At 63.2% G+C, this 113,152-nt stretch carries 105 protein-coding genes and 2 tRNA genes (2 of these 107 only partly in view); 68 read left to right on the forward strand and 39 right to left on the reverse strand.

The features are described 5' to 3' along the window. The 3 genes from hemN to S101446_RS11530 all read right to left on the reverse strand — a co-directional run. Nucleotides 1-1,102, reverse strand: partial view of an oxygen-independent coproporphyrinogen III oxidase gene (gene hemN, locus S101446_RS11520; RefSeq protein ID WP_087608405.1) — the 5' portion only. 266 nt of this gene lie to the left of the window's left edge; only the first 1,102 of its 1,368 coding nucleotides appear in the window; its start codon is at nucleotides 1,100-1,102; its stop codon lies off the left edge, out of view. Nucleotides 1,103-1,106: 4 nt separating this feature from the next. Further along, nucleotides 1,107-1,892: an OmpW/AlkL family protein gene (locus tag S101446_RS11525; RefSeq protein WP_010508623.1), complete on the reverse strand. Its 786-nt coding sequence runs from the start codon at nucleotides 1,890-1,892 to the stop codon at nucleotides 1,107-1,109. Between the two features lie 119 nt (nucleotides 1,893-2,011). Next, nucleotides 2,012-2,476 carry a hypothetical protein gene (locus S101446_RS11530; RefSeq protein ID WP_029335373.1) on the reverse strand — a complete coding sequence of 155 codons (465 nt, stop codon included), beginning with the start codon at nucleotides 2,474-2,476 and terminating at the stop codon, nucleotides 2,012-2,014. A 229-nt stretch (nucleotides 2,477-2,705) separates the two neighbouring features. Between S101446_RS11530 and S101446_RS11535 the strand changes: the two genes are divergently transcribed. Next, nucleotides 2,706-3,470, forward strand: a complete 765-nt coding sequence (locus S101446_RS11535) for a Crp/Fnr family transcriptional regulator (RefSeq protein WP_010508619.1) — start codon at nucleotides 2,706-2,708, stop codon at nucleotides 3,468-3,470. On the opposite strand, the gene S101446_RS11540 is transcribed toward S101446_RS11535, so the two are convergent. After that, nucleotides 3,467-4,729: an AI-2E family transporter gene (locus tag S101446_RS11540; RefSeq protein WP_244184209.1), complete on the reverse strand. Its 1,263-nt coding sequence runs from the start codon at nucleotides 4,727-4,729 to the stop codon at nucleotides 3,467-3,469. The genes S101446_RS11535 and S101446_RS11540 overlap by 4 nt on opposite strands. A 298-nt stretch (nucleotides 4,730-5,027) precedes the next feature. Here S101446_RS11540 and pqqA point away from each other — a divergent pair, with 298 nt between their 5' ends. Genes pqqA through pqqE form a run of 5 tightly spaced genes read left to right on the forward strand, consistent with a single transcriptional unit; the run spans nucleotide 5,028 to nucleotide 8,205 of the window. Continuing rightward, nucleotides 5,028-5,108: a pyrroloquinoline quinone precursor peptide PqqA gene (gene pqqA / locus S101446_RS11545; RefSeq protein WP_010508617.1), complete on the forward strand. Its 81-nt coding sequence runs from the start codon at nucleotides 5,028-5,030 to the stop codon at nucleotides 5,106-5,108. 55 nt (nucleotides 5,109-5,163) lie between these two features. Then, complete coding sequence (gene pqqB, locus S101446_RS11550; protein ID WP_087608407.1) at nucleotides 5,164-6,087, forward strand: pyrroloquinoline quinone biosynthesis protein PqqB; 924 nt, start codon at nucleotides 5,164-5,166, stop codon at nucleotides 6,085-6,087. After that, the gene (gene pqqC / locus S101446_RS11555; protein ID WP_010508615.1) at nucleotides 6,084-6,821 is read left to right on the forward strand and encodes a pyrroloquinoline-quinone synthase PqqC; all 738 of its coding nucleotides are present in this window, start codon (nucleotides 6,084-6,086) and stop codon (nucleotides 6,819-6,821) included. Before pqqB ends, pqqC begins: the two co-directional genes overlap by 4 nt. After that, on the forward strand, nucleotides 6,818-7,102 hold the full coding sequence (gene pqqD, locus S101446_RS11560) for a pyrroloquinoline quinone biosynthesis peptide chaperone PqqD (protein ID WP_010508613.1): 285 nt from the start codon (nucleotides 6,818-6,820) through the stop codon (nucleotides 7,100-7,102). Before pqqC ends, pqqD begins: the two co-directional genes overlap by 4 nt. Then, the gene (pqqE, locus tag S101446_RS11565) at nucleotides 7,099-8,205 is read left to right on the forward strand and encodes a pyrroloquinoline quinone biosynthesis protein PqqE (protein WP_087608408.1); all 1,107 of its coding nucleotides are present in this window, start codon (nucleotides 7,099-7,101) and stop codon (nucleotides 8,203-8,205) included. Before pqqD ends, pqqE begins: the two co-directional genes overlap by 4 nt. On the opposite strand, the gene S101446_RS11570 is transcribed toward pqqE, so the two are convergent. Then, the gene (locus S101446_RS11570; RefSeq protein WP_010508611.1) at nucleotides 8,186-9,964 is read right to left on the reverse strand and encodes a stimulus-sensing domain-containing protein; all 1,779 of its coding nucleotides are present in this window, start codon (nucleotides 9,962-9,964) and stop codon (nucleotides 8,186-8,188) included. The two genes, pqqE and S101446_RS11570, sit on opposite strands and share 20 nt — an antisense overlap. Before the next feature lie 9 nt (nucleotides 9,965-9,973). After that, nucleotides 9,974-10,684 carry a response regulator transcription factor gene (locus S101446_RS11575; RefSeq protein WP_010508610.1) on the reverse strand — a complete coding sequence of 237 codons (711 nt, stop codon included), beginning with the start codon at nucleotides 10,682-10,684 and terminating at the stop codon, nucleotides 9,974-9,976. Nucleotides 10,685-10,930: 246 nt separating this feature from the next. On the opposite strand from S101446_RS11575, the gene S101446_RS11580 reads away from it, so the two are divergent. The 6 genes from S101446_RS11580 to trmB all read left to right on the forward strand — a co-directional run bounded on the left by S101446_RS11580 (nucleotide 10,931) and on the right by trmB (nucleotide 18,223). Beyond that, nucleotides 10,931-11,536, forward strand: a complete 606-nt coding sequence (locus tag S101446_RS11580; protein WP_087608409.1) for a nucleotide exchange factor GrpE — start codon at nucleotides 10,931-10,933, stop codon at nucleotides 11,534-11,536. A gap of 186 nt (nucleotides 11,537-11,722) precedes the next feature. Further along, nucleotides 11,723-13,636 (forward strand): molecular chaperone DnaK, encoded by a 1,914-nt coding sequence (dnaK, locus tag S101446_RS11585; RefSeq protein WP_010508608.1) that lies wholly within the window; start codon nucleotides 11,723-11,725, stop codon nucleotides 13,634-13,636. Between the two features lie 190 nt (nucleotides 13,637-13,826). After that, entirely contained in the window at nucleotides 13,827-14,954 is a 1,128-nt protein-coding gene (dnaJ, locus tag S101446_RS11590; RefSeq protein WP_010508607.1) for a molecular chaperone DnaJ, read from the forward strand. A gap of 181 nt (nucleotides 14,955-15,135) precedes the next feature. Further along, on the forward strand, nucleotides 15,136-15,927 hold the full coding sequence (gene dapB, locus S101446_RS11595; RefSeq protein WP_019090737.1) for a 4-hydroxy-tetrahydrodipicolinate reductase: 792 nt from the start codon (nucleotides 15,136-15,138) through the stop codon (nucleotides 15,925-15,927). Between the two features lie 146 nt (nucleotides 15,928-16,073). Continuing rightward, entirely contained in the window at nucleotides 16,074-17,261 is a 1,188-nt protein-coding gene (metK, locus tag S101446_RS11600; protein ID WP_010508604.1) for a methionine adenosyltransferase, read from the forward strand. A 257-nt stretch (nucleotides 17,262-17,518) separates the two neighbouring features. Then, nucleotides 17,519-18,223 carry a tRNA (guanine(46)-N(7))-methyltransferase TrmB gene (gene trmB / locus S101446_RS11605; protein WP_019084900.1) on the forward strand — a complete coding sequence of 235 codons (705 nt, stop codon included), beginning with the start codon at nucleotides 17,519-17,521 and terminating at the stop codon, nucleotides 18,221-18,223. Between the two features lie 77 nt (nucleotides 18,224-18,300). On the opposite strand, the gene S101446_RS11610 is transcribed toward trmB, so the two are convergent. Together S101446_RS11610 and S101446_RS11615 are read right to left on the reverse strand one after the other, a co-directional pair. Then, nucleotides 18,301-19,242 (reverse strand): SDR family oxidoreductase, encoded by a 942-nt coding sequence (locus S101446_RS11610; RefSeq protein WP_019085605.1) that lies wholly within the window; start codon nucleotides 19,240-19,242, stop codon nucleotides 18,301-18,303. Then, nucleotides 19,239-20,006, reverse strand: coding sequence for a DedA family protein (locus tag S101446_RS11615; protein WP_087608410.1), 768 nt, complete (start codon nucleotides 20,004-20,006; stop codon nucleotides 19,239-19,241). Before S101446_RS11615 ends, S101446_RS11610 begins: the two co-directional genes overlap by 4 nt. Here S101446_RS11615 and S101446_RS11620 point away from each other — a divergent pair. Continuing rightward, nucleotides 20,005-22,002, forward strand: coding sequence for a S9 family peptidase (locus tag S101446_RS11620; protein ID WP_087608411.1), 1,998 nt, complete (start codon nucleotides 20,005-20,007; stop codon nucleotides 22,000-22,002). The two genes, S101446_RS11615 and S101446_RS11620, sit on opposite strands and share 2 nt — an antisense overlap. A gap of 177 nt (nucleotides 22,003-22,179) precedes the next feature. Here the strand turns inward: S101446_RS11620 and S101446_RS11625 are convergent, their stop codons facing one another. The 3 genes from S101446_RS11625 to S101446_RS11635 all read right to left on the reverse strand — a co-directional run bounded on the left by S101446_RS11625 (nucleotide 22,180) and on the right by S101446_RS11635 (nucleotide 26,244). After that, complete coding sequence (locus S101446_RS11625) at nucleotides 22,180-23,661, reverse strand: sugar porter family MFS transporter (RefSeq protein ID WP_048850269.1); 1,482 nt, start codon at nucleotides 23,659-23,661, stop codon at nucleotides 22,180-22,182. 65 nt (nucleotides 23,662-23,726) lie between these two features. After that, nucleotides 23,727-25,157, reverse strand: coding sequence for a protein adenylyltransferase SelO family protein (locus S101446_RS11630; protein ID WP_087608881.1), 1,431 nt, complete (start codon nucleotides 25,155-25,157; stop codon nucleotides 23,727-23,729). Between the two features lie 28 nt (nucleotides 25,158-25,185). Beyond that, nucleotides 25,186-26,244: an enoyl-CoA hydratase/isomerase family protein gene (locus S101446_RS11635; protein ID WP_087608412.1), complete on the reverse strand. Its 1,059-nt coding sequence runs from the start codon at nucleotides 26,242-26,244 to the stop codon at nucleotides 25,186-25,188. A gap of 121 nt (nucleotides 26,245-26,365) precedes the next feature. On the opposite strand from S101446_RS11635, the gene S101446_RS11640 reads away from it, so the two are divergent. The 5 genes from S101446_RS11640 (at nucleotide 26,366) to S101446_RS11660 (ending at nucleotide 29,706) form a co-directional block, all read left to right on the forward strand. Next, complete coding sequence (locus tag S101446_RS11640; RefSeq protein ID WP_010508596.1) at nucleotides 26,366-26,860, forward strand: flavin reductase; 495 nt, start codon at nucleotides 26,366-26,368, stop codon at nucleotides 26,858-26,860. A gap of 84 nt (nucleotides 26,861-26,944) precedes the next feature. Beyond that, nucleotides 26,945-27,085, forward strand: a complete 141-nt coding sequence (locus S101446_RS11645; RefSeq protein ID WP_231289899.1) for a hypothetical protein — start codon at nucleotides 26,945-26,947, stop codon at nucleotides 27,083-27,085. 63 nt (nucleotides 27,086-27,148) lie between these two features. After that, on the forward strand, nucleotides 27,149-27,646 hold the full coding sequence (locus S101446_RS11650) for a transcriptional repressor (RefSeq protein WP_010508594.1): 498 nt from the start codon (nucleotides 27,149-27,151) through the stop codon (nucleotides 27,644-27,646). A 79-nt stretch (nucleotides 27,647-27,725) separates the two neighbouring features. After that, nucleotides 27,726-28,247, forward strand: coding sequence for a hypothetical protein (locus S101446_RS11655; protein WP_087608414.1), 522 nt, complete (start codon nucleotides 27,726-27,728; stop codon nucleotides 28,245-28,247). Nucleotides 28,248-28,290: 43 nt separating this feature from the next. After that, the gene (locus S101446_RS11660) at nucleotides 28,291-29,706 is read left to right on the forward strand and encodes a sugar porter family MFS transporter (protein ID WP_010508590.1); all 1,416 of its coding nucleotides are present in this window, start codon (nucleotides 28,291-28,293) and stop codon (nucleotides 29,704-29,706) included. Nucleotides 29,707-30,046: 340 nt separating this feature from the next. Here S101446_RS11660 and S101446_RS11665 read toward each other — a convergent pair whose 3' ends face one another. The 4 genes from S101446_RS11665 to trpB form a co-directional block, all read right to left on the reverse strand. Continuing rightward, the gene (locus S101446_RS11665; protein ID WP_087608415.1) at nucleotides 30,047-31,369 is read right to left on the reverse strand and encodes a bifunctional folylpolyglutamate synthase/dihydrofolate synthase; all 1,323 of its coding nucleotides are present in this window, start codon (nucleotides 31,367-31,369) and stop codon (nucleotides 30,047-30,049) included. Nucleotides 31,370-31,390: 21 nt separating this feature from the next. After that, nucleotides 31,391-32,260, reverse strand: a complete 870-nt coding sequence (gene accD / locus S101446_RS11670) for an acetyl-CoA carboxylase, carboxyltransferase subunit beta (protein WP_010508588.1) — start codon at nucleotides 32,258-32,260, stop codon at nucleotides 31,391-31,393. A gap of 217 nt (nucleotides 32,261-32,477) precedes the next feature. After that, nucleotides 32,478-33,314 (reverse strand): tryptophan synthase subunit alpha, encoded by an 837-nt coding sequence (gene trpA, locus S101446_RS11675; RefSeq protein WP_087608416.1) that lies wholly within the window; start codon nucleotides 33,312-33,314, stop codon nucleotides 32,478-32,480. Then, a complete protein-coding gene (gene trpB / locus S101446_RS11680; RefSeq protein WP_019092101.1) occupies nucleotides 33,311-34,540 on the reverse strand; it encodes a tryptophan synthase subunit beta in 1,230 nt (409 codons plus the stop codon). The genes trpA and trpB overlap by 4 nt, the downstream gene beginning before the upstream one ends. 197 nt (nucleotides 34,541-34,737) lie before the next feature. Between trpB and S101446_RS11685 the strand changes: the two genes are divergently transcribed. From S101446_RS11685 to rho, 3 genes are all read left to right on the forward strand, one after another. Then, a complete protein-coding gene (locus tag S101446_RS11685) occupies nucleotides 34,738-35,703 on the forward strand; it encodes a magnesium transporter CorA family protein (RefSeq protein ID WP_010508585.1) in 966 nt (321 codons plus the stop codon). Between the two features lie 174 nt (nucleotides 35,704-35,877). Beyond that, a complete protein-coding gene (locus S101446_RS11690; RefSeq protein WP_053322970.1) occupies nucleotides 35,878-37,191 on the forward strand; it encodes an outer membrane beta-barrel protein in 1,314 nt (437 codons plus the stop codon). A 377-nt stretch (nucleotides 37,192-37,568) separates the two neighbouring features. After that, complete coding sequence (rho, locus tag S101446_RS11700; RefSeq protein ID WP_026018583.1) at nucleotides 37,569-38,879, forward strand: transcription termination factor Rho; 1,311 nt, start codon at nucleotides 37,569-37,571, stop codon at nucleotides 38,877-38,879. Nucleotides 38,880-39,064: 185 nt separating this feature from the next. On the opposite strand, the gene S101446_RS11705 is transcribed toward rho, so the two are convergent. Both S101446_RS11705 and S101446_RS11710 read right to left on the reverse strand, forming a co-directional pair. Then, entirely contained in the window at nucleotides 39,065-40,036 is a 972-nt protein-coding gene (locus S101446_RS11705; protein WP_087608418.1) for a quinone oxidoreductase family protein, read from the reverse strand. A gap of 30 nt (nucleotides 40,037-40,066) precedes the next feature. Beyond that, nucleotides 40,067-40,522, reverse strand: coding sequence for a methylated-DNA--[protein]-cysteine S-methyltransferase (locus S101446_RS11710; RefSeq protein WP_010508580.1), 456 nt, complete (start codon nucleotides 40,520-40,522; stop codon nucleotides 40,067-40,069). A gap of 73 nt (nucleotides 40,523-40,595) precedes the next feature. Between S101446_RS11710 and mnmE the strand changes: the two genes are divergently transcribed. From mnmE to S101446_RS11740, 6 genes are all read left to right on the forward strand, one after another. Further along, a complete protein-coding gene (gene mnmE / locus S101446_RS11715; RefSeq protein ID WP_208620518.1) occupies nucleotides 40,596-41,930 on the forward strand; it encodes a tRNA uridine-5-carboxymethylaminomethyl(34) synthesis GTPase MnmE in 1,335 nt (444 codons plus the stop codon). Nucleotides 41,931-41,943: 13 nt separating this feature from the next. Further along, nucleotides 41,944-43,815, forward strand: a complete 1,872-nt coding sequence (gene mnmG, locus S101446_RS11720) for a tRNA uridine-5-carboxymethylaminomethyl(34) synthesis enzyme MnmG (RefSeq protein WP_087608420.1) — start codon at nucleotides 41,944-41,946, stop codon at nucleotides 43,813-43,815. Next, complete coding sequence (rsmG, locus tag S101446_RS11725) at nucleotides 43,812-44,420, forward strand: 16S rRNA (guanine(527)-N(7))-methyltransferase RsmG (protein WP_087608421.1); 609 nt, start codon at nucleotides 43,812-43,814, stop codon at nucleotides 44,418-44,420. The genes mnmG and rsmG overlap by 4 nt, the downstream gene beginning before the upstream one ends. Beyond that, entirely contained in the window at nucleotides 44,413-45,237 is an 825-nt protein-coding gene (locus S101446_RS11730) for a ParA family protein (RefSeq protein WP_087608422.1), read from the forward strand. The genes rsmG and S101446_RS11730 overlap by 8 nt, the downstream gene beginning before the upstream one ends. After that, nucleotides 45,237-46,136: a ParB/RepB/Spo0J family partition protein gene (locus S101446_RS11735; RefSeq protein WP_010508575.1), complete on the forward strand. Its 900-nt coding sequence runs from the start codon at nucleotides 45,237-45,239 to the stop codon at nucleotides 46,134-46,136. The genes S101446_RS11730 and S101446_RS11735 overlap by 1 nt, the downstream gene beginning before the upstream one ends. 83 nt (nucleotides 46,137-46,219) lie before the next feature. Then, nucleotides 46,220-46,295 (forward strand) — tRNA-Lys (locus tag S101446_RS11740). Nucleotides 46,296-46,437: 142 nt separating this feature from the next. Here S101446_RS11740 and S101446_RS17745 read toward each other — a convergent pair. After that, on the reverse strand, nucleotides 46,438-46,608 hold the full coding sequence (locus S101446_RS17745; RefSeq protein ID WP_157684849.1) for a hypothetical protein: 171 nt from the start codon (nucleotides 46,606-46,608) through the stop codon (nucleotides 46,438-46,440). Here S101446_RS17745 and S101446_RS11745 point away from each other — a divergent pair. The 7 genes from S101446_RS11745 (at nucleotide 46,607) to S101446_RS11775 (ending at nucleotide 55,319) form a co-directional block, all read left to right on the forward strand. Continuing rightward, complete coding sequence (locus tag S101446_RS11745) at nucleotides 46,607-47,347, forward strand: gamma-glutamyl-gamma-aminobutyrate hydrolase family protein (RefSeq protein WP_087608423.1); 741 nt, start codon at nucleotides 46,607-46,609, stop codon at nucleotides 47,345-47,347. The two genes, S101446_RS17745 and S101446_RS11745, sit on opposite strands and share 2 nt — an antisense overlap. Then, entirely contained in the window at nucleotides 47,344-48,120 is a 777-nt protein-coding gene (locus S101446_RS11750; protein WP_010508573.1) for a pseudouridine synthase, read from the forward strand. Before S101446_RS11745 ends, S101446_RS11750 begins: the two co-directional genes overlap by 4 nt. Next, nucleotides 48,120-48,695, forward strand: coding sequence for a 16S rRNA (guanine(966)-N(2))-methyltransferase RsmD (gene rsmD, locus S101446_RS11755; protein ID WP_087608424.1), 576 nt, complete (start codon nucleotides 48,120-48,122; stop codon nucleotides 48,693-48,695). Before S101446_RS11750 ends, rsmD begins: the two co-directional genes overlap by 1 nt. Before the next feature lie 166 nt (nucleotides 48,696-48,861). Beyond that, nucleotides 48,862-51,672, forward strand: a complete 2,811-nt coding sequence (locus S101446_RS11760; RefSeq protein ID WP_087608425.1) for a DNA translocase FtsK — start codon at nucleotides 48,862-48,864, stop codon at nucleotides 51,670-51,672. Further along, nucleotides 51,669-52,427 carry an RluA family pseudouridine synthase gene (locus S101446_RS11765; RefSeq protein WP_087608426.1) on the forward strand — a complete coding sequence of 253 codons (759 nt, stop codon included), beginning with the start codon at nucleotides 51,669-51,671 and terminating at the stop codon, nucleotides 52,425-52,427. The genes S101446_RS11760 and S101446_RS11765 overlap by 4 nt, the downstream gene beginning before the upstream one ends. Then, nucleotides 52,409-54,517 (forward strand): hypothetical protein, encoded by a 2,109-nt coding sequence (locus S101446_RS11770; protein WP_087608427.1) that lies wholly within the window; start codon nucleotides 52,409-52,411, stop codon nucleotides 54,515-54,517. Before S101446_RS11765 ends, S101446_RS11770 begins: the two co-directional genes overlap by 19 nt. A 34-nt stretch (nucleotides 54,518-54,551) precedes the next feature. Continuing rightward, on the forward strand, nucleotides 54,552-55,319 hold the full coding sequence (locus tag S101446_RS11775; protein WP_087608428.1) for a histidine phosphatase family protein: 768 nt from the start codon (nucleotides 54,552-54,554) through the stop codon (nucleotides 55,317-55,319). Between the two features lie 178 nt (nucleotides 55,320-55,497). On the opposite strand, the gene S101446_RS18630 is transcribed toward S101446_RS11775, so the two are convergent. After that, on the reverse strand, nucleotides 55,498-55,632 hold the full coding sequence (locus S101446_RS18630; RefSeq protein WP_259369020.1) for a hypothetical protein: 135 nt from the start codon (nucleotides 55,630-55,632) through the stop codon (nucleotides 55,498-55,500). A 226-nt stretch (nucleotides 55,633-55,858) separates the two neighbouring features. Between S101446_RS18630 and S101446_RS11785 the strand changes: the two genes are divergently transcribed. The 4 genes from S101446_RS11785 (at nucleotide 55,859) to S101446_RS11800 (ending at nucleotide 59,890) form a co-directional block, all read left to right on the forward strand. Further along, a complete protein-coding gene (locus tag S101446_RS11785) occupies nucleotides 55,859-56,332 on the forward strand; it encodes a nucleoside deaminase (RefSeq protein ID WP_087608429.1) in 474 nt (157 codons plus the stop codon). A 120-nt stretch (nucleotides 56,333-56,452) separates the two neighbouring features. Further along, a complete protein-coding gene (locus S101446_RS11790) occupies nucleotides 56,453-58,024 on the forward strand; it encodes a Do family serine endopeptidase (RefSeq protein WP_053322961.1) in 1,572 nt (523 codons plus the stop codon). Between the two features lie 185 nt (nucleotides 58,025-58,209). Then, nucleotides 58,210-59,124, forward strand: a complete 915-nt coding sequence (gene folD / locus S101446_RS11795; RefSeq protein WP_026018587.1) for a bifunctional methylenetetrahydrofolate dehydrogenase/methenyltetrahydrofolate cyclohydrolase FolD — start codon at nucleotides 58,210-58,212, stop codon at nucleotides 59,122-59,124. A 28-nt stretch (nucleotides 59,125-59,152) separates the two neighbouring features. Next, complete coding sequence (locus tag S101446_RS11800) at nucleotides 59,153-59,890, forward strand: methylenetetrahydrofolate reductase (protein WP_087608430.1); 738 nt, start codon at nucleotides 59,153-59,155, stop codon at nucleotides 59,888-59,890. Between the two features lie 27 nt (nucleotides 59,891-59,917). Here S101446_RS11800 and S101446_RS11805 read toward each other — a convergent pair whose 3' ends face one another. Then, entirely contained in the window at nucleotides 59,918-60,493 is a 576-nt protein-coding gene (locus S101446_RS11805) for an NUDIX domain-containing protein (RefSeq protein ID WP_010508560.1), read from the reverse strand. A gap of 198 nt (nucleotides 60,494-60,691) precedes the next feature. Here S101446_RS11805 and S101446_RS11810 point away from each other — a divergent pair, with 198 nt between their 5' ends. The 4 genes from S101446_RS11810 (at nucleotide 60,692) to S101446_RS11825 (ending at nucleotide 63,603) form a co-directional block, all read left to right on the forward strand. Then, entirely contained in the window at nucleotides 60,692-61,894 is a 1,203-nt protein-coding gene (locus S101446_RS11810) for an MFS transporter (RefSeq protein WP_010508559.1), read from the forward strand. A gap of 45 nt (nucleotides 61,895-61,939) precedes the next feature. Next, nucleotides 61,940-62,524, forward strand: coding sequence for an LOG family protein (locus tag S101446_RS11815; protein WP_053322960.1), 585 nt, complete (start codon nucleotides 61,940-61,942; stop codon nucleotides 62,522-62,524). Between the two features lie 55 nt (nucleotides 62,525-62,579). Continuing rightward, nucleotides 62,580-62,656: transfer RNA gene (locus tag S101446_RS11820), tRNA-Pro, on the forward strand. Nucleotides 62,657-62,838: 182 nt separating this feature from the next. Beyond that, the gene (locus tag S101446_RS11825) at nucleotides 62,839-63,603 is read left to right on the forward strand and encodes a polyprenol monophosphomannose synthase (protein ID WP_087608431.1); all 765 of its coding nucleotides are present in this window, start codon (nucleotides 62,839-62,841) and stop codon (nucleotides 63,601-63,603) included. A gap of 233 nt (nucleotides 63,604-63,836) precedes the next feature. On the opposite strand, the gene treF is transcribed toward S101446_RS11825, so the two are convergent. Beyond that, entirely contained in the window at nucleotides 63,837-66,122 is a 2,286-nt protein-coding gene (treF, locus tag S101446_RS11830) for an alpha,alpha-trehalase TreF (RefSeq protein ID WP_408884644.1), read from the reverse strand. Between the two features lie 801 nt (nucleotides 66,123-66,923). On the opposite strand from treF, the gene tldD reads away from it, so the two are divergent. Beyond that, nucleotides 66,924-68,384 (forward strand): metalloprotease TldD, encoded by a 1,461-nt coding sequence (gene tldD, locus S101446_RS11840; RefSeq protein WP_087608882.1) that lies wholly within the window; start codon nucleotides 66,924-66,926, stop codon nucleotides 68,382-68,384. Nucleotides 68,385-68,485: 101 nt separating this feature from the next. Here tldD and S101446_RS11845 read toward each other — a convergent pair whose 3' ends face one another. From S101446_RS11845 to S101446_RS11860, 4 genes are all read right to left on the reverse strand, one after another. Then, the gene (locus tag S101446_RS11845; RefSeq protein WP_087608433.1) at nucleotides 68,486-69,232 is read right to left on the reverse strand and encodes a pyridoxine 5'-phosphate synthase; all 747 of its coding nucleotides are present in this window, start codon (nucleotides 69,230-69,232) and stop codon (nucleotides 68,486-68,488) included. After that, nucleotides 69,229-70,218 carry a 4-hydroxythreonine-4-phosphate dehydrogenase PdxA gene (gene pdxA, locus S101446_RS11850; protein WP_087608434.1) on the reverse strand — a complete coding sequence of 330 codons (990 nt, stop codon included), beginning with the start codon at nucleotides 70,216-70,218 and terminating at the stop codon, nucleotides 69,229-69,231. Before pdxA ends, S101446_RS11845 begins: the two co-directional genes overlap by 4 nt. Continuing rightward, entirely contained in the window at nucleotides 70,211-71,617 is a 1,407-nt protein-coding gene (locus S101446_RS11855) for a M20/M25/M40 family metallo-hydrolase (protein WP_087608435.1), read from the reverse strand. The genes pdxA and S101446_RS11855 overlap by 8 nt, the downstream gene beginning before the upstream one ends. A gap of 168 nt (nucleotides 71,618-71,785) precedes the next feature. Beyond that, nucleotides 71,786-72,070 (reverse strand): hypothetical protein, encoded by a 285-nt coding sequence (locus S101446_RS11860; RefSeq protein WP_010510690.1) that lies wholly within the window; start codon nucleotides 72,068-72,070, stop codon nucleotides 71,786-71,788. A gap of 144 nt (nucleotides 72,071-72,214) precedes the next feature. Here S101446_RS11860 and S101446_RS11865 point away from each other — a divergent pair, with 144 nt between their 5' ends. The 3 genes from S101446_RS11865 to S101446_RS11875 are packed head-to-tail and all read left to right on the forward strand — an operon-like array spanning nucleotide 72,215 to nucleotide 74,045. Continuing rightward, nucleotides 72,215-72,637: a LapA family protein gene (locus tag S101446_RS11865; RefSeq protein ID WP_019085173.1), complete on the forward strand. Its 423-nt coding sequence runs from the start codon at nucleotides 72,215-72,217 to the stop codon at nucleotides 72,635-72,637. 56 nt (nucleotides 72,638-72,693) lie between these two features. Continuing rightward, entirely contained in the window at nucleotides 72,694-73,401 is a 708-nt protein-coding gene (pyrF, locus tag S101446_RS11870; RefSeq protein WP_087608436.1) for an orotidine-5'-phosphate decarboxylase, read from the forward strand. 20 nt (nucleotides 73,402-73,421) lie between these two features. Beyond that, nucleotides 73,422-74,045 carry a phosphoribosylanthranilate isomerase gene (locus tag S101446_RS11875; protein ID WP_087608437.1) on the forward strand — a complete coding sequence of 208 codons (624 nt, stop codon included), beginning with the start codon at nucleotides 73,422-73,424 and terminating at the stop codon, nucleotides 74,043-74,045. On the opposite strand, the gene S101446_RS11880 is transcribed toward S101446_RS11875, so the two are convergent. Beyond that, a complete protein-coding gene (locus S101446_RS11880) occupies nucleotides 74,042-74,350 on the reverse strand; it encodes a hypothetical protein (protein ID WP_048850332.1) in 309 nt (102 codons plus the stop codon). The genes S101446_RS11875 and S101446_RS11880 overlap by 4 nt on opposite strands. Nucleotides 74,351-74,628: 278 nt before the next feature. Next, complete coding sequence (locus tag S101446_RS11885; protein WP_019085177.1) at nucleotides 74,629-75,054, reverse strand: DUF721 domain-containing protein; 426 nt, start codon at nucleotides 75,052-75,054, stop codon at nucleotides 74,629-74,631. Here S101446_RS11885 and mutY point away from each other — a divergent pair. The 3 genes from mutY to hemH all read left to right on the forward strand — a co-directional run bounded on the left by mutY (nucleotide 75,053) and on the right by hemH (nucleotide 77,539). Beyond that, nucleotides 75,053-76,213 carry an A/G-specific adenine glycosylase gene (mutY, locus tag S101446_RS11890; protein WP_087608883.1) on the forward strand — a complete coding sequence of 387 codons (1,161 nt, stop codon included), beginning with the start codon at nucleotides 75,053-75,055 and terminating at the stop codon, nucleotides 76,211-76,213. The genes S101446_RS11885 and mutY overlap by 2 nt on opposite strands. Before the next feature lie 53 nt (nucleotides 76,214-76,266). Further along, nucleotides 76,267-76,392 carry a hypothetical protein gene (locus S101446_RS18635; protein WP_268762504.1) on the forward strand — a complete coding sequence of 42 codons (126 nt, stop codon included), beginning with the start codon at nucleotides 76,267-76,269 and terminating at the stop codon, nucleotides 76,390-76,392. 79 nt (nucleotides 76,393-76,471) lie between these two features. Next, nucleotides 76,472-77,539: a ferrochelatase gene (hemH, locus tag S101446_RS11895; RefSeq protein ID WP_087608438.1), complete on the forward strand. Its 1,068-nt coding sequence runs from the start codon at nucleotides 76,472-76,474 to the stop codon at nucleotides 77,537-77,539. Nucleotides 77,540-77,562: 23 nt separating this feature from the next. On the opposite strand, the gene S101446_RS11900 is transcribed toward hemH, so the two are convergent. Next, nucleotides 77,563-78,156: a hypothetical protein gene (locus S101446_RS11900; RefSeq protein WP_208620519.1), complete on the reverse strand. Its 594-nt coding sequence runs from the start codon at nucleotides 78,154-78,156 to the stop codon at nucleotides 77,563-77,565. Between the two features lie 412 nt (nucleotides 78,157-78,568). Here S101446_RS11900 and S101446_RS11905 point away from each other — a divergent pair, with 412 nt between their 5' ends. Then, nucleotides 78,569-80,026 (forward strand): ArnT family glycosyltransferase, encoded by a 1,458-nt coding sequence (locus S101446_RS11905; protein ID WP_087608440.1) that lies wholly within the window; start codon nucleotides 78,569-78,571, stop codon nucleotides 80,024-80,026. A 43-nt stretch (nucleotides 80,027-80,069) separates the two neighbouring features. Here S101446_RS11905 and S101446_RS11910 read toward each other — a convergent pair whose 3' ends face one another. Then, entirely contained in the window at nucleotides 80,070-81,140 is a 1,071-nt protein-coding gene (locus S101446_RS11910) for a COX15/CtaA family protein (protein ID WP_087608441.1), read from the reverse strand. A 117-nt stretch (nucleotides 81,141-81,257) separates the two neighbouring features. Between S101446_RS11910 and S101446_RS11915 the strand changes: the two genes are divergently transcribed. From S101446_RS11915 to S101446_RS11930, 4 genes are all read left to right on the forward strand, one after another. Further along, complete coding sequence (locus S101446_RS11915) at nucleotides 81,258-81,962, forward strand: TVP38/TMEM64 family protein (protein WP_010510668.1); 705 nt, start codon at nucleotides 81,258-81,260, stop codon at nucleotides 81,960-81,962. 87 nt (nucleotides 81,963-82,049) lie between these two features. Continuing rightward, nucleotides 82,050-83,342: a multidrug effflux MFS transporter gene (locus S101446_RS11920; protein ID WP_010510667.1), complete on the forward strand. Its 1,293-nt coding sequence runs from the start codon at nucleotides 82,050-82,052 to the stop codon at nucleotides 83,340-83,342. A 184-nt stretch (nucleotides 83,343-83,526) separates the two neighbouring features. Next, nucleotides 83,527-84,057, forward strand: coding sequence for an adenine phosphoribosyltransferase (locus S101446_RS11925; protein WP_010510664.1), 531 nt, complete (start codon nucleotides 83,527-83,529; stop codon nucleotides 84,055-84,057). A 134-nt stretch (nucleotides 84,058-84,191) separates the two neighbouring features. Beyond that, complete coding sequence (locus tag S101446_RS11930; protein ID WP_010510662.1) at nucleotides 84,192-86,426, forward strand: FUSC family protein; 2,235 nt, start codon at nucleotides 84,192-84,194, stop codon at nucleotides 86,424-86,426. A gap of 235 nt (nucleotides 86,427-86,661) precedes the next feature. Here the strand turns inward: S101446_RS11930 and accC are convergent, their stop codons facing one another. Genes accC through aroQ form a run of 3 tightly spaced genes read right to left on the reverse strand, consistent with a single transcriptional unit; the run spans nucleotide 86,662 to nucleotide 88,927 of the window. Further along, nucleotides 86,662-88,014, reverse strand: coding sequence for an acetyl-CoA carboxylase biotin carboxylase subunit (gene accC / locus S101446_RS11935; RefSeq protein WP_010510659.1), 1,353 nt, complete (start codon nucleotides 88,012-88,014; stop codon nucleotides 86,662-86,664). Beyond that, entirely contained in the window at nucleotides 88,014-88,475 is a 462-nt protein-coding gene (locus S101446_RS11940; RefSeq protein ID WP_010510657.1) for an acetyl-CoA carboxylase biotin carboxyl carrier protein, read from the reverse strand. The genes accC and S101446_RS11940 overlap by 1 nt, the downstream gene beginning before the upstream one ends. Next, nucleotides 88,472-88,927 (reverse strand): type II 3-dehydroquinate dehydratase, encoded by a 456-nt coding sequence (gene aroQ, locus S101446_RS11945; protein WP_010514708.1) that lies wholly within the window; start codon nucleotides 88,925-88,927, stop codon nucleotides 88,472-88,474. The genes S101446_RS11940 and aroQ overlap by 4 nt, the downstream gene beginning before the upstream one ends. Nucleotides 88,928-89,079: 152 nt before the next feature. On the opposite strand from aroQ, the gene S101446_RS11950 reads away from it, so the two are divergent. After that, nucleotides 89,080-89,622, forward strand: a complete 543-nt coding sequence (locus S101446_RS11950; RefSeq protein WP_019085187.1) for a septal ring lytic transglycosylase RlpA family protein — start codon at nucleotides 89,080-89,082, stop codon at nucleotides 89,620-89,622. Nucleotides 89,623-89,632: 10 nt separating this feature from the next. Here S101446_RS11950 and S101446_RS11955 read toward each other — a convergent pair whose 3' ends face one another. Continuing rightward, entirely contained in the window at nucleotides 89,633-90,574 is a 942-nt protein-coding gene (locus S101446_RS11955; RefSeq protein ID WP_039794422.1) for a YihY/virulence factor BrkB family protein, read from the reverse strand. Between the two features lie 379 nt (nucleotides 90,575-90,953). Here S101446_RS11955 and S101446_RS11960 point away from each other — a divergent pair, with 379 nt between their 5' ends. Both S101446_RS11960 and S101446_RS11965 read left to right on the forward strand, forming a co-directional pair. Beyond that, nucleotides 90,954-92,084 (forward strand): type III PLP-dependent enzyme, encoded by a 1,131-nt coding sequence (locus S101446_RS11960; protein WP_087608442.1) that lies wholly within the window; start codon nucleotides 90,954-90,956, stop codon nucleotides 92,082-92,084. Between the two features lie 118 nt (nucleotides 92,085-92,202). After that, the gene (locus S101446_RS11965) at nucleotides 92,203-92,595 is read left to right on the forward strand and encodes a copper resistance CopC family protein (protein ID WP_244184215.1); all 393 of its coding nucleotides are present in this window, start codon (nucleotides 92,203-92,205) and stop codon (nucleotides 92,593-92,595) included. A gap of 79 nt (nucleotides 92,596-92,674) precedes the next feature. On the opposite strand, the gene ccmB is transcribed toward S101446_RS11965, so the two are convergent. Next, the gene (gene ccmB, locus S101446_RS11970) at nucleotides 92,675-93,328 is read right to left on the reverse strand and encodes a heme exporter protein CcmB (protein WP_039734178.1); all 654 of its coding nucleotides are present in this window, start codon (nucleotides 93,326-93,328) and stop codon (nucleotides 92,675-92,677) included. A gap of 23 nt (nucleotides 93,329-93,351) precedes the next feature. Beyond that, on the reverse strand, nucleotides 93,352-93,996 hold the full coding sequence (gene ccmA / locus S101446_RS11975) for a heme ABC exporter ATP-binding protein CcmA (RefSeq protein WP_019085190.1): 645 nt from the start codon (nucleotides 93,994-93,996) through the stop codon (nucleotides 93,352-93,354). Nucleotides 93,997-94,275: 279 nt separating this feature from the next. On the opposite strand from ccmA, the gene acnA reads away from it, so the two are divergent. Further along, nucleotides 94,276-96,969, forward strand: a complete 2,694-nt coding sequence (gene acnA / locus S101446_RS11980; RefSeq protein WP_010509141.1) for an aconitate hydratase AcnA — start codon at nucleotides 94,276-94,278, stop codon at nucleotides 96,967-96,969. 232 nt (nucleotides 96,970-97,201) lie between these two features. Next, the gene (locus tag S101446_RS11985) at nucleotides 97,202-98,098 is read left to right on the forward strand and encodes a LysR family transcriptional regulator (RefSeq protein WP_019085193.1); all 897 of its coding nucleotides are present in this window, start codon (nucleotides 97,202-97,204) and stop codon (nucleotides 98,096-98,098) included. A gap of 81 nt (nucleotides 98,099-98,179) precedes the next feature. Here the strand turns inward: S101446_RS11985 and S101446_RS11990 are convergent, their stop codons facing one another. The 3 genes from S101446_RS11990 to S101446_RS12000 all read right to left on the reverse strand — a co-directional run bounded on the left by S101446_RS11990 (nucleotide 98,180) and on the right by S101446_RS12000 (nucleotide 101,088). Next, nucleotides 98,180-99,121 (reverse strand): hypothetical protein, encoded by a 942-nt coding sequence (locus S101446_RS11990; protein ID WP_235450191.1) that lies wholly within the window; start codon nucleotides 99,119-99,121, stop codon nucleotides 98,180-98,182. 66 nt (nucleotides 99,122-99,187) lie between these two features. After that, nucleotides 99,188-100,462, reverse strand: a complete 1,275-nt coding sequence (locus tag S101446_RS11995) for an AAA family ATPase (protein ID WP_010509147.1) — start codon at nucleotides 100,460-100,462, stop codon at nucleotides 99,188-99,190. After that, nucleotides 100,459-101,088 carry a hypothetical protein gene (locus S101446_RS12000; protein WP_087608444.1) on the reverse strand — a complete coding sequence of 210 codons (630 nt, stop codon included), beginning with the start codon at nucleotides 101,086-101,088 and terminating at the stop codon, nucleotides 100,459-100,461. Before S101446_RS12000 ends, S101446_RS11995 begins: the two co-directional genes overlap by 4 nt. A 184-nt stretch (nucleotides 101,089-101,272) precedes the next feature. Here S101446_RS12000 and rimP point away from each other — a divergent pair, with 184 nt between their 5' ends. The 5 genes from rimP to rbfA are packed head-to-tail and all read left to right on the forward strand — an operon-like array spanning nucleotide 101,273 to nucleotide 107,255. Then, nucleotides 101,273-101,893, forward strand: a complete 621-nt coding sequence (rimP, locus tag S101446_RS12005; RefSeq protein WP_019090664.1) for a ribosome maturation factor RimP — start codon at nucleotides 101,273-101,275, stop codon at nucleotides 101,891-101,893. A gap of 20 nt (nucleotides 101,894-101,913) precedes the next feature. After that, entirely contained in the window at nucleotides 101,914-103,449 is a 1,536-nt protein-coding gene (nusA, locus tag S101446_RS12010) for a transcription termination factor NusA (protein ID WP_010509154.1), read from the forward strand. Continuing rightward, nucleotides 103,406-104,116: an RNA-binding protein gene (locus S101446_RS12015; protein WP_087608445.1), complete on the forward strand. Its 711-nt coding sequence runs from the start codon at nucleotides 103,406-103,408 to the stop codon at nucleotides 104,114-104,116. Before nusA ends, S101446_RS12015 begins: the two co-directional genes overlap by 44 nt. Then, complete coding sequence (gene infB, locus S101446_RS12020) at nucleotides 104,113-106,818, forward strand: translation initiation factor IF-2 (protein WP_010509157.1); 2,706 nt, start codon at nucleotides 104,113-104,115, stop codon at nucleotides 106,816-106,818. The genes S101446_RS12015 and infB overlap by 4 nt, the downstream gene beginning before the upstream one ends. A gap of 23 nt (nucleotides 106,819-106,841) precedes the next feature. Then, a complete protein-coding gene (gene rbfA, locus S101446_RS12025) occupies nucleotides 106,842-107,255 on the forward strand; it encodes a 30S ribosome-binding factor RbfA (RefSeq protein ID WP_010509158.1) in 414 nt (137 codons plus the stop codon). Between the two features lie 169 nt (nucleotides 107,256-107,424). Here the strand turns inward: rbfA and S101446_RS12030 are convergent, their stop codons facing one another. Then, nucleotides 107,425-108,396, reverse strand: a complete 972-nt coding sequence (locus S101446_RS12030) for an MlaD family protein (RefSeq protein ID WP_010509159.1) — start codon at nucleotides 108,394-108,396, stop codon at nucleotides 107,425-107,427. Nucleotides 108,397-108,649: 253 nt separating this feature from the next. Here S101446_RS12030 and truB point away from each other — a divergent pair, with 253 nt between their 5' ends. From truB to S101446_RS12050, 4 genes are all read left to right on the forward strand, one after another. Continuing rightward, a complete protein-coding gene (truB, locus tag S101446_RS12035; RefSeq protein ID WP_087608446.1) occupies nucleotides 108,650-109,570 on the forward strand; it encodes a tRNA pseudouridine(55) synthase TruB in 921 nt (306 codons plus the stop codon). A 24-nt stretch (nucleotides 109,571-109,594) separates the two neighbouring features. Next, on the forward strand, nucleotides 109,595-109,864 hold the full coding sequence (gene rpsO / locus S101446_RS12040) for a 30S ribosomal protein S15 (RefSeq protein ID WP_025439775.1): 270 nt from the start codon (nucleotides 109,595-109,597) through the stop codon (nucleotides 109,862-109,864). 308 nt (nucleotides 109,865-110,172) lie between these two features. Then, the gene (gene pnp / locus S101446_RS12045) at nucleotides 110,173-112,308 is read left to right on the forward strand and encodes a polyribonucleotide nucleotidyltransferase (protein ID WP_087608447.1); all 2,136 of its coding nucleotides are present in this window, start codon (nucleotides 110,173-110,175) and stop codon (nucleotides 112,306-112,308) included. 92 nt (nucleotides 112,309-112,400) lie between these two features. Then, nucleotides 112,401-113,152 carry the 5' portion of an NAD(P)H-dependent flavin oxidoreductase gene (locus S101446_RS12050; RefSeq protein WP_026018516.1) on the forward strand. It continues 667 nt past the right edge of the window, so the window shows 752 of its 1,419 coding nt (coding positions 1-752); it begins with the start codon at nucleotides 112,401-112,403; the stop codon falls past the right edge of the window.

Below are 113,152 nucleotides of genomic sequence, written 5' to 3' on the forward strand. Positions count from 1 at the left end.
GATCGTCCGGTCCCAGGCGCACGCCACGCACGACGGGTAGCGTGTCCGCGTCTGTGGCCATGAGCCGGGCATAGGCGGCGGATGATACCGCATTCTGCGTCATGCCGCCGGGCAGCGAGGAAATGGCCGATGCCCCAACCCCGATCAGGTTTGGCGCGCTGTCGGTGGTATAGCCCTGGAAATTACGGTGCAGGGTGCCCGTGGCCAGGGCGCGGGCCATGCTGTCACGCGGGCTGACGTAATGATCCAGCCCGACCGGCAGGAACCCTTCGTCACGCAGGGTCGCGTCAATCGCTGCGCGCTGGGCAATGCGTGCCTGCGGGCCGGGCAGGTCGCCCACCGGCATCAGGCTCTGGCGTTTCTGCTTCCATGGCACATGCGCGTAACCGAATACCGCCAGCCGGTCCGGGCGCAGGCTGGCCACCGCGCGCGCCGTACGCGCGACACCTGCCGTATCCTGCCGTGGCAGGCCATAGATCAGGTCGATGTTGATGGAGTCCACCCCGGCATTTCGCAGGGCGTTCAGGCAGTCGCTGGTCTGTTCCCAGCTCTGGATCCGGCCACAGGCGTCCTGCACGTCCGCATCAAGATCCTGCACGCCCATGCTGGCACGGTTGAACCCGAGTTCATGCAGCAGGGCGGGATAGTCGGGGGGAAGATGACGGGGATCGACTTCGATGCTGATTTCAGCATCCGCGGCAATGTCGAAATCCCGGCGGATGGCCTGCATCACGCGGCGCATGGCGCTGCCCGGCAGGGTCGTGGGCGTGCCGCCACCCCATTGCAGGTGAGTGACGCGGCGACCGGGGCCGATCAGGGCGATGATGCGGCGCAGTTCCTCATGCAGCAGGGCGGCATAGGCGGCCCGGGCATCCACATTGCGCAGCACGGCGGTATTGCACCCGCAGAACCGGCATAGCGTGTCACAGAAGGGAACATGCAGGTAAAGGGAAACCGGCTGGTCCGCCGGGAGGGAGGATAGCCATGCGCGGCTGTCCTGCGGCCCCACCGCATCACTGAACTGTGCTGCGGTGGGATAGCTGGTGTAACGCGGCAGGTTGCCCCCATAGCGGGAAAGCAGGGAACTGTCCGCCGCGTTCATGCCATTAGAACCGGTAGGCGATACCGGCGGAAACGACGGTCGGGTCCAGCGAGTCGTGGGCCGTGACATGCACGCTTTCGCTGGAGTTTTCAGCCCATGCGTGCATGCGCACGAACATCTGCTTCACGTCGAAGTTGAAGAACCAGTTGCCAACCAGCTGGTAATCCACACCGGCGTTGATGGACGGGCCACCGGTGAAGCCGGAGTTCAGCTTGCTGGTCAGGCCGTTGTTCGCAGCACTCATGTTGTGGAACCACATGAACGTGCCACCCACACCCACATACGGGTTCAGGCGCTTGTGCGGACGGAAGTGCCACGCGACGGTTACCGTCGGCGGCAGCACCCAGGCGCTGCCCACGTCAAGCTTGCCGCCCACGGCGCCGCCTTCGGCCGCCACTTCATGACGGGTGCTGGTTGCGATCAGGTCCAGCGAGATGTTGTCGGTCACGAAGTATTCGAACGTCAGTTCCGGCATGACCTGGTTGGTGGTCTTGATGCGGGTGCCAACCAGCGGCGCGCCGTTGGCCCAGACGCGGCTGTCGCGATCTTCGGGCAGCACGCCCACAGCGGACAGGCGGATCATGAAGTCACCCTTGCCCAGGCCGATCTTGGTGGTCGAGCAGGTCTGGAAGATCCCGCAGTGACCCTTGGGCTGTGCCACGGGCACGGGCTTTGCCAGCGGTGCGTTGACGTAGGTGGAGGGCGCTGTCGTCTGCGCATGGACCGCGACAGGGGCCAGTGCCGTGGCGCCCAGTGCTGCCGACATGGCGAGTTTACGGATGTTCTTCATCGTGAGCAGACCCTAGTTTATTCCGGCTGGCATGCAGGCGGGATCGTTAAGAATGTTCAATTTGATTTGTCAGGTGCAGAAATCACGCCCACCTAACATTCGGCTTTGATATGAATCAATCAGGATGGGTGAAGTATTTCCTTATTATGGTCCAGCCTGACTGTTCTTTCGGTAATGTGGCTTGTTGAACACAGTTTCCGGACCGTGGCGTCCTGATTTAGCACCCGGTTACTATGGGACAGCGTGCGTATTGCATCACACCCCATTTCGCGGGCCAGTGTTTCCATGGCGGGCAGCAGTGCATCAATGATCTTCTGCTGGTGGGTATAGGACAGGGTCAGGATGTAATCCGCCGTCAGCGTGTCGCCCGAATACAGGTCGAACCCGCGGCGGAAGGTGGCCATGGCGCAGGGTGGCCGGCCGGGGCCGTAATGGGCGACCAGGATGCCTTCATGCACGCGCGTTCCCGGCCGGGCCATCCTGCGTCCGATGCGTATCCAGTCCCGCAGCGAGATATGCGGCAGCGATATCCGGATCAGGGGATAAAGGAGCGGCACATCTGTACGGTCCAGTCGTCGGACCATGGGCGGGGGGACGGCCTGCACGCGTCGGATTTTCCTCAAAGGCTTGGGGATTTTTCTGTGATACGTGTCTGTTTACCCGATATTTCCCGGCGGAATGCATTGATTTACATCAAACCATCCGCCATACTCGGCGCTCTTGGCAAATGCATTAGTGTATTTCTAGGGAGCCAGGCATGTCCGGTTACTTCGGCGCCGGAACGCAGGCGCCTGAAAGTGATTAGGAATAATTATGTCGGATATGCCTTCGTGTCAGTTTGAATCGAGGCCTCGGCGTATCGTCATCGGCGCGGGTGGTGCACAGACCGATTTCTGCACGACATGCAGCGTCCGGCCCACCAGCGTATGCAGCGTGATCGGGCCGGATGACATTTCCCGCCTGTCCGAAGCGGCGGTGGAAACCATCATTCCCCCCGGTCGCGGCTTTATCGAGGAAGGCGCGCCGGCGACCGACTTTTTCAATGTCACCTCCGGCACGGTCAAGCTGTTCAAGGCATTGCCTGATGGACGGCGCCAGATCACGGGTTTCGCCTCACCGGGGCATTTCCTCGGCCTTGCGGTGTCGGACAATTACGCCTTTGGCGCGGAAGCGGTGGATACGGTAAGGGTATGCCGTTTTTCACGCGACAAGATGGCCGACCTGCTGGATGATTTTCCCAAGCTGGAACGCCGCCTGCTGGAAGAGGCGTCCAATGAACTGGTCGCGGCCCAGAACCAGATGCTGCTGCTGGGACGCAAGACCGCGCGTGAGCGCGTGGCCAGCTTCCTGCTGGACCAGATGCACGCAAGCCAGCTGCCCGGTCAGGAAAATGGCGGCCGCCTGCACCTGCCCATGACGCGGGGCGATATTGCCGACTACCTTGGCCTGACCATCGAAACCGTCAGCCGCACGCTGAGCTGGATGCGCAGCCAGGGCATGATCGAAGTCGGCAAGGGCTATGCCATCACCATCCTGTCGGTGGCGAAGCTTGATGTGCTGGCGGCGGGCAATAGCTAATCATCTTCAGCCGGCCTGTCGTCGGACAGGTCGGCTGCATCCGTAAAGAGCGGTTTGGGTGGGGTGGTGCGTGCCGGCCCCCCCACGATGTGGCCGATCGGGGTCAGGATCTCCACATGGTCACAGATGATCTTGAAGACCGCCAGCAGGGGCACGGACAGGAACGCCCCGAAAATACCCCACAGCCAGTCCCAGAACATCAGTGACGCCATGACCAGCACCGGGTTGAGCGTGAAACGACGCGCCAGCACCATGGGGGTGATCGTCTCGCCTTCCGTCAGGTGGATGCACAGGTAAATGGCGGGTGGCAGCAGCGCCTGCCACGCGGACGGGTAAATGAACAGCCCCACGAGGAAATAGATGATGATCCCCATCATCGGCCCGATAATGGGAATGTAGTTCAGCAGGAACGCCATGACCCCCCACAGCAGCGGGTTGGGCATGCCCAGCAGCCAGCACTGCACCATGTTCACCAGCCCGACCAGGCTGTTGATGATGGTGATGGTGGCCAGGTACTGCGAGACATTGCGTTCGATCTGGTAGGCGATCTGTACCGTGCGGCGCTTGTCGGCAAAGGTGGGCATGATCTCCACAAAGCGGCGCAGCAGGCTGTCCCCCTGCGCCAGCAGGAAGAACAGCATCAGGATCATGGTGAAGAACTGGCCCATGAATGCCTGCGTGCCCAGCAGGATGGAGGAACTGAACCGGTCCAGCCCGCCCCCGCCGGGGTTCGAGACCACAATGACATGCCCGTCAGGCGTATCGGTCACGGATGCCGGGTGGTCCACGTGGCCGCCCGCAATGGTCATGAAATTGTGGATGCGGTCGGATGCGCTGTTCAGTAGCTGGAACGGACCGCGCAGGAAGGCCAGCCGTTCCTGCAGCGTATTGATCGCCTCTGGCGCGCGTTCCAGCCAGCCGGTGGCGGGCACGGAAATGGCGGTGCCCACCGCGCCGACGACACCGAATACACACAGGATCAGGCACAGTGCGGCCAGCGGCTTGGGCAGATGCAGGCGCGTATGCAGGAAGCGCAGCGGCGTGGACAGCAGCAGGTTCACCACCAGCGCCAGGATCATGGGCAGGATGATGGCGGATGCGAAATACAGGGTGTAGAAAACCGCCAGTACACTCAGCAGCAGCAGGCAGGCGGTGCGTGTGTCGATGCGGCTGTGGCGCATGACCTCTATGGCGCGCTGCTGCTGTATCTGTTCGTAAGAGGGCTGTTGTGGTGGGGTTGGCTCTGTCTCGGGCGGCATCAATCAGGTCCTGAGGTAGTGCTGGCGTGGCCCCAATGGGTTTGGCGTTTCCTGTGCCCGCTTGTCATTCGTATCGTACCAATCCGTTCCTTATGGCGATATATGAAAGGCAGGACCAAGGTTTTTGGCACATTCCCGCTACGCAGCCATTGCAGGGGCGGGGGTCGGGTACACGCTAACGTGAATTTTTGGACCCCATATGGCGGGAGACGGTACTTGAAAGCACGATTGGACAGGGGTCAAATACCGTAAGACGAAGGCTTGCTGCCTTCTGGAACTGCAATCAATGGAGAGTCTCATGGCCTGGAATACCCCCAAGATCGTTGAAGTCCCCCTGGGCGCCGAGATCAACAGCTACGTCTGCGGCGAAAAGAAGTAAGGAACATCGCCGCCTGTCTCGCACAGGCGGCGATTTTCTTTTACAGTCTGCGTCCATGATCGACATTATCGTTCTCGGCGCGGCGGCGGGTGGCGGATTTCCGCAATGGAATTCCAATGCTCCCGGTTGCAGGCGGGCCAGGGCCGGCGATCCGGCAGCCCTGCCCCGCACACAGGCTTCCATCGCCATAAGTGGGGATGGAAAGAACTGGTTCGTGGTCAACGCTTCCCCTGACCTGCGGACCCAGATAAACCAGACCCCTGCCCTGCATCCCAGCGAAGGCTTGCGGTCCACGCCTATCGCCGGTGTCATCCTGACGGGTGGCGAGGTGGATACCATTACCGGGCTGCTCACCCTGCGTGAACGCCAGCCCTTTACCCTGCTGGCCACGCCCGAAGTGCTGTCCATGCTGGATGCCAATCCCATTTTTGAAGCCCTGAACCGCGCGGTCGTGACCCGCACGCCCATGGGACTCGACGAACCACTGGCGCTGAAGCTGACCGATGGCATGCCCGCGGGCCTGACCATCGTGCCGTTCGCGGTACCCGGCAAGGTGCCGCTTTATGCCGAGTCCGGGCCTGATCCGGCGGCAATCTGTGAAAATGGCGAAACGGTCGGGCTGGAAATATCCGATGGCAGCCATCGTGTCTGTTTCGTGCCGGGCTGCGCGCGCATGACCGATAACCTGCGGGTGCGCCTGCGTGGTGCGGACGCCGTGTTCTTTGACGGCACGCTGTGGGTCGATGACGAGATGGTCCGTGCGGGCCTGGGTGAAAAGACCGGCCGCCGCATGGGCCACATGTCCATGGATGGCATGGACGGTACCATCGCGGCCCTGCGTGACCTGGGCATCAAGCGCAGGATTTTCATACACATCAACAATTCCAACCCTGTCCTGCTGGCGGACTCGCCCGAACGTGCCCAGGTTGAGGCGGCGGGGTGGGAAATCTCCCATGACGGGATGAGGATTACGGCATGAGCGGAAAACTGCTTTCCCCCGATGAACTCGAAGCCGCGCTGCGCGCCATCGGGGCGGAACGCTACCATAACCTGCACCCTTTCCATCGTGCGCTGCATGACGGACGGCTGAACCGTGCGCAGGTGCAGGCATGGGCGCTGAACCGCTATTATTACCAGGCCAGCATCCCGGCCAAGGACGCGACCCTGCTGGCCCGCCTGCCCACGGCGGAACTGCGGCGTGAATGGCGCAGGCGGCTGGTGGACCATGATGGTGACGCACCGGGCACGGGCGGCGTCGCGCGCTGGCTGAAGCTGACCGACGGGCTGGGGCTGGACCGGGCCTATGTGGAGTCGCTGGAGGGGCTGCTGCCCGCCACCCGTTTTGCGGTGGATGCCTATGTGGCTTTCGTGCGCGACCGTTCCATCCTTGAAGCCATCGCCTCGTCCCTGACCGAACTGTTCTCGCCCACCATCATAAGCGAGCGCGTGGCGGGCATGCTGCGGCATTATGATTTCATCACGCCCGAGACGCTGGCCTATTTCCAGCCGCGCCTGACACAGGCCCCGCGTGATTCCGATTTCGCGCTGGGTTATGTAAAGGAACATGCCCGCACGCCCGAACAGCAGAAAGCGGTGCTGGATGCGCTGAAGTTCAAGTGCGGTGTCCTGTGGGCCATGCTGGATGAACTGGAATACGCCTATGTCAATCCAGGCCGCATTCCCCCCGGTGCCTTCCGTCCGGACGCGGCATGACCACCACGGACCTGACAGACGACAGCATCATCCGCTTCGCGCGCGGGGTCAGGCTGCAGCATGACCGCGTGCGTGAACGGTGGATCATACAGGCCCCGGAACGGGCCTTCATACCCGACCCCATTGCAGCCGAGGTGCTGAAGCTGGTTGATGGCACGCGCACACTGGGCCAGATCGTGGCTGAACTGGCCACCCGGTTTGCAGCCCCGGTTGATGTGATCGGCCGGGATGTCCATGTCATGGTCAGTGACCTTATTACCCGGCAGGTGCTGGTGGCATGACAGAAACCATTCTTTCCCCCATGAGCCTTCTGGCGGAACTGACGCATCGCTGCCCGTTGCAGTGTCCGTACTGTTCCAACCCGATCGCACTTGAACCCCGCCGCAACGAACTGTCCACGCAGGACTGGATCAGCGTGCTGGACCAGGCTGCCGAAATGGGCGTGTTGCAGGTCCATTTCTCCGGCGGGGAACCGATGAGCCGCCCGGACCTGCCGGATCTGGTCCGGCACGCGGTGGGGCTGGGGCTGTACACCAACCTCATCACGTCTGGCGTGCTGCTGAACGAAAAGACCTTTCCCGCGCTGGTCGATGCCGGGCTGGATCATGTCCAGCTGTCTTTTCAGGATATTGATACCGCCAATGCCGAACATGTGGGCGGCATGAAGGGTGCCCAGGCCCGCAAGATGGCAGCGGCAGGGCTGGTGGTGGCGGATGGCATGCCGCTGACGCTGAATTTCGTCATCTACCGCGAAAACGCCGCCCGCGTGCCGCAGATGCTGGCGGCAGCGGTGGAAATGGGCGCCCGCCGGGTCGAGATCGCGCATACGCAGTATTATGGCTGGGGGCTGGCCAATCGCGCGGCCCTCATGCCCACGGCACAGCAGCTTGAACAGACCACGCAGGCCGTGGAGGCCGCGCGGGAGAAATATGCAGGTTGCCTGACCATAGATTACGTGACGCCGGATTATTACGCGGACCGTCCCAAGCCATGCATGGGGGGCTGGGGACGCCGGTTCATCAATATCTCCCCGTCCGGCCGGGTGCTGCCCTGTCATGCGGCCGAGACGATCCCCAATGTCGCCTTCCCTGATGTGCGCCACGACACGCTGGCGCATATCTGGCGCGATTCCCCGCTATTTTCCATGTTCCGGGGTACGGACTGGATGCCGCAGCCCTGCCGTAGCTGTGACCAGCGCGAAAAGGACTGGGGGGGCTGCCGTTGCCAGGCGCTGGCGCTGGCGGGCGATGCTGCGGCGACCGATCCGGTGTGCAGCCGCGCGCCCGATCATGAACGGGTTGTCAGGGTGCTGGAAACCCTGCCTGCCGAACCACCGCCCTTCCGGTATCGTCGGTACGCGCGTGCTACGGATGAGGTCGGCTGACCTCCGCCTTCACGTCCACCCGGGGCAGGCAGATCACGAAGCGCGCGCCCTGCACGTGACCATCGGCGTCAATGCGGTTTTCCGCACTGATGGTGCCGCGCAGGGCTTCGATGATCTGCTTGCTGATGGACAGGCCAAGACCTGAATGCTGCCCGAAATTCTCGCTGCTGGGGCGTTCGGAATAAAAACGGTCGAAAATGTTGTCCAGCTTGGCCTGTGGAATGCCGGGGCCATCGTCACTGACCGCGATTTCGACCATGCTGCCCGCCGGCACCGCGCTGAGCAGGATCTTGCCATCAGGCGGGGAAAAGGAAATCGCGTTGCCGATCAGGTTGCGCAGCACCTGCACCAGCCTGTCTTCCACCGCAAGGACGGTCAGACGCCGTTCCGGGCTGTCGCCACTGCTGGCCACGGCCATGTAGGGCTGTCCCGGCTGGCGGGTCGCCTGGTGTATTTCCGTCAGCACCGACAGCAACGGCACGATGGCAATCGGTTCGGCCCGGGCACGCGACAGTTCCGCATCCACGCGGCTGGCATCGGAAATATCGGTAATCAGGCGGTCAAGTCGTCGCACGTCATCATTGATGATCGACAGCAGCCGTCGCTGGCGTTCGGGATCGTCGATGCGCAGCAGGCTTTCAATGGCCGAGCGGATGGAGGATAGCGGGTTCTTGATTTCATGGCTGACATCGGCCGCAAACCGTTCAATGGCGTCCATGCGGGCCCATAGCGCGCTGGCGCTGTCCTGCAGCGCACGGGCGACTTCCCCGATTTCATCACGTCGCGCCAGCAGGCGTTCGGGCACCATGTCCGTCCGGTTGGAGGATTCACGCATGGTATGGGCCGATGCCGCCAGCCGCAGCAGCGGACGCGCGATGGTCAGCGACAGGTACCATGACAGCAGGATGGTCAGCGCCAGCGCCATGAGGAACAGCGACAGGATGGACGACCGCACGGCAAACAGCGAACGGTCCACGTCACGCGCTTCGCGCGTAAGCTGGATGATGCCCACTGTCGTCCGCCCGTCATGCATTACGGGTTCGGCCACCGTGACCATAAGCTGGTGGTTGGCGTTGCGGCGGATATAGGGCGGGATTTCCATGACCCGCGTGCCATCAGGCTGGGTCACGGGCTGGATGGAGGGGTCGGAATCCGGCGTGTCCAGCGTCATGATCCGCTCACCCGACAGGGTGGGCAGTTGCGCCAGAAGCCAGTTGTACAGCCGTTCGCCCATGTTGACCGATGGGGGGTACAGGGGCGAATGCTCGTCATCTTCCGCCGGTGGCGGGGGCAGCCTGCCCGCATCGCCATGGTGGCCGGCCTGTTCCACGCGGCTGTCCGCCACGACTTGCCCGTCGGGGGCGAACAGGCGGGCATGCGCGCTGGGGCTCGGTTCCGTCAGGCGCAGCAGCAGCGGGCGGGCCAGGGTGGGTTCCAGCGTGACATCACGGCGGGAAATGATGACGGCGCTCTGTCCCAGCGCGCCGGCATAGATACGCGCCTGTTCACGCAGTGCCGAGACCTCGGCTTCCAGCAGGCTGTTCTGGAACTGCGTCAGGTACAGCAGCGTCAGCGCCAGCAGCCCCAGCGGGAGCGTATTGACCAGCAGGATGCGCCGCATGAGCGGCGAGACCAGCCGGGTGCGGTATTCCATGAATTCCGCGACCGCGTTCCTGCCCTCCCCGCTCCACCGGCGCGGGATCAGACGGCGCAGTCGGGGGGGCACTGCAAATGGGAGGGAAAGAACGGGACGCGGCATCCGGCTGGATCATTCTTCCTTGTAGCGGTAGCCGATCCCGTACAGGGTCTCGATCTGGTTGAATTCCTCATCAACCTGGCGGAATTTCTTGCGCACGCGCTTGATGTGGCTGTCGATCGTGCGGTCATCGACATAGATGTTCTCGCCATACGCCGCATCGATCAGCTGGTCGCGCGACTTGACCAGTCCCGGGCGCGCCGCCAGCGCCTTGACCAGCAGGAATTCCGTCACCGTAAGCTGGATGTCGCGCCCGTGCCACAGGCACTGGTGGCGTGTTTCATCCAGCGACAGCCCGCCGCGCACCATGGTGCCGGTGGGGCTTACGCCCGCGGCCTCGCTGCGGCTGACTTCATTGCGGCGCAGCAGCGCGCGGATGCGCTCAAGCAGCAGGCGCTGGGAAAAGGGCTTGGTGATATAGTCATCCGCCCCCAGCCGCAGGCCCATGAGCTGGTCCACTTCCTCATCCTTGGAGGACAGGAAGATCACCGGCAGCTGCGAGCGCGCGCGCAGGCGCTGGAGCAGTTCCATCCCGTCCATGCGCGGCATCTTGATATCCAGCACCGCCAGATCCGCCGGCCGTGACGACAGACCGTGCAGCGCGCTTTCGCCATCGGTATAGGTGCGGACGATGAATCCCTCCGCCTCCAGTGTCATCTGCACGGAGGTCAGGATGTTCCTGTCATCGTCAACCAGCACGATCGTCTGTTTCGTTGGCTCCATGGGGGCTCTCTTTTCGCTCCTCTGCCGGATGGGGGGCATGTCTGCCGGTCCCTTGTCCGGCGCACGTATGTACCATAGCGTCATATCCGCCCGCATGTCATGAGGGGATGCGGGCATCCTGCTTCACTGGAACGCCGCTGGCGTTCCGGCTGTTCCATCGGATCGGGACAAGTTGCGCAAAAACGGCATGCCTGCCGGGAGCGCAATGCCTTGTCCATTGGCCAGCCGTTACCTACTTGTAAGAGCATGAGCGAGAACACAGACCCCAACCCCTTTGCCAATGCCGCAACCGGCGACGGCACACCCAATCCCGCGACTGATGAGCATTCCGACCATGCGCCGGAGGCCGAAGCCGGGCACGCCGCGGTCGATCCGCGCGTGGCCGAACTGGAGGCCGAGGTCGCGACCCTGCGTGACAAATGGGTCCGTGCGGAAGCCGAGACCCAGAACGTCCGCAACCGCGCCAAGCGCGAGGTGGAAGACGCCCGGCAGTACGCCGTGCAGAAATTCGCCAAGGATGTGGTCGAGGCGGCTGACAACCTCAAGCGCGCGGTGGCCAGCCTGCCCCAGCCCACCGAGGGCGAGGACAGCATCCTGACCCGCATGCGCGAAGGGATCGAAAGCACCGAGCGGTCGTTCATCGGCATTCTGGAACGCAATGGCATCAAGGCGGAAGACGCGAAGGGCAAGCCCTTTGACGCCAACCTCCATCAGGCCATGGCGGAACAGCACAGCGACGAACACGCCCATGGCACCGTGATGGAGGCATGGACCCCCGCATGGACGCTGCACGGGCGGCTGCTCAAGCCGGCCATGGTTGTCGTGTCAAAGGGACCGGCGCAGGCAGGGTGAAATCGTTTCCGCGCACGCCTTCAGGCCCTTGAAAGCTGCGCGGGGGCTGCCTACATCGGATGGTAACAGCGGTGCTGCCGGGTGGATGTGAAACAGACAGTCCGCCCCGTCACCGGACGATATGAAAGAAAGGGTCTGTCCCGATGCTTCGGGTCAGGACAGGCCGCTGAAAAGGAGAGTATCTGAATGAGCAAGGTTATCGGTATCGACCTTGGTACGACCAATTCCTGCGTTGCCGTGCGCGAAGGCGACGAGACGCGGGTTATCGAGAACAGCGAAGGCGCACGTACCACCCCGTCCATGGTGGCGTTCACCGACAACGGCGAAATGCTGGTCGGTCAGGCAGCGAAGCGCCAGGCGGTCACCAACCCGGCCAACACCCTGTATGCGGTCAAGCGTCTGATCGGCCGCCGCTATGACGATCCCACCGTGGCGAAGGACAAGGAACTGGTCCCCTACGCCATCGTAAAGGGCGACAACGGCGACGCATGGGTCGAGGCACAGGGCAAGAAATACGCCCCCGCGCAGATTTCCGCCTTCATTCTGGGCAAGATGAAGGAAACCGCCGAATCCTACCTGGGCGAGAAGGTCACGCAGGCCGTCATTACGGTGCCCGCGTACTTCAACGACGCACAGCGCCAGGCCACCAAGGATGCCGGCCGTATCGCCGGTCTGGAAGTCCTGCGTATCATCAACGAACCGACCGCTGCGGCGCTGGCCTATGGCCTGCAGAAGAAGAACGGCGGCACGGTTGCGGTCTATGACCTTGGTGGCGGCACGTTCGACGTGTCCATCCTCGAGATCTCCGACGGCGTGATCGAGGTGAAGTCCACCAACGGTGACACCTTCCTCGGCGGTGAAGACTTTGACGCCCGCATCATCGGCTTCCTGGCTGACGAGTTCAAGCGTGAGCAGGGCATCGACCTGCGTCAGGACAAGCTGGCCCTGCAGCGCCTGAAGGAAGCGGCCGAAAAGGCGAAGATCGAGCTGTCTTCCTCCAAGGAGACCGAGATCAACCTGCCGTTCATCACGGCTGATGCATCCGGCCCGAAGCACCTTGTGGTGAAGCTGACCCGCGCGAAGCTGGAAAGCTTGGTGGATGACCTGATCCAGCGCACGCTGGAACCCTGCCGCGCCGCAATGAAGGACGCGTCGGTTTCCGCTGGTGAGATTGACGAAGTCATCCTGGTCGGCGGCATGACCCGTATGCCCAAGGTGATCGAGGCCGTTAAGGAGTTCTTCGGCAAGGAACCCGCCCGCAACGTGAACCCCGACGAAGTGGTCGCCATCGGCGCGGCGGTTCAGGGCGCGGTGCTGCAGGGTGACGTCAAGGATGTGCTGCTGCTCGACGTGACGCCGCTGTCGCTGGGTATCGAGACGCTGGGTGGCGTGTTCACCCGCCTGATCGACCGCAACACGACGATCCCGACGAAGAAGAGCCAGACCTTCTCGACCGCGGAAGACAACCAGAGCGCCGTGACCATCAAGGTCTATCAGGGCGAGCGTGAAATGGCCGCTGACAACAAGCTGCTGGGCACGTTCGACCTGACCGGCATCGCCCCCGCACCGCGTGGCGTGCCGCAGATCGAGGTGACGTTCGACATCGACGCCAACGGCATCGTGTCCGTCTCGGCCAAGGACAAGGCGACCGGCAAGGAACAGCAGATCAAGATCCAGGCTTCTGGTGGTCTGTCCGAGTCCGACATCGAAAAGATGGTGAAGGACGCCGAAGCCAATGCCGCCGCCGACAAGGCGAAGAAGGAACAGGTCGAGGCCCGTAACCAGGCCGAAGGTCTGACCCATCAGGTCGAAAAGTCCCTGAGCGAAGCAGGCGACAAGGTTCCGGCGGCTGACAAGACGGAAGCGGAAGCAGCGATTGCCGAAGTGCGCAAGGCACTGGAAGGCACCGATGCCGAAGCCCTGAAGACGGCGACCGATCGCCTGACGCAGGTTGCCATGAAGGTTGGCGAAGCTGTCTACAAGGCAGGCCAGGCCGAAGGCGCACCGGGTGCTGCCGGCGCTGCCCCGGGCGGCGCGCCGAAGGACGAAAAGGTTGTCGACGCCGACTTCGAAGACGTGGACGACTCCAAGAAGTCCTGATCGCCGCAAGGCGTCATACAGGCTCCGGAATGGGGGGGTGGACCTTCGGGTCCGCCCCACCCTTCCACCAAGGTGGCGCCCGTGCTTCTGTGAAGGCGGGCGCTTTTCATATTCTGCCCAGCAACAATATCTGGAACGCGAGGATCGTGCCGCGAGGATGTCGGGCGATCGCGTTTGCTAGAGGACCCACATGGCCACCAAGATAGATTATTACGCAGTCCTTGAAGTTTCTCGCGATGCCAATGGTGACGAGATCAAGCGGGCGTATCGCAAGCTGGCCATGAAGTACCATCCCGACCGGAATCCCGGGGATACGGATGCGGAAAACAGGTTCAAGGAAATCAACGAAGCCTACGACGTGCTGAAGGATGACCAGAAGCGCGCGGCCTATGACCGGTTCGGCCATGCGGCGTTCGAGGGCGGTGGCCCCGGTGCTGGCGGCTTCGATTTCGGCGGCGGTGGCCTGGGTGACATCTTTGAACAGATGTTTGGCGACATGATGGGTGGCCGGCGTGGTGGCCGCCGCTCGGGTGCCGACCTGCAGGTGCAGGTCACCATCACCTTTGCCGAGGCCTTTTCCGGCGTTAAGAAAAAGATCACCGTCCCCACCCGCGTCACCTGTGAAAGCTGTGACGGCACCGGTTCGGCGGACAAGGATGCGAAGCCCGAAACCTGCCCATCGTGCCATGGCGCGGGCAAGGTGCGCGCGCAGCAGGGCTTCTTCTTTGTGGAACGTCCCTGCCCCACCTGTCATGGCTCGGGCCACCTGATCCGCAATCCGTGCAAGGAATGCCACGGCACCGGCACGGTGGAAAAGAACCGTACCATCGAGGTCGCGATCCCCGCCGGCGTGGAAGACGGCACCCGCATCCGTATTTCTGGCGAGGGGGAATCCGGCGGCAAGGGTGTGCCCGCAGGCGACCTGTATGTCCATGTATCGGTCGAACAGCATGCGATCTTCCAGCGCGATGGCGCCAATATCTACTGTCGCGTGCCCGTGCGCATGGCGCAGGCGGCCCTGGGGACCGAGATCGAGGTACCGGTCGTTGACGGGTCACGCACCAAGGTGAAGATCCCGGCGGGAACCCAGACGGGCGAACATTTCCGCCTGCGGGGCAAGGGTTTTTCGGTCCTGCGGTCTTCCGCGCGCGGGGACATGTATATCCAGGTCGTGGTGGAAACGCCGCGCCACCTGACCAAGCGCCAGCGTGAACTGCTGGAGGAATTCGAGGGCGACGGCGCAGGCCATGCCAAGGGCAGCCCCGAAAGCACCGGTTTCTTCAGCAAGGTGAAGGATTTTTTTGAAGGCAAGCTGTAAACCTGCCCTTTCCCCCGCCCTGTCATGACGGGGCGGCAGTTGAAATGACTGATTATTCAGGTGTAGGGTCATCATACTATTCATGGTGAATCCCCCCCAACTTGCACCATGGATAGGCTCAGGCGGCGCGATCCCCCGGTCGCGCCGCTATTTCTATATCTGGACTGGTGGAGAAGACTGCATGGACGCGCAGCCATTGCGTATCGGGATCGCGGGCCTGAATGGGCGTGTCGGTCGCCTTCTGGCGGAAGAAGTGCCATCGGGTGGTGCCGTGCTGGCCGGGGGCACGACGCGTAATGGTCAGACGGTCGCTGGTATCGACTGTCCCGTTTATGCCGATATTGCCGGACTTGCGCACCATTGCGATGTCGTGATCGATTTCACCCATGCCGATACGGTCATCCCGCATGCCACGGCACTGGCTGAAAGCGGGACCGCATGGGTGCTGGGCACGACCGGCCTGTCGCCGGTCCAGCAGCAGGCTGTCGATGCGGCGGCGAAAAGGATCGCGGTCGTGCAGGCGGCCAATTTTTCCCCCGGTGTCACGCTGGTCACCCGGTTGGCCCGACAGATGGCCGCCGTCCTGCCCGGCAGCGAATATGATGCCGAGATACTGGAAATGCATCATCGGCAGAAGGTCGATGCCCCGTCCGGCACGGCCCTGGCCATGGGCCGCGCGGTGGCTGAAGGCCGTGGAATCCGGCTGGAAGACCATATCGAAAGCGGTCGCGATGGCCATACCGGCCCGCGTGCCGATGGGGCGATCGGGTTTGCCGCCCTGCGTGGCGGGCAGATCGTGGGCGAGCATTCCGTCATTTTCACATCGGGGCATGAACAGATCAGCCTGACCCACCGGTCCTTTGACCGCCGGGTCTATGCGACCGGGGCCGTGCGGGCGGCGCGCTGGTTGCGGGCGCGCGTGGCGGGTCTTTATAATATGGAAGATGTACTGGGGCTGGAACGCCCGGCGTAACCGGGGTACGGGGCCCGCGCCCTGCGAGGGTGGTATTCAGGGAAATGGCTTGACGCCTGACCCGGTTTCCGCCAAACGCATGCGATCGTACGCCGGGTTCCGCAGGCGTTATTTCTCCTACTCCATACGAGGCAGACAGGACCATCATGCGTAATAAAGGCGATTTTCTGTTTACATCGGAATCGGTATCCGAAGGGCATCCCGACAAGGTCGCCGACCGGATCAGTGATACCGTTCTTGATGCATTCCTGACCGCAGACGGTGAATCGCGCGTTGCGTGTGAAACAATGGTCACCACCAACCGCATCATCCTGGCTGGTGAAGTCCGTGGCCCGGCCTCTGTCACCCCTGACCTGCTGATTCAGGGCGCGCGCGACGCGGTGAAGGATATCGGCTACGACCAGGCCGGTTTCTCATGGCGCAATGCCGAGGTGGAATACTACCTGCACGCACAGTCCGCCGATATCGCCGTGGGCGTGGACAGCGCGGGCGAGAAGGACGAGGGCGCTGGTGACCAGGGCATCATGTTCGGCTTCGCCACGCGTGAAACCGAAAGCCTCATGCCGGCGCCGCTGTTCTACGCGCATGACATCCTTCACCGCGTGCGTGACCTGCGCAAGGCGGGTGATCCGCGCGCCGCGGCCCTGCAGCCCGATGCCAAGAGCCAGGTCAGCCTGCGCTATGTCAATGGCAAGCCGGTTGGCGCGACCTCCGTCGTGATTTCCACCCAGCACGTTGAAGGGGCCAGCCAGGCCACCATCCGTGAGGAACTGGGCAGCATCGTGCGTGATGTCCTGCCGGAAGGCTGGATGCCGCCGGAAGACGAATTCTACGTCAACCCCACCGGCGTCTTTGTCATCGGTGGTCCGGATGGTGACTGCGGCCTGACCGGGCGCAAGATCATTGTGGATACCTATGGCGGTGCGGCACCGCATGGTGGCGGCGCGTTCTCGGGCAAGGATCCGACGAAGGTTGACCGCTCGGCGGCCTATGCCTGTCGCTACCTGGCGAAGAACGTCGTGGCCGCAGGCCTGGCCGATCGCTGCACGCTGCAGATTTCCTATGCCATTGGCGTGTCCCACCCGCTGTCGGTCTATGTTGACCTTGATGACACAGGCAAGGATGTGGACGAGGCGAAGCTGGGTCGTGTGCTGCGTGAGGTCATGGACCTGTCCCCGCGCGGTATCCGCAAGCACCTGCGCCTGAACCGCCCGATCTATACCCAGACCTCCGCCTACGGCCATTTCGGCCGCACGCCGGATGCGGCGAAGGACGATTTCACGTGGGAACAGACCGATCTGGTCGACGCCCTGCGTGGCGCGTTCAACCGCTAAAAAACAGGAAAGGTTTTTGGGTGCCGCCTTTTTTCAAAAAGGCGGCGTTCCTTGAAGCTTTTTGAAAAAAGCTTCACCAAAAACTTTTTGACGATCTGGCGGGTTCATGAATCCGTCCGCTTTGGCCTATAACGTGCCGGAGCCATTGGGGGCCTGCCGTGACTGCTTGCAAAAGCCGGTCATGGCGGCCCCCGCTGTGTTTTTCAATCATGCCGTGCGGCGTGCGCCACGGCAGCAGGAGCAGGATTTTCGGACATATGACGGCCTCCGTGGATGTAAAGGCATCGCCTGACCGGCTTTACGGACGCCAGCGCGGCCATCCGCTGCGCCCGCGCCAGCAGCGGCTTCTGGACCAGACACTGCCGCGCATGCGTTTTCCCGAGGCGGCGATACCGGACCCGGCGTCAGCTTTCGGGCATGCGCCCGGACAGATCTGGCTGGAGGTCGGCTTTGGTGGCGGCGAACATTCGCTGGCCCAGAATGCCGCCCATCCGGATGTTGGCTATATCGCGTGCGAAGTCTTTGAAAACGGGTTGTGTTCCCTGCTGTCCCGCGTCGTGCCGGATGATGAGGAAGCAACCGCGCCCGTCCCGGACATGCTGCGGATCTGGGATGAGGACGCGCGTATCCTGCTGCGCGGCCTGCCCGATGCGTCGATTGACCGCCTGTTCCTGATGTTTCCTGATCCGTGGCCCAAGTCCCGCCATGCGAAGCGGCGTTTCGTCCACCCCGAGACGGTGAAACTGGCCGCCCGGATCCTGCGTCCCGGCGCGATCTGGCGCGTGGCCAGTGACGATCCGACCTATCAGGCATGGGTCGAGGAAGTGATGGGCGCGCAGGACCTGTTTGACACCGCGCCACCCGCCAGGGTGCGCCCCGACGGCTGGCCGCCAACCCGTTACGAAGCAAAGGCGCTGAAGGCGGGACGCCAGCCCTTGTACTGGACCTTCATCCGGCGCTGAAGGACTGTCTGAAAAAGCTTCTAGGAATGCCGCCTTTTTGGAAAAAGGCGGCGCCCGAAAACTTTTATTATTTCCATCTATGACAGCGATGTGCCGGTCAGCCGTTCCGCCACCTGCCACAGCCGCCGTGCGATGGTCAGGTCACGCGCGGCGGGGGGAATGAAGGCTTCGGCCACATGACCCCGCCGTTCGCCCCGGCCGCCGGGTCCGTAATAGCCGCCGTCACGGGCTTCCGGCGCCATGGCGGCGAATTCGATGGGCAGCGCGCCATGGGCGGCGGACTGTCCCATCAGGCGGAAGGCCCAGATCGCGCCAAAACGGGTCAGGCGTTCCTGCAGGCCCTGCTTTGTATTCAGGCGGCTGGCCGCGATGTCGGTCATGGCCCAGCCGGGATGGGCTGCGATGGAATGCAGCGGCCAGCCATGCGTGCGGGCCTGCCGGTCCAGTTCCAGCGCCAGGATCAGGTCCGCCAGCTTGCTCTGCCTGTAGGCGCGGAACGGGGCATAGCGGCGACGGCCCTGCAGGTCGTCAAATATGATCTGGCCCGTTAGCGCGGCAAGGCTGGCTACCGTGACCACGCGCCCGCCCTGCGGGGCGGCGCACAGCAGGGGACGCAGGCGCGCCGTCAGGGCGAAGGGGCCAAGGAAATTGGTGCCGAACTGCAGTTCGAACCCGTCGCGGGTTTCCAGGCGACGCGGCGTGCCCATGACACCGGCATTGTTGACCAGAATGTCCAGCCTGTCGGTTTCCGCCGCCAGTTCACGGGCAAATGTCGCGATTGAATCAAGGCTTGCCACATCCAGCAGCCGGAAGGTGGCATCCGCCCCCGGCGCATCGTGCTGTAGCCGGGTCAGGGCGGCCAGTCCCTTGTCGGGGTTGCGCCCCGCAAGCATGACCCGCGCCCCGCGTGAAGCCAGGCCCAGCGCCGTCTGGTAGCCAAGGCCACCGGTCGCCCCGGTGACAAGGGCAAGGTGGCCATCCATGCGGGGGGCCTGTTTGATGGTCCAGTGTCTGGTCATGTGTCCGCCTGTTCTCTGGATTGGTGCATTTCCTTCCGGGCTTCGGCTTCCACCTGTGCCGTCAGGCGTGCTTCGTGCCGCCGCAGGAAAATAATGGTGCATACCATCATGATTCCGCCCCCGGTTGCGACTGCAATTCCCACGGGCCCGGAAATGCGCATGATCCTGTGGCCCAGGTAATAGGCGGCATAGGCGTATCCACCAGCCCATAATATGCCGCCGATCGCATTATATATCAGAAACCGGGACCACGGCATGCGGCTTGCCCCCGCCAGCAGGGCCACGAATACGCGCAGGATGGCAATGAACCGTCCCGCGCAGACAATGATCCCCCCATACCGCCGGAACAGGAAACGCCCGGTCTGGAGGCGTCGTGGCGTAAGCCCCACCTTTGCCCCATGGCGTTCCAGCAGCGGATAACCAAGCCCGCGCCCGATAAGGTAGCCAAGATTGTCACCCGTGATGGCACCGATGATGGCGGCTGTCGCCACCCATGCAATGTCCAGCCGGTGGGTGGTGGCGCAGTAGATCGCGGCCGAAATGACAAGGGTTTCAGCCGGAAGGGGAATGCCCATGCTTTCCAGCATGACAATAACGCCAATCACGCCATAGCCGTAATGCTGGAAAAGATGTTCAAGATGCTGAAGCAGCGGACTACCTGTCACAAATGAAAAGAGTATGTAGGTTACGGACGACAGAACGTAAAACGCGGTGTGTGCAATTCCGATACCATTGGCACGCACAAATGGCAGGAGCAAGAACATGACCCAGTCCGGCACCAGCGGCACGACGGATACCGGAACACGCCCCTATGGCACATGGCCCTCACCCGTCAGTGCGGCGCTTGTGGCGGGAAAGACGGTTGCCCTGTCGGATGTGCGGGTGGATGGGCGTGACATCTACTGGATCGAGGGACGTCCGGCCGAAGGCGGGCGCCGTGTGCTGGTCCGTGCCCGCGCGGGACAGGTGGCCGACGTGACCCCTGCCCCGTTTGATGTCGGCACGCGGGTGCATGAATATGGCGGCGGGGCCTATGCCGTATGCCAGGGGATCATTGCGTTCAGCAACCGCCGCGACGGCAGCCTGTGGCTGGTGGAAGGGGGGCAGTCGCGCTGCCTTTCGACCGGGGCGGGGCTGTGGTACGCCGACCTGACATTCAGCCCCGACGGCCGTTTCCTGTTCTGCGTGCGTGAAGACCACCGCGCGCAAGACGAGGAACCTGCCGCCGCCATCGTGGTGCTGGACTGCACCGCAACGGTGGACCCGGCCTTCAACGGTGGCACGCCGCTGGTCATGGGACCGGATTTTCTGTCATCTCCCCGTCCCTCGCCCGATGGACGGTATCTGGCCTGGATCGAATGGGACCATCCGGCCATGCCATGGGATGCCACCCGCCTGCGCGTCGCCACCCTGCTGCAGGAAGGTGATGACCCACCGCGCCTTGCCGCCCCGTGGAGTGCCGCGGGTGACGATGGGCAGGCGGAATCGGTCATCGAACCGTGCTGGGACGCGGCGGGACGGCTTCTGGCGCTGTCCGATCGCAGCGGGTGGTGGAATCTCTACCGGTTCGATACGACGTCCTCCTCTCCCGTGGCGCTGGCCCCCATGGAAGCTGAAATCGGTCAGCCGCACTGGGTGTTCGGGCTGCGCAGTTACGTGCCGCTGCACGATGGCAGCATCCTTGCCATGGTCATCAACGACGGTGATACCCGCATGGTTTCCATCCGTGACGGGGTGGTGACGCCGCTCGACCTTGGTCATCCCTCCGGCTGTCCGGTCCCGGTGGAAGGGGACGGGTTCGCATGGCTGGATGCACCGCCCGATAACGCGGCCGCCGTGGTCCGCGGCCAGCCGGGACAGGTGCCGCAGGTCCTGCGCCGGGCGACGGAACTGCCGCTGTCGACGGATGATATCGCCCGCCCTGCCCCGATCCATTTCCCCCTGCCCGATGGTGAGGGCACGGGACATGCCTTTTTCTATGCGCCCGCCAATGCCCGTTATCACGGGCCGGAGGGGGAAAAGCCACCGCTGGTCGTTGTCGCCCATGGCGGGCCTACGGGCCGGGCCAATCCGGCCTTTTCATTCAAGGTGCAATGGTGGACCAGCCGGGGCTTTGCCGTGGTTGATGTCAATTATGGCGGTTCAACCGGGTTTGGCCGCGCCTACCGGCAGCGGCTGGAACGGCAGTGGGGCGTGGTGGATGTGGATGACTGCATCGCCGCATGTCATTACCTTGCCACGACCGGGCAGGTTGACCCGGCCCGCATTGTCATAAGGGGCAGTAGCGCAGGCGGCCTGACGGTGCTGCTGGCGCTGGCGCGTTCGGATCTGTTCGCGGCGGGCACCAGCCTGTATGGCGTGACCGACCTGCGCGCGCTGGCGCAGGATACGCACAAATTTGAGTCACGTTATCTGGACACGCTGGTTGGTCCCTACCCTGCGGATGAGGCGATCTATCTTGCCCGCTCCCCCATAACCCAGGTGGCTGACATCAGGGTGCCGGTCCTGTTCCTGCAGGGGCTGGATGACCGGGTGGTGCCGCCAGCGCAGGCGGAATCGATGGTCGCGGCGCTGCGTGGGCGCGGGGTGCCGTGTGCATTGTATGAATTTGCAGGTGAGGGCCATGGCTTCCGGCAGGAAGCCACCATACGCAGGGCATGGGAACTCGAACTGGCGTTCTACCAGCAGGTGCTCAGGCTGCCTGTCTCCCCTGCCCTGCATGTGGATCTGACGGCCCGGCAATCCGCAAAAACTGTTTGAACGGAAAAGAAGTTCTTGGTGAAGCTTTTTTCAACAAGCTTCAAGGAATGCCGCCTTTTTGAAAAAAAGACGGCACCCCAAAAACCTCTATCACTTCAGACCTGACGCAAAACGGGCGTCCCGATCAGGGGACGCCCGTTTTTTAGTGATGCCGACCGTATGCAGCGGCGTCGGATATTATTCTTCTTCCTCGACAATGGCGGTATTGCCGCGTGTCGGGCGGAAGCGGCCCTCGCGCAGGGCTTCCTCGATATCCTCCAGCGAGGCCCCGCGTGTTTCGGGCACCATGAAATAGACGAACAGGACCGACAGCAGGTTCACCCCGGCATAGAACCACATCGTGCCACCCAGCGTGATCTTGGTGACCAGCGTCAGCGCCGTGCTGGTCACCAGCAGGTCACTGCCCCACAGCATGGCGGAATGCAGGCTGGTGGCGTTGCCGCGCATGGAAAGCGGGAACATCTCCGCCCCCAGCAGCCAGCCCACGACCTGGATGCCACCGGCGTTGAACACCATGAACAGCAGCATGAAGACAATGATCAGCCAGCTACCCATGCTGCCCGGCTGCGGGTGCAGCAGGAACATGATGCCAAGCCCGATCAGGCTGACCACGCTGCCCGGTCCCATGACCAGCACCAGCCTGCGGCGGCCGATGCGGTCGACGATGTTCGACCCCAGCACGGTCATGACCAGGTAGATGATCGAAATGCCAATGCTGGCCATCAACGCGGATGAACTGCCAAACCCCGCATCCGACAGGAAGGTCGGGGCATAGTAGATCATCATTTCCAGACCACCCGCCTGCGTGAAGAAAGCGACGCCAAGGGCGGCCACCAGGGCCGGACGCACCCATGGCTGGCGCAGGCCGCGCCAGCCGATGTCGCGCGGATCGGTTTCCTCGTTCGCATTGGCGTGGATACGGCGCATTTCGCGGCGGATATCGCGTTCGGAAGTGCGGATGCGCTGCAGCTGTTCCAGCGCGGAATCCAGGCTTTCATGTTCCGCCGCCCAGCGCGGGCTTTTGGGCAGGAAGAACATGGAAACGAACACGACCGCGGCGGGAATGGCGGCAATGGCCACCATCGGCCGCCAGCCCCACGCATCACGTGCGGCAAAACCGATGATGTTGGCGGCAAAGATGCCGATGCCGATGGCGATGTTGAACATCGTGACCATGTGCCCGCGCTTGTGCGCGGGCGCCAGTTCCGAGATGTACATGGGCACCACCTGCGTGGACCCGCCAACCGCCAGCCCCAGGAACACGCGCGATAGGATCAGCGTGTACACATCCGGCGAAAAGGCGCAGGCCAGCGCGCCCAGCACGAAAATGGCCGTGACGATCATGATGGATTTGCGGCGTCCGTAATGTTCGGACATCCACCCGGTCAGCAGCGAACCCATCACGGCGCCCGCCAGAATGGCGGAGGCCACCATTTCCTGGTAGAAGCTGCTGAGGTGGAAATCACGCGTGATCAGCAGCAGCGCGCCCGAGACGATCCCGGTATCGTAACCATAGAGGCCGCCACAGATTGCGGCCACGATGGCTGCGAGCCATAAGGTCTTGCGCGCGTTGGGGGAAATATCGATCTGGGACATGTCAGGCAACGGTTCCGTTGCCTGTGGCGTGGGATGCTGTGCGGGTGGGGTCTGGTTATTCATGCGGGTGCCTGTTCCTTCCTTCTTCTTATAATTCGTCCGTAACGGCCGGGTTCCCCGGGGCGGCATCAACCGTCCCGGGTGCGGTGGACCTGCAGGGCGGCTTTCATGCTGGCAACCTGACGCATGGCATCATGCAGGCGGCACCAGTCATCTGTTGCCGCGATGGGTTGCCAGATGGCTTCCACCGTCTCGACAGACATCACGCACGCGGCCCCATTGTGGAAATACGGCTGTGACAGGTCGACGCCCCGTGCCGGTTCATGTTGCATGATCCGGTCGTGCAGGGGACGGAAACTGTCCTGCGTATAAAAGTCTCCACGCGGTCCTGTTATGGCACGTTTCTGGCTCTGTTCGCCACCATACCAGTCAAAAAATGGAAATTCAAATCCAATCTGGCTTTCATCCATGAAAGAAAAAAGACATTCGCGCAGATCGGTGGAGGATTTTCTTGAAATCTCCTTCAGTCCAAGCCGATTAAGCACTGAAATATCAAGAAAACGTTCATATCGTTCCCAGAAGTCATCAAAAATACTTTGGATTTTCTCAAGCGTGGAAAGGGAAAGCAGGCATTCCCCCAGACGGGCCACGTTCCACGTCATCGCCTCGGGCTGGCGGCCATAGGCATACAGGCCGGAATGATCGAAATAGGCGGCAGTGAAGGTCGGGTTGAACGTGGGCACGAACCGCCAGGGGCCGTAATCGAAACTCTCGCCGGTAATATTGATGTTATCGGTGTTGAGCACGCCATGCACGAAGCCCGCGGTCATCCACTGCGCGGTCATTTCGGCAATGCGGGTCGTGGCGGCGTCATACAGGGCGGCGGCAGGATCCGCGGCGCCAGCCAGGTCGGGGTAATAGGTTTCGATCACGTATTCCACCAGCCGGGTCAGGCTTGCACGGTCTTCATTGGTGACAAGGCGCTGGAACGTGCCGATGCGGATGTGGGAATGGCTCAGGCGGGCCAGCACGCATGACCGCGTGGGGGACGGTTCGTCCCCGCGATGCAGGCTTTCACCCGTTTCCACCACGCTCAGCGTGCGGGAGGTACGCACGCCTGCCGCATCCAGCCGTTCACTGGCCAGGATTTCGCGTATGCCCCCCTTCAGCGTCAGGCGGCCATCGCCGCCGCGCGACCACGGGGTGGTGCCGCTGCCCTTGGTGCCAATGTCCAGCACGCGGCCGTCCACGCTGTCCTCAAGCTGCGCGAACAGGAAGCCCCGCCCATCGCCAAGGTCGGGGTTGTACGACCGGAACTGATGCCCGTGATAGCGCAGGGCCAGTGGCTGCGGCAGTGATCCGGGCAGGGGGTCGAAATATCCGAAATGGCGTACCCATTCGGCATCGGTCAGCGTGTCCAGACCGATGCGGGGCGACACGTCATCGTTACGGTAGCGCAGGATATGGGCGGGGAAGGTGGCGGCCTGCACCATGTCATAGAATTCATCTCCCAGCCGGCTGTGGTGGGTCAGGGGTGTGTAATGGTCGGAAAATGGCATTTTCATATACTTTACGTGTGATAATGAATTATTGCCGATCCGGACTGGCGGTTACCAGACCCAGGGGCTGACAGGCATGGCCATGCAGGCAGGCCGCAATATCATGCGGGCGAACGGCATCGACGCGGTCGGGTATCCAGTGCGGGGCATTATCCTTGTCAATCAGGCGGGCGCGTACGCCCTCGGTAAAATCCGGGCGTTGCAGCAGGTGGCAGACCAGCTGGAATTCCTGCTCCAGCACATGGTCCAGATCCGGCAGGTCGCGGGCGGCATGCCAGGCGGCCAAAGTGAGGCATAGTGAAAACGGGCACGCCCGTCCCGTGGCCGCCAGATCATCGCGCGCCCATGCGGCCGGATGGGCCTGCAGCCTGCGCAGCAGTTCGGGCATGTCCGGTGCATTATATACAGGGGCAATGGCCGCCGTATCCGGCCCTTTGTCCATGGGGGGACATGGGGGCAGGCCGTCCATCACCTGTCCTGCGGGCAGGTGGGTCAGGGCATGCCTTATGGCGTCCAGCGTGCCGGAAGGGGCCATACGGTCGGCAAAGCCCGCGTCGATGGCCTGTGTCGCGTTCATCCGTCCCCCCGTCAGCGCAAGGCGCAGGCCGCTCAGCCCCGGCGCGCGCGACAGCAGGTAGGACCCGCCCGCATCCGGCGTCAGGGCAATGGCGGTTTCCGGCATGGCCAGGATGGCGCGTTCGGTCACGATCCTGTAGCGGACATGCCCGCCCAGCCCGATACCGCCCCCCATGGCGATGCCATCCATGAACGAGACCACCGGCTTGGGATATCCCGCCAGCACGGAGGCAAGGCGGTAGCTGCGCCGGAATGGCATGGCCCCCTCTTCCAGCCCACCTGTTTCCAGCCGGTCGCGGATGGCGCGGATATCGCCCCCTGCGCAGAAGGCGCGCGGGCTTGCGCTGTCGATCAGCACGGTCTCGATCGCGGGGTCATCGCGCCATGCGCGCAGGCAGGTATCAAGGCATGCCAGCATGTCCATGTTCAGCGCATTGAGTGCTGTCGGCCGGTTGAGCGTGATGCGTCCCAGCCGGCCGGTATGGTTAATATGGATCAGTCCAGTGTCCATGGTGCTTCCCTGTGCTGTTTGCTGTGTTCAACCGGTACAGAATGCGCTACCCCCGCTATCGTCCGGCGTCACGGCTGCGTGCGGACCACAGGCATGCAACAGCTACTGAGGCATAAGCACCATGGGGATTGACGCCCTCACCTTTCGCAACGCCATGGCGCGGCTTGGCGCGGCGGTAAACGTTGTCACGACCGGAACACTTGATGATCCGGCTGGTTTTACGGCATCCGCCGTCTGTTCGGTCACCGATACGCCACCAACCGTGCTGGTCTGCCTGAACCGCAATTCACGGGTGCGCGAGCGTTTTCGTGTCGATGCGGCCATGTGCATCAATGTGCTTGCCGCCGACCAGCAGGACATATCCGGCGTGTTCGCAAGCCCGCTGGAACAGGCGGAACGCTTCCGTTCCGGCCACTGGGACACACTGACCACCGGCGCGCCGGTGCTGGATGAGGCCGTGCTGTCACTGGACTGCCGGATCGAACGCATTGTGGAAGTCGGCACCCACAGCGTCATGTTCGGCGCGGTGGAAAGCCTGCGCAACAGCAGTCCGCGTGGCGGGCTGGTCTATTTCAACCGTACCTACCACATGCTGCCCCATGATGACGATAAATAGGCCGTGGGTTCCGGGTTAAGGAAAAATCCAGCCTTTTGCACCATGACGGACCGGATGGACCGACAGGCGCAAGGAGGCAACGCCATGGACGACACACCCGGCAGGGCAGGCATGCGCACGGACGGGGTTCCTGTCTTGACGCTGCGTGGACTGATCTGGATACATGCTGGCCTTGCCCTTTTCGTGGCGCTTATGGCCATGTGGGCGGATCACCTGCCGGACTGACCCTGCCCGGGCTGCGATCGGGCGCGGAGACCATGCCGGTAACCGGACACAGGAGCACCAGAAGTGGCCCGCACGATACAGACGGCCGGAACCGGTCTGCCCGCCGGGGTGGAAACCCTGCTTGATCAGGCGGCGGCCGTATGTCTGGCGCGCGCCGTCAGGCTGACGGAAATCCGCAGGCTGGTGCTGGGGCTGGTTCTGGCGGCGGACCGGCCACTGGGGGCCTATGACCTGCTGGAACAGATCCGTGCGACCCGTGGCAGGCCCGTGGCGCCGCCTACGGTATACCGGGCGCTGGACTTCCTTATGGAACAGGGGCTGATCCACAAGATCGAACGCCTGTCCGCCTTTGCCGGCTGCCGGCACATGCTGGAATCCGGGCATGCCTGTCACGGGCATGTCCATGCCGCGCAGTTCCTGATCTGTGGTAAATGCGGGCGTGTGACGGAACTGGATGATCCCCATATCCTCAAGGCGCTGCTGGAGGTCACGCGGGCGCGTGGTTTTTCAGTCCGCCAGACCACCATAGAGGCGGAGGGCCTGTGCGCCGCATGCGCATGAAGGACCGGATTGACCACAACAGGCCGTAACGGCCCGTCATGGATGGGGCACGGACATGGTGCAACGCCGAAAGGGCCGTATGGCCGAACTGCCCTTTGCCGCCCCCACGCGCAGCCGGAAGCCCGGCAGGGCGCCGCGACGCACGACCGATGCCCCGGCCGCCCCGTCGGCTACGGACCAGCCCGACCTGTTTGCCGCACCCATGCCCGGCATCCGGCATGTGCTGACCTACCTTGATATCGCGGCGATTGGGCTGGCCAGGGTGGATGTCCGCCAGTTACGGGCAGGGGAGGGGGCGGATGCATATCTGTATCATGTAACGACGCAGGCGGATCTGGAAACGATCCAGGCCCGGGGCACCATCGTGTTTTCACCGCGCGCGCCACTGGTGCTGACGGAACGCCCTGGCGTGCCACCATGGCTTGCAAATATGATGGAAGTCATGGAACCGGACGATATGGCAGGGCATATAGCAGAAATTCCGGTCGTTTTTAGGGTAAAACGATTTGTAATGGATGAATTGCTGGAACATGATCCTGACCGGACGCGAAGATATGGTGTATCGTTCTTTCTACTGACCGGCCTTAACCGGCAGGAATAATCTGATCACCGGCAACAAGAAAAAGATCAAAGGACCGGCCTTAATGGAAAAACAGCCTGCAGCTAACGGATTTGACACGGCGCGTCTGCGTAATCTCATCATTGGCTGCCTTGCGGCGCTTGCCGGCCTTATGGCCGGGCTGGATATCGGGGTCATATCCGGTGCGCTGGACCTGTTGGCCCAGACGTTCCATGCCAGCACGATGCAGCAGGAATGGATTGTCAGCGCCATGATGGGCGGCGCGGCCGTAGGTTCCCTGTGCGGTGGCTGGATGTCACACCAGATCGGGCGCAAGCATGCGCTGCTGGTGGGGGCGGCGGTGTTTGTGGTCGGGTCGCTGGCCTGTGCGCTGGCCTGGTCGATCCCGTCCATGATCGTGGGGCGGCTGATCATGGGGCTGGCGATCGGGGTGGCGGCGTTCACCGCCCCCCTCTACCTGTCCGAAATCGCCAGCGAACAGGCGCGTGGGGCCATGATCTCGACGTATCAGCTCATGATTACGGCGGGGATTTTCATTGCGTTCCTCAGCAATACCATGTTCAGCTATTCCGGTAACTGGCGCGGCATGTTCGCCGTTGCCGCCGTGCCGGGCGTGCTGTTCCTGATCGGTGTGCTGTTCCTGCCCTACAGCCCGCGCTGGCTCATGATGCGTGGCCGGCGCAAGGAAGCGCTGGAAGTGCTGGTTGATTTGCGTGACGACCGTAGCGCCGCCATGCAGGAAATCCAGAATATCAGCCGCCAGCTTCAGCAGAAGCAGCGCGGCTGGAGCCTGCTGCGCAACAACCGTAATTTCCGTCGCTCCATCTTCCTGGGCATGACGCTGCAGGTCATGCAGCAGCTCGCGGGCGTGAACGTGGTGATGTACTACGCCCCCAAGATCTTCGCGCTGGCCGGTTACGTCGGCCCTGCGCAGCTGTGGTGCACCGCCATGGTGGGGCTGGTGAACATGCTGGCCACCTTCATCGCCATCGGTCTGGTGGACCGGTGGGGGCGCAAGCCCATCCTGTATACCGGTTTCATCATCATGGCCGTGGGCATGGGCTGCCTTGGTTTCATGCTGAACCGGCCCAACCTGGGGCAGACGGAACAGATCATCTCGGTCTTCATGCTGCTGATCTATATTTCCGGCTTTGCCATGTCCGCCGGTCCCCTGATCTGGGTCCTGTGTTCGGAGGTTCAGCCGCTGCAGGGACGTGACCTTGGTATTTCCATCTCCACGCTGACCAACTGGATCGCCAACATGATCGTGGGGGCGAGCTTCCTGTCGATGCTGCAATGGATGGGTAACGGGCCGACCTTCTGGCTGTTTGCCGTGTTCAACCTGTTTTTCGTGCTGGTGACATGGCGGTTCATCCCGGAAACGCGCGACATGTCGCTGGAAAAGATCGAGCAGCGTCTCATGGCGGGCCTGCCGCTGCGCGAAATCGGGCAGGGCAGGCCGCTGCCTGACAGCAGGTAGGCAGCAGGCCGCATGGCATCCGCACCGTGGTCGGCATGGTGAACGGGTGCAGCCTTTACGGCTGCACCCGTTTTTTATTGTCTGTCTGTCCCGGCGCAGTGGCCTGTCGTGCCGCAAAGGTACAGACCATTGGAAATGATTTCAGAATAAAGGTTTTCGGGTGCTGCCTTTTTTCAAAAAGGTGGCTTTCTTCGAAGTTTTTTGAAAAAAGCGTCACCAGAAACTTCTTTATGTTTTGGTGAATCTTTTGTGGTCGGTCCGTCCGACATCAACCCGCAGGCAGATACCTTTTTCAACACGGTTTCTATTGCGGGACATCTGCGCCTGTGGGGCTTGCCTGTCAGTCAGGCTGCCAGCCATCAAGCTGCAGGGCGACACCGGCCAGATACAGGCTGCCACATATGATGACGCGGGCGGGTGGGGCATCCGGTTCCGCTGTGGCCGCCAGATGCGTCAGGGCGGCGTGCAGGGTGGGACCAGCCGTGGCCCGGCCACCAGCCGCCGCAATGATGTCCGCCACGGGCTGCGCCAGATGCTGGTCCTTTTCCGCTACGGCCTGGATGGAGGCCGCACGCGGCAGCAGGGGCGACAGGAAGCCGGTGGCGTCCTTGGTCTGCTTCATGCCGATGACCAGATGGGCGGGACGATCCGCCCATTCCGCCATCACCTGTGCCAGCACCTCGCCCGCACCGGGATTGTGACCGCCATCGAGCCATAATTCCCAGTCCAGGGGCAGCAGGGCCGCCAGGTGGCCGGACAGGCGCTGCATCCGCGCGGGCCAGCGTGCCTGGGCAATCCCCGCCCATGCCTGTTGCGGCAGGGGCAGGCCACTGGCGCGCAGGGTGGCGATGGCAAGACCCGCATTGTCGATCTGGTGCGCGCCACGCAGGCCGGGCAGGGGCAGGTCCAGCGCACCATGACGGTCATGGTAGCGCAGGCTTGTGCCATCTGGCGCGGGGGTGATGGACCATTCATGGTCCCGCCGCCACAGGGGGCTGCCGTGCGCGTGTGCCGTGCGGACAAGGACGTCCATGACCGCGGCTTGCTGGCGGCCGGTGGTTACGGGAACGCCGGGTTTGATGATGCCTGCCTTCTCGGTCGCGATTGCCCCCGGCGTATTGCCAAGGAAGGCCTCATGATCCATCGAGATGGCCGTGATCGCGCATGCTGCCGGGCGTTCAAGCACATTGGTGGCGTCATGGCGACCGCCCAGCCCGACCTCGACAATCGCAAGATCGGCAGGGTGGCGCGCGCACAGCATGAAACCCGCCGCCGTCAGGACTTCGAACACCGTAATGGGTGTGCCGGCATTGACCTGTTCGATTTCTTCCAGAACGGCCGCCAGTTCGCGTTCCGTCACGATCTGGCCCGCGATGCGGAAACGTTCGGTCACGTGGACCAGATGCGGCGATGTCAGCACATGCACCCGCCACCCCGCCGCTTCAGCCACGGCGCGCATCAGGGCGCAGGTGCTGCCTTTCCCGTTCGTACCTGCCACGTGCACGACGGGCGGCAGGTGGCGTTCGGGGTGGCCAAGGCGCGCCAGCAGCGTTTCCAGCCGGGCCAGTGACAGGTCGATCAGGGCCGGATACAGCCGGTTCAGCCGTTCAAGTATCTGCCCTGTCCGGCCAACGAATTCCGGCCCGAGCGTGGGAGCATTCATGGGGTGCGCCCTTGTTCGGGGTCAGGCCGCAGGCCGCGGCGCGATGTGGCGGTAGTTGAGCTGACCGATCAGCTGCCCGAGGGTTACGGGCAGGTCGCCGCGTTTGACCACCATGTCCAGCATGCCGTGTTCCAGCAGGTATTCCGCGCGCTGGAAGCCTTCGGGCAGCTTTTCGCGCACCGTATCCTCGATCACGCGCTGTCCGGCAAAGCCGATCAGGGCATTGGGCTCGGCAATCTGCACGTCACCCAGCATGGCGAAGGATGCGGAAACCCCCCCGGTGGTCGGATTGGTCAGCACGACGAAATAGGGCAGCCCCGCTTCCTTGAGCATCTGCACCCCCACCGTGGTGCGGGGCATCTGCATGAGGCTGATCATGCCTTCCTGCATGCGCGCGCCACCGGATGCGGTAAAGACGATCAGCGGCGACTGCTGCAGGATGGCAAGGCGGGCGGCGGCAAGGAAGGCCTCACCCAATGCCGCACCCATCGTGCCCGCGATGAATTCGAACGCCATGACGGCGACAACCGCGTTATGCCCGCCGATCTGCCCATGGGCCACGGCCATGGATTCATCAAGCTGGGATTTGGCGCGTTCATCCTTCAGCCGGTCCGTGTAGCGCTTGCGGTCACGGAAGGAGAGGGGGTCAACCGGCACCCTGGGCAGTTCGATGCGGGTATATTCCCCGTTGTCAAACGTCCATTCCAGCCGTTCGGGCACGGTGGCGCGCATGTGGTAGCCGCAATGCGGGCATACATTCATCGCCTTGCGCAGGTCCTTGGTCAGGATCATCTGCTCGCACGATTCGCAGTTGGTCCACAGGTTGTCCGGCACTTCCCGCTTGAGCAGGCCGCGGATCTTGGGACGGACATATTCGGTCAGCCAGCTCATGTTGCCTCTCCCTTAAGCTTTCTGGAGGCCTGTTCCATACAGGCAGATGAACGATTGGGCCAGATTGTCATTGCGGGGGCCATTGCGGAAAATCGCCTGTGAAATGTCCCGCAAACCGTAAGAAAGTTTTTGGTGAAGCTTTTTTCAAAAAGCTTCAGAAGACGCCGCCTTTTTGAAAAAAGGCGGCGCCCAAAAACTTTTGTTTTTTATCAATGTATTATTTTGAGACAGTTTTGCTTACAGCATGCACGGCATCCGCCAGCCCGCGAAGTTGTTCCAGCACCGCGGGCACGGTGCGGGCCGTTGCCCGGCCATCCGCATCCAGCGTGCCCTCAAGCGTGTTGAGCAGGGCGGACGCCACGACGGCGGCATCGGCCGCGCGTACGGCGTTTGCCGCCAGTTCCGGCGTGCGGATGCCAAAGCCGATGGCGATGGGCAGGTCGGTGGCACGGCGCAGGCGGGGCAGGGCATGGGCCAGTTCATCGGTGCTGGCGGTGCGTGTGCCCGTCACCCCGGTGATGCTGACATAATAGACAAAGCCCGATGCGCCGTTGAACACGACCGGCAGCCGGTCGTCCGGCGTTGTGGGGGCGACAAGGCGGATGATGTCCAGCCCGGCGGCGGCAGCCGGGCCTGCCAGCAGGTCGGCTTCTTCCGGTGGCATGTCGACGATGATCAGGCCGTCCACGCCCGCTGCTTTCGCATCCACGCAGAAGCGTTCGGGGCCATAGGCCTCGATGGGGTTGGTGTAGCCCATCAGGATGATTGGTGTCTCGTCATCGCCGTCGCGGAAGGCCGAGACCATTTCCAGCACGCGCTTCATGGTCGAACCACCTTTCAGCCCGCGTAGCGCGGCCTTCTGGATGGTCGGGCCATCGGCCGACGGGTCGGAAAAGGGCACCCCCACCTCGATCAGGTCGGCGCCCGCACCGGGCATGCCGCGCAGGATGGCAAGCGACGTGTCGTAATCCGGGTCGCAGGCTTCGACATAGGGGATCAGGGCACCACGGCCCTGCTGGCGCAGGGTGGCGAAGCGGCGGGCGATGCGGCTCACAGTTTCACTCCCAGATGTTCGGCGACGGTGAAGATATCCTTGTCTCCCCGGCCGGAAATGTTGATGACAATGATCTGGTCCTTGCCCATGCCGGGCGCGATCTTCGCGGCGTAGGCGATGGCGTGGGCGCTTTCCAGCGCGGGAATGATGCCCTCGGTGCGGGTGCATAGCTGGAAGGCGTCCAGCGCCTCCTGGTCGGTCGCCCCAACATATTCGGCGCGCCCGATGTCACTGAGCCATGAATGTTCGGGACCGACACCGGGATAGTCGAGGCCGGCGCTGATGGAATGGGCTTCGGTGATCTGTCCGTCCGCATCCTGCAGCAGGTAGGTGCGGTTGCCGTGCAGCACGCCGGGCCTGCCACGCTCGATGGAGGCGGCGGTACGTCCGCTGTCCAGCCCGCAGCCCGCGGCCTCGACGCCGATCAGCCTGACTTCGGGGTCATCAAGGAAGGGATGGAAGATGCCCATGGCATTCGACCCGCCACCGATCGCCGCCACGATCGCATCAGGCAGGCGGCCTTCGGCGGCCACGATCTGTTCCTTGGTTTCCACGCCGATTATGGACTGGAAATCACGCACCATCTGCGGATAGGGGTGCGGCCCCGCCACCGTGCCGACAAGGAAGTAGGTGTCATGCACGTTGGTCACCCAGTCGCGCATGGCTTCGTTCATCGCGTCCTTCAGCGTGCCCGCGCCTGCGGTAACGGGCACGACTTCGGCCCCCAGCAGGCGCATGCGGAACACGTTGGGCTTCTGGCGCTCGACATCGGTGGCACCCATGTAGATCGCGCATTTCATGCCGAACAGCGCGCACACGGTCGCGGTGGCCACGCCGTGCTGGCCTGCGCCGGTTTCGGCCACGATGCGGGTGCGGCCCATGCGGCGGGCCAGCAGGATCTGCCCCATGACGTTGTTGAGCTTATGGGAACCGGTATGGTTCAGTTCCTCGCGCTTCATGTAGATTTTCGCGCCGCCAAGCTGTTCGGTCATGCGGCGCGCAAACCACAGCGGACTGGGACGACCGACATAATCCTTGAGATAATAATCCAGTTCACGCCGGAATTCGGGGTCCGCCTGCGCCGCCCTGTAGGCGCCGTCCAGCTCCAGCAGGAGCGGCATCAGGGTTTCGGCGACAAAACGGCCACCAAAAATTCCAAAACGGCCGCGACCGTCCGGCCCGCTGCGCAGGCTGTTGGCGCCTGCCTGTGTATCTGTTGCGCTCAACTTCGCTACTCCGCAAGAAATAGGTGCGTGGCTCAATGGTATCATCATGCAGCCGTCCCGGGCCGCGTATCAGGCGGTTCTGGACCGGATGGCGGTAAAATACCAGCCCCCTGCCATATCGTGGAGCGTGTCATGATTTGACATGTTTGCTGTCGCATGATGGATGAACAACGACCCGAACCACAGAAAGACCGCCCATGTTTCTAGCCCATCGTCCCGGTGCCCCGGCCCGGACCGTTACGACTGCGGAGGATGCGGCCGGTGCGGCATGGCTGGACCTGCTCAGTCCCACCGAGGAGGAAGAAGCCCTTGCCGCCGAGGTGACGGGCCTGCGTGTGCCCACCCGCGCCCAGCTGGATGAAATCGAAAGTTCATCACGTCTCTTCACGGAAGGGATCGGCGTCTATCTTTCCACGCCACTGGTGCGCAAGACGCCGGATGACTTTTTCGTCTCCCCCGTGGGCTTCGTACTCATGCCCGGCCGGCTCCTGACCATCCGTTATACCGGGTTCAGCGCGTTTGACGTGGTTGCGCGGGAAGTGGCGGGACAGGCGGAGCCCCTGGCCGCCAACGAGGCGGGGATCATGCTGCTGGAAGCCATCGTGGACCGGCTGGCCGATATTCTGGAACATCTGGGGCAGGCGCTTGATGGCATGTCCAAGGACGTATTCCAGTCCGAGGAACCAAGCCAGGCGCAGGCGGGCGCGCTGCTGCGCAACATGCTGCGCCGGGTTGGCCGGTCGGGCGACCTGAGTTCATCCGTGCGCGACAGCCTGCTGGGGCTGGAACGGATTTCCATCTTCCTGGGGGAAAACAAGCGCCACGACCTGTCTGAACGGCTGCAGTCACGGCTGGCCACGGTGGGGCGCGATATCCGTTCGCTGAACGACTTCGTATCCCAGACGGCCAACAAGGTGCAGTTCCTGCTGGATGCGACGCTGGGATTCATCAGCATCGAACAGAATAATGGCATGAAGATACTGACCGTGGTCAGCTTTATTGGCGTGGCTCCCACGCTGGTAGCGGGCATCTATGGCATGAACTTCCATGATATACCCGAACTGAACTGGAAATACGGCTACTGGTATTCCCTTGTCCTCATGGCGGCGACGGTGGTGCTGCCGCTGATCTGGTTCTGGCGGCGTGGATGGCTGGGAAAATAGTTGTCATTGCCTGACATATCGCCTTCATGATTATTATATTATCGAATCATTTCAATGATTTAGGTTTCAATAACAAGGGAAACGAAATAAAAGAAAATTCATGAATGCCGGAGCGCGCGCGGATAATCGGCGCCTGCCCGGGTCTGCCGATGCCGGGGAGGAACAAAGGCCATCATGAAACCGAACCGTACGCTGGGATGTTGTCTGGTCCTTGCCGGCCTGCTGGGTGGACTGCCTACCGTGGCGCGTGCACAGGTTCATGTCTTTTCCGGCCTGCGGCATGACAGCAGCACGGGCCTTGCCCGGTGGCTGGGTGACATTACCCTGAGCGCGCAGATCGAAGGCGGGATCATGGCCAATCCCGCACGCCCCCAGCCCGGTTACAATTATGGCGACTTCCTGGCCGACCATGCCAACCAGGTTCAGCTGAACCAGGCTGAATTCACGCTGAACAAGGCGATCGACCCGCACCGCAACACCTACCAGGTCGGTTTTACGCTGGAGGGCATGTACGGGTCGGATGCACGCTATTATCAGGTCCTGGGCATCAGTGACCGGGAATGGAACGCACGCTACCAGCTGATCCCCGCGCAGGCGCATATGGATGTCCACCTGCCGTGGCTGACGCGTGGCGGGCTGGACATGCAGGCGGGTATCCTGCAGGCCCCGATGGGGGTGGAGGGGCTGGATCCGACATCCCGGCCCTTTTACACGCTGGCCTATACATCCGAATATTCCGTGCCGTTCGAACATGTGGGCGCGATGTTCAACTGGCATGTGACACCCATGGTGGACGTGACATTCGGCATTGATACCGGCAACCAGACATCATTCGGGCATGCGGACAACAACAGCGCGCCAGCCGGGTATTTCGGTTTCAACCTGAATAACCTCGCTCATGGCAAGCTGCGCATTGTGGAACTGAGCCGCGTCGGGCCGGAAAATTCGTGGCGCGCCATCGGCCATTACGAAGCCGATCATACCCAGCGGTTCTGGAATGATATCAGCGCCTACTACCAGGTGAATGACCGGTTGAGCCTGACGGCGGAATTCAATTACCTGCATGACGAGGGCACGCGCGGCATTGGCGCGCGCGGGCAGTTTGCAGGCGTGGATGCGGAAAGTTTCGTAAGTTTCCTCAGCTACCGCATCAACCGCGACCTGACCTTCAATTACCGTGGCGAAATATACCGCGACAACAACAACGCTATGGTCGCGACCTTCCGCGGGAACAATTCCTACATGGAAGCGCTGGCCGGAACGGGTGGGGCGGTCGTGCCCGGGCCGTCGGCCTCCAGCCATGGCACGACATATGGCGAAATGACGCTGGGTGTCAGTTACCGTCCCCAGCTTGGCCATCATATCGGGGTTTTCATGCTGCGCCCCGAAATACGGTTTGACCGTGCGCTGAATGGCACCATGCCGTTCAATGGCGGACGCAATAACGGCATGTTCACCTTTGGCGGGGATGCGGTCATCGGGTTCTGAACATGCGCGCTTCAGGCTGCGTCGTGAACGCATGCATCCATCAGTGCAGACGCGGCCAGCCCCGGTAGGGGGCACGCGAATATTTTGTCATCATGACGCGTTACACGGGCGACGACAGTATAATCATCACGATGAGGCCAGGGGGGCATGGCATAGGGATGTGTGTATGCTTGACGCCACGCGATTAAAGGCATATGGTCTGCATATTCCAGCGCATGCCATTTCATGGCGGACCTGGGATTCCCACCTCTCAGTTAAGCTGCATCAAACCGTTTCATCAGAATATGGTCAGAGGCCCCTTATCGGCGCGCCTTCTCAAACTGATTGCTGGCTTCTCTTTTCCTTTCGTGAACTGCCCACTTATAGGCATATCCTGCATGCAACTCGCCGAACTCAAGGCCAAATCCCCAGCAGACCTTCTGGCTTATGCTGAAAGTCTGAACATTGAAAACGCATCTTCTCTTCGCAAGCAGGAGTTGATGTTCACGATCCTCAAGACGCTGGCTGACAACGATCAGGCCATCTATGGGGACGGTACGCTTGAAATCCTGTCTGACGGGTTTGGCTTCCTCCGCTCACCGGAAGCCAATTATCTGCCGGGACCCGATGATATCTATATCTCCCCCAGTCAGGTTCGCCGCTTTGGCCTGCGCACCGGTGACACGGTCGAAGGCCAGATCCGCGCCCCGCGCGACGGGGAACGGTATTTTGCCCTGCTGAAGGTCAACGCGATCAATTTCGAACCGCCCGAGGCGGTGCGCCAGCGGATCAATTTCGATAACCTGACGCCGCTCTACCCTGAACGCCGCCTGAAGATGGAAGTCGAGAATTCGGCCGTGGGGGGCGCTGCGGATGCACCAGCCAATGGCAAGGGGAAGGGCAAGACCCCGAACCGTGATTTCACGTCCCGCGTGATCGACCTGGTCTCCCCCATCGGCATGGGGCAGCGCGCGCTGATCGTCGCCCCCCCGCGTACCGGCAAGACCGTGATGCTGCAGAGCATCGCCTCCTCCATTTCCGCGAACCATCCCGAAGTGTTCCTGATCGTGCTGCTGATCGACGAGCGGCCGGAAGAAGTGACGGACATGGCGCGTTCGGTGCGGGGTGAGGTTGTGTCCTCCACCTTTGATGAACCGGCGACCCGGCATGTGCAGGTCACCGAAATGGTACTGGAAAAGGCCAAGCGCCTGGTCGAGCACAAGCGCGATGTGGTGATCCTGCTGGATTCCATCACGCGTCTGGCCCGTGCCTACAACACCGTTGTCCCGTCATCGGGCAAGGTGCTGACCGGTGGTGTGGATGCCAACGCGCTGCAGCGTCCCAAGCGCTTTTTCGGTGCGGCCCGTAATATCGAGGAAGGCGGTTCGCTGACCATCATCGCGACCGCGCTGATCGATACCGGCAGCCGGATGGATGAAGTCATCTTTGAAGAGTTCAAGGGCACGGGTAACTCCGAACTGATCCTTGACCGCAAGCTGGCGGACAAGCGTACGTTCCCTGCCATCGACATCACCAAGAGCGGCACGCGTAAGGAAGAACTGCTGGTCGATCGGGCCGATCTGGCCAAGATGTGGGTTCTGCGTCGTATCCTTGCCCCGATGGGTACCATGGATGCGATGGACTTCCTGCTGGACAAGCTGAAATACAGCAAGACCAACCACGATTTCTTCGATGCGATGAATACCTGATCGGGTTGCTATGTCGTGAATGGCTGAAAAACCCCGGCTGGAAGGCCGGGGTTTTTTGTTTTGAAAGGAAGAAATTTTTTGGTGAAGCTTTTTTCAAGAGGCTTCAGGAGACAGTGCCTTTTTGAAAAAAGGCGACACCCAAAAACTTTTATTATTTCTGAAACGCTTTGCTTATCTGGTGTGGATCAGGGGAGCAGGATCGTGCTGCCCGTGGTTCTGCGCGATTCAAGGGCAATATGGGCCTGCGAGGCCTCGGTCAGGGGGAAGGACTGACCGATACGTGGCTTGATGATGCCCTGCCGCACCAGTTCGAACAGTTCGTCGGCGGCATGCAGTAGTGCGGGGCGTTGTGCGATATAGGTCGTAAGGGCTGGGCGCGTCAGGTACAGGCTGCCATGGGCCGCCAGCGTGCCGACATTCACGCCCGTCACCGCCCCCGATGCGTTGCCATAGCTGACCATAAGACCGCGTGGGGCAAGGCAGGACAGGCTGGTTTCAAAGGTATCGCGGCCAATGCTGTCATAGACGACCGGCAGCATGCGCCCGTTGGTCAGGTCGCTGACCTGTTCCTTTATCCGGTCCGTGCCGATGATGACATCCGCCGCCCCGTTGGCGCGGGCCAGTTCCGCTTTTTCTGTCGTTGAGACGACGCCAATGACGCGTGCGCCCAGATGACGCGCCCACTGGCACATCAGCAGCCCCACGCCACCGGCGGCGGCATAGACCAGAATGTCCTCGCCGGGCTGGACGCGATGGACCTCGCGCAGCAGCATATGTGTGCTCAGGCCACGCAACATGATGGCGGCAGCGGTCGTGGCGGAGATGTCATCGGGCAATACCACCAGCCTGTCGGCGGCAATGGTGCGGAACGTGGCATAGCCGCCCGGGGTCGTGACATAGGCCACCCGCATGCCGGGCTGAATGCCTTCCACATCGGGACCGATGGTGGTTACGGTTCCTGCCCCCTCCATGCCCGGCACGGCGGGCAGGGCAGGGAATTTGTACAGTCCGGTGCGGAAATAGGTATCAATGAAATTGACCCCGATTGCTTCCTGGCGCAGCACCACTTCGCCTGCCGCCGGGGTGGGAACCGGAAGCGTTTCGGTGCGGAGGACATCAGGCCCCCCATATTCATGTATGCGGATGACGGTATTCATGTCCTGTAATCCCTGTTGGTGGGTAAGGGGTTATGGCAGCGGTGTTGCGGAGAGGGTTTCCAGGTCACGCAGGAACTGCCGGTCGCGCGCGCCTTCATCCCCAGGGTAGGTTTCGGGATCGTACCGGGGGCAGTCAGTGAAATCGATGCGGTGGCAGGGGATCAGGATGGGAATGGGATTTTCCGAACAGGCGCTGATGATGGTGTCAGTTGAAACATTGGCCAGACGTGCCGCATCCTGCCATGAAACCTGCTGCCCTACGGGAATGGTCTGCATGAACTGCCATGCGCGTAGCTGCTCGGGTGTGCCATAAGGGGCAAGGGGCAGGCGGCACAGGGTGACTTCCCCATCAAAATAGGCGTCCAGCCAGGCGCGGGATTCCAGCAGCAGCGGCGTTTCCTCCTGATCGCGGCCCCAGCCCCAGTCCAGCGCCACGATCTTTCCATCTTCGACGGAGACGGTCAGGGGCGCGAGTGGCGAATGCATCGAAAGTTGTGGCATGAGTCACCTTGATCAGGACAAAGAGGTGAACGATAACGCCGTTCCCGGGACTGACAAAATGATGATGACCACCATGGAGATGTTTGTGCAGGAAAGTGATCGTCATCCCCCCGTCATTTTCGCACTGGCCAGCGGCCTGTCCCGCGCCGCCATTGCCGTCATGCGGTTGAGTGGCCCGGGTACCGGCAGGATTGTTGAAAGCCTGTGCGGTCGCCTGCCCGCACCGCGTCGTGCCTCGCTGCGGGGATTGTGGCGACGGGATGGGGATGCGCCCGTCCTGCTGGATCGTGCGCTGGTGCTGTGGTTTCCTGGGCCCGAAAGTTACACGGGCGAAGATAGCGCGGAACTGCACCTGCATGCGGGACCGGCGGTCATCAGTGCCGTGGCCGATACGCTGGTGGCGCTGGGCGCGCGACCTGCCGAACCGGGGGAGTTCAGTCGCCGCGCCTTTACGCACGGGCGTCTTGATCTCATGCAGGCGGAAGGCATTGCCGATCTGATCGATGCCGAGACCGAGGCCCAGCGGCGACAGGCGCTGGCGCAGGTCGATGGGGCACAGAGCCGCCTGTACCAGCAATGGGCCGACAGGCTGCGCGTGCTGCTGGCGCATCAGGAAGCATTGATCGACTTCCCTGACGAAGAACTGCCCCCGGAAGTGGAGCAGGAACTGGTGAACGGCCTGCGTGTATTGCATGCGATCATGCAGGATTACCTGGCTATGGGCGAGGGGGCGGAACGCCTGCGCCGGGGGCTGGTCTTCGCCATTGTGGGGGAACCGAATGTTGGCAAGTCCAGCCTGCTGAATGCACTGGCGGGACGGGATGCCGCCATTGTGTCCACCCGGGCGGGCACAACGCGTGATGCGATTGAAATCCGGGTTGTGATGGGCGATGTGCCGGTCACGCTGGTTGATACCGCAGGCCTGCGTGAAACCGATGATGAAATTGAAGCCGAAGGCGTGCGGCGTTCACTGTTTCACGTGAAACAGGCGGATTGCGTGGTGCATGTGTTTGCAGGTAATCCTCCATCATCCCGGCTGGAAGGGGATGGTGTACTGGTATGTAACAAGACCGACCTGTCACCCGCGCCTGATGGCGTAATAGGGATCAGCGTGCTCACGGGGGCGGGCATGGATGTGCTAAGGGATGTTCTGGCCGACAGGGCGCGCGCCCTGACCGCCGATCGGGCCAGCGCGCCGTTTACCCGCGCCCGGCATCGTGCCGCGATAGAGGAAACGGTACACCATATCGGTCGGGCACAGGCGATGGCATGGCCGGAAATGCGCGGGGAGGAAATGCGCCTGGCCATGCGCGCCCTTGGGCGCCTGACGGGGACGGTGGATGTGGAAGCCCTGCTGGATACGGTGTTTGGCCAGTTCTGCATTGGCAAATAGGGGAAGTGCCGGAATGAGTCGCGTATATGATGTGATTGTCGTGGGTGGCGGTCATGCGGGGTGCGAAGCCGCATCTGCCGCCGCGCGCATGGGCGCGCGGACGATGCTGCTGACACATCGCCTGGATACCGTCGGCATCATGTCCTGCAATCCGGCCATTGGCGGAATTGGCAAGGGACACCTTGTGCGTGAAATCGATGCGCTTGACGGCCTGATGGGGATTGCGGCCGATCGGGCTGGGATTCATTTCAAGCTGTTGAACCGTTCCAAGGGGCCAGCGGTGCATGGCCCGCGTGCGCAGGCGGACCGTTCGCTCTATCGTCAGGCCATACAGGACCTTCTGGCGCAGACCGAAGGGCTGGATATCGTCGAAGGTGCGGCAGGCGACCTGCTGGTCAGTCCGCAGGGCCGGGTGGACGGTATTGCCTGCGAAGATGGCCGCACCTTTGCCTGCGGTGCCGTGGTGCTTGCCACGGGCACGTTCCTGCGCGGGACGATCCATGTCGGGCATGACAGCCAGCCAGCAGGAAGGGTAGGGGACCGACCCGCGAATGCGCTGGGTGAACGTCTGGCCGGACTGGGGCTGCGCATGGGGCGGCTGAAGACCGGTACACCGGCCCGCATCGCGCGCGACAGCATCAACTGGGACGTCCTGGCGGAAGACCGGGGCGACGCCGTGCCGGAACCGTTCAGCCGCATGACGGATGTCATTACAAACCCCATGGTGTCGTGCCGTATCACGGCCACCACGCCGCGCACGCATGAGATCATACGCGAAAACCTTCAGCTCTCCGCCCTGTATGGCGGGGCGATATCGGGGCGTGGGCCGCGCTACTGCCCGTCGATCGAGGATAAGGTCGTGCGGTTCGCGCAGCGTGAGTCCCATCAGATATTTCTTGAACCCGAAGGTCTGCCCGGCACGCCCGATGGGGAACTGGTCTATCCCAATGGCATTTCCACCAGCCTGCCTGAAAACGTGCAGGTGGAAATGCTGCGCAGCATCCCCGGGCTGGAACAGTGTCGGATCGTCAGGCCGGGTTACGCGGTGGAATATGATTACGTGGATCCGCGCGAACTCGCGCCCACGCTGGAACTGAAAAACATGCCGGGCCTGTTTCTTGCCGGTCAGATCAACGGTACGACCGGGTACGAGGAAGCCGGGGCGCAGGGCCTGCTGGCTGGTGTCAACGCCGCCCGCTGTGCTGCGGGGCAGGAAGGTGTGACCCTTGACCGTGGGGATGCCTATATCGGTGTCATGATCGATGACCTGACCACGCAGGGCGTGTCCGAACCCTATCGCATGTTTACGTCCCGCGCCGAGTACCGCCTGACCCTGCGGGCGGATAATGCCGACCTGCGGCTGACCCCGCGTGGACTGGAATGGGGCTGCGTAAGGAGAGCGCGTGCAGAAAGATACCGCATGGACCGCGCCGCGATCGAGGCCGCCACCGAACGTGCCCGCAACGAAACCTATAACCCGGATACCCTGCGCAGGGCCGGGGTGAATGTTTCGGCTGATGGGCGCGCGCGCTCGCTTTTGGATGTGCTGGCGACGGATGCATCGTCCGAAACACTCGCCCGGATCGCACCATGGTTTACTGACCTGCCACCCCGCGTGGCCCAGCATCTGGCGACCGAGGCCCGTTACAGTGGCTATATTTCCCGGCAGGATCGTGAAATCCGCCAGCTTGCCAGCGAGGGGCGCATGGCCCTGCCGGTGGATCTGGATTATGCCCAGGTTGGTGGCCTGAGCACGGAAATGCAGGAACGGCTGTCACGCGTCCGGCCCGTGACGTTTGGCGCGGCACAGCGTATTCCCGGCATGACGCCATCGGCGCTGGTCGCCCTGCTGGCGCATGTGCGGCAAAGGCAGGTCGCGGTATGACGGACATGCCCGATGTTTCACGTGAAACACATGACAGGCTGGAACGCTATGCCGATATCCTGCTGCGGTGGAACCAGCGGATCAATCTTGTCTCGCCCCATGATCTGCCACATTTATGGTCGCGTCATATTGCCGATAGCCTGCAACTGGCGCGGCTGATTCCATCTGGCCCCACAAGTCTGGTGGATATGGGATCCGGTGGCGGGTTTCCCGGCCTGGTTATTGCATGCGCCACGGATGCACGGGTGACATTGATCGAATCGGATCAGCGCAAGGCTGCCTTCCTGCGTGAGGCCGCACGGGTGGCGGGTGTGCAGGTCCGTGTCTGTGCGCAGCGGCTGGAGGTCGCTGACGTGCCGCCCGCACAGGTCGTGACGGCGCGTGCGCTGGCGCCCCTGTCGCGCCTGCTGGAATGGGGTACGCGCTTTCTGCAGCCCGATGGCTTCTGCCTGTTTCTGAAAGGACGGAATGCGGAAGATGAACTGACAACAGCCAGCGCCGACTGGCACATGGCGACAACCCGGATTCCAAGCCGTACAAATGCGGATGGTGTGATTCTAGAATTGAGCGATATCAGGCGTGTCAGAGACCACAACAATGAATGATACGGGAAGCGGGCTTGCATCTTCCCCCCACATTATTGCGCTGGCCAACCAGAAGGGCGGTGTGGGCAAGACAACCACGGCCATCAATCTGTCGGCGGCTCTGGCGACATCGGGGCTGAAGGTCCTGCTTGTCGATATGGACCCGCAGGGCAATGCTTCGACCGGACTGGGCGTAGGTTATGATGCCCGCCGCAGCGGCACCTACGCCATGCTGGAAGATGGCGAACGGGCTGCCGCCGTGGTGCAGCCCAGCGCCGTGCCCGGCCTGTCGCTGATCGCGGCGGATACGGAACTGGCCGGGGCGGAACTGGAACTGGTCATGTCCGACCGGCGTGAATACCGGCTGCATGAGGCACTGGCGCAGGTCGGGGCGGACTATGACGTCATCCTGATCGATTGCCCCCCCAGCCTCGGCCTGCTGACCCTCAACGCCCTTGTGGCGGCGCAATCCGTAATCGTGCCGTTGCAGTGTGAATTCTTCGCGCTGGAAGGCATCAGCCAGCTGGTGCGGACCGTCAACAGCGTGCGGCAGTCACTCAATCCCGCGCTGAAACTCGATGGCATCGTGCTGACCATGTACGATCGGCGTAACAACCTGTCGGAACTGGTGGCGGAGGATGCCCGCAGCTTTTTCGGGGACAGGGTGATGGAAACCCTCATTCCCCGCAATATCCGGATTTCCGAGGCGCAGAGCCATGGGCAGCCGGTAATGAATTACGACCAGCGTTCGTCCGGCAGCCTGGCCTATCAGGCCCTCGCCACCGAAGTCACGGACCGTCTGGGGCTGCATGCCGTACAGAAAGGGAAGGCGCGCTGATGAAAACCAAGAAGGATGCCGGTCGCCCCCGTCTCGGTCGCGGACTGGCTGCCCTGCTGGGTGAACAGGTCAACATGCTGCCTGCCGCACCGGCGGTGGAAGCACGCAAAACGCCCGAAACCATTTCCAGCCTGCCGGTTGATGTAATGGAGCCAGGTCCCTTCCAGCCACGTCAGCAGATGGAGCCCGGCGCACTGGATGAACTGGCCAGTTCCATTCGCGTGCGTGGCATCCTGCAGCCCATCCTTGTACGGCCACATCCGGGGCGTAAGGGGGTATACCAGATCATTGCGGGGGAACGCCGCTGGCGTGCCGCGCAGATTGCGGGCCTGCATGACGTGCCCGTTCATATCCGCCCGCTGGAGGACGGGGACGCCATGGCGGCGGCACTGGTGGAAAACCTCCAGCGTGCCGACCTCAACGCCATTGAGGAAGCCGAGGGCCTGCAACGCCTGCTGGATGACTATGACCTGACGCAGGATGAACTGGCCAGTGCAATTGGCAAGTCCCGTCCACACGTGGCCAACATGGTGCGCCTGTTGCAGTTGCCGCCGCCCGTGCGTGATGCCGTGCGTCATCAAAGCCTGTCGGCGGGACATGCCCGTGCCCTGCTGGCACATGACGATCCCGTTGCGGCGCTGAAGGTCGTGCTGGCGCAGGGCCTGAATGTCCGGCAGACGGAAGCCTTGGCCAGGCAGCAGGAACGCAAGGCTGCTGCTGCGCGTGACAAGGCGGAAAAAACAGCCCGCAATCCCGAAATTGCTGCGCTGGAACGTGACCTTGCCACAAGGCTGGGGCTGAAGGTGCAGATTGCCTTTGACGGCAAGGGCGGCAGCATCCGGATTGATTACCGTTCGCTGGAACAGTTTGATGGCCTGCTGCGGCTGCTGCAGCAGTAGGAATTTCAAAAAAGTCAAAAATTCCCCTTGTCAGACAATCAGGTGACTGCTAGAAGCCCTCTCACCCGAGCGGGTAACCCTGTGGGCGCATAGCTCAGTTGGTAGAGCAGCTGACTCTTAATCAGCGGGTCCAAGGTTCGAGCCCTTGTGCGCCCACCATAGGGTTTAACAGGATTACAGAAATCCCCATCATGGCATCGCCGGTGGGGATTTTTTGTATTATGACCCCGGCGGGACATCGGGCAATGGCACATAGTAACGTCGTCATTCCTTTTGACCGGAGATTTCTTTAAGGGCTGTTTCAAAATAACCCGTCGATAAAAAGTAATGAAAGTTTTCGGGTACGTTCCTTCTCCAGCAGGACGGCGTGCCCAGAAGCTTTTTGAAAAACAGCTGCATCAAAAACTTTCTTGCTGACCTGCAGGATATTGCGTGAGCAGACTTTTGAAACAGTTTCCGGGGCAGGCGGCATGACATCTCATTCACCCCTGATCGGGGTCACACTGGACAGCGAACCGCCCGCAACAGATGACAGGGCCGGGTATTCCCGCTTCCCATGGTATGCGATCCGCCAGAACTACATGGACATGACTGCGGCCTGTGGTGGCTTGCCGGTCGCGCTGGGCCATGACGCGCGGCAGGCGGCGGACATGGTTGCGCGGCTGGACGCCCTGGTGGTGACCGGTGGCGCGTTTGATGTGCCGCCCGATCTGTACGGCGCATCCGGCCAGCATGCCAGCGTGCAGACCAAGCCCCGGCGTACGGCGGCGGAAACGGCCCTGGTCCATGCCGCCATGATACGTGGCATTCCTGTTCTGGGCATATGTGGCGGCATGCAGCTTCTGGCTGTCGTGCTTGGGGGGCGGCTGGTACAGCATATTCCCGATACCTATCCGGCAGCCCTTGCGCATGAACAGCCCAATCCGCGTGATGAACCGGGGCATGAGGTGGACGTGGTGGCAGGCACGCATCTGGCGCGGCTGGTGGGCCGGAGCCGGCTGGCGGTGAATTCGTCCCATCATCAGGCGGTAGGGGATGCAGGACGGGCGGTAATCTGTGCTACAGCGCCTGATGGGGTTGTCGAGGCCATTGAACTGCCCGGCCATCCATTTTGCATCGGGGTGCAGTGGCATCCGGAATTTGGCATATCGGCAGGGGACCGTCTCCTGTTCGAAGGGTTGATCGACGCTGCGAGGCAGACACGAACATGACACAGGACCATTCCCCCCCGTCTACCCAGGAACGGGGTGACCGTATTGCCAAATGGCTGGCCCGGTCCGGCGTTGCCAGCAGGCGAGATGCGGAGCGCATGATTGCCGAAGGCCGGGTCAGGCTGAACAGCGCGGTCGTTACTCATCCGGCCACGTTCGTTGATGCGGGCGATATCGTTCAGGTGGACAACACTGTGGTCAGCGCGCCAGACCGCACGCGGCTGTGGCGGTACCACAAGCCCGATGGTCTGGTGACAACCCATCGCGACCCCGAAGATCGTCCGACGGTGTTTGATTCCCTGCCGCCGGGACTGCCGCGCGTCATCAGCGTGGGGCGGCTTGACCTGAACAGCGAGGGCCTGCTGCTGCTGACCAATGATGGCGAACTGGCCCGCAGGCTGGAACTGCCCAGCAATGGCTGGATACGCCGTTACCGCGTGCGTGTATTCGGGGTGGTGGACGAACGGATGCTGGCCTCCCTTGCCCATGGCAGTGAATTCGAGGGCGTGCGCTATGGCCCGATCGAGGCACAGCTGGACTCCGCCAAGGGGGACAATGCGTGGCTGACCGTCTCCCTGCGCGAAGGCAAGAACCGCGAGGTCCGCAAGGTCATGCGGGGGCTGAACCTGCACGTCAGCCGCCTGATTCGCACCTCATATGGTCCGTTCCAGCTTGGTACGCTCCAGCGTGGTGAACTTGAGGAAGTGACCGGCAAGGTCATTCGTGAACAGGTGCCCGGCCTTATGCCAGCCAAGTCACAGCGCAGGGCGTAATGCGTATCATCGCGGGTGAATGTCGCGGCCGCACCCTGCATGCGCCACCGGGACAGGCCACACGCCCCACGGCGGACCGTGTGCGGCAGGCGCTGTTTGACACGCTGGCCCATGCATCTTGGGCGGGGATGGACCTTCTGCGCGGCGCACGCGTTCTGGACGGATTCGCAGGGACAGGGGCGCTGGGACTGGAAGCCCTGTCACGTGGCGCCGCCACTGCCGTGTTTGTGGAACAGAACCGCGCTGCCCTGCGGGCCCTGCGTGAAAATGTCACGGCCTGCGGCATGGATGGTCGCGCCATGATCCGTGCGATGGACGTGCTGCGCCTGCCTGCGCGTGGCGCATCCGGTCCGGTGGATCTGATTTTTCTGGATCCACCCTATAACCAGGACCTGCCCGCCCGCGCGCTGGCGGTGCTGGAACGCGGCGGCTGGCTGCATCCCGCGACCCTGGTGGTGGTTGAGACGGCGGCGGCGGAGCAGCCCCCGGTTGCCGCTGACCGGCTTCTGCTCGAACGCAGGCATGGGGCCGCGTGCCTGTACGCATGGCGACATGGCCCGGGCGACGCGGCATAATTGATTGCCGTATTTTCGCCAGCGGCCTTCTGTCTATGGGGTGGACGGGGTTATAGTGGTGCCGTTTGACGGAAATGACGGATGTAAAGTGCGATGGTCATTTCCCTTGTGCGTTCGGTCCCTGCGGGCATGCCCATGCCGGGGCCTATGATCAGGATATGGATTTTTGGCGATTTTCAGCCGTTTTGTCCCTGACTCGCTGTCCTCTGGCCCGGTGCGGTCGCGCCTGCGCGACCGGTTGACCGAAGCGGGAGGACTGGGGTTGTGGAGTCTGGCGCTGTGTCTTGCCATCGCCTTGTGGAGCTATGATCCCCGCGACCCGTCGGCCAATACATCCAGCGCGCAGCCGCCGGACAACCTGCTTGGCCGGCCGGGCGCGTACATGGCTGATTTCATGCTCCAGAATTTCGGGATCGTGGATGTCCTGGCCATTTTCTGCCTGCTGGCATGGGGATGGCGGCTGATCCGGCACCATGGGCTGGCGTCGGCCCTGCTGCGCATCATCGCACTGGTCTGCGCGCTGCCGGTCATCGCGGCGGACATCGCGGCCGTGCCCCTGCTGCTGCCCGCGCTTCAGGCCCCGCTATGGCCAACGCAGGCCGGGCCGGGTGGTGCGGTCGGCCTGTCGGTGGCGCATATGTCCATTCAGGCCGCTACCGTTTTCGTCGGGCGGGGCGGGCCGCTTGTTGTCTGGCTGCTGGGGCTGGTGCTGGGGGGGCTGCTGCTGCTGTTGGCCCTTGCCCTGTCCCTGTCGGAATGGCGGGGCATTGGTCGCGGGATCAGGGTCCTGCTGCGCCAGCCCATGGCCCTGGCCATATGGCTGCGCCGGGTAACGGGGGAAAGGGCGCAGGCCCGGACCGTGGCGGATACGGCCCCGTATTCCGGTGGGGGAAGGGCGGCGCGGGATCCGTCTCCCTTCCACGCGCCACTCATGGATACGGGTCATGAAACGGGGGCGGACCCGGTACCGGCCACGGGGCATGCAGCGTCCGGCACGGCCATGATGCCCGTGGCCGAGCCGCAGGCGGTCAGGCCGTCGGGACAGAAGAACATGCCCGCGCCCACCACAAAGCCGGAAACAAAGCGGCCAGCACTGGGTGGACGCAAGGCGGAGGGGGGCAAGCCCGCACAGGTTTCGCTGCAGACCAGTTGGATGCACCCGCCGGGCATGGACGAGGAAATTACCCAGCCCCTGCTCATGGACGGTCCCACGCCGGTATCGGACCAGGTGCCGTGGCATGAGGATACCGACGCACACGATACCCGGCCCGTCATTGCCGTCCCCCATGATGACGGCCTGCCAGTAGCGGCAAAGGAACCCGCGCGCCCGACGCTGCTGTCGCGCTTTTTCTCCGGCGCGGGGCGGACGGGGACGGCAGAGGAACCGGTGGCCAGCACGCCGGATTATGTCCCCGCTGCGCCCGTCGCCCCCCCGGCAGATACCTATACGCCCCCGCCACAGCCGGAATGGCAGTTCCCGCCGCTGTCGCTGCTCAAGCCCCCGCCATCGAACGAGGCCACCAAGCCGACCGAGGAACTGCTGCACGCCAATGCCACGCAGCTTGTCACCGTGCTGTCGGAATACGGGGTGCAGGGGGAAATCGTCGCCTATCACGCGGGCCCGGTCGTAACCCTGTATGAACTCCAGCCCGCCCCCGGCATCCGGGCCGCCCGCGTGATTGGCCTGGCCGATGACGTGGCGCGCTCCCTGTCGGTACTCAGCGTGCGCATCGCCACCGTGCCCGGTCGCAACGTGATCGGGATCGAGGTACCCAATACAAGGCGCGAGACGGTCTATTTTTCCGAACTGCTCATGGATCCGCAATGGGCGCATTCCCGTGCGCGCCTCAACCTTGCGCTGGGCAAGGATATTGCGGGCGAGTCGGTTTACAGTGACCTCGCCGCCATGCCGCACCTGCTGATCGCGGGCACCACCGGGTCGGGCAAGTCGGTGGGCGTGAATTCCATGATCCTGTCACTGCTCTATCGTCTTTCGCCCGAGCAGTGCCGCCTGATCCTGATTGACCCCAAGATCCTTGAACTCTCGATCTATGAAGGCATTCCCCACCTCATGACGCCCGTGGTGACGGAACCGGCCAAGGCGGTCGCCGCACTTAAATGGGCCGTGCGGGAAATGGATCGCCGTTACCGTGGCATGGCGCACCTGCAGGTGCGTAATATTGCCAGCTACAACGAACGCGTGGCCGAAGCGCGTGCGCGCGGGGAAATCGTGACCCGGCGTGTACAGACCGGCTATGACCCCGAAACCGGCAAGCCCACGTTCGAGGAACAGCAGCTTGCCCTCGATTCCCTGCCATATCTCGTCATCGTGGTGGACGAGATGGCCGACCTCATGATCGTGGCGGGCAAGGAAATTGAAGCCCTGCTGCAGCGTCTGGCGCAGAAGGCGCGTGCTGCGGGCATTCACCTGATCCTTGCGACCCAGCGCCCGTCGGTGGACGTGATTACCGGCACCATCAAGGCGAACTTTCCCACCCGTATCTCCTTTCAGGTCATCAGCAAGTTCGACAGCCGCACCATCCTGGGCGAGCAGGGGGCCGAACAGCTGCTGGGGCGCGGGGATATGCTGTTCATGCAGGCAGGCGGACGGATCACACGTGTCCATGGCCCGTTCGTGGATGATGGCGAGGTCGAGGCCGTCGTTGCCTTCCTGCGCACGCAGGGGGAACCGATCTATGATGACGACGTCATTTCCCCGCAGGAAGAAGACAGTTCCGGCAAACCCTTCGCCGCCCCCGCCGGCGGGGCGGAGGAAGACGGCCTGTTCGCGCAGGCGGTCGAGGTCGTGGCGCGTGAAGGCAAGGCATCAACGTCCTTCATCCAGCGCCATCTGTCGATCGGCTATAACCGTGCGGCCAAGATCATCGAGCAGATGGAAAAGGAGGGCCTGGTCAGCGAGGCCAACCATGTCGGCCGCCGTGAAGTCCTGATGCGCCGTAATACGGAAGACGAATGAAACCCCACGCCATGCAGCGCGGGGCAGGGCAGGCACCTGTTGCCCCGCCATTCACGGTCCTGTACCGCGATAACCGGCTTGTGGTGCTGGACAAGCCGCCGGGCCTGCCGGTCCATCCCGGTCGCGCCGGTGGCGTCAGTGTCGAGGACTGGTTTCCCGCCCTGTCGCGGCACCGGAACGGTCCATGGCTTGCGCACCGCCTGGATCAGGACACATCGGGCTGTCTGGTGATCGCCCTGCGCAAGCAGGCGCTGGTGGCGGTACAGGCATGTTTCGCGGCGGGACAGGCGCGCAAGACCTACTGGGCCATCGTGCAGGGTACGCCCGGGACGGCGCGGGGCGTGATCGATACGCCGCTTGCGCGGGTGGAACAGGGCAGGCAGTGGCGGATGCAGCCGGTAAAGACCGGTGGTCAGCCCGCCCGGACGCGCTGGCGCGTGCGGGGGACGGGGCATGATGGCGCGGGCCAGCCCATAACCTGGCTGGAACTGGTTCTGGAAACCGGGCGTACCCATCAGGCCCGTGCGCATTGCGCTGCGATCGGGTGTCCCATACGTGGTGACACGCGCTATGGCGCACGAGACGCGGGGGCGCTACACCTTATGAGCCGGAGCATCCATCTGCCACTGGATGTGCCCGTGCATGCCACGGCCATGCCACCGGAGCATATGCGCCGTATCATGGATCAGGCTGGCTGGACCGTGCCACCTGACAGCGTGGAAAAGGAAGTGACACGGTGTTCGCCCACACATTGACGCAGGAACTGCTGCGTGTTCTGGAACGACCGGACCTGCGGGTGATTGCGGGCGAACGGCAGATCATGCTCGATCCCACGCTGGACCTGCCCTTTCGTGTCCAGCCCGGCGGGGCCATCGTGCTGGGGCTGCCCGCGCAGGGACAGCAGGAAGAAACGGCCTTTTTCCTGCGGCATGCGCTGGAACTGGCCCCGCTGCTGGAAATTGCGCCGCACAGGGCCCTGTGCGCAGCCTTCTGTGCCGCGCGTACGGCAGCCCTGTTCTGGTATCTTGATACCGGTCGCTCGGATGCTGATGCACCGGCGGCATGGGTACCGCAGATGGCGGCGGCGCAGGTGCCCTCCGCCACGATCCTGCAACAGATATGGTCTGCCCTCGCGCCCTTGCAGCCTGCCCTGTCGTTGCCGGACGGATCGGGGCCCTTTGGCGCGCTGCATGACGCCCTGTGTGCCCTGTGGCCCATCCTTGGCCCGACCGAAAGCCTCATGGCCACGGGCGGCGACGCCCGTCTGGCCGTGGACCCCGCGACGGGGCTGAACCATTACGGCTGTTCGCACCGGCCCAGGCCATGGGCCATCACCTTTGCTTCCTCCACCGCGTCATCGCTGTCCGAACGGGGCTTTGCCGGGGCGGAAACGGCGCGTCTGTCCCTGTTGGCCGGTGCATTGCACGGGCGGGGCGAGAACGCTGCGCGGATGCTGGATGGAGATATACAGGCCCGCATTGCCGCACATTTCGGCCTGGAAGCAGATGAAGGGGTCGTCCTCGCCCCATCGGGCACGGATTGTGAACTGTACGCGCTGGCGCTGGCTGCCCTTGCACCCGGTGGCCGACCCGTCAGCAATATCCTGCTTGCGCCGGAGGAAACCGGCAGCGGCGTGCCGCTGGCCGCCATGGGGTGTCATTTCGCCAATGATACCGCCCTTGGCCATTCCGTGACACGGGGTGCGCCCATCGCCGGTTTTCCCACCGATACGCTGGTGGTGAACGTGCCGATGCGCGATGCGGCGGGCCATGTGCGCCCGGCGGCGGATGTCGATGCCGAGACCTGTCGCCTGACCCATGAAATGCGCGCGGCGGATCGGCATGTGCTGCTGCATCGGCTGGACCTGTCCAAGACGGGGCTGCTGGCGCCGGGACTGGCCGCACTGGAACAGGCCTGCGCACCGGTTGGCAGGTCAGAAGATTGCCCCGACGTGGTGGTGGATGCCTGTCAGGCCCGGCTGGACCCGCTGCGGGTGCGGGATTATCTGGATCGGGGCTGGATGGTCATGGTCACCGGGTCCAAATTCTTTACCGGCCCGCCTTTCTGCGGGGCGTTGCTGTTGCCCGCGGGGGTGCGGCGCAGGCTGGATGGCCCGCATCCCGTGCCCGTAGGGCTGGGGGATTACAGCTACCGCCATGCATGGCCGCAGGGCAGGGCGGTGGCCAGGCTTCCTGCGGGGCATAATATCGGGCTGATCCTGCGCTGGTGCGCGGCACTGGCGGAAATGACCGCGATCAGCCGCATTCCCCGCGCGGTGATCCATGACCGGTTGCATGGTTTCCTGTCTGCCGTCACCAGCCGCATCATGACGGATCCCGCGCTGGAAATCCTGCCCCCGGTGCGTCCTGACCGTGCCCCCATGGATAATGCATGGGATACCCTGCCGACCATTATCTGTTTTTTCGTGCGCGCGCCGGGTCGTGACGCGGAGACCTTCCACCCGCTGGCCCTGCCGGACGCGCGGCGGCTGTATGCATGGCTCAATACCGACCTGTCCGGCCTGATCCCGCCCGATGATCCCGATGCGGCCCTTGCCAGCGTCCTGTGCCATGTGGGTCAGCCCGTGCCGCTGGCGCATCCCGGCCGCCCCGGTGTGATCGTGGGGGCGCTGCGTATTTCCGCGGGCGCCCGGCTGGTCGTGGGGGAGCCGTCACATGAGGGCATGGACCCGACCGAGCGCCTGCGGCGCGAAGTGCGTAACGTCGGGCGGATTCTCGACAAGATCAGCCTGATCCTGCGGCACTGGTCGCAGCTCAGCACGGCAGCGCCGGTACAGACCTACCTGCCGCGTGGCTGGCAGGCGCGGGCCATTCTGCCTGCATGAATTTCATGACCTACCCGTTCAATGGATATCCAGCGTGAGCATACAGACCAACCACGGCAATTTCCTTGATACCCCCCAGTTGCAGAAAGGGGTGACCCGATTCTGGCTGATCCGTCACGCACTGGTGGAACAGAACGCCCGCATGCGGCTGTATGGCGCGATGGATGTGCCCCTGTGCCCGGACAGCCTCGTGGCCCAGCGCTGGATGTATGAAGCCCTGGCGCGTCGCCTGCCACGCCCAGCGTTGTGGTTCACATCCCCCCTGTCACGCACACAGCAGACGGCGCGTGCCATCCAGCAGGCGGGCTATGGCCCGCATGAATGGCAGGTGGAACCCGACCTGACCGAACAGTCCATGGGCGAATGGCACGGCATTACGCATGATACCCTGCCGGAGAGGCTGAGTCTGCCCGCGCACCCCTTCTGGTCCGTCAGTGCGACCGAACTGCCGCCGGGTGGCGAAAGCATGGTGCAGGTCTGTGCCCGTGTTGGCGCGTGCCTTGACCGTCTGGCGGCCCGGCATGCAGGTCAGGACATGGTGGTGGTCAGCCACGGGGGCGCCATTCGCGCGGCACTGGCCCATGCATTGCGCATTCATGCGGAAACGGCCTTGCATTTTTCCATCCAGAACCTGGCGCTGAGTGTCATCGAACGCCTGCCGGAAGGATGGCGTATCGTGACCGTCAACGAACTGCCCATGCCTGTACCCGCTTCGTCCGACAGGGTGGGCGAGACCCCGGCATGGGCCGGGCAGGACGCGGAACAGCCTGCAATGGTGGCGCCTGATTTCAGGAGTTGTTGAGATCGTGGTGCGCGAAGGTGGCGCGACGACAGCCTTTACCCGGCATGATCTGTTGATCAGTCACGAAGCCTGGAAAACACGGCCTTTTTGAAAAAAATCGGTACCCAGGGGCTTTTGTTATTTTCCATGCAGGGGGAAATCCATGCCGGACCGGTTTCCGGCATGGAAAAGCGGGTTGTCAGCGTGGGGCTGATCGCAGCAGGCAGGTCAGGACACAGGTCTCGTTGGCCTGCGGTGCGCGGCGCAGGTCGTCTGACGCGGCCATCCCCGCCACGATGGCGGCAGTGGCAAGAACAAGCGTGAGCGTATGCATCACCTTACTCCCAGTAAGGTCATCCACACCCGGATGGGCGTATGATCCGGGACGGGATCGGCCTGTTGCAATCTGCCATGGCGCCGGCAGGGTTTCGTTCCCCACCATGCCTGTGTGAAACGATACTGTCAGGTTGTAGTTGTGCCAATCCATAAAAAAATGGCCGGTCATGGACAATTGTACGACGCGGTCGGTTGGTCTTGCGGGTAAAGGGGGATGCTATCGTATGGGCATGACACGTTCACGTCCCGTGCCTGCGTATTTCATGGATATCGCGATGGCGGAAGCCCGTGCGGCCGCCGGGCGTGGCGAGGTCCCGGTGGGCGCCGCCCTGTCGGGGCCGGACGGGATGCTGCTGGCGCGCGCGGGCAACCGGGTGGAGGAATGGGGCGATCCGTCCGCCCATGCGGAAATGCAGGTCATGCGCGCGGCAAGCGTGCAGCGTGGCGGACAGCGCCTGGCGGACTGCACGCTGTATGTCACGCTGGAACCGTGCCCGATGTGCGCGGCCGCGGCCACGCATTTCCGGGTGGGGAAGATCGTGTTCGGGGCCTATGACCCGAAGGGCGGTGGTGTTGAACATGGTCCGCGCCTGTTCGCGCAGCCACGCTGCCTGCACCGCCCCGAAACCGTGGGCGGCGTGCGCGAACGTGAGGCGGGGCGGCTGCTACGAGATTTTTTCCAGCGCCTGCGTGCCTAACCTATTTGTCATGCAACGGTATAACACGGGTCGGCTGTCTTGCGGCACAATGCAGGCAATGGGACTGTAAGCCCCGGCGGTCGGTCCCGTCCGTCGTTTCGAGATTTCAGCAGGACAACCATGTTCAGGGATGCCATGTCAGACGTATTGCGGTCGAACACCCTTTCCTCCCGCCGGTACCGTAGCCGGCTGCTGGCGGCGCTTGTGGCCAGTACTGTAGCGGGGGGCTGCCTGCTCTCGGCGCCTCTTGCGCGGGCGGAAGACAGCGGGGTGATCCACCCTGACACCCAGATCCAGCAGCTGCCGAATTTCGTCAACCTCGTCAAACAGGTCAAACCCGCCGTTGTGTCCATCACGGCGCGGATCAAGGACGCGGATACCGGCGAGGACGGCGGCCAGGGCGGCATGCCCGGCGGCTTCCCGTTTCCCTTTCCCTTCCAGATGATGCCGCAGCAGGCCCATCATACCGTTGAAGCCCGTGGGTCGGGCTTTGTCATTTCGCCCGACGGGTATGTCGTGACCAACAACCATGTGGTGAAGGGTGCGACCAAGGTTACCGTGACGCTGGATGACGGCACGGCGCTGCCCGCCAAGATCGTGGGGCGTGATTCCAAGACGGATATAGCCCTTCTCAAGGTCTCGCCATCGGGCAAGCTGCGTTTCATCGAACTGGGGGATTCGGACAAGGTCGAACCGGGTGAATGGGTCGTCGCCGTGGGCAATCCCTACGGTCTTGGCGGGACGGTGACGGCCGGCATCGTCTCGGCCCGTGGGCGTGACATCGGCGATGGTCCGTATGATTCCTTCATCCAGGTGGATGCCCCGATCAACCGCGGCAATTCCGGCGGCCCGCTGTTCACGCAGGATGGCAAGGTGGTGGGCGTGAATACCGCCATCCTGTCGCCCTCTGGCGGGTCGATCGGGATCGGATTCGCCATCCCGTCCGATACCGTGAAGAATATTGTCGACCAGCTTGAAAAGACCGGTCACGTCACCCGTGGTTATCTGGGTGTCACGGCGCAGGCGATCACGCCGTCCATGGCCAGTGCGCTGGGCATGAAGCCGTCGCCTTCCGGCGCGCCGGCGACTGGCGCGCTGGTGGCCAGCGTCAGTTCTGGCAGCCCGGCGGAAAAGGCGGGGCTGAAGGCAGGGGATGTCGTGACCACCCTGAATGGCCAGCCCATCGACACGCCGCATACGCTTGCGGTCAAGGTGGCGAGCATCGTGCCCGGCACCAAGGCGACGATTGCCTACCTGCGCAACAACAAGCCGCAGACCGCCAGTGTCCAGATTTCCAGCCTGGGCAAGGGGGGCACGGCCGATGGCACGGTTGGCGACACCACCCATGATGCGGACAAGGGACCGAAGCTGGGTGTGACGCTGGCGCCGCTGACGCCTGACCTGCGCCAGCAGCTTGGGCTGGAGGAAAACGTGCGTGGCGTGGTGGTCAGTGACGTGCAGGCCGGTTCCGCCGCCGAGCAGGCCGGGATCCATGCGGGCGACGTCATCCAGTCCGTGGGCGAGGTGCCGGTGGAAAACCCGCGCGCCACGGTTTCCGCCATCCGTCAGGCCCTGCAGGCCAATCATTCCGTCCTGTTGCGGGTCGTGCGTAACGGGCAGAGCGTTTTTGTGGCGGTTAGCCCCAACAGCGATGATTCCGATACGACCAGCACCGACGAAGACGACCAGTAACATCATCCCCCATCATTCGATGGCGGCGCGGGCCGGGGCAGTAATGTCCCGGCCTTTTTCGTGCGCGAAAGGCGGAAAAGCCGGTTTTTTTACCGCATGAGCCAGAAAAACGGCAGGTGATGATTGTCGCGCCATGGTTTCTTGCCTTATCTGCTGCCATCGCCATGTTCGTTTCCGGAGGGATGATGACCGGTCCAGCAGTATCCGATACGCAGGAACCCCATGCCGCGCGCCTGATTGACGGCAAGGGCTTCGCGGCCCGCATGACGCAGGATATCGCGGCCGATGTCAGCGCCTTCTATGACCGGCATCACATTACCCCCGGCCTTGCGGTGGTGCTGGTAGGCAATGATCCCGCCAGCGAGGTGTACGTGCGCAACAAGGCGCTGCAGACCCATCGCGCGGGCATGCGGTCGTTCATGCACATGCTGCCCGCCACGACATCGCAGAAGGAACTGCTGGGCCTGATCGAACGGCTGAATGTCGATCCCGAAATTCATGGCATCCTGGTGCAGCTGCCGCTGCCCAACGGGCTGGACCCGGTGGCGGTCACCAACGCGATCATTCCCGAAAAGGACGTGGACGGCCTGGGCGTGGTCAATGCCGGACGGCTGGCGCTGGGGCTGCCGGGTATCGTGCCCTGCACGCCGCTGGGCTGCCTGCTGCTGCTGCGTCATTATGTGGGCGACATGCGTGGCAAGGACGCGCTGGTGATCGGGGCGTCCAACCTTGTCGGCCGTCCCATGGCGGAACTGCTGCTGCGTGAGGGCTGTACCGTGACCGTGGCCCATATCGACACGCGTGATACCGCATCCCTTGCCCGGCAGGCCGATATCGTGGTGGTGGCGACGGGTGTGCGCGAACTGGTGCGTGGCGACTGGATCAAGCCGGGGGCCACGGTGATCGATGTCGGCATTTCCCGTGTCGCGCTGCCCAGTGGCAAGACGCGACTGGTGGGGGATGTGAAGTTTGATGAAGCGGTAAAACGCGCGGGCCTGATTACGCCCGTGCCCGGCGGGGTCGGTCCCATGACGATTGCCTGCCTGCTGCGCAATACCCTTGATGCGGCCCGGACACTGGTGGAAGGACGGGCGGGCTGAACGCTCCGCCGCAGACAGGAGAAAACACATGACGCTGATTTCCGTTGAACTGATCCCGCGTGACCGGGAAACGCTGCTGCGCGATGCGGGGGATGTCAGCCGGCTGTTTCCTGATGCGCAGATGATCAATATTCCCGACCTGCTGCGCTTTCCCCTGCGCAGCTGGGAGGCGGCTGCCCTGATCCGCCCGGTTTTCCCCCGCGTTGTTCCCCATATCCGCGCCATCGACATCGCGCCGGACGCGCCCCTGCCGGGCGTGGATGACCCGGACCTGCATGAGGTACTGGTGGTCAAGGGCGATCCGCCATCGGACCTGAAGCACCGCACCTATCCCAATACCAGCGAGAGTGTGATCGCCCGCTACCGGCGTGAGGCGCCGCATCTTACGGTCTATGCCGCGTTCGACCCGTACCGCCGTGCGCCGTACAAGGAAATGGAGTCCATCGCGCGCAAGAAGGAAGCCGGCGCGGCGGGTTTCTTCACCCAGCCCATTTTTGACATGCGCATGCTGGATCTGTGCATGAACTGGCTGCATGGGGAAAACGTGTTCTGGGGTATTTCCCCCGTGATTGGCCCCAAGTCACGTTCATACTGGGAAACGACCAATCACGTCATTTTCCCCCATGATTTCGATCCGACACTGGACGCCAACATTGCCTTTGCACGCCAGATGATGGACACGGTGGCGCAGGCGGGGGGCAATACCTATCTCATGCCGCTGCGCGTCAATCTGGAACGTTATCTGGTGCCACTGCGCCGCGCCTGACGGGCGCGGCGGTGGCGTTGCGGCCGGTCAGATCCAGCCCTGCGCGCGGATCAGGCCGAATGCCGCGATCGTGACCATGCAGGTGATGCGTCCGTCCACGATCATGGCTTCCATTTCCTTCAGCGTGACGATGTGGGTGGTGATGTCCTCCTCCGTTTCCTCACGCTCGTGCGGGCCCTGCTGCAGGCCGGTGGCCAGGTAGGCCCGGCCTTTCTGGGTGGTGTAGCCCGCCCCCTGATACAGCAGGCCCGCATTGCGCATCCGTCCTGCGATCAGGCCGGTTTCCTCACGCAGTTCGCCCCGCGCCACTTCTTCAGGCGTTGCATCGGGACGGTGTTCCCACATGCCCATGGGCAGTTCCCACATCCGTTTGCCGATGGGATAGCGGTACTGGCGGATCAGTGTGACGCGGGGACCGTCCGGGTCGTCCCATAGCGGCAGGATCACGACAAAATCCCCCCGTTCCACCACGCCATACAGTCCCTGCTTGCCGCCGGGACGGATGATGATGTCCTCGCGCACGCGGGTCCATGGGTTTTCATAGGCGGTGCGGGTGGAAACGGTTGTATAGCCACCAGCATCCGGTTTGGGGGGCTGTGTCATGGGGTCCTGAATCCTTCCAGATCATGCCTGCATGCATCCCGCACAGGGCAGTCGTGCGGGAACGAATGGCCATGGGTTGGTTTTTTCAGGTTTTTCCATAAGCCCTATGGTGATTTTGCTCCACAATGATTTTGTGGGGCGGACAATATTGCTGGTATCCGCGTTTGATCGGGGCGCTTGTTTTTCATTACGGAGTTTATGCGTATCATGACCGGGCCGCAGGCTGCATCGGGGTCTCCTACACGGCGGATACTGCCCGTCGTGCTGTTCAACCTTCTGTGTTACATTGATATTGGCCTGCCGATGGCGGTCATCCCGGTCTTTGTGCATCAGGTACTCGGATACAACACGGTGCTTGCGGGGCTGGCAGTGTCCGTGCAGTACCTTGCCACCTTTGCTTCCCGCGCGGGTGCCGGGCGGCAGGCGGATCGCCGTGGGGCGAAGCCCACGGTGGTCGTTGGCCTTGCGGTCTGTACCCTGTCCGGGGCGGCGCTCATGCTGTCGGGGCTTCTGCTGCATTTCGCGGTCCTGTCCGTGGTCCTGCTGATTGCCAGCCGTATCCTGCTGGGGGTCGGGGAAAGCTGGACGGCGACCGGCGCCATCATGTGGAACATCGGGCGCGTCGGGGCAGGGCGCACGGCGCAGGTCATATCGTGGAATGGTGTAACGTCGTACGGCGGCATAGCCCTTGGTGCGCCCATCGGGCAGATCCTGTCGGGGCTGCCGCTGCCATATGGGGGCCTTACGGTTGTGGGACTGCTGTCGGCGGGGCTGACCCTGTTCGGGTTCGTGCTGGCGCGGCAGTATGCCCCCGTGCCGCCCGTACCCAGCAAGGCGCCCCCCATGCCGTTCCATGCCGTCTTCAGGCGCGTGCTGCCCCATGGGATGGTGCTGGCCTGCGGGTCCGTGGGGTTCGGGACGATTTCGGCCTGTCTTGCGCTGTTCTATGCCCATAACAACTGGAGCGGGGCCGCAACCGCGCTGACCGGATTCGGCCTGACATTCGTGCTCATGCGGTTTCTGTTCGCCCGGCAGATCGACCGGCGGGGCGGGCTGGTTGTCACATTCGTGTCGCTGCTGGTGGAAACGCTGGGCCTGTGCGTATTGTGGCAGTGTTCCACGGTTGGTGGCGCGGCATTGGGCGCCGCATTGACGGGGGCGGGGTTCTCGCTCGTGTTTCCGGCCATGGGCGTGCTGGCGGTGGCCCGCGTGGGGCCGGAAAACCGGGGGGCGGCACTCGGGGCCTTTTCCGTGTTCCTGGATATTGCCGTGGGCCTGTCCGGCCCCCTGCTTGGGCTGGTGATCCAGACAATGGGGTATGGGGCACTGTTTCTGGTGTCTGCCCTGTTCACGCTGGCGGGTGTGGGTGTAACCATTGTGTTGAAATTCCTGCCGCGCTGAACGGCGTGGCGGGCCGATAGTTCTGTGGGGAGCTGAGCTGGATAGATGCAGATTTCATCTGTTGCCGTTTTTTGTGGATCACGTTTCGGCTCCCGGCCGGAATACGCGGCGCAGTCGCGTGCGCTGGGCACGGCGCTGGGACAGGCCGGGATCCGTCTGGTCTATGGCGGGGGGCATGTGGGCCTGATGGGCACCGTGGCGGATGCCGTTCTGGCCGCAGGCGGGGCGGTGACGGGAATCATTCCTGCCTTCCTGCATTCGCGCGAGATCATGCATGAAGGTGTGACCGACCTGACCGTGACCGACAGCATGCATGACCGCAAGGCGCGCATGTTCGCGCAGTCCGACGCCTTCGTGGTGATGCCCGGTGGTCTTGGCACCTTTGACGAGACGATCGAGATCATGACATGGCGGCAGCTACGCCAGCATGACAAGCCGATCTATATCGTCAACGTGGCGGGCTGGGCCGATCCGCTGCTGGCCATGGTGGATGCCTGTATCGCGGATGGATTTGCCTCTCCCTCCGCGCGGAACCTGTTCGCGGTGGTGCCCGATGTCGCGACATTGATGACGGCGCTGGCGGCCCTGCCGGTGCAGGCGGATGCACGCGACAGGGTGAGCACGCTGTAATTCTTTCATCTATCCCCTTGCCTTAAACGCAGCAGCCCTGTATAGCCGCCTGCAACGGAGTGTAGCTCAGCCTGGTAGAGCACTGTGTTCGGGACGCAGGGGCCGGAGGTTCGAATCCTCTCACTCCGACCAGTTTCGCAAGCCGGTTATTTTCGGATAACCGGCTTGTTTCCGTTTTGCGGTATCGTTCCCGGCATGTTGCGGCAGTGCGGGAAATCCTTTATCCCCAACTTCCCGGTGGATCACGATCTGGTTGGCTGTATCTCCGGTCGTGTATCCGTCTGGTATGTGAACCCCGGGGACATTGATTGAGCATGCACGTTTCTTCCGCCTCATTGCAGCAGGACACGCACGCCGGGCGTGAGGTCCGGCCGGGGCCGGTACTGAGCATCATCATCCCGTGCTATAATGAACGCGGAAATGTCGAGCCCCTGTTCCGTGCAGTGGAAAAGGCTGTGACACGTTATAGCTGGGAGCTCATTTTCGTTGATGACAGTTCCCCCGACGGCACCATAGACGAAGTATGGCGTCTGGCGCAGATGGACAGCCGCGTGCGCGGTATCCTGCGTGTAGGGCGTCGTGGGCTGTCCTCTGCCGTGATTGAGGGGATCCTGTCCTCATCCGCCTCCGTGGTGGCGGTGATGGATGGGGACATGCAGCATGACGAATGCCTGCTGGAACAGATGGTCGATGTCATCGAACAGCAGGGTTACGATATGGCGATCGGCAGCCGCCATGTGGAAGGCGGTGACAATAGCGGCCTGGCCAGTTCATGGCGGCTGTTCCTGTCCAATGCGGGTATCCGCATTGCGCAGTGCTTCCTGTCCGTGCGTGTGCGCGACCCGATGAGCGGTTTTTTTGCCGTCAGGCGTGACCTTGTTGTCAAATCCCTGCCAAGGCTGTCGGGTATCGGGTTCAAGATCCTGCTGGATCTGCTGATGTCACAGCAGGTTGCCCCCAAGGTGATTGAACTGCCTTTTGTTTTCCGTTCGCGCCAAGAAGGCGAAAGCAAGATGGGCAGGAAGGTGCTGGTCCAGTTCGCGCAGATGATTTCGTATCATATGCTGAAAAAAGGCTGACCGGGACGAAGGTTTCTTTCATGTCCCGACATTGCGGGCATCGTTTGCCGTGACCTGCCTGCATCTTATAAATGCCTGTAAATTCGTACAAATGTTGTCTGCTGAAGCTTTTTTCAAAAAGGCGGTACCCCAAAACGTTTAGTCACTCAGCGGGAGGGAAACGGCACCATTCTTTCCTCCTCACCCAGCAGGCAAAAAAAGAGGGAAGGCATAAACCTTCCCTCTTTCTGATTTCATGATGGCGGCAGGGCGCTGTCATTGTGGGCTGGCGGCCTGGGGGCTGCCTGTCCCGCTTCGGGGTTGGCCGGTGGGGATGTCGTGGTCGGCGTGGGCGTGGCCGGTTGCGGCGGGGGCCCGGCGGCAGGCGTAGCCTGTGGCGTGGTTGCCGCAGGTTGCGGCGCGGGGGGGGGATTGGGCGTGGCAGACGTATCCGGTGCCGGGGCGGGCGTCGGTGCTGCTGCCTGTGGCGCGGCACCCGTGGCACCCGCCGTCTTGTCTGGCATGCTGGCAGGCGCGGGGGCGGCCGCATGCTGGTCCATGCCTGCGGCCGCAGGCGACGTCACCGTGGCGGGTGCCGGTGGGGGCGTATCGGCGGGCGGGGTTGCCGTTGCCTGTGCCGCAGGCGCGGCAGGTGGGATCTGCGTGGCCGATGACGGCGCGCTGGCCCCCACGGTTGATATCTGCGGCAGGGCCGGTGTCGGGGCAAGGGTTACCGTAGGCTGACTGTAACGGCTCAGCGCATCGGTGTCGCTCTGGACGCCATAGGGGTTCATCGGCGGCAGGGGCTGTGGTGATGGCTGGTCCGCCGCCGGGTTGCGGTCAAGCACGACACGGGTGTTCTGCGGGTAACGGTTCATAAGTCCCAGCAGCGTGCCATTGGTCCAGCCAAACCCGATCTGCATCGGGTATTCGCCACCGCCCTTGCCGCCCTTGGGGCTGATGAACGGATTGACCACGTCATATTTTTCCAGCAGCACACCGGATTTTTCATACGTGCCGATCACACGGCCCATCCAGCGGGCCGCGATATCACTGGCCAGTGCGTCATAACCATACTGGTTCAGGCCCTTGACCGCCATCCATTGGAGCGGCGCCCACCCATTGGGTGAATCCCATTGCTGCCCGCTGCCGCTGCGTTCGGTGGCGATCAGGCCGCCAACCTTGAGCAGATTTTTGCGCACGGTTTCCGACACGGCCTTGGCCTGCTCGGGCGTTGCCATCTGCATGAACAGGGGTACGACGGTGGCACCTGACAGGATGGAGGTCGATTCCCCCTTCTTCCAGTCATAATCGATGAAGGCGGCCCGGCGTTCATCCCACAGGATACGCTGCACCGCGTCGATGCGCTCCTGCGCCAGGCGGTTGTAGCGGGCAGCCGCGTCCTTGTTGCCTTTCAGATCATAGGCATGGGCCAGCGTCTGCTCCAGATGCGGGATCATGCAGTTCAGTTCGACTGTCAGCAGGTCGGTGGTGTGGATGGTGGACAGGGTATGCCCGTCCGCCAGCCAGCGCGACGAGAAATCCCACCCGGTTTCCGAACCGGCGCGCAGGTCGCGGTAGACTTCTTCCTTCGGGCGACCGGAATGGGCGGCGGTGGCGATATCCTGCGGGTAGCTTTCGTCACGCGGGGTGTCCATGTCATCCCAGTGGCGGTTCATGAGCGTGCCGTCAGGCAGGCGCACGACATGGCGGTACGCACCGCCAGGCGGGACGGAATCCTGCCCGTCCATCCAGTAATCATATTCGGCCTGCAGTTCGGGCAGGAAAGTGGTGTAGGCCACCTGACCATCATGCATGGCCAGCAGATCCACCATCAGCGAGAAGAACGGCACCTGCGACCGGCTGAGGTAATAGGTGCGGCTGCCATTGGGAATATGGCCGTACCGGTCGATCATCGACGCCATGTCGCGCACCATGTCGCGCATGAGGTCGATCTTCTGGTTTTCGTACAGCCCGATCATCGTGAAGTAGCTGTCCCAGTAATACAGTTCACTGAAACGCCCGCCAGGCACGACATAGGTATAGGGCAGGGGAAGCTGTGATGAATACGCCACCTGCGTGTCGGGTGGCCGGCTGAGGACTTCCCACATGCCATTGATGTAGTCGCGCACGTTTTCATCAGGGCTGCGCTGGTAGGAAACCGTCTTGCGTTCGGGCAGGGTGAAATGCCGCGCCACGAAATCCTTGAGCGAGAAGTCAGGCCGCAGCTTGGCGACATTGTATTCCGCCAGGAGGTCCGCCGGGGCCTCATCAGGAATGGCGTCGGCGGCGGTCTTGGCGTCGGTATAGATATGGGCCTCGCCAATCGCCTGGAACAGCCCGTCCAGCACGATCGAGGGGGGACGCAGGTCCTGCACCAGTGCGGCCGGCGCGCCCGCATCGGACAGCAGGGCATCGGCGGGTGGCACCGGACTGCTGCCGGTGGAAGCCGGCCCATCCTTGTGCACGGTCTGCACCGGGGACGTGCCCGGCGTGGACGGCGCGGCATCGGCGTGGTCGGAACCGCCCGCCGCCGGCATGGCGGCGGGGGCCGGGGGGGACGCCACCGGGTTCGGCGTGCTGTTGCCCGCGGGCGGGGCCGTGCCATCGGGCGCGGCGGGAGTGGGGGCCGCTGGCGTGGCGGGCGTCGTGTCCGTCGTGCTGGCGGGGGCCTTGCTGTCCCCGCTGGCGGCGGGGGGCGTGGTCCCCGGTGATACGGCAGCCGCGCCCGCCTGTGCGGGCGGGGACTGTATCCCGGCATCCGGTGTCGCGGCGTGGGCGGGTGGCAGCATGTTTCCGCTTCCCGACAGGGGTTCAGGCGTTGGTACGGAATAGGTCTGGTCCGCCTGTCCCTCCGGCTGCGTTGAGACTCCGGGAACCGTCGCGGGGGAAACGGGGGCGGCTGTTGTCCCATCCGTGCCCGTGAGGGGCGAGGAGGGGACAGCAGCAGAAGACGCCGTGGGGGCCACCTGTGACGGGGTCGGCGTCGCCTGGGCCAGGGCGGGCGTGCCTGTATAAAGAAGGCCGGCCAGCAACAGCCCGGCCTGACGGGGCGCGGACCGGGTCAGACTAGAACCGCACAGGAGGGAAACTTTCACGAGACGCCATTTCTCCAAATAATAAAAACCTGATTTTCGCACCATGCCTTGCCTTGTGTCCCTACCACAAAGGAAAACCCTCCAGATGGAGGGAAGTTCATTTTTATGCATGGTACCTGTCATGATGAGAGACCAGCTTTTCCCCAGCAGGCAAAAGCGGTTATGCTGCCTGCCCTCCCGGCCCGTGCGGCCCGGGCATTGATGTCCTTTCATTCCTGTTCCGCCAACCGGAGTCACCGTTTCATGCCCTTATCCCTTCAGGGTCTTTCCCCGCTGGCTGCAACTGATGCCCTGTTTTTTGAACGGGCGGGCGCGCGCCTCGGCCGTCCCGATGCCGAACGCCTGGTTCGCCATGCGCTGGAGGGAATGGATGATGGCGAGCTTTTCCTGGAATATCGTGAAAGCGAGGCGATTTCGCTGGATGAAGGGGTGATCCGTTCCGCCACCTTTGACACCTCTTCCGGTTTCGGCCTGCGCGCCGTGCTGGAGGCGGAAACCGGCTTCGCCCATTCCGATGACATAAGCGAAAGCGCGATCCGCCGGGCCGGGGAAACCGTCAGCCAGATCAGGGCGGGCCGTTCGGGCACGCTGGCCGTGGGGCCGCGTTCCACCAACCATCGCCTGTATCCCGACATCAATCCGCTGGAAGAAGGGGCTTTTGCCTCCCGCGCCGCCATGCTGTCGGAACTGGACGCCTATGCCCGCGCGCGTGACCCGCGCGTGGTGCAGGTCATGGCGTCGATTTCCGCTGAGTGGCAGGCCATCCAGATCATCCGCCCTGATGGGCAGCGCATGGCCGACATCCGCCCGCTGGTGCGCATGAATGTATCGGTGGTGGTGGAACAGGACGGGCGGCGTGAAAGTGGCGGCCACGGGCTGGGTGGCCGTTATTCCTATACCCGCCTGCTGTCGCCACAGGTGTGGCAGGGTGCCGTGGACGAGGCCCTGCGCATGGCGCTGGTCAACCTTGACGCGCGTCCCGCCCCGGCCGGGGAAATGGAAGTGGTGCTGGGTGCCGGCTGGCCCGGTATCCTGCTGCATGAAGCGGTGGGCCATGGGCTGGAAGGTGATTTCAACCGCAAGGGCACATCCGCCTTTGCCGGGCTTATGGGCAAGCGGGTGGCGGCCCCCGGTGTGACAGTGGTGGATGATGGCACCCTGCCCGAACGCCGGGGCAGTCTGACCATTGATGATGAAGGCACGCCCACCGGTCGCACCGTGATGATTGAGGACGGTATCCTGACCGGCTACCTGCAGGATCGTCTCAATGCCCGCCTCATGGGTGTTTCCCCCACGGGCAACGGGCGGCGGCAGTCCTATGCCCACGCGCCCATGCCGCGCATGACCAACACCATCATGCTTGGCGGCGACGCCACGACCGATGACATGATCCGCAGCACGAAGCGTGGGCTTTATGCGGTCAATTTCGGTGGGGGACAGGTGGACATCACATCAGGCAAATTCGTGTTTGCCGCATCCGAAGCCTACATGATCGAGGACGGGAAGATCACCACCCCCGTGCGGGGTGCGACCCTGATCGGCAATGGCGCGGACGCCATGACGCAGGTGACCATGATTGGCAGCGAACCCTCCCTTGACCCCGGTATCGGCACCTGTGGCAAGTCCGGGCAGGGCGTGCCGGTGGGCGTGGGTCAGCCGACCCTGAAAATGACCGGCCTGACCGTGGGTGGCACGGGCGGCTGAGCCAGAGAGATTAAGGAACGAAAGTTTCCGGGTGCCGTCTTTTTTCAAAAAGACGGCGTTCCCTGAAACTGTTTGAAAAACGCTTCACCAGAAAACGTCTTTTACTTTCGCGACGCTGCGATCACACCCTTCATGTGACGGATTACGGCAGGCAGTCCGTCAAAAATGGCCTGCCCGATCAGGAAATGCCCGATATTCAGTTCCATGATCTGCGGCAGGGCGGCAACCGGGCTGACATTGTCATAGGTCAGTCCATGGCCTGCATGGACTTCCAGCCCGCATCGCGCGGCATGTTCCGCGCCCGTCGTCAGGCGGCCGAGCTCAATCGCGCGCGCCGCTTCGTTCCGGGCATCGGCATAGGCGCCCGTATGCAGTTCCACCACGGCCGCCCCCAGTTCCGCCGCCGTTTCGATCTGCGCGGGATCCGGGTCAATGAACAGCGAGACACGGATTTCCGCATCACGCAGCCGGGCGATGCGGGGCGCCAGTTCGCTGGCCTGTCCACGGACGTCCAGTCCGCCTTCGGTCGTGACTTCCTGCCGCCGTTCGGGCACCAGGCAGCATGCATGCGGGCGCAGGCGGGTGGCGATGGTGGTCATTTCCTCCGTCGCGGCCATTTCCATGTTCAGTGGGATCGATAACTCTGCGCGCAGGCGCTCCAGGTCGGCATCGCGGATGTGGCGACGGTCCTCGCGCAGGTGGGCGGTAATGCCATCCGCGCCTGATGCCTGCGCCAGCAGCGCGCCCTTTACCGGGTCGGGATGCGTGCCGCCCCGTGCGTTCCGCACGGTGGCGATATGATCGATGTTGACGCCCAGCCGAATGGGCGTGGCAGGGGATGTTGTCATGACCTGTTCCTGTGTTCGGCCATCCGCATGGCCATGTGCAGTGCTGCGACAAGGCTGGACGGATCGGCCACGCCCCGCCCGGCAATGTCAAAGGCGGTGCCGTGATCGGGTGATGTGCGGATGATGGGCAGCCCCAGCGTGGTATTGACCCCCTGCGTCATGTCGATGGTCTTGAGCGGGATCAGCGCCTGGTCATGATACATGCACATCGCCACGTCGTACCGTGCCCGCGCGGGCGGCGTGAACATGGTGTCGGGCGGCCATGGCCCGCTTATGTCCATGCCATCGGCGCGCAGGGCGGCGATGGCGGGGGCGATGATGGTCTGTTCTTCCGTGCCCATGCTGCCGTCCTCGCCCGCATGGGGGTTCAGCCCGGCAATGGCGATGCGTGGCGTGGCAATGCCGAAGTCACGCTGCAGGGCCGCATGGGTGGTGCGGGTGGCGGCTATGATGGCGCTGGTGTCCAGTTCATCCAGCGCGCGGCGCAGGCTGACATGGATGGTAACAGGCACGACCCGCAGTTCCGGGCAGGCCAGCATCATCACCTCGCGTCCCGGCACGTTGCACAGGGCCGCAAGGTATTCGGTATGGCCGGGATAGGCGAAACCGGCTTTTTTCAGCACGATCTTGCTGATCGGGTTGGTCACCACGCCTGCGGCCTGCCCGTTGCGGGCCAGTTCCACCGCGCGTGCGATGGACGTGGTGATGGCGTGGGCGTTGCCACTGTCCTGCTGGCCCGCATGGACCGGCACCTGCAGCCCGACCGGCAGCACCGGCACGGCGTGGGCAAAGACTTCGGCCGCCTGGGCAATGGTGGTGATTTCGCGCACCGGCACATCATGCCGCCCGATCAGCCCCGCATCGCCCAGCACCACGAACGGTGTCGTGCCCTGCCGCATGGCCCGCCATGCACCCGCAGTGATTTCCGGCCCGATTCCCGCCGGGTCCCCCATGGTCAGGGCAAGGGGCAGGCTGCTATCAGGCATCTGTCTTGCCCATGGCGTGCAGGATGCGGATCCATGACCGGATGCCCTTGTGGAAGGATGTCAGGTCATATTTCTCGTTGGGGGAATGGACGCGGTCATCATCCAGCGCGAAACCCACCAGCAGGGCGGACATGCCCAGGATACGCTGCATGTCGGCCGCCACCGGGATCGACCCGCCACAGCCGATGGTGACCGCAGGCGTGCCCCATTCATCCCCCAGCGCCCCCAGCGCGGGCTGCAGGCCAAAGGTGTCATCGGGCACGACGCTTGCGACCGACCCGCCGCAGGGCGTGAAGGTCACCGTGCAGTCAGGCGGCAGCCGGTCACGCACATGGGCACAGAAAGCCTGGCGGATATGCACCGGGTCCTGCCCCGCCACCAGCCGGAATGACACCTTTGCCATGGCGTCACCCGGCAGCACGGTCTTGAACCCTTCGGCGGTATAACCGCCGGAAATGCCGTTGATTTCGAAACTGGGGCGGCACCATGTCTGTTCGATGGCGGTATACCCCCTTTCCCCGGCAGGCACGGACAGCCCGACATCTCCAAGGAAGGCTGCGTCATCGGGGGCGATTTCACGCCAGCGCGCGCGCAGCGCTTCCGGCGGGTCCTGCACGCCGGCATAGAAACCGGGCAGGGTGACGCGGCCGGTGGCGTCATCGCGGATGGAGGACAGCACCCGGCACAGCACTTCCGCCGGGTTGCGCGCGGCGTTGCCGTAAATGCCCGAATGCAGGTCGCGGCTTGCGCAGCGCAGGTGGATTTCCTCGCCCACCATGCCGCGCAGCGTGGTGGTGATGGCGGGCACGCCGGGCAGCATGGCGGTATCGCAGATCAGCCCGACATCGGCGCGCAGTTCTTCGCGATGCGTTTCCATGAAGGGCAGCAGGCTGGGGCCGCCGCATTCTTCCTCGCCCTCGATCAGCAGCGAGATCCGTACCGGCATCTGTCCCGTCGTTGCGCGAATGGCGCGCAGGGCCTCGATAAAGGTCATGACCTGACCCTTGTCATCCGATGCGCCGCGCGCGGTGATCTGCCTGCGGCCATCCTGTGCCGTCACCAGCGCGGGTTCGAACGGGTCTCTTGCCCACAGTTCCAGCGGATCGACAGGCTGCACGTCGTAATGGCCGTAAAACAGTACATGCGGGCCAGCGGGCGGCGTGCGGTCATGCGCCACCAGGATGGGATGGCCGGGTGTTTCATGCAGTGTCACGTCAAAGCCGAGGCTGTCGAGTTCATCGAACAGCCATTGTGCCGCCTGCCTGCAATCCGCCGCGTGTTCGGGCTGGGTGGAGATGCTGGGGATCCGCAGGAACGCGAACAGTCGCGCAAGGGCGTCATCAAGCGTGCGGTCCGCCTGTTCCAGCACAGGCGCGGGGGAAGCGGGTGAATCAGTCATGAACTTTCCATTTTTGCAGCACGCGTCAGGCAGTCCGAACGGGACAGGGTACGATTTTGCCTGTTATGGGGGCAAAAGCAACACGTCCGCCGGTAGTGGCTGCCTGCAGGTATGCGCGGATCATGGGCATGCATGATCGAAGGGCCGCCATCCTGATATCCTGGCCCGTCAACACCCGCCATGCAGGAACCCCAGCGCGGGCAGGGGGCGCCACGCGCGGGGCAGGTCCGCGCGGCGATAGGGGCGGATGCTGTAATGTGGCACCGCGATTTCATTGCGTTCCAGAAAGTTGCGGTAGGCGGCCACCTGCTGGCTGCGCCATTCACAGTCCGCTTCCGCGCTGGCGCGTGTGGGATAGATGCTGGCGATTCGCGTGTCGCGTCCGGTGCGGGCGACAACCGCCCAGGATTCGTCACGTCGCGCCGTGGTCCGGAAAACAACAACCTTGCCCATTGTTTCGTCCCTGTCCCGGTGGCCTGTCGCGTGTCATGGCCTGTTACCCACAGGCAACCATGCCTGCTGCGCACGATCAAGCGGCACGCCGGATGAATTGATTTCCTTGCAGCCCCCTGTTCTTGGCGGTAGGGAACAGGGATCATGATACGTCTTTTCATTACCCTGCCCGTGATCGTGGCACTGATCATTTTCGCGGCCTGCAACCAGGCGCCGGTGGAACTGTCATGGCTGCAATGGAAATGGACGTCATCGCCCGGCGTGCTGGCGCTGCTGGTTGCCGCCCTGCTGTATGCCACGGGGTCCGCCAGCGTGTGGGTCGTGGTCCTGCGCCAGATGCGCCGCGCCCGCCGCGCCGAACAGGAAGTGCGCGCCCTGCGCGCCCGCCTGCCGGAAAATGATACCGGGGCGGCCCGTGCCCCCGGCCTGACATCCGCCCCGGCCAGTTCCCCGATGGTGAAGGCGTATGAAGCGGAACAGGCGACGGCGGCCGCCAGCCCCGTCGCGACGGAACCCGCCGTGGTGACCCCGCCCGCCATCACGGCGGAAAAGCCGCCGGGCGCCTGATCCCTTAATTCCCGCACGTCATCACGACCTGTATGCCTGACCATGGAGCACCGCCAATGCCTGGACGGTCCACCCGCCTGATTGTCGCCCTCGATACCAAGGATACGGCGCAGGCCGCGCGCTGGCGCGAACAGGCGGCAGGCCATGCCGACGCGGTCAAGCTGGGGCTGGAGTTCACCTATGCCCGTGGACTGGACGCCGTGCGGGCGGCCGCGGGCGACAGTCCGCTGTTCCTTGACCTCAAGCTGCATGACATCCCCAATACCGTGGCGTCCGCCATTGGCAGCCTTGCTGCCCTGCGGCCTGCCATGCTGACCATCCACGCCAGTGGCGGGCGCGCCATGATCGCGGCTGCGCGCAGGGCGGTGGATGAGACCTTTCCGTCCGGCAGCCGCCCGCTGCTGCTGGCCGTTACCGTGCTGACCAGCATGGATACGCAGGGCCTGCATGAAGTGGGCGTGCCCGGCAGCGTGGAGGAACAGGTTGTCCGCCTGGGCAGGCTGGCCATGGAGTCGGGGGCGGATGGGCTGGTCTGTTCCTCACATGAAATTGCCCCCCTGCGTCGGGCACTGGGTGACGGGCCGGTACTGGTCGTGCCGGGGATCCGTCCCGCCGGTAGCGCGCTGGGGGACCAGAAGCGGGTCATGACCCCGGCACAGGCCCGTGCGGCGGGGGCTGACTGGATCGTGGTGGGTCGTCCCATCACCCGCGCGCCGGACCCGGCGGCGGCGGCGGCGGCGATTGCCGCCGAACTGTCGGCCTGAACGGGGCAGGGGACGACACCATGCCGGTCAGGGTCAAGATCTGTGGCATCCGTGACCATGCGGGGCTGGATGCCGCCGCGCAGGCCGGGGCGGACTGGGTCGGGTTCGTGTTTTTCAGTCGTTCCCCGCGTCATGTCACGGCGCAGGCCGCCAGCACGCTGGCGCGCGACATGGCGGTGGACGGGCCGAAGCGGATTGGCCTGTTTGTCCGCCCGACCGACGACGATATCCGCCGCGTGCTGGACCACGTACCGCTTGACGGGTTGCAGATCTATGATGATGCCGGGCGGATCGAAGCCATCCGCACCCACTCTGGCCTGCCGGTATGGGGCGCGGTGGGGATCGCCAGCAGGCATGACCTGCCTGAAACCTGTCGGGTGGATGGTCTGGTGATTGAATCCCGCGCGCCCGCCGGGTCGGACCGCCCCGGCGGCAATGCCCATGCCTTTGACTGGACCCTGACGCATGGATGGCAGGCCCCGGCGCCATGGCTGCTGGCGGGTGGGCTGAACCCCGATAATGTCCAGCGCGCCATACAGCACAGCGGAGCCCGTGCCGTTGATGTTTCATCCGGCGTGGAATCCGCCCCCGGCGTCAAGTCGCCCGAACTGATCCGTCGCTTCGTGCAGGCGGCCCGCGCCTAACGGTAATACCCGTAATACGGCGGCGGAGGTGGTGGCGGAGGCGGATACGCATAAACCGGATAGGGCGGTGGCGGATAGGCATAGACCGGATAGGGATAGCCATAGCCGTACCCCCGGTAGCGGTAAGGCGACATCGCGACACCCAGCGCCGTCCCCGTGGCAATGCCCAGGCCGAATCCGCCCCAGCCCCAGCCACGGTGCCATCCGCCGCCCCAGCCTCCACCACGCCATGCATAGGCGGCAGGGGCGGGCAGAATACCGACCAGTCCCATGGACACGGCCAGCAACAAGGCCAACTTACGCATCTCGGGTGGTTCCTTTTCCTGATCTCGTGTTCATTGATATGGGCATATGTCCGCCTGATATCCAGCCTTGTGCCTGCATCATTATGTGACAGGCCAGGATGGATTCCATGCTAGGAGACTGTCTGAAAATAGCCTCTTGATAAACAGGGATAAAAGTTTGCAGGGGGCACCTTTTTTCAAAAAGGCGACGTTTCCTGAAGCTTTTCGAAAAAAGCTTCACCAAAAACTTCGTTGTAATTTTACGCGATGGGCTGAAGGCCGGTTTCTCCAGACAGTTCCTATCGGTCGCGACCGGCATTCAGCCACCCACCCAGCCGGGACAGCGCCTCCTTCAGCGGCCCGTCAGGCATGTCGTCAATCTGCACGGGTGGCGGCGGCGGGCGACGGGGCGCGGCGGCGGGCGCGCGTGGCGCGGCGGTCAGGTCCTGCACCATCTTCAGGCGCTTGACCACGCCCTGCCCACAGGTGGTGTTGATGCGGGCGATGACGGTAGGGGCAAGGTGCTGCAGTTCCATCGCCACAGGTCCCCGGCACGCAACGGTCAGGGTGCCAGCACTCAGGCGGCGGGGCACGGTCATGCCCGCCAGGTGGGGACCGACAATATCGGGCCAGTCCGTCATGACCTGTACGGCGGCGGGGGACTGCTTGCGAAAGACGGGGCGGCTGATATGCGGCAGCAGGGCCGCCATGCTGCGCGTGCGCATGGACCGCCGGGGTGGTTCGGGCGGTGGTGTCTCATTCTTTCGCTTGCTGCGGGTCGGCGGGTTCGTCATAAACGGGTCCGTGTTACCTTCTGCTGCCGATCTGTTACGCTGGTATGACCGGCATCGTCGCACTCTGCCATGGCGCGCCCTGCCGGGCCAGAGCGCAGATCCCTATCGTGTGTGGCTGAGCGAGATCATGCTGCAGCAGACCACGGTTACGGCTGTCATTCCCTATTTCGAGCGTTTTCTGGACGCCTTTCCCGATGTGACGGCGCTTGCCCGCGCGCCGCAGGACCGGGTCATGGCGCTGTGGGCCGGGCTTGGCTACTACGCCCGCGCGCGCAACCTGCATGCCTGCGCGCGGGTGGTGGCGGAAAATGGCGGTCGCTTTCCCGATACTGTAGCAGGGCTGCTGGAACTGCCGGGAATCGGGGCCTATACCGCCGCCGCCATTGCCGCCATCGCCTTTGGCCGTCCGGTCGTGCCGGTGGATGGCAATGTGGAACGCGTGACGGCGCGCCTGTTCGCCATGACCGACCCGCTGCCCGGATCGCGCAAGGCCATCGCCCGGCAGGCGATGACACTGAATGCGGACCGGCAGGCCATCGCCCGTCCGTCCGATTTCGCGCAGGCCCTGTTTGACCTGGGCGCCGGGATCTGCACGCCGCGCGCGCCCGCCTGCGTATTGTGCCCGTGGCGTGGGACCTGTGCGGGAAACCGGCAGGGAATCGCGGCCAGCCTGCCCCGTCGCGCGCCAAGGGTGGCGCGGCCGGTACGCCATGGCGTGCATTTCTGCATGGTTGATGCGGCAGGGGGGATCCTGCTGGTCCGGCGGCCTGAAAAGGGGTTGCTGGGCGGCATGATGGGCCTGCCCGGTCCGCACTGGCGCGATGCGCCATGGCCACAGGCTGAGGCGCTTGACCATGCGCCCACCGCACCCCGGCTGCGCGTCAACTGGTGGCGGGTTGGGCAGGTGAAGCATGTCTTTACCCATTTCACGTTGCTGGTTGATGTCTATGCAGCGCGCATATCCACCTTTCCCAACAGTCTGGTAGGGACGGAAGGGGTCATTCATGACATGGACCGCGACGATGTGGCGCTGCCGTCATTAATGCGTAAATGCGTGGAACTGGCACGGGACAGTAATATTTTTGATTGACGCGGGCATGAAACGCGCGGTTGACTGGTAACTGTCCGATCAGGAAAGGGACCGTGATGTTCACTTTTGTCCAGATGCTTTCCCCCGTTGTCGCCATGCTGGGTGTTGCTGGCGTGGCATATTACCTGCGTGCGCCGGCGCGTGCGCTGCAGCCGGTCCGTGTGCGGACCCGCCGCTGAGACGTCGCCCGCGGCAGGGTAACGGGTATGTCCGCCTGTTCCTTTGCATACCTGAACGGCTTCATGTAGCAGCCGTTCCATGACATTCATTACCGTAAATCGTGCAGCGCGGCATGAAAATGCCCCGTCGCGTACCGGGGTGCTGCTGAGCAATCTGGGCACCCCGGATGGCACCGGCTATGGCGCGGTGCGTCGTTATCTGGCGGAATTCCTGTCGGACCGTCGCATTATCGAGGCCAGTCCCCTTATCTGGAAACCCATCCTGTACGGGCCGGTGCTGACCTTTCGCCCGCGCAAGTCGGGGGAGGCCTATCACCGGATCTGGCATCACGACCGTGATGAAAGCCCGTTACGCACCTATACCCGTGAACAGGCGGAACAGCTGGGCACGCGGCTGGCGGCGGATGATGTGCCGGTGGCCTGGGGCATGCGCTATGGCCAGCCTTCCATAAAACAGGCGCTGCATGACCTGGTGGCGCAGGGGTGCGACAGGATCCTGCTCGCGCCGCTTTATCCCCAGTACAGCGCCACGACGACCGCGACGGCCAATGACCAGGCGTTCCGTGTGCTCATGCGCATGCGTAACCAGCCCGCCATCCGCACGTTGCCGCCGTTTCCGGACCATCCCGCCTATATCGCGGCCCTTGGCCGATCCATTTCGGCGCGTCTTGCCACGCTGGATTTCAAGCCGCAGATGATCGTGGCGTCCTTCCACGGATTACCGAAGATCTATGTGGAAAAGGGCGATACCTATGCTGCCGACTGTCAGCGCACCATCGCGGCGCTGCGCCGTGCCATGGGTTATGATGAACAGATGATGCCGCTGACCTTCCAGTCACGTTTCGGCCCGGCGAAGTGGCTGGAACCCTACACCGCGCCCTTCATCGAATCGCTGCCCGCACGTGGGATCGAGCGTATTGCCGTCATCACGCCTGGCTTCATTTCCGACTGTATCGAAACGCTGGATGAAATCGGCAATGAAGCGGGTGATGCTTTCGTCAAGGCGGGCGGCAAGGAACTGGCGCTGATTCCATGCCTGAATGACTCCCCTGACGCCATTGACCTGCTGGAAACCCTCGTGCGGCAGGAACTGGGTGGCTGGCTGCCCCACGCGGGCACGGATACCGCGCCCGTCACACCCGGTTAGGGTGCTGGTCGCTGGTCCCGGCCTTATGGCCGGTCGCAGCTTTCGGTCAGGGTATTATAGACCTGACCACGCGGGCAGGTGACGGGCCTGCTGGCGGGGGCGGCCTGGCCCGTGGCCGGTTGTTGTCCCTGCCGTGGCGGGGCGGTCTGATCGGTCACAAGTGTGGACAGGTCCTTGTCATAGACGGAATCGTCTTCCGGTGCGTTGTTGCCCGTACCGTTATAGATCTCGGGTGCGGCCTGATAGCTGGCGCCGGCTGCGGCGGCCCCCATGGCCGGGGCCATGGCGTAACCGCCCCAACCCCATCCCCAGCCGCCACCCCAGCCCCATCCGCCCCACGGATAACCCCAGCCGCCATAGACGGGGTAATAGGGATAGTAGCCACCACCCCATCCACCCCAGCCCCATCCGCCGCCGCGCCACCGGCCGCCGCCCCGGCCTTCATCATGCCAGCCGCCGCCATAGCCGCGACCCCCGCCACCGTGCCAGCCCCCGCCGCCACGACCGCCACCCCCACCATGGAAGCCGCCCCCGCCATGCGGTTCGGCATGGGCGGCTGGCCCGCATGCGATCAGTGCCAGCAGCGTACCCGTCACGACATGTTTCAGCTTGAGCATGTTCCATTCCTGCATATCTGAATGCGATGTATCGCAGAAAATCATCCATCTGGAAAAGATGTGGCGCGCCATGGGTCCGGATTGCCCCGGAGGTGAGGGGCAACCGATACCTGCCGTCCGGTTCCGGGCGGTGTATGTCCCATATGGTTATCTTCTGTCCGGTCTGCACCCGTGCAACGGGGTATGACATCATAAAAAATGGCAGGCGTAATATATGAAATTATCATAGTGCATTCTAACAGTATCCACGCGACCGGGTTCAGGTCAGGATGGGGAGTGTGTACGTGTGCGTTAATCAGGGCAGGGGGGCAGATTATTGTCATTGCGGAAGCATGAAAATGCCCGGATGCGTCATATTTCCTTCATTTTTTCATAATAATATAATAATCAGGCCATGAAGAATAAAGTCCATATGGAAAATATGAATTTTAACGTAAAAAAATCAATATGGCTTTATGTTGCAATACTTTCCATATTCATCCTTCTTGCTCCACATGTAGCATTCATTACCGCCCATGTATCGTTATCCAGTAATGAAGGCTGGAACGCCTATCTGGCACGGCGCGCCATAGGGCTGGATCATGCGCCGCTGTACCCCCCGGCCGAACAGATGGTGTTCAATAATTACCCGCCCAGTTCGTTTTACGTTGTCGGCCTGTTTGGCTGGCTGCTGGGGGACATGATCGTGGCGGGGCGCATCATTTCGCTTCTGGCGCTGCTTTTCTGTGCCTGGGCTGCGGGGCGGATTGTCCTCGCCTGTGGCGGAACACGGGGCGGGGCATGGTTTGCGGGCCTGCTGATCGTACTCTATTCCGCTGTTTTCTATAGTGATTATGTCGCCATGGATGACCCGCAATGGCTGGGGCAGGCCGTTATCATGGCGGGATTCATGCTGTTGCTGGGTAATGGCCGTGAACCGGGGCGGGCCTGTGCATGGCGGCCTTTCTGCGCGGGCTTCGTCGTTGTCGCGGGACTGACCTTCAAGCACAATATCCTGGCCCTGCCGGTGGCGGTCCTTGTGTGGCTGCTGCTGACCGACTGGCGTCATGCTGTCTCATGGATGGGGGGATGTCTTGTGTCCCTGTGCCTGCTGGGGGGGCTGTACTACAGCAGTTTCGGTCCGGATTTCATTCAGGGCGTCTTTGGCCATAAACGCGTTTTCTATGTGCATGGCATGCTCAAGGGGTTAGGCAACGTGCTGGGACTGGGCGGCATGATGGTGTCATGCGCATTCGTGCCGTGGCGGCGTCTGCCCCATCGGTCCGGACTGTTGCTGGGGCTGTATCTGCTGCTGGCGGTGGCATCGGCCATCGTGCAGCGTACGGGGGCCGGGGTGTCGCATAATGCCTGTTTCGAAGCACTGATCGCAGCCGCCCTGTGCGCGGGTCTGGCCATGTCGCGCCTGGTGACCATCGGGGGCACGGTTGGCCGTGTGCCCATGCGCGCCGTCCTGGTGGGCATGGTGGGGCTGAACCTGCTGCCGGTGGTGGTCAGCCTGCCGGTGTACCTGCCCTACCTCTACCGCAGCAATGTGACCGGCATCGTGCATAGCCTGGCGGCATCTGACGAAACGATTGCCGCCGTGCGCGCGATTGATGGCGATGTGGCCTGTGAGACGCTGGCCCTGTGCTACTGGGCGCACAAGCCGGTGGTGATGGATTTTTTCAACTATTCCCAGCATGTCGCGGTCACGCATGACGCGATGGTGCTGGAGCGGGCGGTGGACCGGCACGATATCGCGGCGTTCGTCAGCAATTCACGCTTTGATACACAGGAAGATGTCTGGGAGTTTCCCAGCCTGTGGCGCATCATCCGCGCACGCTACACACATGTGCGGCTGCAGGGCGCGGCCTATATCGTAACACCATGACCGATGCGGTGGCGGCACGCCGTGCGTGCCGCCACCGCGCATATTACGGGCGGCCTACCCCGCGCAGGCGATGCAGGGTGACGATGGCCGCTGTCAGCACGATGGCCGCACAGGTCTGGTGGACCGTTCCCGCCCAGACCGGCACCACCAGCAGCAGCGTGGTCACGCCCAGCGCATATTGCAGCAGCACCAGCCAGCCCAGTACCGCCAGCGCGCTATGGACATCCCGCCCCAGTTGCGGCGTGCGCAGCCCCAGTACGATGGTGCCGCCGATGACAAGGGCCGTGGTGGTGGCCAGCAGGCGGTGGTCGAACTGGACGGCGGGGATGTTCTGGAACCAGTTCAGCCAGAACGGGTGCAGCCGTCCATAGCCCGACGGGATCAGGTGACCATCCATGAGCGGAAAGGTGTTGTAGGCAAACCCAGCATGCGTGCCCGCGGTAAAGCCACCCGCAATGACCGTGATGCCGACCAGCAGGCAGATGGCCCAGACCAGGCGATGGACGCGCACGACTTCAGGCGTGGCGGGAATGAAGGTCGGGCGCGGTGTCCGCACGGACAGCGCCGTCCACAGGATGGCGATGTACAGCGCGAAGGCGCAGCACAGGTGCAGCACCAGCCGCACGGGGGCGACCGCCGTGCTGTCCGGGTTGAAGCCCGACGCCACCATGAACCACCCGATCGCGCCCTGCAGCCCGCCCAGCACGAAAAACAGCACCAGGCGCAGCGCCAGGCCCCGGCTCAGCGCGCCGGTGATGGAAAACCAGATCAATGGCACCAGCAGGACCAGCCCCATGAGCCGCCCCCAGAAGCGGTGCGTCCATTCCGCCCAGAAAATCTGCTGGAAGCCCGCAAGCCCGAATCCGTCATGCAGGATCTTGTATTGCGGAATGGTCTTGTACAGCGCGAACTGCCGTTCCCATTCCGCGTGGGTCAGGGGGGGGATCATGCCGGTAATGGGCCGCCAGTCCATGATGGACAGGCCCGATCCGGTCAGGCGGGTATAACCGCCCAGTGCGATCATGCCGACAAGCATGAAGCAGATTGCAAACAGCCACGTCGAGATACGCTGCCGGTTGCGCAGCTCCTGCGCGGACGGGGGCGTACGGCCCATCAAGGAGCCGGAGGGAGGATATGCGGACATAACCGGATTTAGACCGCCCTTGCAGTCCGCTGCAAGGCGATGCTAGGCGCGAAGGACCAGATCGCTGTCGGAAAACGGGACGCACGCATGATATTACCGCACGCCGCACAGCCCGCGCCGCCCGCCCGGCCCACGTTGCGTGTGCTGGTCCGGCCGGTGCTGCTGCTTGTGGCCTTTGTCGGGTTTGCGGCGGTCCTTGGCCGCCTGCCCGGGCTGCGGCATATGCTGACGGCTGGCCCCGCCCTGCATTCGGGGGTGGAAGGCGTGGTGATTTTCATCCTGGCCGCCAGTGTGTTCTGCGCATTTGGCCTGCCGCGGCAGGCGGTGTGTTTCGCCGCCGGCGCCGCCTATGGAATCGGGGCGGGCTGCGTCCTGGCCACGCTGGCCACCGTGACCGGGTGCCTGTGTGGCTATGGGTGGGGCATGTGGGCGGGACGGCCGCGCATGCCCGCGCGGCTTGTGGCAACCATGGCGCGGCTGGACGGTTTTGTGCGGCACGAGCCGTTCGCGTCCGTCCTGACGCTGCGACTCATGCCGGTGGGCTCGGCGCTTCTTCTCAATCTGGCGTCGGGCATGCTGGGGGTGCGGGTCATGCCGTTCATGCTGGCCACGCTGCTGGGCAGCCTGCCACAGACCGTCGTGTTCGTGCTGGTGGGGTCGGGTATCCGGCTGCAGGGACCATGGCGCATCGGGGTGGCGACCGTGCTGTTTGCCCTGTCCGCGCTGGTGGGGCTATGGCTTATGCGCCGCGTGCGCATGCGCCGCCCCGACATGGCAGGGGTATCGCGATAGCGAATTGCAGTATGTCGTAATTAGATGGTGAAAAAGTGGACCTGGCTGGTCTACTAGTCCCCACAATCTTTCAATATGGAGTGCCTCATGGGCTCATCCGCAACGGCGGGCCATTCAGCGGAAAAGCCCGTGCCGGAAACGACTGCCCGCCCGATGGGGTGGATTGCGATCCTGCTGGGGTTCCTGACCGCGGTCGGCCCGGTTTCAACCGACATCTATCTTCCTGCTTTCCCGGAACTGGAAACGACGCTGCACGGACGGGCGGGTTCCGCGCAGATGACGCTGGCCATATGGTTCGTGGGGCTGGCGATCGGGCAGATCACCATGGGGCCGCTGTCGGACCGTTTCGGCCGGCGCAGGCCCATGCTGGTGGGCACCCTGGTCTATACGCTGGCGTCGGTCGGGTGTGCGATGGCGCGGGACATTCCCACGTTTTCGTTTTTCCGCCTGGTCGCGTCGCTGGGGGCATCGGCCAGCCTGATCATTCCCAGCGCCTGCGTGCGCGACATGTCACATGGCAATGAATCCGCGCGCCTCATGTCGCGGCTGGTGCTGGTGATGGGGGTCGTGCCCATCCTGGCGCCCACGCTGGGGGGCATGGTGCTGTCGATTGCGTCATGGCGGTCGATCTTCTGGGCGTCGGCGGTGTATGGCCTGATCTGTATCCTGCTGATCTGGCGTGTCCTGCCCGAAACGCTCAAACCCCAGAACCGCAGCGAGTTCTCGCCCGTCACCCTGTTCAGCCGGTACATGATGCTGGCGCGTGACCGCGGGTTCATCACCCATGCCATGATTGCCGGTTTTTCGTGCTTCATGTCGTTTACCTACCTGTCCGCCGCCCCGTCGGTATTCCGTGGCCTGTTCGGCCTGTCGGCGGCGCATTTCGGCATGCTGTTCGGTGTGTTCGCGGTGTGCATGATTGGCGCGTCGCAACTGAATGGCATGCTGGTGGGGCGTATTGACGCCGCCCGTATCCTTGGGGTCGCGGTGATGGTCGCGGTGGCGGGGACCATTGCCATGACCGCCGTGGCCATCGTCATCGCCTTCGCCATGCAGCATGGCGGCCATCCGCCACTGTGGATGATGGGGTGCCTGATCCTGACCATGATGGTGTCACTGGGCACCACGGGCATCATCGGGCCCAATGCCACGGTGGGCGCGCTGGCTGACCACCCGCGGTTCGCGGGCAGCGCATCGGCATTCGTGGGCACGCTGCAGTATGTGCTGGGGGCCGTGGCGGGGGCATTCGTGGGTATGCTGCCGACCAATTCCCCCATTCCCATGGCGGGTGTCATGCTGATGGGGGCCGCGATCATGCTGGTCATGGTGCTGCTGCGTCCCGCCCGCCCGCCCGGCAGTGCGGAGGCGGGGAAGGAATAAAGTCTCCTCCCGCCACATCAGCCCGTCAGGGCGCGCCAAAGCATGTGCCCCGTACCCGGTTGGGGTTGTCGCCCCGCCGTGTGGCGGCTACAGCGGGGGGCCGTCCTCAGGGGCGACACTTTCGTGAACGGGGCAGGCATGTCCCGGATCTGTATGACCACCCAACGGGGACTGCGCACCGATCATGACGACTGCCAAGATCGACCTGAAACAATACATCCGTAACATCCCGGATTTTCCCAAGCCCGGTATCCTGTTCTACGATATTTCGACCCTGATGCGGAATGCGGATGCATGGCAGATCGCCATGGGGCGCCTGGCGGCGGCGGTGGCGCCGTGGGCGCCGGACATGCTGGCGGCCATCGAATCGCGCGGGTTCCTGACGGCGGCCCCGCTGGCCAGTCGCCTTGGCTGCGGGCTGGTCATGCTGCGCAAACCCGGCAAGCTGCCGGGCAAGACGGTGTCCCACAGCTACGACCTGGAATACGGGTCCGATTCGTTGCATATCCAGGCGGATGCGATCCAGCCGGGACAGCGCGTGGTGGTGATGGATGACCTGCTGGCCACGGGTGGCACGCTGGTGGCGTCCGTCTCCCTGCTGCGCAAGGTGGGTGCGGATGTCGTGGGGGCCGCCACCATGATCGAACTGACGGGCCTTGGCGGCCGCGGCCGGCTGGATGTGCCGGTCAAGACCCTCGTCTCCTACGACGAGTAACCGGCGACGCCGGGCGCGTGATATGTGGCATGCACCGCCCTGCGGGCTGTCATCGGGCTGTCGGCCTGTGCGCGTGGGCGGTATGATGTACAGTGTGGATGGATTGTATCTGAACAGGGGGGCTTAACGCCGGGATGAAAGGTCTTGAGCTTTCCCTGATCCGTTTCAGCAATCAGGTCCGTGGCTTTTTCAGGCGACTGTGGCCGCCGGGCATGACCCTGCGGCAGGATCACCTGCGCTGGCTTTACGCGCCTGGCATCTTCACCTTCGGCTACGCGCTGCGGACCACCATTACCTCCCTTATCGCGCTGGGCATTGCGCTGTGGTGGGAACTGGGCAGCCCGCAATGGGCGGCGCTGACGGTCTGGATGGTGGCGCAGGGCACGCGTGGCAAGAGTGTCGCCAAGGCGCGCTGGCATCTGTTTGGCATGGTGGTCGGCACGATCTGTGCCGTGCTCCTGGTGGCGGCCTTTCCACAGGCGCCGCTCATGTTCATTCTCATGCTGGCGATCGGGATCGGCACGTTCTGCTTTATCGGGACATTGCTGCCCGGTCCCGCCACCATGACCAATTACCGTATCCATGGCATGCGGGCGAGCGGCTTTACCTATGCCATCATCTCGCTCGACGGGATTGCCGACCCTGAACATATCTTCATGACGGCCATGGCGCGCGCGACCTATATCGTGCTGGGCATCGTGCTGGAAAGTACCGTCTCCTCCCTGTTCCAGTTCAAGCTGGAAGAACGCGCGCAGGACCGCCTGGCCAACAATTTCCTGACGGCGATCAACGGGGCGGCCCAGACCCTTGCCGGCCTGCTGTCGGGTGATACGCAGGTCCTGAAAAAGGCGCGCGGGGTCTTTTCCAACATTACGTCCCTGAGCGACCAGATCGAATTCGCTGAAGTGGAGATGGGATCCCATCGCGGGCATGAGGGCGATCATGCGCGTGCGGCCCTTGCGCGGGTGGCCATGCTGCTGTCGCGCGGACTGGATCTTGCCGCCCTGATGCAGGGACCATGCGGGAGGCCCGATGCCGCTTTCGCCGCGACATCAAGCGAGGTGGAGGCCTTCCTCAAGGATATGGCCTCACAGATTGAATCCAGTGATGACATCCATCCTGTCCTGGCCCGCCTGGCGGCGTTGCAGGCATCGTGCCGGCAGAGCGTGGCCGATTCACTGGATCAGGAAATGGGCAGTCCCGGCAGCGCCCCGGTGGACCCGCAACTGGTGCAGATGCTGTCGCAGCAGCGCATGCTCAACTATGCGCTGGGGGAAATACTGGATGAACTGGAACAGGCGCTGATCCAGTTTGACGCCAGCCGTCATCCCCTGCTGCATGACCATTTCCACTACCGGCTCAAGACCTTCCGTGACTGGCAGCAGGCCTTTACCAACAGCCTGCGGGCATCGGTCACCATTTTCGGGTCGGGCCTGATCTGGGTCACCACGTCGTGGTCATCTGGTCTGACGTTCATGATGTTCGTCTCCATCGTGTGCAGCCTGTTCTCCACGCTGGAAAAACCGGCGCTGGCCACGCGGGCCTTCCTTGGGGGGGCGATCATTGCCTCGGTCGTGGCGGGGGTGCTGGTGCTGTGGCGTCTGGCGGAACCCACCACGTATGAAATCATGGCCGTGTGCCTGTTCCTGCCCATGCTGGCGGGGGGGCTGGCCTTTGCCTATCCCGCCCTGGTGCTGGGGGCGGTTTCTTACAACCTGTTCCTGCCCATCCTGCTGGGTCCGGGCAACCAGTCGCGACTGGATGAAGTGGCGTTCTTCAATACCGCCATGCCGCTTGTGCTGGGGCTGTGGTACGCCATGTGGTCATTCAGGCTGGTCCTGCCGTTCGATACGAACGACATGCGCTGGCAGATGCGTACCGGCATCCTGCGCGGGCTGCGCTATATCGCGCGCGCGCGTAACCTGCCGACCACCCTGTATGTGGTCGAACATAACGTGGACCGCTTTGTCCGCCTGCTGACCAATGCCGAAAACACGCCGGATACGATTATCGACGCGTATCTGCAGGGCATCCTGTCCGCCATGACGATCGGGCTGAATGTCATCCGCCTGCGTGCGATTCTGGAACGCCACCTGCTGCCGCCCGAAGCCCAGCGCGTCGTCGGGGACATGATGCGGCGCATGGCGCAGTTCAGCGGACGGTACGGGGGGCATTACGGCCGCACGGCGCGATCCGCCAAATTCGCCATCGCGCACCTGCAGCAGATAGCGGGACAGGCGGATAACCTGGGTGTGCGGCTGGAAATCGACAGTGCGTTGACCTGTCTGTACGTGATTTCCTATGAACTGGATCACAACCAGAAATTCTTCGATGCCTCCAGCCCCTATCTCGACCCGGTCATGGCCTGAACATGATCCGGGGGGACAGGTCATGATCCACTGTCCTTGCCGGGCAAGGGATGGAAGACAAAGGTTTCTGGATGTCGCCTTTTTTGAAAAAAGGTGACGTTTCCTGACGCTTTCTGGAGAAGGCTTCACCAGAAATGTCTTTTATTTTGCGGGATGTTTCTAAAAAAAGGGCGGTACCATCATGGTACCGCCCTTTTTCGTGCAATGCGCAACTGCGTTCGGGGTGTCGTCCGGTTCAGTTCTTTTCCTGCTGGCGGGCCACGAAGTTTTCCAGCCAGTGGATGGTGTAGTCGCCCTTGCGGAACTGGGGATCTTCCAGAATCTTGCGGTGCAGCGGGATGACTGTCTTGACCCCCTCGATCACGAATTCATCCAGCGCGCGGCGCATGCGCTCGATGGCCTCAAGCCGTGTGGGCGCGCGCACGATCAGCTTGGCGATCATGCTGTCGTAATAGGGCGGCACGCGGTAGCCGGCATACAGCGCGCTGTCGATTCGCACGCCCAGCCCCCCCGGCGGGTGATAGACGGTGATCGTGCCCGGCGTGGGCATGAAGGTCTGCGGGTCTTCCGCATTGATGCGGCATTCGATCGCGTGACCGGAGAACTTGATGTCCGACTGGCTGTAGCCGATCGGCTCGCCCGCCGCGATGCGAATCTGCTCGCGCACCAGATCCACGTCGCACACCATTTCCGTCACCGGATGTTCCACCTGCAGGCGGGTATTCATCTCGATGAAGCAGAACTGCCCGTCCTGGTACAGGAACTCCAGCGTGCCGGCGTTGCGGTAACCCAGCTTCGTCAGTGCGGAGGTGGCGATCGCACCGATGTCGTCACGCTGCTTTGCCGTCAGCGCGGGGGATCCCGCCTCTTCCAGCAGCTTCTGGTGACGGCGCTGCAGGGAGCAGTCACGTTCGCCGAAATGCACCACGTTGCCGTGCGTGTCGGCCATGATCTGCAGTTCGATATGGCGTGGCTTGTCGAGGTATTTTTCCAGATACACCTCATCATTGCCAAAGGCGGCGCGGGCTTCGGTGCGGGCGACGCTCCACGCTTCCTCCAGGTCGGCTTCGGTGGGGGCGACCTTCATGCCACGCCCGCCGCCGCCAGCGGCAGCCTTGATCAGCACGGGATAGCCGACCCTTGCCGCCACTTCACGCGCCTGCTCAAGGTTTTCCAGCGCACCATCCGATCCGGGGACCAGCGGCACGCCCAGCGCCATCATGGTGGTCTTGGCGGTGATCTTGTCGCCCATCATGCGGATATGTTCCGCCGTCGGCCCGATGAAGGTGATGCCGTGGGCTTCCACCGTTTCCGCGAAATCGGCATTTTCCGACAGGAAGCCATAGCCCGGATGGATGGCGTCCGCCCCGGTGATGGTGGCCGCCGAGAGGATGGCCGCGACATTGAGGTACGAGTCGCGGCTGGCCGGCGGGCCGATACATACGGCTTCATCAGCCAGACGGACATACATGGCATCGGTGTCGGCCGTGGAATGCACGGCAACCGTCCGGATACCCAGTTCGCGACAGGCCCGCAGGATGCGCAGGGCGATCTCGCCACGATTGGCAATGAGGATCTTGGAAAACATTACTCTATGATGACCAGCGCTTCGCCAAATTCGACCGGGTCGCCCGACTGCACCAGAATCCTGCTCAGGGTGCCCGCGCGGGGGGCCTTGATCTGGTTGAAGGTCTTCATCGCCTCGATCAGCAGCAGCGTCTGTCCCGCGCTGACCTGCTGGCCTTCGGTGACGAACGGCGGGGAAGACGGATCGGGCGCCAGATAGGCGACGCCCACCATCGGGCTGGTCACGGCGCCGGGGTGCTTGGACGGGTCCGTGGCCGTGGGGGTCACGGCGGTCACGGGCACCACGGGGGCGGGCGCTGCCACAGGCGCCGGGGCCGGCACGGCATGGGCGACCGGTGCGACCGCGCGGACAACGCGGATGCGGTTGTCCTTTTCCGCGATCTCGATTTCGGTCAGGCCGGTATCGGTCAGAATTTCAGCCAATGCCCGAATGGCATCCGCATCCACGAGCAGTCGGCTCATTGATCGTCCTCGTCCAGAATCATGTCTGTCATGGCCTGAAGCGCCAGGGCATACCCGCGTACGCCAAGCCCGCATATGACGCCAATGGCGGCGCGGGAGACGTAGGAGTGATGACGGAAGGCTTCACGGCGGTGAATATTGGAAATGTGGACCTCGATCACAGGCAGATCAACGGCAAGCAGCGCGTCAAGGATTGCGACCGAGGTATGGGAATAGGCCGCCGGGTTGATGATGATGCCGCGTGCGCGGCCCCGGCATTCCTGTATCCATGAAACAAGCTCCCCCTCCCCATTTGTCTGGCGGAAGTCGATGGCCACATCCAGGCGTTCGGCAGCCTGGACACAGACCTGTTCCACGTCGTCAAGCGTGGCATGACCATAGACCTCGGGCTGCCTTAGCCCGAGCATGTTCAGGTTGGGACCGTTCAGCACGGCAATGAGAGGGCGCTCCATGATGCACGCGCCTAGCACGCCCGCCGCCCGGTTCCAAGTCCGATCATGTCACGCGTGCCGTGCGGGCGCCTGCCGGGGCGGTCCATGACGGTGGGCGGCGAACCGTGACGCTATTGATATGATATCGGTGTATCACATGATATGATGGGGTCATGACAGGATATCCCGATCACCGACGTGACGGCATGCGGACAGGCCGCGACAGGGCACGGTTTACGTTGCCGGTGATCGTGGCATGTTTCATGCTGGCGGCATCCGGTGGCATGCAGGTTGCATGTTCCGCCGTGCGGCACGGTGCGCCCATGGGACGGCATGGCGGCCGTGGCGGCATGCGGCGGCCGCCTGTCATGACGCATGTTCCCGCGCACTGGCGCCAGCAGGGCCTGGCCAGCTGGTACGGCACCGGCCGGCAGCTTGGTCACGCCACCGCATCGGGGGAAATGTTTGATCCCGGCGCGCTGACCGCCGCCCACCGGCAGCTGCCGCTGGGCAGCCGGATCATGGTGCATTCGCGCCGGACGGGGCGTTCGGTGGTGGTCAGGATCAATGACCGCGGCCCCTATCATGGCGCCCGCATCATTGACCTGTCGCTTGAGGCCGCGCGCCAGCTTGGCATGCTGGGCATGGGGACGACGCTGGTCGATCTCAGGCCCATGCGCGATGATGAGGAAGAAGTGGCCAGCATGCCGCGCTGACCTGCCCGGGCTACAGGCTCTGGTGCTTGGTCCAGCCTTCCATGGTCTTTTCCGGGGCGCAGCGCAGTTTCATCTCGATTTCAAGCCCGGCGTTCAGTTCGGCCCCCAGCAGCACGACATAGGCCGAGACATAGAACCACATCATGATGGCGATGAACGCGCCCAGCGGCCCATAGGTGGCGCTGTAGCTCGCGATATGGCTGACATAATAGGAAAAGCCCGCTGATGAGAGCAGCCAGAGCAGCGTCGCCCCCACCGACCCGGGCAGGATGCAGCGCCAGTACGTATGGGGCCGGTTGGGACCGAAGCGGTACAGCAGCGAACACAGCGACAGCACGAACAGCAGCATGAGCAGCGGCCCCCCCATGCGTACCAGCAGTTCGACCGATCCGGGCGGCGGGGCAAGGGCCAGCCGCTGCGGCAGGTAATCCAGCAGGAACGGCAGCGCCACCATCAGGGCGAGTGTCAGGATCCCCCCGCATATCGAACAGAACGTCAGGGCCATGCCCATGCCCTGAAAGCGCAGGAAGCTGCGCGTTTCGGGCGTATTGTAGGCAACATTCATCGCCATGATCAGCGAACGCGTGGCCGCTGATGCCGACCACGTGGCGATGGTGGTCGATATGATCAGGTTGAACGTCAGTGACGAATGCGATTCGGCCACCAGCAGGTGGATGCGCGCGCCGAGCATGTCATAGGCGGATGGTGGCAGCAGGTTGCGCAGCACGACCAACTGCGGTTCCACCGTCTGTGGATCGAACAGCAGCCCGTAGAGGGAGATGAGCGTGCTCATGGCGGGAAACAGGGACAGTGTGGCATAGAATGCGCATCCCGCCGCAGCCAGCGTGATCTGGTCGGATACGATGTTGCGGGCGACCTGTTGCGCCACCTTCTTGACCTGCTGCATGGAAAAATGCGGCAGATGGGGCGCAGGCGGCGGGATATCCGTCATATCGATTTCAGTGGATGAGGTACCAATCAAGGGGAACTTCGTGTCCTGTCTGCTGTCACGTGGACGGACCGGGTCGGTACCGGTCATGTGTATATTGCGCCACGATCATGTGACCTTAGACGAAAAACTGTCGGAAGGGATGATTTTTCTATTGCGTCACGGGCGTATTGTCCTCATATGCGCTGCTTACGCAACAACGCACGTGCCACTGGCCCTCTGAGGTTACGCAACGACGTCAAGCGTTCTGGCAATCGGGCTGCCACAGGGTGGGGGTCCTTAATTGGTCGCTGGTCCGTTAGACCGTTTCGCAACATCTGTCCGTTTGTGCAATTCCAGAATTGTATCCATCGGGCGGCAGTACAGAAGGGATTTGGGTGCGATGACTCCCAAAATCGCTCGTTATCTGGCTGAGCAGTCTCCTGCTACGCCTTGCCTTGTCGTTGACGTTGACCGGGTGGAAGAACGCTATCGCGCGCTGCGCAATGCGCTGCCGCTGGCCCGGATCTATTACGCCGTCAAGGCCAATCCCGCCCGTGAAATCCTGACCCGCCTGGTGGGTCTGGGTTCGGCGTTCGACGCGGCATCATGGGAAGAGATTTCCATGTGCCTGGATGCGGGGGCGCGTCCGGCCGACGTCTCCTTTGGCAACACCGTCAAGAAGGCGTCCAACATTGCCCGCGCCTTTGCCGCGGGTGTGGACATGTTCGCCTTCGACTGCGCGGAAGAGCTGGAAAAGCTGGCCCGCCATGCGCCGGGTTCGCGCGTCTACTGCCGCCTGATCGTGGAAAACGAAGGGGCGGACTGGCCGCTGTCGCGCAAGTTCGGCACGACGCTGGACAATGCGCGTGACCTCATGCTGCGCGCCCGTGACCTGGGGCTGGACCCGTATGGCCTGTCCTTCCATGTGGGCAGCCAGCAGACGGCGACCGGCGCGTACGAAGCCGCCATCGCGCGCGTGGGCATGCTGTTCACCGACCTGAAGGCGGCGGGGCTGGACCTGCGCATGGTCAATCTGGGTGGCGGGTTTCCCATCCGCTACCGTGACGATGTGCCGGGCATCGACAGCTTCGCGCTGGCGATCAGCCACGCCATGACCGAGCATTTCGGCAACGACCTGCCGGAAATGATTGTCGAGCCGGGCCGCTTCATCGTTGGTGACGCAGGCGTGGTGTCGTCCGAGGTGGTGCTGGTCAGCCGTCGTGGAATCGATGATGGCGTGCGCTGGGTCTATCTGGACATCGGGCGTTTCGGCGGCCTGGCGGAGACCGAGGGCGAGGCCATCCGCTATGGCATCCGCACCCCGCATGACGGGGCGGCAACCGGCCCCGTCGCCATTGCGGGCCCGACCTGCGACGGCGCGGACATCATGTATGAAAAGACCCCCTATGCCCTGCCGCTGGATCTGGAGTCGGGGGACCGGATCGAACTGCTGTCCACGGGGGCGTATGTCTCGACCTATTGCTCGACCGGGTTCAACGGGCTGAAGCCGATTCAGGAACATTATATCTGATATGCCATGCTCCCCTCGGGGCGGGCAAAATGCGGGGCGGCGGGACGAAGGTCTTGCCGCCCTTCGCATATCGGGGGAATACACACGGCAGTCCAACCATGCCGGAGGTGTCGTTCCCGTGTCCTTTTTCCCAATGCTGCGCATGCTTGGCCTGTCCGCCACCCTGTCCGGCGCGGTTGTGGCACAGGCCTGCGCCGCGCCAGCACTGGTGCAGTCCGACCCCGCGCCGGGCGCGCGGGTTGCCGCGGGCAACGTGGCCGTCAAGCTGACATTCGATACCGTAATCGACCCGTTTCGCGCCCGCCTGCTGCTGCTTGGCCCCAGCGGGGTGCCGCAACTGCTGCCCGCATCGCCCATTGATGATGAACAGCAGTCCATTGCCACCAGCGTGGCGCTGACGCCCGGGCATTATGTGTTGCACTGGCGCATGCGGGCACGGACGGGCGACCCGGTGCAGGGGACGCTGCCATTTGACGTTGGCGCCCCCGCGGCACCCGTTGCGGCCAGATAGGCCGCCCGGCCTGAAGGATTTATAAATCGGGAATTTTTGGACGCCGCCTTTTAAAAAAAAGCTTCACCAAAAGTCCCTGCTATTCCACAGCGGCCCGCAGCCCGGCCCCCGCTGCCAGCGGGCACAGGGGAATCGCCGCCGCCAGAAAGGCGCCCAGCAGTTCAAGGTCCGGCCCCCATGACAGGCCGGTCTGGGCCGCATCCAGCGCCGCCGCGCCAAAAATCAGCGCGGGCGTTGTCAGCGGCAGCACCAGCAGCGGCAGCAGCACGCCGCCCCGTCGCGCGCCCAGCACCACCGACGCCGCCATCCCCCCGATCAGCGACAGGATCAGCGTGCCCAGGAACAGGCCCGTCAGCAGCACGACCATGCTGCCCGAAGGCATGCCCAGCATGATGGCCAGCGGTCCTGCCGCCAGCAGTAGCGGCAGGCCGGTGGTCAGCCAGTGGGCCATCATTTTCGCCAGTGCGATAAGGGAGGCAGGCAGCCCGGTCATGAGCAGCTGGTCCAGTGACCCGTCCTCCAGCTCCGCCCCGAACAGCCGGTCCAGCGGCAGCAGGGCGGCCAGCAGCGCGCACACCCACACGATGCCCGGCGCCATGCGCCGCAGCAGTTCGGGCGAGGGGCCAAGGGCCAGCGGAAACAGCGCGCCCGCAAGGATGAAGAACAGCACGGCGCCCAGCGTATCCGCCCCATGGCGCAGGGCAAGCCGCAGGTCACGTTCCAGAATGGCCATGATGAGGGAGGGAATCTGGAATTTCACAGCAGGTCGTCCTCGGGGAAATCCTCCATCGGTTGCGGGATGTCGGATTCGTTCAGGCCCGGCAGCGCCAGCGTGCGGGCATTGGGAAGGGGCAGGGGAACATGGGTGGTTGCAATCACAATTCCGCCAGCCTGCCGGTGGGCGGCAAACAGCGTGCCCAGCAGGCCCATCGTGTTGATGTCCAGCCCCAGGCTGGGTTCATCCAGCAGCCATAGCGGGGCCTGCGCCAGCAGGACGCGCGCCAGCGCCGCGCGACGTTTCTGCCCCGCTGACAGCATGCGCGCCGGCAGGTCGGCCAGCCCGGAAATATTAAGCGATTTCATGCACAAATCAGGATTTCCGCCACTGGCGCGCGCCGCCAGCGTCAGGTTTTCACGCAGTGTCAGCCCCAGTTTCAGCGCATCCTGATGACCCAGATAGGCCACCCGTCCGGCATGCTGGCTGCGATCGGCCAGCGCATCGACCCCGGCCCACAGGACATGGCCGCCTTCAGGTTTGCGCAAACCCGCGAGCACGCGCAGCAAGGTGGACTTGCCCGCGCCATTCGGCCCGGTCAGAAGCAGGGCGTCGCCCGCATCCAGCGTAAAGCCGACACGGTCCAGAACCAGCCGTTCACCGCGGAAAACCGATATATTTTCCACTTCCAGCAGGGGACGGCCGGGGGGAGTAAAGGCAGGAATGACGGAAATCCTCCGATCGGTGGGTGAAGGGGCGGGCGGGTGAAAAAAACGCCTGCTCCCGCTTTCTTGTTACCGGGTCCAGCTTGTGTCGCAACCGCGTCCGGGTATGTTCTACCCCCGTTGGGAGATCAAGCAGGTTGTCCCCGACAAGGTCGCAAATCCCGCACCTATGGAAGTGGGGCGGGGGAAAGTGGTCATACGGGACGATCCGTTGCTGATGCCTCGGAGGAAACAAAGCCAATGAAGACGGTTGGGCACGACTCAATGAAAACGGGCCGCACACTCAATGTGGACGGCAAGACCTATCATTATTTCTCAATCCCGGAAGCTGAAAAGACGATCGGTTCCGTCAGCCGCCTGCCGGTCAGCCTGAAAGTGCTGCTGGAAAACGTGCTGCGGTTCGAGGACGGGCATTCCTATTCGGTTGAGGATGCCAAGGCCATTGCGGAATGGCTGAAGGAAGGGCGCAGCACGAAGGAAGTTCCCTTCAAGCCCGCGCGTATCCTGATGCAGGATTTCACCGGCGTTCCCGCCGTGGTCGATCTGGCCGCGATGCGCGACGGCATCCTGAAGCTGAAGGGCGACCCGCAGAAGGTGAACCCGCTGGTTCCCGTCAACCTGGTGATCGACCATTCGGTCATGGTGGACGTGGCCGGTTCGCCCGAAGCGCTGCAGGACAACGTGACCATCGAGTTCGAGCGCAATGGCGAACGCTACGCCTTCCTGCGCTGGGGCCAGGAAGCGTTTGAAAACTTCTCCGTCGTGCCGCCGGGCACCGGAATCTGCCACCAGGTGAACCTGGAATACATCGCGCAGGCGGTGTGGACGGCGAATGTGGATGGCAAGGACTACGCCTATCCCGACACCCTGTTCGGCACGGACAGCCACACCACCATGGTCAACGGCATGGGCGTTCTGGGCTGGGGCGTTGGCGGGATCGAGGCGGAAGCCGCGATGCTGGGCCAGCCGATCGCCATGCTCATCCCCGACGTGATCGGCTTCAAGCTGGTTGGCAAGCTGCCCGAGGGGGCGACCGCCACCGACCTGGTGCTGACGGTCACGCAGATGCTGCGCAAGAAGGGCGTTGTCGGCAAGTTTGTCGAATTCTTCGGCCCCGCCCTTGACCACCTGCCGGTTGCCGACCGTGCGACCATCGCCAACATGGCCCCGGAATATGGCGCGACCTGCGGCTTCTTCCCGGTTGATGACCTGACGCTGGATTACCTGCGCCAGACCGGTCGTGAGGAACACCGCATCAAGCTGACGGCGGAATACCTGAAGGCACAGGGCATGTTCCGTCATGCCGAATCGGCGCACCCCGTGTTCACCGATACGCTGGAACTCAACCTTGAGACCATCGTGCCGTCCATCGCCGGCCCCAAGCGCCCGCAGGACCGCGTCGTGCTGAAGGGTGCGGACAAGGCGTTCGAGAAGGAACTGACCGGCAGCCTGGGCGTGCCCGAAGCCGACAAGGACAAGAAGGCCAAGGTGGCTGGCACCAATTACGAGATCGGCCACGGCGACGTGGTGATCGCGGCCATCACCTCGTGCACCAACACCTCCAACCCCGCCGTGCTGATCGCGGCAGGCCTGGTGGCGAAAAAGGCACGTGCGCTGGGCCTGAAGCCCAAGCCGTGGGTGAAGACCTCGCTCGCACCGGGATCGCAGGTTGTGACCGACTACCTCAACCGCGCGGGCCTGCAGGCCGAACTGGACGCGATGGGCTTCAACACCGTGGGCTATGGCTGCACGACCTGTATCGGCAACTCCGGCCCGCTGGAAGATCACATCGTCGATGCGATCGAAGGCAACAAGCTGGTTGCGGTGTCGGTCCTGTCGGGCAACCGTAACTTCGAAGGCCGCATTTCGCCGAACGTGCGCGCCAACTACCTGGCCAGCCCGCCGCTGGTCGTGGCGTATTCCCTGCTGGGCACCATGCGTGAGGACATCACCACCACGCCGCTGGGCACCTCCAAGGATGGCAAGCCGGTGTACCTGAAGGACATCTGGCCGACCAACCATGAAATCGCCGCCCTGATGGGCTCCGCCATCACGCGTGAGGAGTTCATCAACCGCTACAAGCACGTAAGCCAGGGCACGAAGGAATGGCAGGCGCTGAAGGTCGCCACCGGTTCCGAGACGTACAAGTGGGATGCATCATCCACCTACGTGCAGGATCCGCCGTACTTCCAGGACATCACGCCCGAACCCAAGCCGCGTGGCGACATCATCGGTGCGCGCCTGCTGGCGCTGCTGGGTGATAACATCACGACTGACCACATCTCGCCTGCTGGCGCGATCAAGGAAAGCTCGCCTGCCGGCAAGTACCTTGAAGAGCATGGCGTCGCGAAGAAGGACTTCAACTCCTACGGTTCGCGTCGTGGCAATGACCGCGTGATGGTGCGTGGCACGTTTGCCAACATCCGCATCAAGAACGAGATGCTGCCCGGCACCGAAGGGGGCGTGTCCAAGCACTTCCCGGACGGCAAGGAAGGCTCCATCTATGATGTCGCGATGGAATACAAGAAGGAGGGCGTGCCCCTGGTCGTGATCGGCGGCAAGGAATACGGCATGGGCTCCTCACGCGACTGGGCGGCCAAGGGCACCCTGCTGCTGGGCGTGCGTGCGGTGATTGCCGAAAGCTTCGAGCGTATCCACCGTTCCAACCTGGTGGGCATGGGCGTGCTGCCGCTGCTGTTTGAAGAAGGCACGACGCGCAAGACGCTGGGCCTGAAGGGTGACGAGACCTTCGAAATCCGCGGTCTGGACAAGATCACGCCGCGTATGACGATGACCATGACCATCACCCGCGCCGATGGCTCCAAGCAGGACGTTCCGCTGCTGTGCCGTGTCGATACGCTGGACGAGGTGGAGTATTTCCGCAATGGCGGCATTCTCCAGACCGTGCTGCGTGGCATGACCAAGGCCGCGTAATCACATGACCCGCCCCGGTTCCGGTCGGGATGGATGATAAAGACGGCGGTCCGTATCACACGGGCCGCCGTTTTTTTATGGGCAGATCATATATGCATATTCGGCATAGGTTACCCGTGGTACCGTTGCATTTTACACATATCGGTGGTGTCTTTTCTCTGTATTGTGCATAAATAGGATGCCGTTTAAAGCTATGGCTATGTAATAACATAGTTGAGGGTGCTGGGGCTTCATGGATCTGCTTTCTGCCTTGCATAGCTTCGTCCGTGTGGCCGCCACGGGTTCATTCTCGGCGGTATCAAGGGAAACGGGGGCAAGCCAGCCCACCATTTCCCGGCATATTGCGTTGCTGGAAGCCCATTACGGCGCGACCCTGTTCGCCCGTACCACCCGCAGCCTGATGATGACGGAAGACGGGCGCAGCCTGCTGCCGCATGCCTATGAAGTGCTGGAAATCCTGGAAACGGCGGAAACGGCCCTTGGCCGCAGGCGGGCTTCGGTTTCGGGGCTGGTGCGTCTGGGCGTGACGACGGCGTTCGGCCTGTACCTGACCAGCAGGCTGAGCACCCTGCTGGAAGAACATCCCGACCTGTCGGTCGAACTGGTCATGCGTGACGGATTCGGTGATCTGGTGGAAGAAGGGCTGGACCTTGCCATCCGCATCGGTTCCATTGCCGAAGGGTCGCTGATTGCCCGCAGGCTTGGCTCGGTCCATCGCTGCGTGGTGGCATCAACCGACTACCTTGCGCGCCGGGGCACGCCCGAACACCCGCGTGACCTGCTCAACCATCCCTGTATTGCCTATAGCTATGGCGGTACCCGCCACGACTGGCAGTTTGCCCGCAAGGGTGAGGCCGAAACCACGGTCGCCGCCAGTGGTCCCTTCCGCGCCAACAGCAGCGAAGCCGTGCTGCAGGCCGTCCGTGCGGGGCTGGGCATTGGCATGCTGCCGACATTCCAGGTGGAAGAAGACATTGCGGCCGGGCGCCTGAAGCACCTGCTGCCGGAATGGACGATACCGGAACTGCCCTTTTATGCCGTCCATACGGGACCGCGCACCCTGCCGCTGCGTACCCGTACCGTGCTGGATTTCCTGATCGAGATTTCGGACGTATTGCGGCAGGGCTAGACTCCTACGCCCGTCATGCGGTCGAAACCGCGGCTGCATACCAGAAGCCTGCCGTGGATAAGAAAGCTTTGAAACGATGGCTTAGTCCAGCGGGCTGCCCCGTCCCGGCAGGGACGCTGCGGGATCATGCGCCAGGCGGGCACGCTGTTCATCGCTTGACGCCAGCATATCGCTGTTGAACCCGTCATGCAGGACCTGTGCCCAGCCTGCCATCCATGTATTCGTACGCTTTACGAAATCGCTGGCGGCAGGCTGCTGGCCCAATGTGTCCTTGGCCCAGTAATCGGGCGTACGCAGCATCTTGGTGCTGTCGGTGTTCACGGGATTGAGGAAGATGGTGACCGTTTCGACATTGACGTTGTGGTCACCCGCAGGCGTGCTGTAGCTCCATCCGGCCTTCAGCAGCACGGGGGGCAGGATGAACCCTTCTTCTCTCAACCGGTTGGCGATGATGGCCGTGCGGTTGATCGAGGCGGGATAGACCGCCGTCGTAAACCAGCACTCCATTGATGGCGGATGGGCGGTCAGGACACGGGACATGTAGTTCCGGTCGTCATGGCAACTGGAATCAATGGACGTAATGGCCGTTTCCGGCACGGGCTGGGTGCTGCCTTCCGCCCCGATCATGCCGGTGACGACATGGCCCTCCACACGGATCAGCACGTTTTCCAGCACTTCCCCATGCGGGCCGTTGATGATGTTCATGACCGGGTGCCATGTGCCCTCGGGCAGCGGCAGGATACGGCCTGCAAACGGGATCGCCTTGGTCAGCCGGTCGGTGATCGGCATCATGGTGATGACACCGTCCTCCCCATTGCCGTCGCCGCCGCCTTCGCCCTTGGCCGGGGCGTCATGCATCCCCAGCCGGTTATGAATGCTGGAGGACAGCGCCGTCAGCCGGGGTATCAGGCGTATGAGATAGGCTGGCGGGAAGATCAGCGTCAGCACCGTGAACGGCAGGATCATGTACAGGCAGAACCGCCATGCTGGCGCCCGATGCCATAAGCGCGAAAAAGCAGACATTCAGCAATCCATGGCGCGGGCCACGCGGCCCGGTCGATACCGGAAACGGGATACCATGCGCATGGATCAGGAACTGATCGGCGCGCGCTGGGCATCGCGGTCGGCATCCGCGATTTCGGCCACCACGCCGTCTTCGCTGGAGACGATGCGCACCAGTTTCGCCCCCTGCTGGCGGGCGGTGATGAGCGAGTCGCTGATCATATCCTCGATGGACCGCGCCAGGTCACGCGCACTGGCCGCCGGTCCCATGCGGTCCTGCCGGCGCATGACTTCAAACAGCAGGGCGGGGTCGATGCCGCCGGTTTCGACCTTCAGGCCATAGCTGTCGATCATGGCTTCGATCTCAAGGGCCGAGACACGCGCGATGTCGAGTCCCTCCAGTGGACGGAAGATGAAGATACGGTCCAGACGGTTCAGCACTTCCGGCGCGAAACCGGCCTGGCGCAGGGCTTCGACCGATTCGGCGCGCATCTTGTCGGGTTCATCCGCCAGCCTGTCCGCGATTTCGGTCAGCGCTTCGGTGGCGATGTTGGATGTCAGCATAAAGATGCAGCGCACGGTGGAAATCTGCTGCCCGGTAGAGGCCTCGGTCACATGGCCATCGTTCCACGCGGTCAGGAATTTCTTGAAAACGTCGGGATGCGCCTTCTCGATCTCATCCAGAAGCACGACCGCGTCGGGCTTTTCCTTCAGCCCGCCGGTCAGCTTGCCATAGGTGTCGGACCCCACATATCCCTTGGGGGAGCCGAACAGTTGGGTCGCGGCGTGGGGGGAACTCATCTGCGTCATGTCGAAATTCAGCAGCGGGCGGTCAAGCTGGCGCGCAAGCTGCTTGGACAGGTAGGTCTTGCCCGTGCCCGGCGGCCCCGCCAGCAGGAAGATACCCACCGGCTTGCCACGTACCTGCAGCGCCAGGCGGCGGCGCAGCTGGGTCGCCACGTCCTCGCACACCTGGTCCTGGCCGATCACGCGGGCACGCAGGCTTGCGGCCAGTTCCTCCGCGTCGATCACGGTTTCTTTCTGTTCGCGCGCCAGCATTTCCTCCAGCGCGCTGCGATTGGTCAGCCTGGCGAGTACGTCCATTATCCATCCCCGTCTGCGTCGGATCCCCTTGCGGGCCAGTTTTTCGGCCCGGTTCTCGAACCACAGCCCGGTCAGCGCCAGCAGGGCACTGGCCGCCGCCACGACCGGATAGGCCGGGGCACACCATTCCATGAAATGCCGCAGGCTGGCGAGCGAAAGATGCAACGCCATTGCCGCCTGAAAGCTGCCCAGCACCAGGAAAATGACCATGATGAGGGGTACCAGCCGCTCCATCAGCGCCGGATAGAGCGGTTTCATTGTACGACTACCCCGATCACGATTTCGGTGTCACGCGTCAGCACGGGCAGTGCCGTGGGGCCGGGCACGAATACCGCACCCGCATGGATGCCCGTGGGCCCCGGGTCCCCCGCCGCGGTGATGGACACATTGCCCGCCACGCGGATGGGCAGGATGACGCTTTTGGGCCGCGGTCCAAGATGCACGGTCTGCACCAGTCCCAGCGACTGCACGTTCACCACCGCGTTGCCGCCCGCCATGTCATACATGGGCATGTCGGCGAGGATGATGTCGCGGCGTTTCAGCGCGGCCAGGATCTCGGCCTGCTGCTGTATGGAATAGGATGTCTGGCGCAGCATTTCCGCCGCCCGGTCGGGGGAGATCATGGGCATCTGGCCCATCATGTCGGGCCGGTTCTGGACCGGGGCGTTCAGCATGAGGTGCGTGCCGTCGCTGGTGCCGCCGCCCCCGGCCTCGGCCGCGACGGGGGGTGTCTGGCTGCCGCTGCCGCCTTCACGCGCGGCCATGAAGCCACCCGTGCCCAGGCCGCCGCCCGCGACAACGGCCGCGATCAGCCCCACCACAACCAGCCTGCGGCTGGATGAGCGTTCACTGCGTTCCCGTACGGGTTCCGGCGGTGAGTTCAAGGGCGTCATGCGTGCATAATGTGGGTCTGTGACAGGATATGGCAAGACGTTAAGATGCAGGAAATGTAACGTCCGGCCGCAGATATAGTTCTTGCGGTTACGATGGTCGTGACCTATGTTACGGGCAATTCCTTCATCTCTGGTTTTTTCTTTGGGGGGTGGCCGCAGGGCTGCCTTTTTTGCATTGGACGCTGATCTGCCATTCCTGACGGGCCTTGATGCCCGTATTGCCGAAATGATCGCGCCCGCGCTGGCCGACATGGGCTTTGACCTTGTGCGCGTGGCGGTGCTGGGGCGCGAATCCCCCACGGTGCAGATCATGGCGGACCGTGCGGATGGCACGCTGATCGCCATTGAAGACTGCGAACAGATCAGCCATGCGGTGGGTGCGATACTGGATGTCGAGGACCCGCTGCCGGGCGCCTGGACGCTGGAGGTTTCGTCCGCCGGGATTGACCGGCCCCTGACGCGTGCCAAGGACTGGGACCGTTTCGCGGGCCATCTGGCCCGGGCCGAGATGAACATGCCCATTGATGGCCGCAAGCGCTTTGCCGGCATCGTGCTTGGTTCGCGCGATGGCCACGGGCTGATGCGGCTGGATGACGGGACCGAGGTCGCGCTGCCTTTCGCCGAGATGCGCAAGGCGCGGCTGGTCCTGACCGATGAACTGATCGAGGCGAGCGCCCGGATGATGAAGCCGGATGCCGCCAGCGACGAAAACGGGCCGGGGGACGAAAGTGCTTCGGCCGGAACGCAGAAGGCCCCTGGCAAGCCCGACCGCAAGCCGGCGCGCAAGGCCAACTGAACGATGTTGTGGAGACACTGATGGATACGTCCGTTGCCCGTCCCGAACTGCTGCTGGTTGCCGATGCCGTAGCGCGGGAAAAGTCGATCGACCGCGAGGAAGTGCTGGAAGCGATGGAGCAGGCCATCCAGAAGGCCGGTCGCGCCAAATACGGCCATGAAAAGGATATCCGCGCCACCATCGACCGCAAGACCGGCGATGTCCGGCTGTCGCGCTGGACCGAAGCGGTCGAGACGGTGGAGAACGAGGAAACCCAGATCCCGCTGTACATCGCGCGCAAGTTCAAGCCCGAGATCCAGCTGGGTGAATACCTGATCGACCCGCTGCCGCCCATCGACTTCGGTCGCATCGCGGCGCAGACGGCAAAGCAGGTCATTGTCCAGCGCGTGCGCGAATATGAACGCCGCCGCCAGTTCAATGACTTCAAGGACCGCGTGGGCGAGATCGTCAACGGCACCGTCAAGCGCACGGAATACGGCAACCTGCTGGTCGAGATCGGCGATGCCGAGGCCCTGCTGCGGCGTGATGAACTGATCCCGCGCGAAAGCTTCCGCAATTCCGATCGCGTGCGCGCCTACATCTATGATGTGCGTGACGAACCGCGTGGCCCGCAGATCTTCCTGTCCCGCACGCATCCGGCATTCCTTGCCAAGCTGTTCGCGCAGGAAGTGCCCGAGATCTACGATGGCATCATCGAGATCAAGGCCGTGGCCCGCGACCCCGGTTCGCGCGCGAAGATGGCCGTTATCTCCCGCGATGCGTCGATCGATCCGGTCGGTGCCTGCGTGGGCGTGCGTGGCCGCCGCGTTCAGGAAGTCGTGAAGGAACTGCAGGGCGAAAAGATCGATATCATCCCGTGGAGCCCGCAGGCCGCGACCTTTGTCGTCAACGCCCTTGCCCCGGCTGAAGTCAGCAAGGTGGTGATGGATGAGGAAGCAGGCCGGGTCGAGGTTGTCGTTCCCGATGACCAGCTCAGCCTTGCCATCGGGCGGCGCGGGCAGAATGTCCGCCTTGCCAGCCAGCTGACGCGCTGGGATATCGACATCCTGACCGAGGCCGAGGAATCGGAACGCCGTCAGGAAGAATTCCGCCGCCGCAGCAACCTGTTTGTCGAGGCGCTGGACGTTGATGACGTTATTGCGGGCCTGCTGGTGACCGAAGGGTTCCATTCCATTGAGGAGCTGGCGTTCGCCGACTCCGAGGAACTGGCCAACATCGAGGGCTTTGACGAGGACGTGGCCAGTGAACTGGTCCGCCGCGCCGAAGGCTACCTTGCGGGTCAGGAAGAAGAACTGGATAACAAGCGTCGGGCGCTGGGTGTCACCGATGACATCGCGGCACTGGGCGTGTTCACCAACCAGATGCTGGTGACGCTGGGTGAAAAAGGCGTGAAGACGCTTGATGACCTGGCCGATCTTGCCGGTGACGAACTGGTTGAAATCCTCGGCAGCGATGCCATTGACGAGGACGCGGCCAACGAAATCATCATGGCGGCGCGTGCGCACTGGTTTGATGAAGACGACAAGACCGGCGAGCAGGAGACGTCCGACGTCTGAGCAGGAATATCTGACCGCGGAAGACGCGGGCGACATGGAGCATGAAGAGCGCGGTCCGCTGCGCCGCTGTGCCGTCACCCGCGTCCGGCTGCCGAAGGAGGAAATGATCAGGTTTGTCATTTCCCCCGACCGAGTCGTGATCCCTGATCTTTTCGCACGTCTGCCCGGACGGGGAATTTGGTTGAGCGCGCGTGCGGATGTGTTAGAAACAGCACGCACACGTGGCGCATTCGCACGTGCGGCACGGGGAAGGGTTGTTATTCACCCTGACCTGACCCATCTTGTTGAAGACGGGTTGCTGCGGCGCATGATGGATGTTGCAGGACTGGCACGGCGGGCCGGGCAGATTGTCTGTGGTTTCGCCAAGGTGCGTGAGTGGGTTGTGGGCGGTCGGGCCGGTCTGGTTATCCAGGCAGCCGATGGCAGCCCCGACGAGAGGAAGAGAGTTTTGTCCGGTGCACGGGACCTTCCGGTTGCGGTTGTTCCTACGGCATCGGGTCTGGGTGCGGCGTTTGGCCGCGACCATGTTGTTCATGCGGCGATGCTGCATGGTGAACTGGCGCGCCGATTCCGGATCGAGAGTGAACGTTTTGCGGGTTTGTCCGGCAGGGCCAGCCCGAATTCGGCGGAGCGGTCTGCCGGACGGTGTGAACAGGCGGGTACATGAGCGAAGGCAACGATCAGGATCAGGGTAAGGGACGCTTGTCCCTGCGGCCGGCGGGCCGTAGGGAAGTCGGACGGACGGTGGATGCCGGTTCCGTGCGACAGAGCTTCAGCCATGGTCGTTCAAAGGTGGTTCAGGTCGAGGTGCGCAAGAAGCGCGGGGCCGGGGCCGCAGGTAACGGATCGGGGCCGGCTGGCGGTCGCGCCGGGGGACGGGGTGGCCGCGCGCTGACGGCAGCCGAGCTGGCGACCCGCCAGCGCGTGCTGGACGAACAGCGCCGCGCCGCCATCCAGCGCGAAAAGGATGCGCGCGAGCAGGAAAAGATCACGATCCTTTCCGCCGCGGAAGAAGCCCGTCGCCAGGAAGAGGAAAATGCCCGTCGCGCCGAAGAAGAAGCGCGCGCAAAGGCAGATGCCGCAGCTGAGGCCGAGGCCCGCAAACAGGAAGCCCGCAGTGCCGCGGCACAGGGCAAGCCCGAACCGGCTGAATCCGCTGAACCGGATGGTCCGGTTGTTTCTTCCGTGCCGATTCCAGGCGAGGTCACGCTGGCGCCGCCGATGCAGCGCCTGCGTCCGCTGGCCGAACGTGCGATCATGCCGGCACAGCCGCTGCGCCCGGCGCGTCCGGCAGGTGGTGGCAACGCGGCAGGTGGCGCCGGACGCGCCGCCGCTGGCGCGGGTGAGACGCTGCGCCTGCGCAGCGGCCGTGCGGATGGGGGCGAGGAAGAACGTCGTCCCAGCCGCCGTCCCGGCAATGCAGCGCCCGGTCGCCGCCCCTCGGGTGGCGCGAAGAAGAACAATGACAGCCGTCGCGCCGGTCGTATTGACGTGCAGGCCGCGATCGAAGGGGATGACGACAAGACCCGTTCGCTCGCATCCGTCCGCCGCCAGCGTGAGCGTGAACGCCGCCAGGCCGAACTGGAGCGCCTGCGTTCCGATCAGGTCCGTGTGGTGCGTGACGTGGTCCTGCCCGAAACCATCACGGTCCAGGAACTCGCCAACCGTATGGCCGCCCGTCAGGGCGAGGTCATCAAGGCGCTGATGAAAATGGGCGTCATGGCGACGGTTACGCAGTCGCTTGATGCGGATACCGCTGAACTGGTGGTGCAGGAATTCGGCCACCGCGTGCGCCGCGTTTCCGACAGCGATGTCGAAATCGGCATCGAAGGCATCGAGGACAAGGCCGAGGATCTCAAGCCGCGTCCGCCAGTCGTGACCGTCATGGGTCATGTCGATCATGGCAAGACCTCGCTGCTTGACGCCCTGCGCACCACCGATGTCGCCAATGGTGAAGCAGGTGGCATCACGCAGCATATCGGTGCGTATCAGGTTACGCTGGCGTCGGGTGCGAAGATCACCTTCATCGATACCCCGGGCCATGAAGCCTTTACGGCCATGCGTGCCCGTGGTGCATCGGTGACCGATGTGGTGGTGCTGGTGGTTGCGGCGGATGACGGCGTGATGCCGCAGACGATCGAAGCCATCAAGCATGCCAAGGCGGCTGATGCCCCGATCATCGTGGCGATCAACAAGTGCGACAAGCCGGGTGCAAACCCCGACCGCGTGCGTCAGGAACTGCTGAACCACGAAATCGTGGTGGAAAGCATGGGTGGCGACACGCAGGATGTCGAAGTTTCGGCGCTCAAGCGCACCGGGCTGGACAAGCTTGAGGAAGCGATCCTGCTGCAGGCCGAAATCCTTGACCTGAAGGCCAATCCGGATCGCGTTGCCGAAGGTTCGGTGATCGAAAGCCGTCTTGACCGTGGTCGTGGCCCGGTTGCGACCGTGCTGGTCCAGAAGGGCACGCTGCGCCGCACCGATATCGTGGTGGCCGGTGCTGAATGGGGCCGCGTCCGCGCCATGATCGACGACCGTAATCGCCAGTTGGGCGAAGCCGGTCCATCCATGCCGGTTGAAATCCTGGGTATTACTGGGGTGCCGGGTGCGGGTGAGCCGTTCGTGGTGGTGGAAAACGAGAACCGCGCCCGCGAAATCTCGGAATTCCGCCAGCGCGTGATCAAGGAGCGCACGGCAGCAGGCCAGACGGCCGCACGCGGCACGCTGGATCAGATGCTGGCCCGTATCCAGGCCGGTGCGCAGAAGGAAGTCGCCGTCCTGATCAAGGCGGACGTGCAGGGTTCGGCGGAAGCGCTTGAAGCCACGGTGCAGAAGCTGGAGCACGAGGAAGTCAAGATCCGCGTGCTGAACGCCACTGTCGGTCAGATCACCGAAAGTGACGTGCAGCTGGCCAAGGCGTCCGGCGCCGTCATCATCGCCTTCAACGTCCGCGCCACGGCGCAGGCGCGTGAACTGGCGCAGCGTGAAGGTGTGGATATCCGCTACTACTCCATCATCTATCAGGTTGCTGATGATGTGGAACAGCTGGTCCGTGGCAAGATCGCGCCCAAGCATCGCGAGAAGTTCCTGGGTTACGCCGAAATCCGCAAGGTTTTCGAAATTACCAAGGTGGGCAAGGTTGCCGGTTGTTACGTGACCGAAGGCGTGGTCAAGCGTGGCTGTGGCGTGCGTCTGCTGCGTGACAACGTTGTGATCCATGAAGGTGAGCTGAGCCAGCTCAAGCGCTTCAAGGATGACGTCAAGGAAGTGGCACGCGGTTACGAGTGTGGCCTGTCCTTTGCCGGGTATAATGACCTGCGCGAGGGTGACGTGGTTGAATGTTATGAAATGGAACTCGTCCCGGCATGAGCCGTAATTCATCCAGAAAAGGGATGAGCGAGAGCGGGCCGGCAGGGAAACTTGCCGGCCATTCCGCATCAGGCCCCTCACAGCGGCAGTTGCGCGTGGCGGAAGAAGTCCGTCGCGTGCTGGCGGAAATCTTTGCCCGTACAGAATTCCGTGACCCGGATCTGGCGGATGTGCGCATTACGGTTACCGAGGTGCGTATCTCACCCGATCTCAAGCACGCCACTGTATTCGTGGCCCGCCTGGGGCGTAGCGATGTGGCGGAACTGCTGCCTGCGCTCAAGCGTGTAACGCCTTTCCTGCGCACGCGCCTGTCCCATGCGCTTCGGCTGCGGGGTGTGCCCGACCTGCATTTCCAGCCCGATACGGCGCTGGATTATGCAATGGAGGTCGATAACATGCTGCGTCAGCCGGAAGTCAGGCGGGATCTGGAGGACTGATCCGTTCGGCTTTACGGCCGGATCGGCTTCCCACTGAACAAATGCTTCAAAGAACGCCGCCTTTTTTGAAAAAAGGTGGCACCTTAAAAACCTTTGTTCTTCCTATAAAAAAGCCGGTCATGGCGTAATGCCAGACCGGCTTTTTTATGGTCCCGATCTGGGAAAGGGATCAGTTACGCCGCCCCATCAGCAGCAGCTGCGGGTTGCGTTCCACATCGGTCGCAAACCCGCGCAGGGCGGCGGCGGCGGCGGCAAGGTCACGCAGCGACGAATCGATATTGGAACGATCGGCAGAACTGGGCGCGGTAATGTCATGCAGGCCAGCCAGCGCGCCCTTGGCCTCGGTCACCGTTTCATTGGAATTGACCAGCAGGGTATGCAGTTCGCTGCCACGCGCATCCAGCTGCGCCGTGCCGGTATCGGCCAGGTTGTTGATGGACGCCAGCGTTGTATCCATATGGTGGTCGAGGTCACGGATCGCATCGGTCGCGGTATCCACCGTCACCCGTGTATGGTCGGACGTGGCGCGCACGCTGTCCACCAGCGGGGGCAGGTCCTTGTCCAGCTTGTCCGCCAGCGTACGGATGCTGACCAGCATGGCGTCGGCATTGTTGGCGATATTCTTCAGCGGCAGCGCCGTCAGTGCGTCGGTCAGCTTCTGCATTTCCGATTCACGCGCCGGGATTTCCGGCAGCGGGCTGATGCCGGGATGCAGGTGCGCAGGCACGCTGGGATCGAAGGTCAGGTCGATTTCTTCCTGCCCCGTGACAAAGCTCTGCATATGCAGTTCGGCGCGCAGCCCGTTTTCCACCAGCTTCGGCAGTTCGCGGCTGTCCAGAACCTTGCCATGGCTGCCTGCCATGTGCGCGCCATTGGCCTGAAGTTCCAGGGTGACGGGAATGTAGGCCTGATGCGTCTGGGGATCGAACTGGACGGCAATATGGTCCACGTGACCGACCTGCACCCCATCGAATGTGACGGGTGCGCCAACGCCCAGCCCGTTGATCGGGCTGTCGAACACCACCACGGCCCGACTGGTGGGGGAAAAGGGATGAAACTGTCCGAACAGCGCTATGGCCGTCACACCAAGCAGGGCTCCACCCAACACAAATGCACCGACCGTGGTCTGCCGTTCAGCCATGGTGTTCAGGTCTCCCTAGACGCAGAATAAAAAACGATTGCGGACGCATTTGGCCATGTGTCCGTTTGCTGCAAGATGACATTACATCCACGACTGGCAAAGCGGGCAGCAGGGATGGCAGGCATGTGCCCGCTTCGCCTTTTACCACGTGTGGCGTGGGCGGCCAGCCCCCGTGACGGAATGGGGCATTGCCGTGCATGCGTGCCTCGTCTAAACGCACGGCATTCCCCCTTCATGGATCAAGGTGCCTGCAATGGGACGCAAACGTGGACGCCCGCTGGATGGCTGGCTGATAGTAGACAAGCCATTGGGAATGACCTCCACCCAGGTCGTGGGCCGCGTGCGCTACCTGTTTGATGCGGCCAAGGCGGGGCATGGCGGCACGCTGGACCCGCTGGCGACGGGGCTGCTGCCCGTGGCCTTTGGCAGGGCGACCAAGACCGTGCCTTATATAATGGACGGCACCAAGCGCTATAACTTCACCCTGCGTATCGGGGAAGCGCGCGATAGTGATGATGCGGAAGGCAGCGTGACCGCCATATCCGACGTGCGGCCCGACAATGCCGCGTTTGAGACCGCCCTTGCCGCCTTCCGTGGTGACATCATGCAGGTGCCGCCGGTCTTTTCGGCGCTGAAGGTCGGGGGAAAGCGGTCCTATGACATGGCGCGCGCGGGCAACGCGCCCGAACTGGCCGCCCGTCCCGCGCGGATCGACCGCTTTGAACTGATTGCCCGCCCCGATGCCGATACGGCGGTGTTCGAAGTGGAATCGGGCAAGGGCGTGTACATGCGCGCGTTGGCCCGTGATATCGCGCTGGCCTGTGGCACGGTGGGGCATGTTGCGGCGCTGCGGCGGCTGAACGTCGGGCCTTTTGATGAATCCCATGCGATTCCACTGGACAAAATTGTCGCAAGCGCCGACAACGCGCCTGCTCCACCGGATCTGCTGCTTCCGGTCGCGACCGCGCTGGCCGACATCCCGGCGCTGGCCCTGACCCGTGAGGAAGCGGATGCCCTGTCATTTGGCCAGGCGATTGACCTGAACCAGCTGGCGGACCGGATGCCGGAACGCGCCGACCCCCGATCGGGTGTCGTGCGTGCGATGGACGGGGCGCGTGTGGTCGGGCTGTGCCGTCCCGAAGGGGGCCTGCTGCGATCGGTACGCATGCTGTGAACCGAATGATCAATGGAGATGACGATGTCGATTACTGCTGAACGCCGCACGGCGCTTATTGGCGAATACCGCAATGCCGCGACGGACACGGGTTCGCCGGAAGTACAGGTTGCCCTGCTGACCGAGCGGATCGTGAACCTGACCGATCACCTGAAGACCCACGCGAAGGATTTCCATTCGCGTCGTGGCCTGCTGATGCTGGTCGGCCGCCGCCGCCGCCTGCTGGACTATGTCAAGCGCAAGGACCAGGCCCGTTACGAAACGCTGATCAAGCGCCTCGGCCTGCGTCGCTGATTTGCGACATGGCGGGAACGCGGTCATAATGCGTTCCTGCCATACGACCCGCACGGGCACGGCGCATGCACCCGCATGCCCGTGTCCGGTCGGGTCGGCTATCTTCCGGCATCCGTGACCAAAACGGGTGCCATCAACACGCTGCCGACGCCACGGCGGAGATATCCGGACCGGATCGCAGCGTTTCAGGCCACATGGTGTTCTGGCGGTATGTGCCGTCATCACTCCATGCCGTCCGAGGCGCTGCCATCAACGTTCCAATGTCCGGCCCGCCTGCATTGCGGCAGTCAACGGACAGGGTTGTCTGGATGTTTAATTATTTTCGCAAGGAAATCGAATGGGGCGGCCGCCCGCTGGTGCTGGAAACGGGCAAGATCGCCCGCCAAGCCGACGGCGCGGTTGTCATAACCTATGGCGACACGGTGGTGCTGTGCACGGCCGTTGGCGCCAAGAGCGTGAAGCCGGGACAGGATTTCTTCCCGCTGACGGTCAACTATCAGGAAAAGGCTTACGCCGCGGGCAAGATCCCCGGTGGCTTCTTCAAGCGTGAAGGCCGCCCGAGCGAGGCCGAAGTCCTGAACTCCCGCCTGATCGATCGCCCGATCCGGCCGCTATTCCCCGAAAACTTCCGCAACGAAGTGCAGGTCGTCGCCACCGTGCTCAGCCACGACATGGAAAACGACCCCGCCGTCGTCGCGCTGATCGGCTGTTCGGCCGCGCTGACGCTGTCGGGCATTCCGTTCTTCGGCCCCGTGGGTGCGGCCCGCGTTGGCTACAGCAACGGCAAGTACGTGCTGAACCCGACCATTTCCCAGCTCAAGGAAAGCGAACTGGACCTGGTCGTGGCCGGCACGTCCGAAGGCGTGCTGATGGTTGAGTCCGAGGCCGTGGAACTGTCCGAGGAAGTGATGCTGGGTGCGGTGACGTTCGGTCACGAAGCCTTCCAGCCGGTGATCGATGCGATCATCGACCTGGCCGAAAGCGCAGCCAAGGCCCCATGGGAACTGGCCGAGCCGACGGCCGAGGAAATCAAGCTGCGCAAGAGGGTGGACAAGGTCGGTCGCGCCCTGATCGCCGATGCCTACAAGGAACGCGCCAAGCAGGTGCGCTACAAGAAGGTCGCCGCAGCCCGTGACGCCATCCTCGCCAAGATCGGTGAGGCCGACGCCGATGCCGCCAAGCCCATGATCAAGGATCTGGAAGCTGACGTGGTCCGCACCGAGGTGCTGGATACCGGTTTCCGTATCGATGGCCGTGATCTGGAAACGATCCGCCCGATCGTGTCCGAAGTCGGCATCCTGCCGCGTGCGCACGGTTCCGCCCTGTTCACCCGTGGCGAGACGCAGGCCCTTGTGGTCGCGACGCTTGGCACCGGGCAGGACGAGCAGATCGTGGATGCGCTGGAAGGCGAATACCGCAACAACTTCATGCTGCACTACAACTTCCCGCCCTTCTCGGTTGGTGAGTGCGGGCGCATGGGTTCCCCCGGCCGCCGTGAAATCGGCCACGGCAAGCTGGCATGGCGTGCGATCCACCCGCTGCTGCCGGGCAAGGACACCTTCCCGTACACCATGCGCGTGGTGTCCGAAATCACGGAAAGCAACGGTTCGTCTTCCATGGCGACCGTGTGCGGCACGTCGCTTGCGCTGATGGATGCGGGTGTGCCGCTGAAGCGTCCGGTGGCCGGCATCGCCATGGGCCTGATCAAGGAAGACGAGGATTTCGCCGTCCTGTCCGACATTCTTGGCGATGAAGATCACCTTGGCGACATGGACTTCAAGGTGGCGGGCACCGAGCAGGGCGTGACCGCGCTGCAGATGGACATCAAGATCACCTCGATCACGCCGGAAATCATGAAGATCGCGCTGGGTCAGGCCCGTCAGGGTCGCCTGCACATCCTTGGTGAAATGGCCAAGGCGCTGACCGAAGGCCGTTCGGACGTGTCCTCCTCCGCGCCGAAGATCACCACGATCTCCGTGCCGAAGGAAAAGATCCGCGACGTGATCGGCCAGGGCGGTAAAGTTATTCGTGAGATTGTTGAATATTCGGGCGCGAAGATCGACATCAACGATGACGGCACGATCATGATCGCCGCGTCGTCCGACGATCAGGCCGAAAAGGCCATCGAACGGATCCGTGGCATCGTGGCGGAACCCGAAGTGGGCCACATCTATAACGGCAAGGTCGTCAAGACCGCTGATTTCGGTGCGTTCGTCAACTTCCTTGGCCCCCGTGACGGGCTGGTTCACATTTCCGAACTGGCTCAGGGCCGTGTCTCCAAGACGACCGATGTCGTCAAGCAGGGAGACGAGGTGAAGGTGAAGGTGCTGGGCTTTGACGATCGCGGCAAGGTCAAGCTGTCCATGCGCGTGGTCGATCAGGATACCGGTGCCGATATTACCGAGACAGTGGGCGCGAAGCCCGGCCGTGCGCCCGCGCGCTAAGACGCGGCTCCGGCCTGTATGACACCCGGCGGCGGGACTTGCCCGGTATGGGCGCCCCGCCGCGCGGGCAGACACATGACGATGGAATGGTGATGAAGCCGATCAATGCGATCCGTATGGGCGGGACGGATATTCTGCCCCTGGTCGAAGGGGGGAAAGGCGTCTCGATCTCAACCGGCATATCCGCCGGGCACTGGGCGGCAGCCGGGGGGGCTGGCACGGTCTCGATCGTGAATGCCGATTCCTATGACAGAGATGGCAACGTCGTCCCGCAGATCTATCATGGTAAAACACGGCGCGAGCGGCACGAGGAACTGATCGATTACGCCATTCGCGGCGGGATCGCACAGGCCCGCATCGCGCATGAAATCGCAGGTGGCAGGGGACGTATCCATGCCAATATCCTGTGGGAAATGGGTGGTGCGGAACGCGTCATAAACGGGGTGCTGGAGGGTGCACCGGGCATGATCCAGGGCCTGACCTGTGGCGCGGGCATGCCGTATCGCCTGTCGGAAATCGCGGCGCGTTTCGGCATTCATTATTATCCCATCGTATCGTCCGCCCGTGCGTTCAACGCCCTGTGGCGGCGTTCGTACCACAAGACGGGCGAACTGCTGGGTGCGGTGGTGTATGAAGACCCGTGGCGTGCGGGTGGCCATAACGGCCTGTCCAACACCGAAAACCCGCTGGCGCCGGAAGACCCGTTCCCCCGCGTGCTGGCGCTGCGCAAGCAGATGCGCGCCTTTGGCCTGGATGATACCCCCATCATCATGGCCGGTGGCGTATGGTGGCTGGAGGAATGGCAGGACTGGATCGACAACCCCGAACTCGGGCCAATCGTGTT

The sequence above is a fragment of the Komagataeibacter europaeus genome (assembly GCF_002173515.1).
GTDB lineage: Bacteria > Pseudomonadota > Alphaproteobacteria > Acetobacterales > Acetobacteraceae > Komagataeibacter > Komagataeibacter europaeus.

Excerpts from the sequence above, each read along its gene's own strand:
- S101446_RS11570 (WP_010508611.1), bottom strand. The coding sequence starts at position 9,964 with ATGCCGCGTCCCGTTCTTTCCCTCCCATTTGCAGTGCCCCCCCGACTG.
- S101446_RS11925 (WP_010510664.1), top strand. The coding sequence starts at position 83,527 with ATGACGACTGCCAAGATCGACCTGAAACAATACATCCGTAACATCCCG.
- metK (WP_010508604.1), top strand. The coding sequence starts at position 16,074 with ATGCGTAATAAAGGCGATTTTCTGTTTACATCGGAATCGGTATCCGAA.
- S101446_RS11640 (WP_010508596.1), top strand. The coding sequence starts at position 26,366 with ATGGGGATTGACGCCCTCACCTTTCGCAACGCCATGGCGCGGCTTGGC.
- rpsO (WP_025439775.1), top strand. The coding sequence starts at position 109,595 with ATGTCGATTACTGCTGAACGCCGCACGGCGCTTATTGGCGAATACCGC.
- S101446_RS11530 (WP_029335373.1), bottom strand. The coding sequence starts at position 2,476 with ATGGTCCGACGACTGGACCGTACAGATGTGCCGCTCCTTTATCCCCTG.
- pqqB (WP_087608407.1), top strand. The coding sequence starts at position 5,164 with ATGATCGACATTATCGTTCTCGGCGCGGCGGCGGGTGGCGGATTTCCG.
- S101446_RS11855 (WP_087608435.1), bottom strand. The coding sequence starts at position 71,617 with ATGACTGATTCACCCGCTTCCCCCGCGCCTGTGCTGGAACAGGCGGAC.
- S101446_RS11765 (WP_087608426.1), top strand. The coding sequence starts at position 51,669 with ATGAAACCCCACGCCATGCAGCGCGGGGCAGGGCAGGCACCTGTTGCC.
- S101446_RS11690 (WP_053322970.1), top strand. The coding sequence starts at position 35,878 with ATGAAACCGAACCGTACGCTGGGATGTTGTCTGGTCCTTGCCGGCCTG.
- pnp (WP_087608447.1), top strand. The coding sequence starts at position 110,173 with ATGTTTAATTATTTTCGCAAGGAAATCGAATGGGGCGGCCGCCCGCTG.
- mnmE (WP_208620518.1), top strand. The coding sequence starts at position 40,596 with ATGATGATGACCACCATGGAGATGTTTGTGCAGGAAAGTGATCGTCAT.
- S101446_RS11645 (WP_231289899.1), top strand. The coding sequence starts at position 26,945 with ATGGACGACACACCCGGCAGGGCAGGCATGCGCACGGACGGGGTTCCT.
- pqqA (WP_010508617.1), top strand. The coding sequence starts at position 5,028 with ATGGCCTGGAATACCCCCAAGATCGTTGAAGTCCCCCTGGGCGCCGAG.
- S101446_RS12015 (WP_087608445.1), top strand. The coding sequence starts at position 103,406 with ATGAAGACGACAAGACCGGCGAGCAGGAGACGTCCGACGTCTGAGCAG.
- S101446_RS11910 (WP_087608441.1), bottom strand. The coding sequence starts at position 81,140 with ATGGGCCGTACGCCCCCGTCCGCGCAGGAGCTGCGCAACCGGCAGCGT.
- rsmG (WP_087608421.1), top strand. The coding sequence starts at position 43,812 with ATGACGGACATGCCCGATGTTTCACGTGAAACACATGACAGGCTGGAA.
- S101446_RS11610 (WP_019085605.1), bottom strand. The coding sequence starts at position 19,242 with ATGACCAGACACTGGACCATCAAACAGGCCCCCCGCATGGATGGCCAC.
- S101446_RS11915 (WP_010510668.1), top strand. The coding sequence starts at position 81,258 with ATGATATTACCGCACGCCGCACAGCCCGCGCCGCCCGCCCGGCCCACG.
- S101446_RS11815 (WP_053322960.1), top strand. The coding sequence starts at position 61,940 with ATGCAGATTTCATCTGTTGCCGTTTTTTGTGGATCACGTTTCGGCTCC.
- S101446_RS11875 (WP_087608437.1), top strand. The coding sequence starts at position 73,422 with ATGCCGGTCAGGGTCAAGATCTGTGGCATCCGTGACCATGCGGGGCTG.
- accD (WP_010508588.1), bottom strand. The coding sequence starts at position 32,260 with ATGAGCTGGCTGACCGAATATGTCCGTCCCAAGATCCGCGGCCTGCTC.
- S101446_RS11615 (WP_087608410.1), bottom strand. The coding sequence starts at position 20,006 with ATGTTCTTGCTCCTGCCATTTGTGCGTGCCAATGGTATCGGAATTGCA.
- truB (WP_087608446.1), top strand. The coding sequence starts at position 108,650 with ATGGGACGCAAACGTGGACGCCCGCTGGATGGCTGGCTGATAGTAGAC.
- S101446_RS11735 (WP_010508575.1), top strand. The coding sequence starts at position 45,237 with ATGAAAACCAAGAAGGATGCCGGTCGCCCCCGTCTCGGTCGCGGACTG.
- S101446_RS11620 (WP_087608411.1), top strand. The coding sequence starts at position 20,005 with ATGACCCAGTCCGGCACCAGCGGCACGACGGATACCGGAACACGCCCC.
- pdxA (WP_087608434.1), bottom strand. The coding sequence starts at position 70,218 with ATGCCTGATAGCAGCCTGCCCCTTGCCCTGACCATGGGGGACCCGGCG.
- S101446_RS11960 (WP_087608442.1), top strand. The coding sequence starts at position 90,954 with ATGACTCCCAAAATCGCTCGTTATCTGGCTGAGCAGTCTCCTGCTACG.
- dnaK (WP_010508608.1), top strand. The coding sequence starts at position 11,723 with ATGAGCAAGGTTATCGGTATCGACCTTGGTACGACCAATTCCTGCGTT.
- S101446_RS11660 (WP_010508590.1), top strand. The coding sequence starts at position 28,291 with ATGGAAAAACAGCCTGCAGCTAACGGATTTGACACGGCGCGTCTGCGT.
- S101446_RS17745 (WP_157684849.1), bottom strand. The coding sequence starts at position 46,608 with ATGCCGCCTGCCCCGGAAACTGTTTCAAAAGTCTGCTCACGCAATATC.
- S101446_RS11865 (WP_019085173.1), top strand. The coding sequence starts at position 72,215 with ATGATACGTCTTTTCATTACCCTGCCCGTGATCGTGGCACTGATCATT.
- S101446_RS11930 (WP_010510662.1), top strand. The coding sequence starts at position 84,192 with ATGAAAGGTCTTGAGCTTTCCCTGATCCGTTTCAGCAATCAGGTCCGT.
- S101446_RS11525 (WP_010508623.1), bottom strand. The coding sequence starts at position 1,892 with ATGAAGAACATCCGTAAACTCGCCATGTCGGCAGCACTGGGCGCCACG.
- folD (WP_026018587.1), top strand. The coding sequence starts at position 58,210 with ATGACCGGTCCAGCAGTATCCGATACGCAGGAACCCCATGCCGCGCGC.
- S101446_RS11880 (WP_048850332.1), bottom strand. The coding sequence starts at position 74,350 with ATGCGTAAGTTGGCCTTGTTGCTGGCCGTGTCCATGGGACTGGTCGGT.
- S101446_RS11540 (WP_244184209.1), bottom strand. The coding sequence starts at position 4,729 with ATGCCGCCCGAGACAGAGCCAACCCCACCACAACAGCCCTCTTACGAA.
- S101446_RS11745 (WP_087608423.1), top strand. The coding sequence starts at position 46,607 with ATGACATCTCATTCACCCCTGATCGGGGTCACACTGGACAGCGAACCG.
- rbfA (WP_010509158.1), top strand. The coding sequence starts at position 106,842 with ATGAGCGAGAGCGGGCCGGCAGGGAAACTTGCCGGCCATTCCGCATCA.
- pyrF (WP_087608436.1), top strand. The coding sequence starts at position 72,694 with ATGCCTGGACGGTCCACCCGCCTGATTGTCGCCCTCGATACCAAGGAT.
- S101446_RS11790 (WP_053322961.1), top strand. The coding sequence starts at position 56,453 with ATGTTCAGGGATGCCATGTCAGACGTATTGCGGTCGAACACCCTTTCC.
- trmB (WP_019084900.1), top strand. The coding sequence starts at position 17,519 with ATGACGGCCTCCGTGGATGTAAAGGCATCGCCTGACCGGCTTTACGGA.
- S101446_RS11920 (WP_010510667.1), top strand. The coding sequence starts at position 82,050 with ATGGGCTCATCCGCAACGGCGGGCCATTCAGCGGAAAAGCCCGTGCCG.
- S101446_RS11730 (WP_087608422.1), top strand. The coding sequence starts at position 44,413 with ATGAATGATACGGGAAGCGGGCTTGCATCTTCCCCCCACATTATTGCG.
- S101446_RS11825 (WP_087608431.1), top strand. The coding sequence starts at position 62,839 with ATGCACGTTTCTTCCGCCTCATTGCAGCAGGACACGCACGCCGGGCGT.
- S101446_RS11860 (WP_010510690.1), bottom strand. The coding sequence starts at position 72,070 with ATGGGCAAGGTTGTTGTTTTCCGGACCACGGCGCGACGTGACGAATCC.
- S101446_RS11955 (WP_039794422.1), bottom strand. The coding sequence starts at position 90,574 with ATGACGGATATCCCGCCGCCTGCGCCCCATCTGCCGCATTTTTCCATG.
- S101446_RS11905 (WP_087608440.1), top strand. The coding sequence starts at position 78,569 with ATGGAAAATATGAATTTTAACGTAAAAAAATCAATATGGCTTTATGTT.
- tldD (WP_087608882.1), top strand. The coding sequence starts at position 66,924 with ATGCCCTTATCCCTTCAGGGTCTTTCCCCGCTGGCTGCAACTGATGCC.
- aroQ (WP_010514708.1), bottom strand. The coding sequence starts at position 88,927 with ATGGAGCGCCCTCTCATTGCCGTGCTGAACGGTCCCAACCTGAACATG.
- S101446_RS11885 (WP_019085177.1), bottom strand. The coding sequence starts at position 75,054 with ATGCGCACGCGCAGCATGGCGGCCCTGCTGCCGCATATCAGCCGCCCC.
- S101446_RS11575 (WP_010508610.1), bottom strand. The coding sequence starts at position 10,684 with ATGGAGCCAACGAAACAGACGATCGTGCTGGTTGACGATGACAGGAAC.
- S101446_RS11800 (WP_087608430.1), top strand. The coding sequence starts at position 59,153 with ATGACGCTGATTTCCGTTGAACTGATCCCGCGTGACCGGGAAACGCTG.
- S101446_RS11810 (WP_010508559.1), top strand. The coding sequence starts at position 60,692 with ATGCGTATCATGACCGGGCCGCAGGCTGCATCGGGGTCTCCTACACGG.
- rsmD (WP_087608424.1), top strand. The coding sequence starts at position 48,120 with ATGCGTATCATCGCGGGTGAATGTCGCGGCCGCACCCTGCATGCGCCA.
- S101446_RS11950 (WP_019085187.1), top strand. The coding sequence starts at position 89,080 with ATGACAGGATATCCCGATCACCGACGTGACGGCATGCGGACAGGCCGC.
- nusA (WP_010509154.1), top strand. The coding sequence starts at position 101,914 with ATGGATACGTCCGTTGCCCGTCCCGAACTGCTGCTGGTTGCCGATGCC.
- S101446_RS11665 (WP_087608415.1), bottom strand. The coding sequence starts at position 31,369 with ATGAATGCTCCCACGCTCGGGCCGGAATTCGTTGGCCGGACAGGGCAG.
- S101446_RS11750 (WP_010508573.1), top strand. The coding sequence starts at position 47,344 with ATGACACAGGACCATTCCCCCCCGTCTACCCAGGAACGGGGTGACCGT.
- S101446_RS11900 (WP_208620519.1), bottom strand. The coding sequence starts at position 78,156 with ATGCTCAAGCTGAAACATGTCGTGACGGGTACGCTGCTGGCACTGATC.
- rho (WP_026018583.1), top strand. The coding sequence starts at position 37,569 with ATGCAACTCGCCGAACTCAAGGCCAAATCCCCAGCAGACCTTCTGGCT.
- acnA (WP_010509141.1), top strand. The coding sequence starts at position 94,276 with ATGAAGACGGTTGGGCACGACTCAATGAAAACGGGCCGCACACTCAAT.
- mnmG (WP_087608420.1), top strand. The coding sequence starts at position 41,944 with ATGAGTCGCGTATATGATGTGATTGTCGTGGGTGGCGGTCATGCGGGG.
- infB (WP_010509157.1), top strand. The coding sequence starts at position 104,113 with ATGAGCGAAGGCAACGATCAGGATCAGGGTAAGGGACGCTTGTCCCTG.
- dnaJ (WP_010508607.1), top strand. The coding sequence starts at position 13,827 with ATGGCCACCAAGATAGATTATTACGCAGTCCTTGAAGTTTCTCGCGAT.
- S101446_RS11535 (WP_010508619.1), top strand. The coding sequence starts at position 2,706 with ATGTCGGATATGCCTTCGTGTCAGTTTGAATCGAGGCCTCGGCGTATC.
- S101446_RS11940 (WP_010510657.1), bottom strand. The coding sequence starts at position 88,475 with ATGAGCCGACTGCTCGTGGATGCGGATGCCATTCGGGCATTGGCTGAA.
- S101446_RS11845 (WP_087608433.1), bottom strand. The coding sequence starts at position 69,232 with ATGACAACATCCCCTGCCACGCCCATTCGGCTGGGCGTCAACATCGAT.
- ccmB (WP_039734178.1), bottom strand. The coding sequence starts at position 93,328 with ATGGCCATTCTGGAACGTGACCTGCGGCTTGCCCTGCGCCATGGGGCG.
- pqqD (WP_010508613.1), top strand. The coding sequence starts at position 6,818 with ATGACCACCACGGACCTGACAGACGACAGCATCATCCGCTTCGCGCGC.
- pqqE (WP_087608408.1), top strand. The coding sequence starts at position 7,099 with ATGACAGAAACCATTCTTTCCCCCATGAGCCTTCTGGCGGAACTGACG.
- dapB (WP_019090737.1), top strand. The coding sequence starts at position 15,136 with ATGGACGCGCAGCCATTGCGTATCGGGATCGCGGGCCTGAATGGGCGT.
- pqqC (WP_010508615.1), top strand. The coding sequence starts at position 6,084 with ATGAGCGGAAAACTGCTTTCCCCCGATGAACTCGAAGCCGCGCTGCGC.
- S101446_RS11625 (WP_048850269.1), bottom strand. The coding sequence starts at position 23,661 with ATGAATAACCAGACCCCACCCGCACAGCATCCCACGCCACAGGCAACG.
- S101446_RS18630 (WP_259369020.1), bottom strand. The coding sequence starts at position 55,632 with ATGCATACGCTCACGCTTGTTCTTGCCACTGCCGCCATCGTGGCGGGG.
- accC (WP_010510659.1), bottom strand. The coding sequence starts at position 88,014 with ATGTTTTCCAAGATCCTCATTGCCAATCGTGGCGAGATCGCCCTGCGC.
- S101446_RS11705 (WP_087608418.1), bottom strand. The coding sequence starts at position 40,036 with ATGAATACCGTCATCCGCATACATGAATATGGGGGGCCTGATGTCCTC.
- S101446_RS11785 (WP_087608429.1), top strand. The coding sequence starts at position 55,859 with ATGGGCATGACACGTTCACGTCCCGTGCCTGCGTATTTCATGGATATC.
- S101446_RS11985 (WP_019085193.1), top strand. The coding sequence starts at position 97,202 with ATGGATCTGCTTTCTGCCTTGCATAGCTTCGTCCGTGTGGCCGCCACG.
- S101446_RS11990 (WP_235450191.1), bottom strand. The coding sequence starts at position 99,121 with ATGTCTGCTTTTTCGCGCTTATGGCATCGGGCGCCAGCATGGCGGTTC.
- S101446_RS11710 (WP_010508580.1), bottom strand. The coding sequence starts at position 40,522 with ATGCATTCGCCACTCGCGCCCCTGACCGTCTCCGTCGAAGATGGAAAG.
- S101446_RS11630 (WP_087608881.1), bottom strand. The coding sequence starts at position 25,157 with ATGCCATTTTCCGACCATTACACACCCCTGACCCACCACAGCCGGCTG.
- S101446_RS11805 (WP_010508560.1), bottom strand. The coding sequence starts at position 60,493 with ATGACACAGCCCCCCAAACCGGATGCTGGTGGCTATACAACCGTTTCC.
- S101446_RS11655 (WP_087608414.1), top strand. The coding sequence starts at position 27,726 with ATGGCCGAACTGCCCTTTGCCGCCCCCACGCGCAGCCGGAAGCCCGGC.
- hemH (WP_087608438.1), top strand. The coding sequence starts at position 76,472 with ATGACATTCATTACCGTAAATCGTGCAGCGCGGCATGAAAATGCCCCG.
- S101446_RS11580 (WP_087608409.1), top strand. The coding sequence starts at position 10,931 with ATGAGCGAGAACACAGACCCCAACCCCTTTGCCAATGCCGCAACCGGC.
- S101446_RS11995 (WP_010509147.1), bottom strand. The coding sequence starts at position 100,462 with ATGAAACCGCTCTATCCGGCGCTGATGGAGCGGCTGGTACCCCTCATC.
- S101446_RS11685 (WP_010508585.1), top strand. The coding sequence starts at position 34,738 with ATGTTTCTAGCCCATCGTCCCGGTGCCCCGGCCCGGACCGTTACGACT.
- mutY (WP_087608883.1), top strand. The coding sequence starts at position 75,053 with ATGGACCGCCGGGGTGGTTCGGGCGGTGGTGTCTCATTCTTTCGCTTG.
- S101446_RS11635 (WP_087608412.1), bottom strand. The coding sequence starts at position 26,244 with ATGGACACTGGACTGATCCATATTAACCATACCGGCCGGCTGGGACGC.
- treF (WP_408884644.1), bottom strand. The coding sequence starts at position 66,122 with ATGCCGGCGGCGGGCGGTTCCGACCACGCCGATGCCGCGCCGTCCACG.
- S101446_RS12030 (WP_010509159.1), bottom strand. The coding sequence starts at position 108,396 with ATGGCTGAACGGCAGACCACGGTCGGTGCATTTGTGTTGGGTGGAGCC.